This is a genomic window from Streptomyces sp. NPDC001450 (assembly GCF_053597295.1).
The window spans coordinates 57,165-146,608 of sequence record NZ_JBSFHY010000024.1 but is presented as its reverse complement, the minus strand read 5'-3'; the positions used below and the strand labels follow the sequence as shown (position 1 = coordinate 146,608).

General features: G+C 71.2%; 76 protein-coding genes and 3 pseudogenes (1 of these 79 only partly in view). 40 read left to right on the top strand and 39 right to left on the bottom strand.

Annotation, left to right across the window (positions count from 1 at the left end; all coding sequences use genetic code 11):
• A partial coding sequence (locus ACWC5O_RS25895) for a non-ribosomal peptide synthetase (protein WP_450781074.1) occupies nucleotides 1–2,522 on the bottom strand: 2,522 nt, incomplete at its 3' end.
• A gap of 444 nt (nucleotides 2,523–2,966) precedes the next feature.
• On the opposite strand from ACWC5O_RS25895, the pseudogene ACWC5O_RS25890 reads away from it, so the two are divergent.
• Nucleotides 2,967–3,278 (top strand): annotated as a pseudogene (locus ACWC5O_RS25890) (IS701 family transposase); the annotation flags it as partial.
• A 176-nt stretch (nucleotides 3,279–3,454) separates the two neighbouring features.
• Here the strand turns inward: ACWC5O_RS25890 and ACWC5O_RS25885 are convergent.
• The 8 genes from ACWC5O_RS25885 to ACWC5O_RS25850 all read right to left on the bottom strand — a co-directional run bounded on the left by ACWC5O_RS25885 (nucleotide 3,455) and on the right by ACWC5O_RS25850 (nucleotide 13,890).
• On the bottom strand, nucleotides 3,455–4,864 hold the full coding sequence (locus ACWC5O_RS25885; protein WP_450583694.1) for a phytoene desaturase family protein: 1,410 nt from the start codon (nucleotides 4,862–4,864) through the stop codon (nucleotides 3,455–3,457).
• Complete coding sequence (locus tag ACWC5O_RS25880) at nucleotides 4,857–5,204, bottom strand: DUF3556 domain-containing protein (RefSeq protein ID WP_450583692.1); 348 nt, start codon at nucleotides 5,202–5,204, stop codon at nucleotides 4,857–4,859. The genes ACWC5O_RS25885 and ACWC5O_RS25880 overlap by 8 nt, the downstream gene beginning before the upstream one ends.
• A gap of 224 nt (nucleotides 5,205–5,428) precedes the next feature.
• Nucleotides 5,429–7,813 (bottom strand): ATP-binding cassette domain-containing protein, encoded by a 2,385-nt coding sequence (locus ACWC5O_RS25875; protein ID WP_450583690.1) that lies wholly within the window; start codon nucleotides 7,811–7,813, stop codon nucleotides 5,429–5,431.
• Nucleotides 7,814–8,023: 210 nt separating this feature from the next.
• Nucleotides 8,024–8,983, bottom strand: a complete 960-nt coding sequence (locus ACWC5O_RS25870) for an SDR family NAD(P)-dependent oxidoreductase (RefSeq protein WP_450583688.1) — start codon at nucleotides 8,981–8,983, stop codon at nucleotides 8,024–8,026.
• A 53-nt stretch (nucleotides 8,984–9,036) separates the two neighbouring features.
• On the bottom strand, nucleotides 9,037–9,801 hold the full coding sequence (locus tag ACWC5O_RS25865) for a class I SAM-dependent methyltransferase (RefSeq protein ID WP_450583686.1): 765 nt from the start codon (nucleotides 9,799–9,801) through the stop codon (nucleotides 9,037–9,039).
• 89 nt (nucleotides 9,802–9,890) lie between these two features.
• Nucleotides 9,891–11,096 carry an aminotransferase class V-fold PLP-dependent enzyme gene (locus ACWC5O_RS25860; protein ID WP_450583684.1) on the bottom strand — a complete coding sequence of 402 codons (1,206 nt, stop codon included), beginning with the start codon at nucleotides 11,094–11,096 and terminating at the stop codon, nucleotides 9,891–9,893.
• Nucleotides 11,093–12,421, bottom strand: a complete 1,329-nt coding sequence (locus ACWC5O_RS25855) for a pyridoxal-phosphate dependent enzyme (RefSeq protein WP_450583682.1) — start codon at nucleotides 12,419–12,421, stop codon at nucleotides 11,093–11,095. The genes ACWC5O_RS25860 and ACWC5O_RS25855 overlap by 4 nt, the downstream gene beginning before the upstream one ends.
• A complete protein-coding gene (locus tag ACWC5O_RS25850) occupies nucleotides 12,418–13,890 on the bottom strand; it encodes a Y4yA family PLP-dependent enzyme (RefSeq protein WP_450583681.1) in 1,473 nt (490 codons plus the stop codon). Before ACWC5O_RS25850 ends, ACWC5O_RS25855 begins: the two co-directional genes overlap by 4 nt.
• Nucleotides 13,891–14,260: 370 nt before the next feature.
• On the opposite strand from ACWC5O_RS25850, the gene ACWC5O_RS25845 reads away from it, so the two are divergent.
• Both ACWC5O_RS25845 and ACWC5O_RS25840 read left to right on the top strand, forming a co-directional pair.
• Nucleotides 14,261–15,814: a M1 family metallopeptidase gene (locus tag ACWC5O_RS25845; protein ID WP_450583680.1), complete on the top strand. Its 1,554-nt coding sequence runs from the start codon at nucleotides 14,261–14,263 to the stop codon at nucleotides 15,812–15,814.
• A 215-nt stretch (nucleotides 15,815–16,029) separates the two neighbouring features.
• Nucleotides 16,030–18,000, top strand: coding sequence for an N-acetylmuramoyl-L-alanine amidase (locus ACWC5O_RS25840; protein ID WP_450583678.1), 1,971 nt, complete (start codon nucleotides 16,030–16,032; stop codon nucleotides 17,998–18,000).
• A gap of 5 nt (nucleotides 18,001–18,005) precedes the next feature.
• Here ACWC5O_RS25840 and ACWC5O_RS25835 read toward each other — a convergent pair.
• Nucleotides 18,006–18,414: pseudogene (locus tag ACWC5O_RS25835) on the bottom strand (amidohydrolase family protein); the annotation flags it as partial.
• A gap of 186 nt (nucleotides 18,415–18,600) precedes the next feature.
• Here ACWC5O_RS25835 and ACWC5O_RS25830 point away from each other — a divergent pair.
• The 3 genes from ACWC5O_RS25830 (at nucleotide 18,601) to ACWC5O_RS25820 (ending at nucleotide 20,951) form a co-directional block, all read left to right on the top strand.
• The gene (locus ACWC5O_RS25830; protein WP_450583676.1) at nucleotides 18,601–19,227 is read left to right on the top strand and encodes a hypothetical protein; all 627 of its coding nucleotides are present in this window, start codon (nucleotides 18,601–18,603) and stop codon (nucleotides 19,225–19,227) included.
• 53 nt (nucleotides 19,228–19,280) lie between these two features.
• Entirely contained in the window at nucleotides 19,281–19,640 is a 360-nt protein-coding gene (locus tag ACWC5O_RS25825; RefSeq protein WP_450583674.1) for a DUF779 domain-containing protein, read from the top strand.
• Nucleotides 19,641–19,784: 144 nt separating this feature from the next.
• Nucleotides 19,785–20,951 carry a phosphodiester glycosidase family protein gene (locus ACWC5O_RS25820; protein ID WP_450583710.1) on the top strand — a complete coding sequence of 389 codons (1,167 nt, stop codon included), beginning with the start codon at nucleotides 19,785–19,787 and terminating at the stop codon, nucleotides 20,949–20,951.
• 12 nt (nucleotides 20,952–20,963) lie between these two features.
• Here the strand turns inward: ACWC5O_RS25820 and ACWC5O_RS25815 are convergent, their stop codons facing one another.
• The 6 genes from ACWC5O_RS25815 to ACWC5O_RS25790 all read right to left on the bottom strand — a co-directional run bounded on the left by ACWC5O_RS25815 (nucleotide 20,964) and on the right by ACWC5O_RS25790 (nucleotide 26,248).
• Nucleotides 20,964–21,158: a hypothetical protein gene (locus tag ACWC5O_RS25815; RefSeq protein WP_450583673.1), complete on the bottom strand. Its 195-nt coding sequence runs from the start codon at nucleotides 21,156–21,158 to the stop codon at nucleotides 20,964–20,966.
• A gap of 102 nt (nucleotides 21,159–21,260) precedes the next feature.
• Complete coding sequence (locus ACWC5O_RS25810; RefSeq protein ID WP_450583672.1) at nucleotides 21,261–22,124, bottom strand: phosphatidylinositol-specific phospholipase C/glycerophosphodiester phosphodiesterase family protein; 864 nt, start codon at nucleotides 22,122–22,124, stop codon at nucleotides 21,261–21,263.
• A 169-nt stretch (nucleotides 22,125–22,293) separates the two neighbouring features.
• Nucleotides 22,294–23,415 carry an acyl-CoA dehydrogenase family protein gene (locus ACWC5O_RS25805; protein WP_450583670.1) on the bottom strand — a complete coding sequence of 374 codons (1,122 nt, stop codon included), beginning with the start codon at nucleotides 23,413–23,415 and terminating at the stop codon, nucleotides 22,294–22,296.
• Nucleotides 23,412–24,593: an acyl-CoA dehydrogenase family protein gene (locus tag ACWC5O_RS25800; RefSeq protein WP_450583668.1), complete on the bottom strand. Its 1,182-nt coding sequence runs from the start codon at nucleotides 24,591–24,593 to the stop codon at nucleotides 23,412–23,414. The genes ACWC5O_RS25805 and ACWC5O_RS25800 overlap by 4 nt, the downstream gene beginning before the upstream one ends.
• The gene (locus ACWC5O_RS25795; protein ID WP_450583666.1) at nucleotides 24,590–25,561 is read right to left on the bottom strand and encodes an NADPH:quinone oxidoreductase family protein; all 972 of its coding nucleotides are present in this window, start codon (nucleotides 25,559–25,561) and stop codon (nucleotides 24,590–24,592) included. Before ACWC5O_RS25795 ends, ACWC5O_RS25800 begins: the two co-directional genes overlap by 4 nt.
• 105 nt (nucleotides 25,562–25,666) lie before the next feature.
• Complete coding sequence (locus ACWC5O_RS25790; RefSeq protein WP_450583665.1) at nucleotides 25,667–26,248, bottom strand: helix-turn-helix domain-containing protein; 582 nt, start codon at nucleotides 26,246–26,248, stop codon at nucleotides 25,667–25,669.
• A 78-nt stretch (nucleotides 26,249–26,326) separates the two neighbouring features.
• Between ACWC5O_RS25790 and ACWC5O_RS25785 the strand changes: the two genes are divergently transcribed.
• From ACWC5O_RS25785 to ACWC5O_RS25765, 5 genes are all read left to right on the top strand, one after another.
• Nucleotides 26,327–27,256: an NAD(P)/FAD-dependent oxidoreductase gene (locus ACWC5O_RS25785; RefSeq protein ID WP_450583663.1), complete on the top strand. Its 930-nt coding sequence runs from the start codon at nucleotides 26,327–26,329 to the stop codon at nucleotides 27,254–27,256.
• 30 nt (nucleotides 27,257–27,286) lie between these two features.
• Complete coding sequence (locus ACWC5O_RS25780) at nucleotides 27,287–28,825, top strand: ATP-dependent DNA ligase (RefSeq protein ID WP_450583661.1); 1,539 nt, start codon at nucleotides 27,287–27,289, stop codon at nucleotides 28,823–28,825.
• Complete coding sequence (locus ACWC5O_RS25775; protein WP_450583659.1) at nucleotides 28,822–29,295, top strand: NUDIX domain-containing protein; 474 nt, start codon at nucleotides 28,822–28,824, stop codon at nucleotides 29,293–29,295. Before ACWC5O_RS25780 ends, ACWC5O_RS25775 begins: the two co-directional genes overlap by 4 nt.
• 121 nt (nucleotides 29,296–29,416) lie before the next feature.
• Complete coding sequence (locus tag ACWC5O_RS25770; RefSeq protein WP_450583657.1) at nucleotides 29,417–30,802, top strand: NADP-dependent succinic semialdehyde dehydrogenase; 1,386 nt, start codon at nucleotides 29,417–29,419, stop codon at nucleotides 30,800–30,802.
• A 25-nt stretch (nucleotides 30,803–30,827) separates the two neighbouring features.
• Nucleotides 30,828–31,061 carry a DUF6213 family protein gene (locus ACWC5O_RS25765; protein WP_386580618.1) on the top strand — a complete coding sequence of 78 codons (234 nt, stop codon included), beginning with the start codon at nucleotides 30,828–30,830 and terminating at the stop codon, nucleotides 31,059–31,061.
• Here the strand turns inward: ACWC5O_RS25765 and ACWC5O_RS25760 are convergent, their stop codons facing one another.
• Complete coding sequence (locus tag ACWC5O_RS25760; protein ID WP_450583655.1) at nucleotides 31,062–31,721, bottom strand: thiaminase II/PqqC family protein; 660 nt, start codon at nucleotides 31,719–31,721, stop codon at nucleotides 31,062–31,064. It abuts the gene before it with no gap.
• Nucleotides 31,722–31,885: 164 nt separating this feature from the next.
• Here ACWC5O_RS25760 and ACWC5O_RS25755 point away from each other — a divergent pair, with 164 nt between their 5' ends.
• From ACWC5O_RS25755 to ACWC5O_RS25745, 3 genes are all read left to right on the top strand, one after another.
• On the top strand, nucleotides 31,886–32,950 hold the full coding sequence (locus tag ACWC5O_RS25755) for a type III polyketide synthase (RefSeq protein WP_450583653.1): 1,065 nt from the start codon (nucleotides 31,886–31,888) through the stop codon (nucleotides 32,948–32,950).
• The gene (locus ACWC5O_RS25750) at nucleotides 32,947–34,161 is read left to right on the top strand and encodes a cytochrome P450 (protein WP_450583651.1); all 1,215 of its coding nucleotides are present in this window, start codon (nucleotides 32,947–32,949) and stop codon (nucleotides 34,159–34,161) included. The genes ACWC5O_RS25755 and ACWC5O_RS25750 overlap by 4 nt, the downstream gene beginning before the upstream one ends.
• Nucleotides 34,162–34,279: 118 nt before the next feature.
• Nucleotides 34,280–34,777, top strand: coding sequence for a cupin domain-containing protein (locus ACWC5O_RS25745; RefSeq protein WP_450583708.1), 498 nt, complete (start codon nucleotides 34,280–34,282; stop codon nucleotides 34,775–34,777).
• A 59-nt stretch (nucleotides 34,778–34,836) separates the two neighbouring features.
• Here ACWC5O_RS25745 and ACWC5O_RS25740 read toward each other — a convergent pair whose 3' ends face one another.
• Nucleotides 34,837–36,054, bottom strand: coding sequence for an acyl-CoA dehydrogenase family protein (locus ACWC5O_RS25740; RefSeq protein WP_450583649.1), 1,218 nt, complete (start codon nucleotides 36,052–36,054; stop codon nucleotides 34,837–34,839).
• A 171-nt stretch (nucleotides 36,055–36,225) separates the two neighbouring features.
• Here ACWC5O_RS25740 and ACWC5O_RS25735 point away from each other — a divergent pair, with 171 nt between their 5' ends.
• Nucleotides 36,226–36,870: a TetR family transcriptional regulator gene (locus tag ACWC5O_RS25735; RefSeq protein WP_389185982.1), complete on the top strand. Its 645-nt coding sequence runs from the start codon at nucleotides 36,226–36,228 to the stop codon at nucleotides 36,868–36,870.
• A gap of 20 nt (nucleotides 36,871–36,890) precedes the next feature.
• Here ACWC5O_RS25735 and def read toward each other — a convergent pair whose 3' ends face one another.
• Nucleotides 36,891–37,430: a peptide deformylase gene (def, locus tag ACWC5O_RS25730; protein WP_450583646.1), complete on the bottom strand. Its 540-nt coding sequence runs from the start codon at nucleotides 37,428–37,430 to the stop codon at nucleotides 36,891–36,893.
• Between the two features lie 150 nt (nucleotides 37,431–37,580).
• Here def and ACWC5O_RS25725 point away from each other — a divergent pair, with 150 nt between their 5' ends.
• The 8 genes from ACWC5O_RS25725 (at nucleotide 37,581) to rocD (ending at nucleotide 44,860) form a co-directional block, all read left to right on the top strand.
• Complete coding sequence (locus ACWC5O_RS25725; protein ID WP_450583644.1) at nucleotides 37,581–38,819, top strand: MurT ligase domain-containing protein; 1,239 nt, start codon at nucleotides 37,581–37,583, stop codon at nucleotides 38,817–38,819.
• 21 nt (nucleotides 38,820–38,840) lie between these two features.
• A complete protein-coding gene (locus ACWC5O_RS25720; RefSeq protein WP_450583643.1) occupies nucleotides 38,841–39,569 on the top strand; it encodes a type 1 glutamine amidotransferase in 729 nt (242 codons plus the stop codon).
• 239 nt (nucleotides 39,570–39,808) lie between these two features.
• Nucleotides 39,809–40,834, top strand: coding sequence for a 6-phosphofructokinase (locus ACWC5O_RS25715; protein WP_450583641.1), 1,026 nt, complete (start codon nucleotides 39,809–39,811; stop codon nucleotides 40,832–40,834).
• 104 nt (nucleotides 40,835–40,938) lie between these two features.
• Nucleotides 40,939–41,889 carry a cytochrome c oxidase assembly protein gene (locus tag ACWC5O_RS25710; RefSeq protein WP_450583639.1) on the top strand — a complete coding sequence of 317 codons (951 nt, stop codon included), beginning with the start codon at nucleotides 40,939–40,941 and terminating at the stop codon, nucleotides 41,887–41,889.
• 71 nt (nucleotides 41,890–41,960) lie between these two features.
• Nucleotides 41,961–42,128, top strand: coding sequence for a hypothetical protein (locus ACWC5O_RS25705; RefSeq protein WP_450583637.1), 168 nt, complete (start codon nucleotides 41,961–41,963; stop codon nucleotides 42,126–42,128).
• A 37-nt stretch (nucleotides 42,129–42,165) separates the two neighbouring features.
• Nucleotides 42,166–42,651 carry an Lrp/AsnC family transcriptional regulator gene (locus tag ACWC5O_RS25700; RefSeq protein ID WP_386580595.1) on the top strand — a complete coding sequence of 162 codons (486 nt, stop codon included), beginning with the start codon at nucleotides 42,166–42,168 and terminating at the stop codon, nucleotides 42,649–42,651.
• Between the two features lie 164 nt (nucleotides 42,652–42,815).
• The gene (gene ddaH / locus ACWC5O_RS25695; RefSeq protein WP_450583635.1) at nucleotides 42,816–43,634 is read left to right on the top strand and encodes a dimethylargininase; all 819 of its coding nucleotides are present in this window, start codon (nucleotides 42,816–42,818) and stop codon (nucleotides 43,632–43,634) included.
• Nucleotides 43,634–44,860: an ornithine--oxo-acid transaminase gene (rocD, locus tag ACWC5O_RS25690; RefSeq protein WP_450583633.1), complete on the top strand. Its 1,227-nt coding sequence runs from the start codon at nucleotides 43,634–43,636 to the stop codon at nucleotides 44,858–44,860. The genes ddaH and rocD overlap by 1 nt, the downstream gene beginning before the upstream one ends.
• A gap of 62 nt (nucleotides 44,861–44,922) precedes the next feature.
• Here rocD and ACWC5O_RS25685 read toward each other — a convergent pair whose 3' ends face one another.
• Together ACWC5O_RS25685 and ACWC5O_RS25680 are read right to left on the bottom strand one after the other, a co-directional pair.
• The gene (locus ACWC5O_RS25685) at nucleotides 44,923–45,546 is read right to left on the bottom strand and encodes a DUF305 domain-containing protein (RefSeq protein WP_450583631.1); all 624 of its coding nucleotides are present in this window, start codon (nucleotides 45,544–45,546) and stop codon (nucleotides 44,923–44,925) included.
• Between the two features lie 79 nt (nucleotides 45,547–45,625).
• Nucleotides 45,626–46,027, bottom strand: a complete 402-nt coding sequence (locus ACWC5O_RS25680; RefSeq protein ID WP_450583629.1) for a DUF6153 family protein — start codon at nucleotides 46,025–46,027, stop codon at nucleotides 45,626–45,628.
• Between the two features lie 206 nt (nucleotides 46,028–46,233).
• On the opposite strand from ACWC5O_RS25680, the gene ACWC5O_RS25675 reads away from it, so the two are divergent.
• Nucleotides 46,234–47,805, top strand: coding sequence for a cellulose binding domain-containing protein (locus tag ACWC5O_RS25675; protein WP_450583627.1), 1,572 nt, complete (start codon nucleotides 46,234–46,236; stop codon nucleotides 47,803–47,805).
• Between the two features lie 17 nt (nucleotides 47,806–47,822).
• On the opposite strand, the gene ACWC5O_RS25670 is transcribed toward ACWC5O_RS25675, so the two are convergent.
• On the bottom strand, nucleotides 47,823–48,296 hold the full coding sequence (locus tag ACWC5O_RS25670) for an RDD family protein (protein WP_450583626.1): 474 nt from the start codon (nucleotides 48,294–48,296) through the stop codon (nucleotides 47,823–47,825).
• A gap of 53 nt (nucleotides 48,297–48,349) precedes the next feature.
• Nucleotides 48,350–49,306, bottom strand: coding sequence for a hypothetical protein (locus ACWC5O_RS25665; protein WP_450583624.1), 957 nt, complete (start codon nucleotides 49,304–49,306; stop codon nucleotides 48,350–48,352).
• Between the two features lie 207 nt (nucleotides 49,307–49,513).
• Here ACWC5O_RS25665 and ACWC5O_RS25660 point away from each other — a divergent pair, with 207 nt between their 5' ends.
• Nucleotides 49,514–49,870 carry a carboxymuconolactone decarboxylase gene (locus tag ACWC5O_RS25660; RefSeq protein ID WP_450583623.1) on the top strand — a complete coding sequence of 119 codons (357 nt, stop codon included), beginning with the start codon at nucleotides 49,514–49,516 and terminating at the stop codon, nucleotides 49,868–49,870.
• A gap of 85 nt (nucleotides 49,871–49,955) precedes the next feature.
• Here ACWC5O_RS25660 and ACWC5O_RS25655 read toward each other — a convergent pair whose 3' ends face one another.
• Entirely contained in the window at nucleotides 49,956–50,873 is a 918-nt protein-coding gene (locus tag ACWC5O_RS25655) for a DUF1918 domain-containing protein (protein ID WP_450583621.1), read from the bottom strand.
• A 693-nt stretch (nucleotides 50,874–51,566) separates the two neighbouring features.
• On the opposite strand from ACWC5O_RS25655, the gene ACWC5O_RS25650 reads away from it, so the two are divergent.
• Nucleotides 51,567–53,258, top strand: a complete 1,692-nt coding sequence (locus tag ACWC5O_RS25650; RefSeq protein WP_450583619.1) for a sensor histidine kinase — start codon at nucleotides 51,567–51,569, stop codon at nucleotides 53,256–53,258.
• A gap of 33 nt (nucleotides 53,259–53,291) precedes the next feature.
• Here ACWC5O_RS25650 and ACWC5O_RS25645 read toward each other — a convergent pair whose 3' ends face one another.
• The gene (locus ACWC5O_RS25645) at nucleotides 53,292–53,696 is read right to left on the bottom strand and encodes a DUF1003 domain-containing protein (protein ID WP_450583617.1); all 405 of its coding nucleotides are present in this window, start codon (nucleotides 53,694–53,696) and stop codon (nucleotides 53,292–53,294) included.
• Nucleotides 53,697–53,784: 88 nt separating this feature from the next.
• Nucleotides 53,785–56,169, bottom strand: coding sequence for a phosphoketolase family protein (locus tag ACWC5O_RS25640; protein ID WP_450583615.1), 2,385 nt, complete (start codon nucleotides 56,167–56,169; stop codon nucleotides 53,785–53,787).
• 502 nt (nucleotides 56,170–56,671) lie between these two features.
• Here ACWC5O_RS25640 and ACWC5O_RS25635 point away from each other — a divergent pair.
• Nucleotides 56,672–57,001 (top strand): sensor histidine kinase, encoded by a 330-nt coding sequence (locus ACWC5O_RS25635; RefSeq protein WP_450583613.1) that lies wholly within the window; start codon nucleotides 56,672–56,674, stop codon nucleotides 56,999–57,001.
• 4 nt (nucleotides 57,002–57,005) lie between these two features.
• Nucleotides 57,006–57,677 (top strand): response regulator transcription factor, encoded by a 672-nt coding sequence (locus ACWC5O_RS25630; protein WP_450583612.1) that lies wholly within the window; start codon nucleotides 57,006–57,008, stop codon nucleotides 57,675–57,677.
• A gap of 286 nt (nucleotides 57,678–57,963) precedes the next feature.
• Here ACWC5O_RS25630 and ACWC5O_RS25625 read toward each other — a convergent pair whose 3' ends face one another.
• Together ACWC5O_RS25625 and ACWC5O_RS25620 are read right to left on the bottom strand one after the other, a co-directional pair.
• A complete protein-coding gene (locus ACWC5O_RS25625) occupies nucleotides 57,964–60,444 on the bottom strand; it encodes an ABC transporter permease (protein ID WP_450583610.1) in 2,481 nt (826 codons plus the stop codon).
• 2 nt (nucleotides 60,445–60,446) lie between these two features.
• The gene (locus tag ACWC5O_RS25620) at nucleotides 60,447–61,193 is read right to left on the bottom strand and encodes an ABC transporter ATP-binding protein (RefSeq protein WP_450583609.1); all 747 of its coding nucleotides are present in this window, start codon (nucleotides 61,191–61,193) and stop codon (nucleotides 60,447–60,449) included.
• A 194-nt stretch (nucleotides 61,194–61,387) separates the two neighbouring features.
• Between ACWC5O_RS25620 and ACWC5O_RS25615 the strand changes: the two genes are divergently transcribed.
• A complete protein-coding gene (locus ACWC5O_RS25615) occupies nucleotides 61,388–62,026 on the top strand; it encodes a TetR/AcrR family transcriptional regulator (protein WP_450583607.1) in 639 nt (212 codons plus the stop codon).
• A gap of 207 nt (nucleotides 62,027–62,233) precedes the next feature.
• On the opposite strand, the gene ACWC5O_RS25610 is transcribed toward ACWC5O_RS25615, so the two are convergent.
• Entirely contained in the window at nucleotides 62,234–63,520 is a 1,287-nt protein-coding gene (locus ACWC5O_RS25610) for an MFS transporter (RefSeq protein WP_450583605.1), read from the bottom strand.
• A 366-nt stretch (nucleotides 63,521–63,886) separates the two neighbouring features.
• On the opposite strand from ACWC5O_RS25610, the pseudogene ACWC5O_RS25605 reads away from it, so the two are divergent.
• Nucleotides 63,887–64,034: pseudogene (locus tag ACWC5O_RS25605) on the top strand (pyridoxamine 5'-phosphate oxidase family protein); the annotation flags it as partial.
• A gap of 151 nt (nucleotides 64,035–64,185) precedes the next feature.
• On the opposite strand, the gene ACWC5O_RS25600 reads toward ACWC5O_RS25605, so the two are convergent.
• From ACWC5O_RS25600 to ACWC5O_RS25575, 6 genes are all read right to left on the bottom strand, one after another.
• Entirely contained in the window at nucleotides 64,186–65,166 is a 981-nt protein-coding gene (locus ACWC5O_RS25600; RefSeq protein WP_450583604.1) for an Acg family FMN-binding oxidoreductase, read from the bottom strand.
• A 191-nt stretch (nucleotides 65,167–65,357) separates the two neighbouring features.
• Nucleotides 65,358–65,804 carry a hypothetical protein gene (locus ACWC5O_RS25595; protein WP_450583602.1) on the bottom strand — a complete coding sequence of 149 codons (447 nt, stop codon included), beginning with the start codon at nucleotides 65,802–65,804 and terminating at the stop codon, nucleotides 65,358–65,360.
• Nucleotides 65,804–68,410, bottom strand: a complete 2,607-nt coding sequence (locus tag ACWC5O_RS25590; protein ID WP_450583600.1) for a multicopper oxidase domain-containing protein — start codon at nucleotides 68,408–68,410, stop codon at nucleotides 65,804–65,806. Before ACWC5O_RS25590 ends, ACWC5O_RS25595 begins: the two co-directional genes overlap by 1 nt.
• Nucleotides 68,407–69,699 carry a TIGR04053 family radical SAM/SPASM domain-containing protein gene (locus ACWC5O_RS25585; RefSeq protein WP_450583598.1) on the bottom strand — a complete coding sequence of 431 codons (1,293 nt, stop codon included), beginning with the start codon at nucleotides 69,697–69,699 and terminating at the stop codon, nucleotides 68,407–68,409. Before ACWC5O_RS25585 ends, ACWC5O_RS25590 begins: the two co-directional genes overlap by 4 nt.
• 560 nt (nucleotides 69,700–70,259) lie before the next feature.
• Entirely contained in the window at nucleotides 70,260–70,760 is a 501-nt protein-coding gene (locus ACWC5O_RS25580) for a hypothetical protein (protein WP_450583597.1), read from the bottom strand.
• Nucleotides 70,761–70,804: 44 nt separating this feature from the next.
• On the bottom strand, nucleotides 70,805–71,620 hold the full coding sequence (locus ACWC5O_RS25575; protein WP_450583595.1) for a DUF2249 domain-containing protein: 816 nt from the start codon (nucleotides 71,618–71,620) through the stop codon (nucleotides 70,805–70,807).
• A gap of 837 nt (nucleotides 71,621–72,457) precedes the next feature.
• Here ACWC5O_RS25575 and epsC point away from each other — a divergent pair.
• The 10 genes from epsC to ACWC5O_RS25525 all read left to right on the top strand — a co-directional run bounded on the left by epsC (nucleotide 72,458) and on the right by ACWC5O_RS25525 (nucleotide 83,482).
• Nucleotides 72,458–73,084 (top strand): serine O-acetyltransferase EpsC, encoded by a 627-nt coding sequence (gene epsC / locus ACWC5O_RS25570; protein WP_450583594.1) that lies wholly within the window; start codon nucleotides 72,458–72,460, stop codon nucleotides 73,082–73,084.
• Nucleotides 73,011–73,931 carry a cysteine synthase A gene (gene cysK / locus ACWC5O_RS25565; RefSeq protein ID WP_450583592.1) on the top strand — a complete coding sequence of 307 codons (921 nt, stop codon included), beginning with the start codon at nucleotides 73,011–73,013 and terminating at the stop codon, nucleotides 73,929–73,931. Before epsC ends, cysK begins: the two co-directional genes overlap by 74 nt.
• A gap of 149 nt (nucleotides 73,932–74,080) precedes the next feature.
• On the top strand, nucleotides 74,081–77,779 hold the full coding sequence (locus tag ACWC5O_RS25560; protein WP_450583590.1) for a nitrate reductase subunit alpha: 3,699 nt from the start codon (nucleotides 74,081–74,083) through the stop codon (nucleotides 77,777–77,779).
• A gap of 1 nt (nucleotide 77,780) precedes the next feature.
• Nucleotides 77,781–79,340, top strand: coding sequence for a nitrate reductase subunit beta (narH, locus tag ACWC5O_RS25555; RefSeq protein WP_450583588.1), 1,560 nt, complete (start codon nucleotides 77,781–77,783; stop codon nucleotides 79,338–79,340).
• Nucleotides 79,337–80,113, top strand: coding sequence for a nitrate reductase molybdenum cofactor assembly chaperone (gene narJ / locus ACWC5O_RS25550; protein ID WP_450583586.1), 777 nt, complete (start codon nucleotides 79,337–79,339; stop codon nucleotides 80,111–80,113). The genes narH and narJ overlap by 4 nt, the downstream gene beginning before the upstream one ends.
• Nucleotides 80,110–80,886: a respiratory nitrate reductase subunit gamma gene (gene narI / locus ACWC5O_RS25545; RefSeq protein WP_450583584.1), complete on the top strand. Its 777-nt coding sequence runs from the start codon at nucleotides 80,110–80,112 to the stop codon at nucleotides 80,884–80,886. Before narJ ends, narI begins: the two co-directional genes overlap by 4 nt.
• Nucleotides 80,883–81,521 carry a vitamin K epoxide reductase family protein gene (locus ACWC5O_RS25540; protein WP_450583583.1) on the top strand — a complete coding sequence of 213 codons (639 nt, stop codon included), beginning with the start codon at nucleotides 80,883–80,885 and terminating at the stop codon, nucleotides 81,519–81,521. The genes narI and ACWC5O_RS25540 overlap by 4 nt, the downstream gene beginning before the upstream one ends.
• 173 nt (nucleotides 81,522–81,694) lie before the next feature.
• On the top strand, nucleotides 81,695–82,540 hold the full coding sequence (locus tag ACWC5O_RS25535) for a class I SAM-dependent methyltransferase (protein WP_450583581.1): 846 nt from the start codon (nucleotides 81,695–81,697) through the stop codon (nucleotides 82,538–82,540).
• A gap of 16 nt (nucleotides 82,541–82,556) precedes the next feature.
• Nucleotides 82,557–82,895, top strand: a complete 339-nt coding sequence (locus ACWC5O_RS25530) for a cupin domain-containing protein (protein ID WP_450583579.1) — start codon at nucleotides 82,557–82,559, stop codon at nucleotides 82,893–82,895.
• Nucleotides 82,896–83,149: 254 nt separating this feature from the next.
• Nucleotides 83,150–83,482 carry a cupin domain-containing protein gene (locus tag ACWC5O_RS25525; protein WP_450583578.1) on the top strand — a complete coding sequence of 111 codons (333 nt, stop codon included), beginning with the start codon at nucleotides 83,150–83,152 and terminating at the stop codon, nucleotides 83,480–83,482.
• Between the two features lie 174 nt (nucleotides 83,483–83,656).
• Here ACWC5O_RS25525 and ACWC5O_RS25520 read toward each other — a convergent pair whose 3' ends face one another.
• The 4 genes from ACWC5O_RS25520 to ctaD all read right to left on the bottom strand — a co-directional run.
• Nucleotides 83,657–84,862 carry a globin domain-containing protein gene (locus ACWC5O_RS25520; protein WP_450583577.1) on the bottom strand — a complete coding sequence of 402 codons (1,206 nt, stop codon included), beginning with the start codon at nucleotides 84,860–84,862 and terminating at the stop codon, nucleotides 83,657–83,659.
• A 246-nt stretch (nucleotides 84,863–85,108) separates the two neighbouring features.
• A complete protein-coding gene (locus ACWC5O_RS25515) occupies nucleotides 85,109–86,698 on the bottom strand; it encodes an oleate hydratase (protein WP_450583575.1) in 1,590 nt (529 codons plus the stop codon).
• 511 nt (nucleotides 86,699–87,209) lie between these two features.
• Nucleotides 87,210–87,770: a hypothetical protein gene (locus ACWC5O_RS25510; protein WP_450583574.1), complete on the bottom strand. Its 561-nt coding sequence runs from the start codon at nucleotides 87,768–87,770 to the stop codon at nucleotides 87,210–87,212.
• Between the two features lie 3 nt (nucleotides 87,771–87,773).
• On the bottom strand, nucleotides 87,774–89,444 hold the 3' portion of the coding sequence (gene ctaD / locus ACWC5O_RS25505) for an aa3-type cytochrome oxidase subunit I (protein ID WP_450583572.1). 21 nt of this gene lie beyond the right edge of the window; 1,671 of the gene's 1,692 nt are visible here — the last part of the coding sequence; its start codon lies beyond the right edge, outside the window; its stop codon occupies nucleotides 87,774–87,776.

The following is an 89,444-nucleotide window of genomic DNA, read 5'->3' as shown; positions in this document are numbered from 1 at the left end:
TAGCCGACACAGAGGCAGTCGCCGCCGATGTACAGATCACCCTCGACCCCCACCGGACACGGCTCCATGTCCCCGTCGAGCACGTAATAGCGCGCGTTGTCGATGGGACGGCCGTAAGGAATGCTGCGCCAGTCCGGGTCGATCTCACGGACCCGGAAGTAGTTCGACCACACCGTCGCCTCGGTCGCCCCGCCAAGACTGATGATCTCCGCGTTCCCGAACACCCCGCGGACCTCGTCCGGCAACGACAACGGCGTGTAGTCACCGGAGAGGAACACCAAACGGAGGTCGTCGGTTCCCTGGTACCCGGCGTTCCCGGAGAGCAGGGAGGCCACCTGGTTGAGGGTGGTGGGCACCGAGTCCCAGAAGGTGATCGGCTCGGTGAGCAGCAGGTCGAGCAGGAGCTGGGGGTCGCGCTGCTGGGTGGCGTCCGCGATGTAGAGACCCCCGCCGCAGCCCAGGAGACCGAAGATGTCGAAGACGGAGAGGTCGAAGCCGAGCGAAGTCACGCACAGCCCGACGTCGTCGGGGCCGAAGTCGAAGGTGCGGTAACACCAGTTGAGCAGGTTGTGCACGGGGCGATGGGTGACCTCGACACCCTTGGGCTTTCCGGTGCTGCCGGAGGTGAAGACGATGTACGCGGTGTCGTCCGGCCCGGCGACCGGTTCCGGATCGGGGAGTGCGGCCTGCGCCGCGCGGGCCTCGTCCACCTCGATGACCTGGACGCCGTCCGGGACCGTCCAGCGTTCGGTGTCGGAGGTGGACACCACCGTGGTCGCTCCGGCGTCGGCGAGCATGCCGGCGACGCGCTCGGCCGGCAACGACGGTTCCAGGGGCAGGTAGGCGCCGCCGGCCTTGAGCACACCGAACACCGCGGCGATCATGACCGGGCCGCGGCGGATGCCGACCCCGACGACGGTCTGCGGTCCGACGCCGCGCTCCTTGAGGTCCCAGGCGATACGGTTCGCCCGCTGGTTCAGCTCGCCGTAGGTCATGGTCCCGCCGGCCCAGCGCAGCGCGATCGCGTCCGGCCGTAGCCGGGCCTGCTCCTCGAAGAGCAGGTGAACCGGGCCCGGACAGGGGAAGTCCCGGGCCGTGTCGTTCCACTCCACGAGGATCTTGTGGCGCTCGTCCGCGTCCAGCGGCCGGCCCGCGGCCTCGTGCGCTGCGGCCGTGGTGCCGTGCTCCCGCTCGCCGAGGGACGGCACGTCGACGGCGCCGACGGTGATCCCGGGGTCGGCGGCCACCTGCTCCACCACGCGTACGAACCGCGCCGCGATCTGCTCGACCGTCGAGCGGTCGAAGAGGTCGGTGGCGTACTCGATCTCCCCCATCACCGACCCGTCGGACTCGTCCGGGGCCAGGTTGAAGAACAGGTCGAACTTCGCGGTGCCGGTCGGGATGGGCTCCATCGACACCGTCAGGCCGGGCATGTCCAGTTCCGGCGGCACATTGTTCTGCCACGCGAGCACCACCTGGAACAGCGGGTGGTGCGCGGCCGAACGTTCCGGCCGCAGCAACTCGAGCAGTCTTTCGAACGGGACGTCCTGGTTCTCGTACGCCGCGAGCGCCTTCTGCCGCACCTGTTCCAGCACCCGCTCGAACGACGACTCCGCAGACAACCGGACCCGCAGCACCCACGAGTTGACGAAGAATCCGATCAGGTCGTCGAGCGCCTCGTCGGTGCGGCCCGCGATCGGGGATCCGACCGTCACGTCGTCGCCGCTGCCCATCCGGTGCAGCAACACGGTCAGCGCGGCCTGGAACACCATCGACACCGTCGCGCCGTGGGCGCGGGCCATCGCCTCGACCCGCGTCCGCGTCTCGGTCGAGAGGCCGATCTCGACCGATCCTCCCCGGTGGCTCGCCACCTCGGGGCGGGGCCGGTCCAGCGGCAGCGGCAGCGGCTTCGACACCCCGGCCAGTTCCTCACGCCAGTACGCCGCCTGGACCGACAGGAGGCTTTCCGGGTCCGCCAGATCTCCCAGTTCCTCCCGCTGCCACAACGTGTAGTCCGCGTACTGCACCGGCAGTTCCGTCCATTCCGGCTCACGGCCGGCCACCCGCGCGCGGTACGCCACGGACACGTCCCGCGTCAACGGCGCCAACGAGGCACCGTCACCGGCGATGTGATGGATCACCAGCACCAGCAGGAACTCTTCGTCACCGCTCTGGACGAGGCTTCCCCGCAGCGGTACGTCGGCCGACAGGTCGAACCAGCCGCTCGTGACCGAGGAGATGACACCGGGCACCCGGTCAGGAGCCACCCGCCCCCAGTCCTTCCAGGGCAGCACGACCTCGGCCGGGTCGAGGACGCGCTGGAACGGCTCGCCGTCCAGTTCGCCGAAGACCGTCCGAAGGACCTCGTGACGCGCCATCACGTCCTGGAACGCCGCGCGTAACGCGGCCGTGTCCAGCGCGCCGTGGAACCGCAGAAGCAGCGGGATGTTGTAGGTCGAGGACGGGCCCTCGAAGCGGTTGATGAACCAGATGCGGCGCTGCGCGTACGACAGGGGAATCATTTCCTCGTTCACCTTTCGATCACTCTGCGCAACTGCAAACGCGGTGTCCAGATCAACGGGGCACTCATCGGACCAATCGTTAGGCCGACTCGGGGGATTGGCCACCGAGGTGAAAGAAGTCGGTCAGAGACTGCACCGCGGAAGCCGGAGGGTCTGACCAGAGCTCCACACCCCGTGACGGGACGACCGTGCCCATGGGAGTGAAATGCTCCGGCCCTCGGACGAAGCGCGCCGGCGGTTCCTCACTTACCGCGTCTATTTCGTCGAGTGTGCCGTTGGGTCACCCGAAGCGCACCGATCCGTACGCGGACCTCGAGAATGCGAGGAAGTCGGAGCTCGCCAACGAGCCTCACAGTGTGGCCTGGCCGACGATCAAGAGCCACGCGGAAAATACTCCAGCGGTAGATCGTGGTCCTGGCGGCCGGACGACTTACCACTGCTTCCGGCCACCGCCACCTGCTGATCCGCCGAAACCGCACCACCGGCGAACTCGCCTACCACCGTTGCTACTCGCCTCAACCAGTGCCACTGGCGACCCTGGTCCGGGTCGCTGGATCAAGGTGGCGAGTGGAGGAGACGTTCCAGTCCGGAAAGGGCCTGGCCGGACTGGCCGAGCACCAGGTCCGCCATTACGCATCCTGGTCTCGCTGGGTAACCCTCGCGATTCTCGCGCACGCCTTCCTCGCCGTCGTCCGCGCCGACGAACACACCCGCCAGCCCGCCCGGGACAAGCTGATCCCGCTCACCTGCAACGAGAGGTTCCGACGAGCGAACGGTCGTCGACGATCCCCGTGGCCGCGAACCGGCACCTTCTCCCGCCCCGATGACGACGAGAGGTCCTCAGTGCCCAGGCGCGATGACGGGAACACGCACCTCCGTCGTGGCCCGCGGCGGAACGAGGGCGCGGCCGACGAGCACGGCGGGGTCGTCGGTCACAGCGCTTCCAGCGCGGCCCGGGCGGCGTGGTGGCCGCACATCCCGTGCGCCCCGGGGCCCGGCGGGGTCGCCGCCGAGCAGAGGTAGTGACCGGGGAGCCCGGTGGCGTACGGATCGAGGCCGAGGCGGGGGCCGAGGAGGAGTTGGGGGATGTTCTTGGCGCCGGTGAGGATGTCGCCGCCGACGTAGTTCGGGTTGTGGGCGGGGAAGGCGGAGGTGGGGCGTGTGCTCATGCCGATCACGCGGTCCCGGAACCCGGGGGCGAACCGCTCGATCTGGGCGATGATCGCCTCGGTGGCGTCGCCGTCGTAGCCGTGCGGCACATGCGCGTAGGTCCAGACCGGGTGCACGTCGCCGACGGAGCGCTGCGGGTCTGCCAGGTACTGCTGGCCGACCAGGACGAACGGACGCTCGGGCATCCGTCCGGCACTGATCTCCCGTTCCGTGAAGGCCACTTCGGAGAACGGGCCGCCGACGTGCACGGTGCCCGCCCGGCGCGCCGGCAGGGCGGACCAGGGCACACCGCCGTGGACCGCGAAGTCCACCTTGAAGGCGCCCGGTCCGTGCCGGAACCGCCGGTAGGCGCGGGCGACGCGCGGCGGCAGCCGGTCGCCGAGGATGTCGGCGACCGCCCCGGGCGCGAGATCGAACATGGTCACGTCCGCGGGCGGAAGGTCCGCGGCCGACCGGACCCGCACCCCCGTCTCGATCTTGCCGCCGAGATCGGCGAGCAGGGCCGCGAGGGCGTCGGTGATGGCGCGCGAGCCGCCCGCCGCGACCGCCCAGCCGTGCCGGTGCCCGGCGGTCAGGATGCCGAGGCCGATGCTGGAACTCATCGGGTGGTGCAGCGGCTGGAAGGCGTGGGCCGCCACTCCGCCGAACAGTGCCCTGGCCTCCTCCGTGGCGAACAGGCGCGCCACTGCCGCGGCGGGCAGCAGGGCCGGGAGCCCGAACCGGGCGAGCCGGACCGGGTGACGCGGCACCCGGAGCAGCGGACCCATGACGTCCTCCGCCAGGGTGTCGAAGGCGGCGGCGGGTCCGTCGAACAACCGCCGCCATCGCGCCCCGTCCCGGCCCAGCGCGGCCGCGGTGTCGCTGACGGAGCGGTACAGGACGCCGGCCGTTCCGCCGTCGAGCGGATGCGCGCAGTCGACGTCCGGCAGCCGCCACTGAAGGCCGTACCGGCCCAGGTCCAGCTCGCGCAGGAACGGCGACCCCACCGCCATGGGATGCACCGCGGAGCAGTGGTCGTGCAGCAGTCCGGGCACGATGGCCTCGCCGCTGCGGGTGCCGCCGCCGATCTCGTCGGCGGCCTCCAGGACCGTGACCCGCAGCCCGTGCAGGGCCAGGGTGACGGCGGCGGCCAGCCCGTTCGGCCCGGCCCCCACCACGATCGCCTCACTCATGGGCCGCCGCCGGTGCGGGGGTCGCCGGCGCGCAGTGCCGCCGTACGGGGATGGCCGGGGCGTCCTCGGCCAGCCAGGGCCGGCGGGCCACCATGTCGGCGACGGTCACACAGCCCTCCTCGATCGGCCCTGTGGCCGCGTCCACGATGCGGTAGTGCTGGCACTGCCGCTGCATCGGCTGGGACTCGAGAACGATCACACGCAGCTCGCCCGGTTCGTAGTGGCAGCGCTCCTGGACCGCGCGCAGCAGCTGCTCGTGTTGCAGATGGCCGTCGCCGCAGTCCCACCCCAGGACGGCGCCGGCCACGGTCTCTCCGTCGCGGACATCGTAGGCGTCCACGTCGTCGAGGGCACGGGGCAAGCAGGCCGTTGAGGGCGCGTCCGTGGCTGCGCCGGGACCCCCAGGCCAGCGCCTTGTGCAGCATGACCGATACGTGCGCCCCGGCACCGCGCGGTCTGGTGGTCGGCTTGCGCGCCGTGCACAAGCGCCGCGTACGACGTCGTGAAACGCGCCTATGGGCCCGGTTCGTAGCGCGTTTCTTCGGTCCTCCTGTTGGTCCCCCCTCAGGCGCCGACGTAGGCCGCGAGGTGTTCGCCGGTGAGGGTGGAGCGGGCGGCGACGAGGTCGGCCGGGGTGCCCTCGAAGACGATCCGGCCGCCGTCGTGACCGGCACCGGGACCGAGGTCGATGATCCAGTCGGCGTGCGCCATGACCGCCTGGTGGTGCTCGATGACGATGACCGACTTGCCGGAGTCGACCAGGCGGTCGAGCAGGCCGAGCAACTGCTCGACGTCGGCGAGGTGGAGGCCGGTGGTCGGCTCGTCGAGGACGTACACACCGCCCTTCTCGGCCATGCGGGTGGCCAGCTTGAGCCGCTGCCGCTCGCCACCGGAGAGGGTCGTCAGCTGCTGGCCGAGGGTGAGGTAGCCGAGGCCGACGTCGGCGAGCCGGTCGAGGATGCGGTGCGCCGCAGGCGTACGGGCCTCGCCGGCCGCGAAGAACTCCCCGGCCTCGGTCACCGACATCGCCAGCACCTCGCTGATGTCCCGGTCGCCGAGCCGGTACTCGAGCACCGATGCGTCGAACCGCCTGCCCTCGCACTCCTCGCAGGTGGTGGCGACGCCGGCCATGATCGCCAGGTCGGTGTAGATGACGCCGGCGCCCTTGCAGGTGGGGCAGGCGCCCTCGGAGTTGGCGCTGAACAGCGCCGGCTTCACGCCGTTGACCTTCGCGAACGCCTTGCGGATCGGGTCGAGCAGTCCGGTGTACGTCGCCGGGTTGCTGCGCCGCGAGCCGCGGATCGCGGCCTGGTCGACCGACACGACACCCTCGGCGGCGGGGATCGACCCGTGCAGGAGCGAGCTCTTGCCGGAGCCGGCGACGCCGGTGACGACGGTCAGCACCCCGAGCGGGATGTCGACGTCGACGTCCCGCAGGTTGTTCGTCCGCGCGCCGCGGATCTGCAGCGCTCCGGTGGGCCTGCGCACCGTGTCCTTGACGGCGGCCCGGTCGTCGAAGTGACGGCCGGTGACGGTGCCGCCGGCCCGCAGCCCCTCGACGGTGCCCTCGAAGCAGACGGTGCCGCCCGCCGCGCCGGCGCCGGGGCCGAGGTCGACGACGTGGTCGGCGATCGCGATCACCTCGGGCTTGTGCTCCACGACGAGCACGGTGTTGCCCTTGTCCCGCAGGCTCAGCAGCAGGTCGTTCATCCGCTGGATGTCATGGGGGTGCAGGCCCGTCGTGGGCTCGTCGAAGACGTACGTGACGTCGGTGAGCGACGAGCCGAGGTGGCGGATCATCTTGACGCGCTGTGCCTCGCCGCCCGACAGCGTGCCCGAGGGCCGGTCCAGCGAGAGGTAGCCGAGGCCGATCCGCACGAACGAGTCGAGGGTCTCCCCCAGCGCCGTGAGCAGCGGCTTGACCGACGGTTCGTCGAGACTGCGGACCCATGTGGCCAGGTCGCTGATCTGCATCGTGCAGGCGTCGGCGATGCTGATCCCCTTGATCTTCGAGGACCGGGCCCCCTCGCTGAGCCGGGTGCCGTCGCAGTCGGGGCAGACGGTGAACGTCATCGCCCGCTCGACGAACGCGCGGATGTGCGGCTGCAGCGCGTCGATGTCCTTGGACACCATCGACTTCTGGATCTTGGGGATCAGACCCTCGTACGTCAGGTTGACGCCCTCGACCTTGATCTTGGTCGGCTCCTTGTGGAGGAGGTCGTGCAGCTCCTTCTTGGTGAACCTGCGGATCGGCTTGTCCGGGTCGAAGAAGCCGCATCCCTTGAAGATCCGGCCGTACCAGCCGTCCATGCTGTAGCCGGGGATCGTCAGCGCGCCCTCGCTGAGCGACTTGCTGTCGTCGTACAGCTGGGTCAGGTCGATGTCGGTGACCGTGCCCCGGCCCTCGCAGCGCGGGCACATGCCGCCGGTGATGCTGAAGCTGCGCCGCTCCTTGACGGTCTTGCCGCCGCGCTCGACCGTGACCGCGCCCGCACCGCTGATCGAGGGGATGTTGAAGGAGAACGCCCGGGACGACCCGATGTGCGGCTGCCCGAGCCGGCTGAAGAGGATGCGCAGCATCGCGCCCGCGTCGGTGGCGGTGCCGACCGTGGAGCGCGGGTCGGACCCCATCCGCTGCTGATCGACGATGATCGCGGTCGTCAGCCCTTCCAGCACGTCGACGTCGGGGCGTGCCAGCGTGGGCATGAAGCCCTGCACGAAGGTGCTGTAGGTCTCGTTGATCAGCCGCTGCGACTCGGCGGCGATCGTGTCGAACACCAGGGAGCTCTTGCCCGAGCCGGAGACGCCGGTGAAGACGGTCAGCCGGCGCTTGGGGATCGCGACGGTGATGTCCTTGAGGTTGTTCTCACGTGCGCCGTGCACGCGGATCAGTTCGTGGCTGTCGGCAGCGTGCGGCGCAGGCGACTGCGTGTCCGTCCTCTTGGCCATGCTTCTCGTCTCTCCATCCCTCGGGCGGGCCCGCCGTCACGCTCTCCACCGGTGCCGCGTGGCTCGATCCGACCGGCACCGAGCGTAACGTCCGATTTTCCTACGTCGGACGGCGTCCGTGGCGGCCACGGTAGCCGCGGCTCGGCGACCGGCGCTTCTCCATTCCTGACCGGTCCGGTGACGACCGCGAGGCGGGCCTCGGTGAGGGACCTAGACCGCGAACGCGTCGACGCCCGTCAGCTCCGCCGACAGCGCCCACAGGCGGGCCGCCTGCTCGGGGTCCGTCGCCCAGGCCTTCACGCCCTGGCGCTCGCCCTCGGGGGCGGGCTCGGCGATGTCGCAGTCCTCGAGGTAGACGCCGCCGAGGCCCTCCAGCTGGGGCGAGGTCGCCGCCCACACCTGGGTGGCCGCACCCTGCTCCGGGGTCTTGAAGCCCTCGGGGTTGAGCACGTTGCCCTGCTCGTCGATCCAGCCGCGCTCCACCATCTCCGCCCTGGGCAGGTGCCGCTGGAGCGGGGTGATGATGCCGCCCGGGTGGAGCGCGAAGGCGCGCACCCCCTTCTCCCTGCCGAGCTTGTCGAGGTGGACGGCGAACAGGACGTTCGCGGTCTTGGCCTGGCCGTAGGCCTCCCACTTGTCGTAGCCCTGGCGCCAGTGGACGTCGTCCCAGCGGATGCCGGAGAAGTGGTGGCCGCGGGAGGAGACGGAGACCACGCGGGCACCGCCGGGTTCGATCGCCGGCCAGAGACGGTTGACCAGGGCGTAGTGGCCGAGGTGGTTGGTGGCGAACTGCGCCTCCCAGCCGGGTCCGACCCGGGTCTCCGGACAGGCCATGATCCCGGCGCTGTTGATCATGAAGTCGACGGTGCGTCCGGAGGCGAGGAACCGCTCGGCGAACGCCCGTACGCTCTCCAGGTCACCCAGGTCGAGCTCGTCCACCTCGACCCCGTCCAGACCCGCGAGCGCCTCCAGCGCGCTGCCCGGACGACGCGCCGGCACGACGACCTCGGCCCCCGCCCTGGTGAGCGCCCGGGTGGTCTCCAGTCCGAGCCCCGAGTAGCCACCGGTGACGATCGCGAGCTTTCCGCTGAGATCGATGCCTTCGAGAACGTCGTCGGCCGTGCTCCCGGCCCCGAAACCCGAACCGATCTTGTGCTGTGCAGTGCTCATGCCCGAAACGCTACGAATTGGAGCACACTCGAAGTCAAGCGGAGCCAGGATGATCAGCGGATCGCCACGACCACATGACTGTCGCCGTACTGCCAGACGGGCCCGGCGTGCCCGAACCCCGCCTGCCGCAGGAGTTGCAGGTGCGCGGACAGAGTGAGCCGGGCGGCGTTGTCCGTTCCCGTCGGGGGGCGACGGGCCTGGTGTTCGGCGTAGAGGTCGGTCATTTCGGGGTCCTCGGAGATCGCCGTCCACCAGGAGGACCAGTCTTCGTGCGTGAAGGCCCGGCGACGTTCGGCTCGGCGGTGTCCGATGTGTCCGGCGATCTCGGCGAGTCCGGCGTCGTCCTGGGGGAGGTGGTCGCCGTTGATGAGGATGCCGCCGGGGCGCAGGAGGGATGCCAGTTGGCCGTAGGTGCGGCGCAGGGTCTCCGGGGTCAGGCAGTGGAGGGCCGTCGTCGACACGGCCGCGTCGAGCGGGCGGTCGAGGCCGAGGGCCACCGTCCAGCCGGGCTCGCCGATGACCGTGTCGACGTAGCGGGCCGCGTCCGCGTGATGGGTGCGGGCCAGCTCCAGCAGGAGCGGGTCCCGGTCCACCGCCACGATGTCCGCGTCCGGCAGCCGCCGGGCCAGGCGGGCCGCCAGCGATCCGGGGCCGCAGCCGAGGTCGACGATCAGCGGCCGATGGGCGGCGCTCGCGGCGATGTGCTCGACCATGTCGGCGATCACCGTGAAGCGCTCCTCACGGTCGACGGCGTACCGCTCCTGCTGCCGCTCCCACCGTTCCACCCACCGCTCGGCCGTTGCCAGACTCAGCCCCATACGGTCGTGCCACCTTGCCGTGTCGCCCCTGATTCCTGCACAGAGGCTACAGGTGACAACAGTTTCCATTCCCTGGTTGAGTGCGGATATCACCCTAGGGTGGCAAGGACCGACAGCAACCTGTCGATCTCCTCCATGCTGTTGTACACGTGCAGACTCACCCGTACCGAGTCGGCCTTCTCCCCCGAACTGCCCTGGCAGTGGCTGTCGGAGCGGACCATGAAGCCGTGGCTGAAGAGGATGAACCCCAGGTCGCCGGAGTCGATGCCGCGGTGCCGGAAGGTGACGATGCCCTGGCGCTGCTGTACGGGTGAGTCGGCGGCGACGCTCGTCCGGCAGCCGAGGATCTCGTAGGCGTCCAGGTGACGCAGCCGGTCGGTGAGCCGGGCCGCCAGGGCGACCGTCCATTGTTCGATCCGGTCGGTCCCGGCGGCCTCCAGCCAGTCCAGCGCCGCGGCCAGGGAGGCGATGCCGACGGTGTTGGGCGTACCCGGCCAGCCGCCGGGGGCGAACGCCGGTCCGCGTGCCTGGCGTGCCCAGACGGCCCCGGAGCCGGGCAGAGCCATGGCCTTGTGACCGGAGAAGACGACGAAGTCGACGTCCAACTCGGCGACGGACACCGGCAGATGGCCGACGCTCTGGGCGGCGTCCAGGCAGATGACGGCGGCCGGGCCCACAGCCTCACGGATGCGGTGGATGTTCATGTTCCCGCCGTAGACGTGGTGGACATGCGTCACGGCGACGAATCGGGTGCGCGGCCCGGCGAGGGACGTCAGCGCCGTGTGGTCGTAGTCGCCGGATGCCTGCTGGTACGGCATCGGCAGGACGCGGACCCGTACGCCCCGGCCGGCCAGCTGCTCCCGGGCCTCCAGCCAGGGTGAGATGTTGGCCTCGTGGTCGGCGACCGGGACCACGATCTCGTCGCCGTCGGCGAGGAGTCGAGGAAGCCAGTCTCGGGCGATCGCGCGCAGCCCCTCGGTGGTACCGCTCGTGAAGTGCACGGCGGACCGCTCCGGGTCCGGGTCGTCGAGGAACCGTTTGACGCGCTCGCGGGTCTCCTCGACCAGGGCCGTGGTCCTGTTGGCCCAGGTGTAGGTGCCGCGCCCGGCGTTGGCGTTGGCCGTGGTGAGGTAGGCCTGGACCGCGTCGAGTACGGCCTGCGGCTTCTGCGCGGTGGCCGCGCTGTCCAGGTAGGCCAGCTCCGGGTGCCCGGTGATGATCGGGAACTGGGCGCGCAGAGCGCTCAACTCCGCGATGTCAGACGGTTCTTGAGCACGGATCCTGGGTGCCGTCATGCCGCTCGGTCCCGTACCAGGGGTGCGCCGGCGTCGCGCCAGGCGATGATGCCGCCGGTCAGGCTGCGGACGTCCGGGTGCCCCATACGGGTGAGCAGCGCGGCGTAGCGGGCGGACTTCTCACCGACCGGGCAGGCGAGCAGCACCGGGCGGTTGCGGCTGAAGGGCAGGCCGCCATGGACCAGTTCCTCGAACAGCTCGTCGACGATGTTGACCGAGCCGTCGATGTGCAGGGCGGCGTACGCGGAGGGGCTGCGCAGGTCGACCACGAGCGGCCGGCCGGCGGCGATCCATGCCCGGGCCTCGGCGATGCCGACGGCCGGAGCCTCGCGCATCTCGGTCTCGGACACGTCGGCCGGTGAGTTCCTGCGGCTGGGGCGGCCGAACAGGTCAGGGCGCCGCCGGCGGACGTAGCTCAGGTAGCTCTCGACGCGGTCGCAGACGATGAAGACGGCCGACTGCCGCTGTGTCAGTTCGCTGTCGGCGGCCCGCAGTCGGCGGAGGGCGCCGAAGTAGGCGGCTCCCCCGGTGGGGCCGGCCAGGATGCCGCACCGGCGGTTCAGGATCAGCATGCCCTCGATCGCGTCGTCGGCGCTCACCGCCTCGATCGTGTCGTAGGTGCAAGGGTCGAACAGCCCGACCTCGCGCGCCTCGTCGATGGTGCGGATGCCGGGGATGAAGTCGGACTTGTCCGCGACCAGTCCGACGACCCGTACGGCGGGGTCGTGTTCGCGCAGCGCGCGGGCGACGCCGGTGGAGGAACCGGCCGTGCCCACGCAGGCGACGAACCAGTCCGGGGCCCGGCCGTCCAGGTCCTTGACGATCTCCGGGCCGGTGCCGGTGAGGTGGGCCTCGGTGTTGCGCGGGTTGAAGTACTGGTCGGTGTGCAGGAAGGCGCCGCCGGGTTCGGACAGCGTCCGGTGGAAGAGGGTGAGAGGGTCGTCGGTGGCGGTCGGGTCCAGGCATTCGCTCTGGCCCGGAAGTTCCTCGATCTCGGCGCCGAGCAGCAGCAGGAGGTCCTTGATCTCCGGGATGCGCATCCGGTTGGTGACGCTCTTGAAGGTCAGGCCGTGCATCCCCGCGAGAACGGCCAGCGCCTTGGCGGTGTTGCCGCTGGACAGCTCCACGACCTGCCTGCCGTCCGCGGCCGCGGCCTGGAGGTCGGGGCGCGCCATGTTCCAGGCGGCCCGGTCCTTGACCGATCCGAACGGGTTGAGCAGTTCCAGCTTGGCGTACAGGTCGATGTGGGTCAGACCGTGTACGGCCGGGTCGATGCGCACGAGCGGAGTGTTGCCGATGGCCTCGGTGATGCTGTCGTACCTCACTGCGCTCCTCCCACGGAGGTGGTCGGCCAGTACTGATCGTCCAGGCACCAGCGCCACGAGCCGCCGTCCTGCCAGGCGGCGACCTTGCGGGCGGCCGGCTGGTGCTGGGCGCGGGTGGCGTGGAAGTCCATGCAGTAGCCGGCGGTGTTCACGAACGCCATCAGGTCGCCCGGTTCGGGGCGGCGGGGCAGGAACACCGTCCGCCGGGTGATCAGGTCGGCCTCCAGGCACAGACTGCCGAAGAGATGGACGGCGACCGGCTCCGCGGCGGGGCCGGTGCGTGCCGGGTCCCGTGGGAGGACCAGGGGGTCGACGAGGACCCCGTGCTCCTCCAGGGCGATGTCGTCGGACTTCGCCTCCAGCCGTACGAGAAGCTCGCCGCCGGTCTCCTGGGCGCGGACCTCCAGCACCCTCGCGAGCGTCAGCCCGCACAGGTCGAGCAGCGCCCGCCCGGGTTCGGTGTGCAGGTCGTAGAGGTGCTCCAGCAGCAGGTCGGCCAGGGGGCGGCCGTCGAACGACGCGGCGGGGTGCGCGAGGAGCTCGTCGAGGTACCGCGCCCCGGCGACCGGCCGGTACGCGGGGTAGAGGCCGAGCGCGCCGCGCAGGGTGCCGGCCTCGTTGCGCAGCCCGTAGCCGTGCCCGCCCCAGGTCAGGGGTGATCGGGTGCCGAGGACGGCGGCGGTGAGCTCGGTCGTGTACCGCTCCCACTGCTCGCGGTCGGCAAGGTGGTTGACGCCGAATCCGCCGCCGATGTCCACGGCCGACGGCCGCAGTCCCCGCTCCCGGCACTCCTCCAGCACGCGCAGGCAGCCTTCGAGCGCCGTCGCCTTCTCGTCGAGGCTGGTGGTGTCCAGGTGGTACGCCACACCCGCCGGGTCGAGGACGTCACGGTGCCGCTCGACCGCCTCCAGCAGCGGCTCCAACTCCCGCACGGGTGAACCGAATCGGCTGCGCCGGCTCAGCACCCGCACCCCGGCGGTCTCGAACCCCGACAGCCGCAGCAGGACGCGGGCCCGGGGCAGGGCGTGCTTGCGTACGAGAGCGGCGAGCTGCTCAAGCTCGTCGCGGCCGTCCACGCTGACGGTGACCGACGTACGCGCGGCCAGCCAGAGGAACTCCCTGTTCTTCGGTCCGGTGGCCGTGATGCGGTCGGGAGTGAATCCGGCGCCGAGCGCGTGCTGCAGCTCGCCCAGCGACGCGACGTCCACGCCCGCGTCGGTGGCGGCCAGCCGCCTCAGCAGGGCGCTGGACCGGTTGGCCTTGTGGGCGAAGAAGACCTGGCCGCAGAGGTGATGCCGGCGGTACACCGCTCGGAACCGCTCCAGATTCGCGGCGATCTGGTCGGGAACGACCGCGTGCAGCGGCGACCCGAGCGCGTCCACGAGCGTGTGCAGCAACTCGCCGGACTCCGTCAGCGAGCGCAGCCGCGGCTCCAGCCGCGGATGGAGAAACAGGGGCTGCCCGCCCATACCTGGTCCCTCCCCCCGTACCCGGGCCCGGCATCCCGGGCACGGCCGACCACTCCCCGCGGTTTGCCGTATGACCCTCTTCCCCCATCCGTTCGGTTTACGCCCCGTACCTCCTCCAGTGGGAGCAAGTCGGCAGGTTTTCGCCGGAGCCCGACCCTGGGAGCCCCCCACGTGCGGGTACCGCTGACCGGCGACGCCGCCCGCAGCGGGTGGGGCTCGCGGACCTCCACGATCGCGGCCGCGGCGCGGCCGCACGGTCCACTCGGAGGGGATGGCCACACCTTGATGTGATCTTTACGGGGTGATAGATGCCTATGCCGGGATTAGTAGACATATCGCATTAATGATCTCTTGCTGACATAGTGCCGCCATGGACTTCACGACTGCCGGCAGCCGACACGGCATCCGTACCCGCCGTGCGGCCCTTGCCCTGGCCGGTGCCGTCGGCATCGCGGGGGCCGCCGTCCTCACCGTCGTCCTCCCCGACGGGGAGGACCGCGCGCCGGACCGCGCCGGGCACCCCGCCCCCGGCGCCTCCCCCGGCTCCCCCGGTGAGGCTCCTTCCCCCGGCGCCCGCGGACTCGGCGACCCGCTCGTGCCGCTCGACGGCAACGGCGGCTACACGGTCCGCCGCTACACCCTCGACTTCGACTGGCGCGCACCCCGCACGCCCTTCGCGGCGACTACCACCGTCCGTGCCACCGCCACGCAGGCCCTGTCCCGCTTCGACCTCGACTTCGCGGGCAACACGCTGCACACGGTCACCGTCGACGGCACCCCGGCGAAGGCCGTGCGCGACGGCGACGAGCTGGTCGTCACCCCGGCGAAGCCGATCGCCCGCGGGGGTGCGTTCACCGTCCGGGTCGCCTACACCGCAGACCCTACGCAGCGACGCCACCGCGACGACGCGATCCAGGACTACGGCTGGGTCCCCACGGCCGACGGCACCCTGCTGTCGCTCCAGCCCGACGGCGCCAGGATGGTCTTCCCGGCCGACGACCACCCCAGCGTGCGGGCGCCGTTCACCTTCCGGATCACCACCCCGCCGGGGCTGACCGCGGTGGCCAACGGCCGGCTCGTCGGGCACGTGCGGCAGCCCGACGGACGGATCCGGTGGACCTACGACTCCGAGGAACCGGTCGCGGCCCAGCTGGTCCAGCTGGCCATCGGGAGGTTCTCCGTCGTGGACGGCAAGGGCCCGCACGGGCTGCCCGTCCGGGACGTGGTCCCCGAGGACCTGGTCACGGACACCGAGGCGTACCGCGCGCTCACCCCCGAGCACCTGGCCTGGCTCGAACAGCGGCTCGGCCCCTATCCCTTCCGCCGCTACGGGGTGCTGGTCGGGAACACCGACCTGCCGGTGGCCCTGGAGACCCAGTCGCTGTCCGTCGTGCCGAACGCCGATCTGTCGGGGGATCAGGTCGGCGCCGAGCGCAACCTGGTGCACGAGCTCGCCCACCACTGGACCGGCGACAGCGTCGCGATCCGGCGGTGGTCCGACCTGTGGCTGAGCGAGGGACACGCCCGTTTCTACGAGCTTCTCTACTCCGACACCCACGGCGGCATCGACCTGGAGGGCATGATGCGCGCCGCCTACGAGCAGCACGACCAGTGGCGGCACGACGACGGCGCACCCGCCGAACCGACCGCGTCCACCCTGTTCCGGCAGATGCGCTACGACGGCTCGGCGCTGGTGCTCTACGCGCTGCGGGAGAAGGTGGGCGAGGACACCTTCGACCGGATCGAGCGCTCCTGGGTGACGACGTACCGGGGCCGGACCGCCGGCACCGTGGACTTCGTCAGGCTCGCGTCCCGCGTCGCCGGCGAGGATCTGACGCCCTTTCTGACGTCTTGGCTGTACGGGCCGCACACCCCGCCCATGCCGGGGCACCCCGACTGGCAGGTGGACCCGGTCGAGGGCTGAGCCCGCCCCCGGGACGGGCAGGGTGCCGCCGACCGGGTGGCCTGTGCCCGACGGCTGGTCCACGCCGGTGACGCTCGGCGCGACGCGGCGCGCGAGGCACGGAAACGTACGAGGGGTGACGCGAAGGGCAACCCCCATTGCCCGGAAAGGCAGTCCACTGTGCCCTGGTCGCATCTGTCCTGGCCACCACGCTGAACCTCGTCGGAGGCACCTTCATGAAAAAACGCGTCGCCCCCCGCGTCTCCAGTGCCGTACGCGGGCACCGGCGGATCATCTGTGTGACCGCTTCGGCGGCGCTTCTGGTGCCGTTACTGATCGACCGCTCGGGGGATGTCACTCCATCCGACCAACGTCTGCAGGACGAGTACAAGGCCGCCGCGAACGAGTACCACGTCCCCCGGAGCGTGCTCATGGGCGTGTCCTACCTGCAGTCGCGGTGGGACTCCCACCAGGGCGCGCCGAGCGTCGTCGGCGGCTACGGTCCGATGCACCTGGTGGACGCGCCCCAGCCCCAGCAGACGCCGCAGCTCAAGAAGGGACGGCCGCAAGCGGGAACGGCGGGGTCGCCCGCCCCGCGCACGCCGACCCCCGCGGCGGACCTGCGACAGGCCGCACGCCTGACCGGGCTCGCGGCCGAAGAGCTGCGGACGGACGACGCGGCCAACGTACGCGGTGGCGCGGCCCTCCTCGCGGCGACCCAGCGACGGCTCGGCAAGCCGCTCAGCCCCGATCCGGCGGACTGGTGGGAGACCGTGGCCGACTTCCCGGGCGCCGCCGACCGGGCCTCGGCGGAGACCTATGCGGACGACGTCTTCGACGTGATCCGCCGGGGCGCGCACCGCACCACCGACGCGGGGCAGCGCGTCACCCTCGCCGCGAGCCCCCGTGTCCGCCCGCACCGCGCCGCCACCACGGGCGCGCCGCGGCCGAAGGAGGTCGACTGCCCGCCCGAGCTGTCCTGCTCCTGGCTCAGCGCGCCGTACGTCGAGATCGACGACGACCAGTACGGCAACCACCAGCTGGCCGACCGGCCCAGGGACCAGCGGATCGACTACATCGTCATCCACGACACCGAGGCGCCGCTGGCGTCGATGCTGCAGACGATCCAGGATCCGGAGGAGGCGTCGTGGCACTACTCCATCCGCTCCCGGGACGGCCACATCACCCAGCACGTCAAGATCAAGGACGCGGCCTGGCACTCCGGCAGCCAGTTCGTGAACGCCCGCTCGATCGGGATCGAGCACGAGGGATTCCTGCGGCATCCCGACGCCTGGTACACGGAGACGATGTACCGGTCCTCGGCCCGCCTGGTGAAGTACCTGGCGAAGAAGTACGGGGTTCCGCTCGACCGGCAGCACATCTTCGGCCATGACAACGTGCCGGCCCCGACCGAGGACTCCATCCCGGAGATGCACGACGACCCGGGCCCCTTCTGGGACTGGCGGCACTACTTCGACCTGCTCGGCGCGCCGCTGAAGGCGACGGCCGGGCCGGACAGCGACGTCGTGATGATCCTGCCGGACTACCCCTCCTACAAGCCGCAGTTCACCGGCTGCGACAAGAGCGGTGTGAAGTGTGTGCCGCACGGGTCCAGCGCGGTCCGCCTGTACACCGATCCGAACGACAACGCTCCGCTGATCCAGGACCCGGGCCGGCACCCCGACGGCGAGGACTCCACCGTGGACGTCAACGACCTGGGGTCGCGGGTCTCCGCGGGCCAGACCTTCGCGGTCGCCGACCGGAGCGGCGACTGGACGGCGATCTGGTTCCAGGGTCACAAGGCGTGGTTCAGGAACCCGAAGGGTCGCCCGACGGCGGTCGGTGCGCGTGGCAGGATGGTGACCCCGAAGGCGGGCCTGAAGGAGATCGAGGTGTTCGGCCGCGCCCTGCCGGAGGAGGACGCCTATCCGGAGGGGACGGACGAGCAGCCCGAGGAGTCGCCCCTCCCGTACACCATCCGCGCGGGCCAACGGTATGTGACGCAGTCCCGCGTCCTCGGCTCCTACCTGGAGAAACCTTCCTCCGACGACTCCCCGTCCACGGTGGTGCAGGGCCAGGAGGAGTACTACGAGATCCAGCTCGGCCACCGGCTCGCCTATGTCCGGGCGAGTGACGTCGACGTGGTGAAGTCGGCGGCCGCGGCGGCGGGCCCGCCCCGACACGCGACGGCTGTTTCCCCACGCTGACCCGAAGGTTCCCGGGCCGTCGACCACAGGTCGGCGGCCCGGTGCGTGGGCCGGCCGGCGCGGTGCTCCTCCCCGGCGACCCACGCCGCGTTGACGGTGATGCCTCGCAGCGCCTGGAGTTCGGTGAGGGCCTGGCCGGGCCCGTGCGGGGGCGGGGAGAGGTCGGCGGCGGTGCCGGGCGCCGGCCATGACCTGCAGCGGCGGGTACGGCGCGATGGGCCAGTCGGAGCCGAGGACGGCCCGGGCTCCGACCGCCCACAGATCACACCAGCGGAACGCGCGCGCGGCCCGCTCCTCGCCGAGCCGGCGTGACCAGTTGTCGGTGTGGTCGGCCCGGGTGAACTCGCAGCAGTGGGTGGGCTGCATGGACCCGGCCACACCGAGCCGCGCGAACCGCCGTGGGGCCGTTGGCGGCTTCGGGGGTGTACGCGGTGTCGACGCGCGCCGTCCGCCGGCAGGGGTGAGCAGTCGGGCGGCGGTGCCTCAGACCTCGCCGAGGAAACCCGGATCGGCCGGGCCCAGCTGCCGGGCGAAGTCCGCCGCCACACCCAGGACTTCGCGCATCGCCACGGCCCGCCGGGTCGTGGCCGCGAGGTCGTCGTGCGCCTCCTTGGACCACAGGAACGGGTAGACGGTGATGCCCTGGCCGCCCTGGCCGAGGCGGCCGAGCGGACCGCCGCCCTGCCCGCCGACGCGCTGGCCGACCGGACACGGCTGGCCCTGGACCTGGTCGTGGCGGAGGCCCGGGAGATGCCCGCGGCCAGGTGGGACACCCTGGTGGCGGCGCTCGCCGGCTGGCGGCACCCCGCCTGGTACACCCTCCTGCGCTGTCAGCGGGAACTGGAGCACCACCAACTCGACCTCGGCGTGGGATACGGCACCGCCGACCGGCCGACGTCGTACGTGTCCTGGGCGCTCGACGAGACCCTCGCCACCCTGCAGACCCAGGGACATCCCCTCTCCCGCGTCGAGGCGGTCGACCTGGGCCGCAACTGGTCCCCGGCTCCCGAGGGCCCCTCGATCGCCGGGCCCGGGCACCTCCTGCTCGGCTGGCTCAGCGGGCGGACTCCGGCCACGGGCCTGGTGGCCGACGGTCCGGCCGAAGCCCTGCCCTCTCCCCCGGGGTGGCCGCAGCCGCCGACGCCCGGGTGGGGCCCGACCGACGACGTCCTCGGCCACGGCCGACCCACGGTCCCGTCGAAGGACGTGTGCTGGACGCACAGCTGACAAACCGTGAAACTGGAGCACCTCCGACGCCCCGGCTCTCCAGGACGGTGACCATGGAAGTGGAAGTCCCCCGCGTCGAACTCACCCCGCAGGCCGCCGAACTGGTGCGCAAGCTGCGGACCGAGCACGGTCCGCTGATGTTCCACCAGTCAGGCGGCTGCTGCGACGGCAGCGCGCCCATGTGCTACCCGGACGGCGAGTTCCGGACCGGCGACTCGGACGTGCTGCTGGCGGAACTGGCGGTGGAGGGCGTCCAGGAGCCCGTGACCTTCTGGATGTCGAGGAGCCAGTACGAGGTGTGGAGCCACACCCGGCTGATCGTCGACGTGGTACCCGGACGGGGGAGCGGATTCTCGCTGGAGGCACCCGAGGGGGTGCGTTTTCTCACCCGTTCTCGCGTAGTCGACGCCTAGCTCCCCCGCGCGCCATCGCCTTCTGCTGCACTTCCCCTGAGTTCTGGGACAGTTGACGAGACATGAGGGGGCGCGGTGGCGCACGATCGGCGGCAGACAGCGGCAGGCAGATCGGTTCTCACGGTTCTCACGGCGTTCGGTGTACTGGCCGGTGCGGCCCTGGCGGGGGCGGCACCGGCCGGTGCCGTGCCGCTGGGCAGGCGGGTCGCGCCGGGTGTCACCTACCGGCAGTTCGACATCGAGGAGGCGGCGGGCACGGCACACGCCCACCTGCTCACCATCGATCTGAACAATCCTCATGTCCGGCTGGACCTGTTGTACCCCGGCTCGGTGGCGGCCCGCGCGACCGTCTCGGAGCTGGCCGACTCGGCCGGCGCGGTCGCCGGCGTCAACGGCGACTTCTTCAACATCAGCGAGACCCAGCACCCGGGCGTGGAGGCGACGGGCGCGACCGTGGGACCGGCGATCGCCGACGGGCAGGTGCTCAAGGCGGCGGTGCCGAAGGGCCAGCGGTTCGGGCCCTCACTGCCGCCCGGGACGACCACGACGGACGTCCTCGGCGTGGGCACCGACGGGCGGGCCCGGCTGGACCGCCTCTCCCTCTCCGGTTCCGTCACCACGCCGGAGGGGCAGTTCCCGCTCAAGGGCCTCAACCAGTACGCGCTGCAGCAGAACTCCGTCGGCGCCTTCACCTCACGGTGGGGCAGCGTCTCGCGGGTGCGTGCCACCTGCGGCACGGACACCGACCGGGCGGCGGCCTGCAGCGAGGACACCTACGAGGTGAAGGTGCGGGACGGCGAGGTGGTCTCCGCGTCCGGCACCCCGGGCAGCGGACCGATCCCCGCGGACACCACGGTCCTGGTGGGCCGTGAGGAGGGTGCGCAGCAGCTGCGCACGCTGTCGGTGGGCGACGAGGTGACGGTCACGCACGACCTGGTGGCGGCCACGGCCGAGGTCGCGTACAGGTTCGCGATCGGCGGCTACCCGGTCCTGCGTGACGGCAGGCCGCTGTCCGGCCTGGACGACAACACCTCGGCCGTGCGCACCGTCGCGGGCTTCGCCGACGACGGGCACAAGATGCTGATGCTCGCGCTGGACGGAGCCGCGGCCTACCGGACGGGCATGACCATCGCCGAAGAGGCCGACCTCATGGACGAGCTGGGCGCGTCCGACGCGTTCAGCCTCGACGGCGGCGGCTCGTCCGAGATGGTCACCCGGGACGCGGGCGCGAGCGGCGTGACGGTCCGCAACCACCCGAGCGGCGGCGCCGAGCGTCCGGTCCCGAACGGCATCGGGGTCTTCTCGTCCTGACCGGGACGGGGCCTACGGCCGCAGGCTGCTCACCAGGTCGGCGGTCGTGGTGAGCCCGCTGTTGATGGTGGTCGCCATGCTGGTGCTGGCCAGGTAGAAGCCGAGCAGCATGCAGACCAGGCCGTGCGAGATCTTCAGGGCGCCATTGCGCATGAAGATCACGACGATGATCAGGAGCAGCAGCACCACTGAGATGGAAACGGCCATCGGGAACCTCCTCCGCCACGCCCCATGAGCGGCGTTCGGCCGCAAGTGTGGCGTAGCGGGGGGTTCGTCCGGGCGGCTGACATGTCCTCCGATCGTGTGGTCTTACCCGGACGGGTGTGCGTCCAGGAAGGCCTCCAGGCCGACGAGATCGTCGGTGTTGAGGTAGTCGACGCCGCCGGAGAGCAGTTCCGTCCACAGGGCGTCCCGGGCCGCACCCGCCGCGTCCGGGGTAGCCCAGAACCTGATCTGCTGCCCGCGCGCGTGGGCGGCGCCGGTGATGCCGCGCAGCTTCTGCCGCTCGGCGTCCGGGAAGGGGCCCTCGCCCAGCCAGGTGAAGTTCAGCGTCCAGTTGTCGCTGATCAGCGGGATGAAGGAGGCGGGGGCCGCGCTGCCGAGGTCGGCGAGCCGGCCGTCGTAGAAGGCGCAGCGCCCGGTCTGGGCCTCCATGGGGCCACGGGCCGCACGGTCGCCGGAGATGACGGCGGTGACCGGACCGGGGTGGACGCGGCCGTGCGCGTAACGGGTGAACAGGTGCGGGTAGCGCCGGAGGTGCCGGTCGAGCTCGACGTACGTCGAGGAGCCCTCGGTCTTGATGTCGATGAGGAGTTGCAGCGGCTGCCGCCAACCCCGGTACACGGAGCCTTGTTCGGCCTTGACGCGGGCGGCGAGCGGGTCGAGGTAGAGGGATTCGAGGGTGCGGGTCGGGTCCAGCTCGGAGCTGTCGTGACCGATGAGCAGCTGGTCGCCGACGAGGAAGACGTCGGCCTCGACGCTGCCGAAGCGGTGGTCGAGGGCGTCGAACAGGGGCCGCGGGTGCTCGTAGTCATTGTGGGCGTGCGCGTGCCACAGCGGCCGCGGGCCACGGTGGTCGCCCCCCGCCCAGGCCTGGCCGGCGGGCAGGGCGACGGCGCCCGCGAGGGCGGCGCCGAGGGCGGTGAGGGCTGTGCGACGGGTGGTGAGGGCCATGCGCTGCCTCCCTTGAGGGGCCGGAGGGGACCGGGGAGAGTGTGCGCTCTCCACTCAAATGACCCTGGCCTAAAGGGAGTTGGCCGGAATGCCGCCCTCTGTTCACTTGGCGGCGGGTGCGCGCACGAAGAAGCCCGCCCCGGGTGGGGCGGGCTTCACGCGCCGTACGTCAGGGCGCCTGGAGGTCGACCAGTTCGGCCAGGGCCTCCCGGTGGGCGCCCGCGGTGCCGTAGGCGATCGAGTCGGCCTTGGCCCGCTTCAGGTACAGGTGGATCGGGTGCTCCCAGGTCATGCCGATTCCGGCGTGGAGCTGCAGCGCCTCCTCGGCCGCGTGGACGGCGACAGGCGCCGCGTACGCCTGGGCGACGGCGACCGTGACGTCGGTGTCCTCGCCGGTGGGGGCACCTCCCTGCTCAAGCGAAGCCGAGAGCTTGGGGGACAGCGCGTCGGCGGCGGCGCGCGCGGCGGCCCGGAGGTTGACGACCTCCAGCCACAGCTGGGCGAGCCGGTGCTTGAGCGCCTGGAAGCCGCCGACCGGCCGGTTGAACTGCTTGCGCTCCTTCAGGTACCGGACGGTTTCGGTCAACGCCCAGTCGGCGACACCGAGTTGCTCGGAGGCGAGCAGTCCGGCGGCGCTGCGCACGGCCCGTCGTACGGCGGGTTCCGCGTCGCCGATCCGGCGGCCGGACACGCCGTCGAGGGAGACGGTGGCGAGCGGGCGGGTCAGGTCCAGGGAGGTCTGCGGGGTGACGGTCACGGCGTCGGCGGCCACGGCGTACAGCCCGCCGTCGTCGGCCGGAACGAGCAGGACGTCGGCGGCGGCCGCGTCCGCGATGCCCGTCAACTGCCCGCTCAGGGTCCCGTTCTCCAGCCGTACGGTCTTGAAGGCGGCACCCGGGGCCGAGTGCAGCCCGACCGCGAGGACGCCGATGGTGCGCCCGGAGGCCAGGCGGCCCAGCAGCTCCTCGTCCCCGCAGGCCAGCAGGGCCTCGGTGGCCACGACCGCACTGGTGAGGTACGGGACGGGCGCGACCGCCCGGCCCAACTCCTCGAGAACGACGGCGACTTCACGGTGGGTGGCACCCTGGCCGCCCTGCGCCTCGGGCACCAGCAGCCCGGCGAGACCCATGCCGTCGGCGAGGGACTTCCACAGGGCGAGGTCGTGCGGGGCGTCCGACTCGGTGCGGGCGATCACCCCGGCCGCGTCGCAGTGGTCCGTGAGCAGGTCGCGGACCGCGGCGCGCAGCGCCTCTTCCTCCTCGGAGTAGAGCAGATCCGGCTGTGTGCTCATCGGGCCAGGTCCTTCCATGCGACGTCCTTGTCGGTGCGCGGCTCGGCGGGCAGGCCCAGGACGCGTTCGGCGACGATGTTCAGCAGGACCTCGCTGGTCCCGCCCTCGATGCTGTTGCCCTTGGAGCGCAGGTAGCGGTAGCCGGCGTCGCGGCCGACGAAGTCCACCAGCTCGGGGCGCCTCATCGTCCAGTCGTCGTAGAGGAGCCCCTCCTCACCCCGGAGTTCGACCTCCAGGCCGCTGATCTCCTGGTTGAGGCGGGCGAAGGCGAGCTTCATGCCGGCGCCCTCGGGGCCGGGCTGACCCGCGACGAGCTGCTGGCGCAGCCGCTCGGCGGTGAACCGGGCGACCTCGGAGTCGACCCAGAGCTTCAGCAGCCGCTGGTGCAGGTCGTGGGTGCGCAGTTCGGGGCGCTCCCGCCAGGTCTTCGAGACCGGACCGATCATGCCGCCCTCGCGGGGCAGTCGCATGCCGCCGATGGCGACGCGTTCGTTGTTGAGCGTGGTCTGCGCGACCCGCCAGCCGTCGCCGACCTCGCCGAGGCGGCGGGAGTCCGGGATGCGGACGTCGGTGAGGAAGACCTCGTTGAACTCGGCCTCACCCGTGATCTGCCGCAGCGGACGGACGTCGACGCCAGGGTCGGTCATGTCGCAGATGAAGTACGTGATGCCCGCGTGCTTGGGCACGTCCGGGTCGGTGCGGGCGATGAGGATGGCCCAGCGGGAGTTGTGCGCGCCGGACGTCCACACCTTCTGCCCGTTGACCACCCACTCGTCGCCCTCCCGCACGGCCCGGGTGCCGAGCGCGGCGAGGTCGGAGCCGGCGCCGGGCTCGCTGAACAGCTGGCACCACACCTCCTCGCCGATCCACAGCGGTCGCAGATGGCGCTGCTTCTGCTCCTCCGTGCCGTACTTGAGGATCGTCGGGGCGGCCATGCCGAGCCCGATGCCGTTGCGGCGCGAGTCGTTGTCGGGAGCGCCGGCCGCCTCCAGCTCGGCGTCCACGACGACCTGCAGGGAGCGCGGGACACCGAGTCCGCCGAGGCCCGCCGGGTAGTGCACCCAGGCCAGCCCCGCGTCGAAGCGGGCCTTGAGGAAGTCGAGGCGGTCGGTGGCGGCAGGCGGATGCGCGGCCAGCAACTCCCTTGTGCGGCGGATCAGTTCTTCAGCGTCGATCATGCGACGGCTCCCTTGTCCAGGACCACGGCCACCCGGCCGGTGGTCACCCCGTCGGCGACCCGCTGCACGGCCGCGGCGGCGTCGGCGAGCGGTACGCGCTCGCTCACCAGCGGCTTGATCGCGCCCCGTGCGGCCAGCTCGGTGAGCTGCTCGTGGCAGTGCAGGACCAGCTTCGGGTTCTTGGTGTTGTACAGGCCCCAGTGGAGGCCGAGGATCGAGTAGTTCTTCACCAGGGCGTGGTTGAGCGCGGGGCTCGGGATGGTGCCGCTGGCGAAGCCGACCACGACGATCCTGCCCTCGAAGGCGACGACCTTGGCGGACTGGGCGTAGGCCGCGCCGCCGACGGGGTCGTAGATCACGTCGGCACCCCGGCCGCCGGTGGCCTCCTTCACGGCGGCGACCACGTCCTCGGAGCGGCGGTCCACGACCACGTCACAGCCCAGCTCCCGGGCGACGGCGGCCTTGTCGGCGCCGCCGACCACGCCGATCACCGTGGCCCCGGCCGCCTTGCCGAGCTGCACGGCCGCGCTGCCGACACCGCCGGCGGCGGCGTGCACGAGCAGGGTCTCCCCCGCTTGCAGGTGGGCGCGGCGATGCAGGCCGAACCAGCCCGTCTGGTAGCCGATGTGCAGCGCGGCGGCCTCGGCGTCGTCCAGGGACTCGGGCGCGGGCAGCAGGGCGCGGGCGTCGGCGAGCGCGTACTCGGCGAAGCCTCCGTACGGCAGCGCGGGGTTGGCGATCACCCGGCGGCCGTCCTCGGTCTCGGCGCAGATCTCCACACCGGGTGTGAAGGGCATCGGCGGCCGTACCTGGTACTGGCCCCGGCACATCAGGGCGTCGGGGAAGTTGATGTTGGCGGCACGCACGCGCAGCAGCACCTGGCCCTCGCCGGGCGTGGGCCGTTCCACCTCGGCCAGGCGCATCACCTCGCTCGGCTCGCCGTTCTCGTGCACTTGCCATGCCTGCATGCGGGGCCTCCACGGGACTGCTTCGTCTGACCGGGTCCGATCGCATACTAAGCGGTCGCTTGCCATTCGGGAAACAGTCGGGTGCGTCACTGGCCGTCGGGCACGTCACTTGCGAGCCGGCCGTGCCCGTACGTGCATCCGCTCCCCCTGCGGCCCGAACAGGCTCAGGAACTCCACCGGCCCTTCTCCCGTCGACCCGAACCAGTGCGGCACCCGCGTGTCGAACTCGGCCGCCTCCCCCGCCGACAGCACCACGTCGTGTTCGCCGAGCACCAGCCGGAGCCTGCCCGAGAGCACGTACAGCCACTCGTAGCCCTCGTGGGTGCGCGGCTCCGGCTCCTGCCTGCGCTGGGGTTCGCGGACCTTGAAGGCCTGGAGGCCGCCGGGCTGGCGGGTGAGCGGCCAGAAGGTACGGCCGTGCCGCTCGAGCGGCTTCGCCCGCACCCGGGGGTCGCCGACCGGCGGGGCGCCGACCAGCTCGTCCAGTGGCACCTGGTGGGCCTGGGCGATGGGCAGCAGCAGCTCCAGGCTGGGTTTGCGCAGGCCGGACTCCAGCCGGGACAGGGTGCTGACCGAGATGCCGGTCGCCTCGGACAGCGCCGCCAGGGTCACCTCCCGCTCCTTGCGGATCCGCCGGAGCCTCGGGCCCACGCCCGCCAGAACGTCGTCGGTGCCGTCGGTACTCATGCCCGTATTGCAGATTCGGCAAAGACGTTTGTCAACACGGCAGGGTGCGGGCGACCGTCGGACGCGGAGGTGGTCACCATGACCGAGAAATACGAAGTGGTGGTGGTCGGGGGCGGCGCGGCCGGCCTGTCCGCCGCACTGGTGCTGGGCCGGGCCCGGCGACGCACCCTGGTGGTCGACGCGGGCGAGCCGCGCAACGCGCCGTCCGCACACCTGCAGGGCTATCTGTCCCGGGACGGCATGTCGCCCGCCGAGTTCCTGGCGGTCGGGCGCGAGGAGATCGCGCGGTACGGCGTGGAGCTGGTCCGGGACCGGGTCGTGGACGCGACCAGGGCCGAGGACTTCACCGTGGTGCTCGCGAGCGGCCGGACCGTACGGGCGCGGCAGCTGGTCGTCGCCACCGGCCTGAAGGACGAGCTGCCGCCGCTCCCGGGGATCGCCGAGCGGTTCGGCCGGGACGTGATCCACTGCCCGTACTGCCACGGCTGGGAGGCCCGCGACCGGGCGACCGGCGTGCTCGCGAGCACCCCGATGAGCGTGCACCAGGCGCTGATGGTGACCCAGTGGTCGAAGGACGTGCGGTTCTTCCTGCACGAGGTGCGGGAGACGGAGCTGACGGAGGAGGACCGGCGCAGGCTGGCCGCCGCCGGGGTGAGCGTGGTACCCGGTGAGGTCGCGGAGGTGCTCGCCGCGGAGGACCGGCTCACCGGCGTCCGGCTCGCGGACGGCACGGTCCACGAGCGTGAGGTGCTGTACGTCGCGCCACGTGCCGTTCCGCAGAACGCCCTGCTGGTACGGCTGGGCGCGGAGCTGCGCGAGACGCCCTTCGGCAGCTTCCCGGCGATCGACGAGCGGGGCCTGACGACCGTGCCGGGCCTGTGGGCGGCCGGCAACGCCGGCGGCTTCGCCGAGCAGGTGGTGAACGCGGCGAGCCGTGGCTACCGGGCCGGGGCGGCGATCAACGGCGAGCTGCTCTTCGCCGACCTCGACGCGGCCGTGCGGGTGTAGACCCCGCATCTGCGGTGCAACCATGACTGCATGCTGCTGTCCCGGCTCGCCGAGGTGTCCCGGGAGGTCGCCGCGACGGCCGCCCGGTCCCGCAAGACCGCGCTGCTCGCGGAGCTGTTCCGGGACGCGGAGGCGGACGACGTGCCGATCGTCATCCCCTACCTGGCCGGACGGCTCCCCCAGGGGCGGCTCGGCGTCGGCTGGAAGGTGCTGAGCCGCCCGGTCCCGCCGGCCGCCGAGCCCTCCTTGACCGTGCGGGAGGTCGACGCCCGCCTCAGCGAGCTGGGCCAGGTCTCCGGGGCCGGTTCCCAGGCGGAACGGGCCCGGATCGTCGGCGAGCTGATGGGCGCGGCCACCGAGGCGGAGCAGCGCTTCCTGCGCGGCCTGCTCACCGGCGAGGTCCGGCAGGGCGCGCTGGACGCGGTCGCCGTGGAGGGTCTGGCCCAGGCGACCGGCGCGGATCCGGCGGACGTACGGCGGGCGGTGATGCTCGCCGGATCGCTGCAGACGGTGGCGCAGGCCCTGCTCGCACAGGGGCCCGGAGCGCTGCACCGGTTCCGGCTCACGGTCGGCCGCCCGGTGCTGCCGATGCTGGCGCAGAGCGCCTCCTCGGTGGCCGAGGCGGTCGAGAAGCTGGGCTCGTGCGCGGTGGAGGAGAAGCTGGACGGCATCCGGGTCCAGGTCCACCGGGAGGGCAGCGCGGTACGGATCCACACCCGGACGCTGGACGACATCACCGGCCGGCTGCCCGAAGTGACCCGAGCGGCCCTGGGGTTGGCGTGCGACCGGTTCGTCCTCGACGGCGAGGTGATCTCCTTCGGCGCGGACGGCCGGCCCCGCTCCTTCCAGGAGACCGCCGGCCGGGTGGGCTCCCGGACCGACGTGGCGAAAGCCGCCGCACAGGTGCCCGTCTGCCCCGTCTTCTTCGACGTGCTGCTGGTCGGCGACCAGGACGTGCTCGACCTCCCGCTCTCCGAGCGGCACGCGCTGCTGGCCGATCTGGTGCCCGGGCCGCTGCGGGTCCGCCGGACCGTGGCGTCGGGGCCGCGGCACATTCCCGAAGCGGAACGCTTCCTCGCCGACACCCTCGCCCGCGGCCACGAGGGTGTGGTGGTCAAGGCGCTGGACGCCCCCTACAGCGCGGGCCGGCGCGGTGCGTCCTGGCTGAAGGTCAAGCCCGTGCACACGCTCGACCTGGTCGTCCTGGCCGCCGAGTGGGGCCACGGCCGCCGCACCGGCAGGCTCTCCAACCTCCACCTCGGCGCCCGCAACCCGGACGGCACCTTCGCGATGCTCGGCAAGACCTTCAAGGGCATGACCGACGCGATGCTCGCCTGGCAGACCGAGCGGCTGCGGGAACTGGCCGTCGAGGACGACGGCTGGGTGGTCACCGTCCGCCCGGAACTCGTCGTGGAGATCGCCTACGACGGCCTGCAGCGCTCCTCCCGCTACCCGGCCGGCGTCGCCCTGCGCTTCGCCCGCGTGGTCCGCTACCGCGAGGACAAGAGGGCCGGGGAGGCCGATACCGTGGAGGCCCTGTTGGCGGCTCACCCGGAGGTCAGGCCGTGACGGTGCGGACGACGAAGCGCAGCGCGGGACTGCTGCTGTTCCGGCACGCCGACGACGGGCTGGAGGTGTTGCTCGGCCATATGGGCGGTCCCTTCTTCGCGAAGAAGGACGCGGGAGCGTGGACCGTACCCAAGGGCGAGTACGAGCCCGACGAGCCCGCGTGGGAGGCGGCCCGGCGCGAGTTCCGCGAGGAGCTGGGGCTGGCGCCGCCCGACGGTGAGGCCGTACCGCTGGGCGAGGTCGCGCAGGCCAACGGCAAGATCGTGACCGTGTGGGCGATCGAGGCCGACCTGGACCCGGAGGCGATCGACCCCGGCACCTTCACCATGGAGTGGCCGCCGAGGTCCGGGCGGACGCAGGAGTTCCCGGAGCTGGACCGGGTGGCGTGGTTCGGTCTGGACCGGGCCCGTGCGCTGATCATCACGGCTCAGGCCGCGTTTCTCGACCGGCTGGCGGAGCACTCGGGCTGACCGTGAGCCGTACCGGCTGGAGCGCCCCGGAGGGCGAACAATCAATACGGCGCCCTACGCGTTGCGGTCCCCACCGCCGCGCGCGAAGGTCGAAGCAAGCCCGCTCCCAGGGAGGTCAGCCATGCCCATCGCGACGGTGAACCCGGCGAACGGCGAGACGCTCAAGACGTACGAGTCCATGGGTGAGGAGGAGCTGGAACGCCGGCTCCAGCTCGCCGAGGCGACGTTCCGCACGTACCGGACGACCACGTTCGCCGAACGCGCCCGACTGCTGAACAAGGCCGCCGACCTGCTGGACGAGGACCAGCAGGAGATCGGCCGGGTCATGACCACCGAGATGGGCAAGCCGGTCAAGCAGGCTCGCGCGGAGGCCGCGAAGTGCGCCAGGGCGATGCGCTGGTACGCCGAACGCGCCGAGGGACTGCTCGCCGACGAGGAACCGGCCGAGGCGGACGTACGGGACTCCGGCGCCTCGCGGGTCCGGGTCCGCTACCGGCCGCTCGGGCCCGTCCTCGCCGTGATGCCGTGGAACTTCCCCCTGTGGCAGGTGATCCGCTTCGCCGCGCCCGCGCTGATGGCGGGCAACGTGGGCCTGCTCAAGCACGCCTCGAACGTCCCCCAGACGGCCCTGTACCTGGAGGACCTGTTCCACCGGGCGGGCTTCAAGGAGGGCTGCTTCCAGACACTGCTGGTCGGCTCGGGAGCGGTCGACGGCATCCTGCGCGACGAGCGGGTGAAGGCCGCGACGCTCACGGGCAGCGAGCCGGCCGGGCGGGCCGTCGCCGCCACGTCCGGCGAGATGATCAAGAAGACGGTGCTGGAGCTGGGCGGCAGCGACCCGTTCGTCGTCATGCCCTCCGCCGATCTCGACCGGGCGGCGCGGGTCGCCGTGACCGCGCGGGTGCAGAACAACGGACAGTCCTGCATCGCGGCCAAGCGGTTCATCGTGCACACCGACGCGTACGACGCCTTCGCCGAGAAGTTCGTCGCGGGCATGAAGGCGCTCAAGATCGGTGACCCGCTGGAGGAGGACACCGAGATCGGGCCGCTCTCCACCGAGCAGGGACGGGCCGACCTGGAGGAGCTGGTCGACGACGCGAAGCGCAGCGGCGCCCAGGTGCTGTGCGGCGGGGAACGTCCCGACTGGCCGGGCTGGTACTACCCGCCGACCGTGCTCGCGGGCATCACCCGGGAGATGCGCATCCACCGCGAGGAGGCGTTCGGGCCGGTCGCCACGCTGTACCGGGCCGGCGACCTGGACGAGGCGATCCTGATCGCGAACGACTCGTTCTTCGGGCTGAGTTCGAACGTGTGGACGCGGGACGAGAACGAGGTGGAGCGGTTCGCTCGGGACCTGGAGGCGGGTGGCGTGTACGTCAACGGGATGACCGCCTCCCATCCGGCGTTTCCGTTCGGCGGCGTGAAGCGGTCCGGGTACGGGCGTGAGCTGTCCGGGCACGGAATCCGGGAGTTCTGCAACATCACCACGGTTTGGCAGGGTGCGTGAGGGCTGCGCGGCTACCATCCCGTTTGTGAACCGCGAAGTGACTCTGCCTCTGATCGTCGACGACCGCGGTGCCCTGCAGGTGGCTGCGGCCGACGTGAGTAAGTTGTTGCGGACCGTGGGTGGGCGGTGGCTGCATCTTGTCGAGGCCGGAGAGCAGGGGCTCGACGAGGATACGGTCGCCGCGTTGACCATTGAGCTGGCGAAGCTCGCGGATCGTATCGACGTGGCTTGTATCGCGCACAGTAGCGGGGCGCCGTAGCTAGGGCGCTTCCCTCAGCGAGTTCCAGAACATCGCCTCGTACGCCTGGAGCAGGCTCCCGTAGGTGTGGGCCAGGTCTGTGTTCAGGTGACCGGTGCCCAGGGCCGTCTGCACCGCCTCCGTCGCCTGCGCGTCCAGGTCGGGGGACGGTTCCGCGAAGAGGTCGAAGAAGGCGCAGGCCTCGTCCGAGAAGCCGTAGTGGTGGCGCAGGCCTTCGGCGATGCGGGCGCAATAGCCGCCCCACGCCGAGAAGTTGGCAGTGATGGCCAGGATGACGTCTGCCGGGGAGGCGTTGAGGGCGAGCCGGGAGACGTAGGCGGGGTAGGCCTGGCAGCCGGAGCGGGGAACGTACGCGTGCGTTTGCTCCTCGGACACGCCGCAGGCGTCTGCGAAGGCGACCAGCCGTTCCGCCGCCATCGCCTCGCCCTCGGCGAGGGAAGTGAAGAAGGCGATGGCCGCAGAGTCGGTCGTGCTGCGTGCCAGATGCAGGAAAGCGCGGTGGTCGGCGGGGATCACCCACTGTTGTTCCAGGGCCAGGGTGGTGAGAGTCGCGCGGCTCGCCTCACCCCTGGCGATCAGTGGGACCACGGGGTTGGTCCGCGGGTCCGGGGCGAGTTGGGCGGTCGTGGTGGCCAGTAGTTCTGCGGCCTTGGGCGTCATCGGGTCCTCCGAGGGGTCGTACGGGCTTCAGGTCCGATCCCTACCCGTTGTCCCCGATTCGGAGTAACCCGACGAGAGATCGTCGCCCCCTCGGGTGAACCTGGGTGGACCACCTTCTGACCGGCGGGCGCAGGCCCGCCGGACGGCGAAAGCAGGGACGGCTCATGGCGACTTTGTGCAGACCCTCGGTGTCCGTACCCGAACACGTGATCACGATGGAGGAGACGCTGGAGCTGGCACGTACGCACCACGCGGACCACCCCCAGCTCCCGCTGGCCCTCCGGCTGATCGAGAACACGGGCGTCCGCACCCGGCACATCGTGCAGCCCATCGAGGAGACCCTGAAGCACCCCGGGTTCGAGGATCGCAACAAGCTCTACGAGGCCGAGGCGAAGGCCCGTGTCCCCGCGGTGATCCAGCGCGCGCTCGACGACGCGGAGGTCATGACCTCCGACATCGATGTCATCATCTACGTGTCGTGCACGGGCTTCATGATGCCCTCGCTGACCGCGTGGCTGATCAACGAGATGGACTTCCCGTCCACCACCCGCCAGCTCCCCATAGCCCAGTTGGGCTGTGCGGCCGGCGGCGCGGCCATCAACCGGGCCCACGACTTCTGCTCGGCCTATCCGGAGGGCAACGCGCTCATCGTGGCCTGCGAGTTCTGCTCGCTGTGCTACCAGCCCACCGACCTCGGCGTCGGCTCCCTGTTGTCCAACGGCCTGTTCGGCGACGGTATCGCCGCGGCCGTGGTGCGCGGCCGGGGCGGCACGGGCGTCCAGCTGGAGCACAACGGCTCGTACCTGATCCCCAAGACCGAGGACTGGATCGCGTACGACGTCCGGGCCACCGGCTTCCACTTCCTGCTGGACAAGCGGGTGCCGACCACCATGGAGCCGCTCGCCCCGGCGCTCCAGGACCTCGCGGGCGCACACGGCTGGGACGCCGCCGACCTGGACTTCTACATCATCCACGCGGGCGGGCCCCGAATTCTCGACGACCTCAGCAAGTTCCTGCAGGTCGACCCGCACGCGTTCCGGTTCAGCAGGGCCACGCTCACCGAGTACGGCAACATCGCCAGCGCCGTCGTGCTGGACGCGCTGCGCCGGCTGTTCGAGGAAGGGGGTGCCGAGCACCGGGCGCGCGGGCTGCTGGCCGGCTTCGGTCCCGGCATCACCGCCGAGATGACCGTGGGCCGCTGGGTCAAGGACGGCGGGATGACCCGATGAGCGAGGAGACCCTCACCGAGACCCTGCCCCCGATCCGGCACTGGCCGGCCGTCGATCTGACCGGCACGGACTTCGACCCGGTGCTGGCCGACCTGATGCGCGAGGGCCCGGTCGCCCGCATCCAGCTGCCCAACGGCGAGGGCTGGGCGTGGCTGGTCACCCGGTACGACGACGTCCGCATGGTGACCAACGACCCCCGCTTCAGCCGCGAGGCGGTCATGGGCAGGCAGGTGACCCGGCTCGCCCCGCACTACGTCCCGGACCCGGGCGCGGTCGGCTTCCTGGACCCGCCCGGCCACACCCGGCTGCGCCGCACGGTCGCCGCCGCGTTCACCGCGAAGGGCGTGGATCGGGTCCGTGAGCAGGCGCGCGGCATGCTGGACGAGCTGGTCGACGAACTCCTCCAGGACGGCCCGCCCGCCGACCTCACGGCGACGATCCTCAGCCCCTTCCCGATCGCGGTGATCTGCGAGCTGATGGGCGTCCCGGCGGCCGACCGGCACGGCATGCACACCTGGACCCAGCTGATCCTGTCCTCCGCGCACGGCAAGGAGGCCAGCGAGAAGGCCAAGCACGAGATGAGCGCCTACTTCTCCGACCTCATCGGGCTGCGCGAGGGCAGCACGGCCGAGGACGTCACCTCGCTGCTCGGCGCCGCGGTGGGCCGGGGCGAGGTCACCCTGGAGGAGGCCGTCGGTCTCTGCGTCCTCCTCCAGATCGGTGGCGAGGCGGTCACCAACAACAGCGGGCAGATGTTCTACCTGCTGCTGACCCGCCCCGACCTGGTCGAACGGCTGCGCTCCGACCCCGGGATCCGCCCGAGGGCGATCGACGAACTGCTGCGCTACATCCCGCACCGCAACGCCGTCGGCCTCTCCCGGGTCGCCCTGGAGGACGTGGAGATCAGTGGCGTACGGATCCGCGCGGGCGACGCGATCTACGTCTCCTACCTGGCCGCCAACCGCGACCCGGACGTCTTCCCGGACCCGGAGACGATCGACTTCTCCCGCAGCCCCAACCCGCACCTGGCGTTCGGCTTCGGCCCGCACTACTGCCCCGGCGGCATGCTGGCGAGGCTGGAGTCGGAGCTGCTGGTGAACGCCCTGCTGGACCGGGTGCCGGGCCTGCGGCTCGCCGTACCGCCCGGCCAGGTGCCCTTCCGGAAGGGCGCGTTGATCCGAGGGCCCGAGGCCCTGCCCGTGACGTGGTGAGCGGCCTATGACGACGACCGAGGGGCTGGCGGTACCCGAAGGGCCCGCGGCCCGAGGAGTGGCGCAGACCCAGTCGGACGTGCCGGTCCAGGAGGCGACCCATGCCGAGGGGCTGCTCGTGCCCCCGGGCCATGGCCGCGTCGTGGCGACGTCCGCCCAGCGCGTGACGTTCAAGGTCACCGGCGCCCATTCGCGGATGGCCTCCACCTTCGAGGTGGAGGTCCCGCCGGGCTTCGACGTCGGTGCCCATGTGCACACACGCAGCGAGGAGTTGTTCTACGTCCTCGAAGGTGAACTGGACGTGCTCGCCTTCGAGCCACGCGTCCGCACCCCTGACAACTGGCAGAAGTGGGAGTCGAGTTCGGGCAGCCGAGTGGTACGGGCAACCCCGGGCACGGTGATCGTCGTACCCCCCGGCTGCCCGCACGCCTTCGCCAACCCGACGGACACCCCGGCGAAGATGTTCTTCCAGGCGTCCCCGCCGCCCGATCACGAGCGCTACTTCGAGGAGCTGCTGGAGATCCTGGGGAACGGGGGGCCGCCGGACCAGGAGGCGATAGAGGAACTACGCGCCAAGTACGACATCCAGCAACTGACTCCACTCAGGCACAGGTGATTCCGTAAGGAGCGCGGGGCTGTATCACAGCCCCGCAGCGCACCCGCACCCCTACGGCGCTACCGAATCGGCATGCCGGACAAGGTCCGGGCAATGACGAGCCGCTGGATCTCGCTCGTACCCTCGAAGATCGTGTAAATCGCGGAATCGCGATGCATCCGCTCGACGGGGTACTCACGGGTGTACCCGTTACCACCCAGGATCTGAATGGCCTGGGCGGTCACCTTCTTCGCCGTCTCACTGGCGAACAGCTTCGACATCGACCCCTCAGCCGCGGTGAACGGCTTCCCGTTGACCGCCATCCACGACGCCCGCCAGACCAGCAGCCGGGCCGCGTCGATCTGTGTCCGCATGTCCGCCAGCTGGAAGGCCACCCCCTGGTTGTCGATGATCGGGCGCCCGAACTGCTCCCGTGTCCTGGCGTAGTCAAGAGCAACTTCATAGGCAGCCCGAGCAGTACCGACAGCCATCGCGCCGACAGCGGGGCGGCTCGCTTCGAACGTCGCCATCGCCGCATTCCGCACCCGCTCACCGCCGGAGGCCTTCGCCCGGGCGAGCCGCTCGTCCAGCTTCTCCTTGCCGCCGAGCAGGCAGGAGCCGGGAACGCGGACGTTCTCCAGGACGACCTCGGCGGTGTGCGAGGCGCGGATGCCGTGCTTCTTGAACTTCTGCCCCTGGGACAGCCCCGGCGTGCCCGGCGGGATGATGAAGGAGGCGTGCCCCTTGGAGCCCAGTTCCGGGTCGACGACCGCGACGACGACGTGGACGTTGGCGATGCCGCCGTTGGTCGCCCAGGTCTTCGTGCCGTTGATCACCCACTCGTCCTTGGCCTCGTCGTACACGGCACGCGTGCGCATGGAGGCGACGTCGGAGCCGGCGTCGGGCTCGGAGGAGCAGAACGCGGCGACCTTGACGTCGTTCGCGTCGCCGTACATCTGGGGGATCCAGGTGCCGATCTGCTCCTCGGTGCCGTTGGCGAGAACGCCCACGGCGGCGAGGCCGGTGCCCACGATGGAGAGGGCGATGCCCGCGTCGCCCCAGAAGAGCTCCTCCATGGCCATCGGAATACCGAGGCCGGTGGGGTCGAAGTACTGCTGCGCGTAGAAGTCGAGGGAGTAGATGCCGACCTTCGCGGCCTCCTGGATGACCGGCCAGGGAGTCTCCTCGCGCTCGTCCCATTCGGCGGCCGCGGGGCGGATGACGTCGGCGGCGAAGCCGTGCAGCCAGTCCCGGACCTCCTTCTGTTCGTCGTTGAGCTCCATGGTGAACTCGGCCATGTCCCCTCCAGCGGCGGCGCATACAGTGTTACTAGCGGTAACCCGAGTCTGTTACTGACCGGTAGGAAAAGTCAACTCCCGATGACGCGTCGGCATCCCGTTCGATGTGAGCGGCGTGGACAGTGTTAGTTTGCGCAGGCGTCACCGAATCAGCACGGGTGGGGAGAGCACATGGACACCACGCAGCGGACCGATCAGCAGCGGTCCGCCGACCGCCGACGGCGCGAGCTGCTGGAGGCGGCGGACAGAGTCGTTCTGCGTGATGGTCCGCAGGCCTCGATGAACGCCATCGCCGCGGAGGCCGGAATCACCAAGCCGATCCTGTATCGCCACTTCGGCGACAAGGGCGGGCTGTACGCGGCCTTGGCCAAGCGGCACACGGACGCCCTGCTCGACTCACTGCGGGCGGCACTGGACGCCCCGGCCGAACGGCGGGAGCGCGTCGAGTCCACGCTGGACACCTACCTCGCGGCGATCGAGGCACGACCACAGGTGTATCGGTTCCTCATGCATCCGGCGGAGGGAAGCCAGGGGGGCGAACCGGGCTTCGACGTCGGCAAGCATTCGGCTCCGCTGCTTCGGCGGATGGGCGAGGAGTTGGCTCAGGTCATCGAGGAGCGGCTGGATCTCGGGCCCGGGAGTCAGCAGCTGGCTCGGGTCTGGGGGCATGGGATCGTCGGGATGATGCATGCGGCCGGGGACTGGTGGCTCGGGGAGCGGCCGTGCTCCCGGGCCGAGTTGGTGAGGTCTCTCGCTGATTTGCTGTGGGGTCGTCTTGCGGCGGCCGGGGACAAGATGGGCGGTCCGGGGTTCTGACCGCCCCTGACGCACACAGCTCAGCGGCGCCATGAAGATCGGGAGATTTGTCTCATCAGCTTGCGGTGGCGCCAGCCCTTGAGGTGGTCGGCGTACACCGCGCCCTCCAGGTGGTCGGACTCGTGCTGCAGGCACCTGGCGAAGAAGCCCGTGCCGTGGACGGTGACGGGCTCGCCGGCCACCGTGAAACCCTCGACGACCGCGTGGTCGTAGCGTTCCGTGCCCGCTTCCAGGCCCGGCAGGGACAGGCAGCCCTCCGGGCCGCGGATCACCACGCCGTCCGCCTCCACCAGGCGCGGGTTCACGACATGTCCGAGATGTCGGACGTCCTCGTCGTCGGGGCAGTCGTAGACGAACACCCGTAGCGGCACGCCGATCTGGTTCGCGGCCAGGCCCACCCCCTGGGCCGCGTACATGGTCGCGAACAAGTCCTCCACGAGCCCGGCCAGTTCGGGGCCGAAGTCCGTGACGTCCCGGCAGGGCTCGTGCAGGACGGGGTCGTGGAGCAGGGAAAGAGGCCGGACGCGCCCGTGGGCGCCCGGGATCGAGCCGTGTCGCATGGCGGCAAGGGTACGGTTCGTTCAGTTCATGCCCGCAGCCAGGCATGGGCCGGGATTCGGGTGTGCGAATGGATCTCGATAGGCTGAGGCCCACACCACGTAGCCGGATGGCCCCAGGCGCGGCGCGTACGCAAGGAGGATCGAGAACTGATGGCAGGCAACTCGGACCCGCTCACGCCGCGGGCCAAGCTGGCCGTGACCGCGGGCAAGGCGGTCGCGGCGGCGTCGCGCGCCGCGGGACGCGGCAGCGGATCGGTGATCGGTGGCCGAGTCGCACTCAAACTCGACCCCGATCTCCTCGCCCGGCTCGCCCAGAACCTGGACGTCGTCCTGGTCTCGGCGACCAACGGCAAGACCACGACCACCCGGCTGATCGCGGAGGCCCTGCGGGCCGCGGGCCAGGTCGTCTCGAACGCGCTCGGCGCGAACATGCCGGCCGGCATCACCTCGGCACTGGCCGGGGGCTCGGAGGCCAAGTTCGGCGTCATCGAGGTCGACGAGAAATACCTGGCCGGGGTCGCCCGGGACACCGACCCGAAGTGCATCGCGCTGCTCAACCTCTCGCGCGACCAGCTGGACCGCGCGGCCGAGACCCGGATGCTCGCGGAGAACTGGCGCGAGGGCCTCGCCGGAACCAAGGCCGCCGTCGTCGCCAACTGCGACGACCCGCTGGTGGTGTGGGCCGCCTCCTCGTCCCCGAATGTGATCTGGGTCGCAGCCGGGCAGATGTGGAAGGACGACGCCTGGTCCTGCCCGTCCTGCGGTGGCGTGATGCAGCGCCCCGGTGACGACTGGTTCTGCGGCGAGTGCGGCTTCCGCCGGCCGACGCCCACCTGGGCACTGTCCGGGGACCATGTGCTGGATCCGCACGGGTCCGCCTGGCCGATCCACCTGCAGCTGCCGGGTCGCGCCAACAAGGCGAACGCGGCCAGTTCCGCGGCCGTCGCCGCCGTCTTCGGGGTGCCGCCGCAGGTCGCCCTGGAGCGCATGTACCAGGTGCAGGCGGTCGCCGGACGCTACGACGTCGTCCAGTTCGAGGGCCGTGACCTCCGGCTGCTGCTGGCGAAGAACCCGGCCGGCTGGCTGGAGACGTTCTCCCTGATCGACCCGCCGCCCGCCCCGGTGATCCTGTCCGTGAACGCCCGCGGCGCCGACGGTACCGACACCTCCTGGCTGTGGGACGTCGACTACACCCGGCTGACCGGCCACCCGATCTTCGTCATCGGTGACCGGAAGCTGGACCTCGCCGTCCGTCTGGAGGTCGCGAACCAGCACTTCCAGGTCTGCGAGAACCTCGACCAGGCCGTGCAGATGTGCCCGCCGGGCCGGATCGAGGTCATCGCGAACTACACCGCGTTCCAGGACCTGCGCCGCCGCGTCGGCAACTGATCTTCGAAGGGCGATCACCTCATGAGCGACAACCAACTGCGGCTGGTGTGGATCTACCCCGACCTGCTGAGCACCTACGGCGACCAGGGCAACGCGCTCGTCGTGGAGCGCCGGGCCCGGCAGCGCGGCCTGGACGTGGCCCGGCTGGACGTGCGCAGCGACCAGCCGATCCCGACCTCCGGTGACATCTACCTGATCGGCGGCGGCGAGGACCGGCCGCAGCGGCTCGCGGCCGAGCGGCTGCGCCGCGACGGCCATCTGCACCGCGCGGTGGAGAACGGCGCGATCGTCTTCTCCGTGTGCGCCGGCTACCAGATCCTCGGCCACGAGTTCATCAACGACCTCGGCCAGCGCGAGCCGGGCCTCGGCCTGCTCGACGTGGTCTCGGTGCGCGGCGAGGGCGAGCGGTGCGTCGGCGACGTCCTCGCGGACATCGACCCGCAGCTCGGCCTGCCCCAGCTGACCGGCTTCGAGAACCACCAGGGCGTCACCCACCTCGGCCCCTCCGCCCGCCCCTTCGCCCAGGTCCGCCTGGGCCGGGGCAACGGCACCGGGGACGGGACGGAGGGCGCGTACAACGGGACGGTCTTCGGTACCTACATGCACGGCCCGGTGCTGGCCCGTAACCCGCTGATCGCCGATCTGCTGCTGAAGCTGGCGCTCGACGTCAACGCGCTGCCACCGATCGACGACCGCTGGTACGACGCGCTCCGCAACGAGCGCATCGCGGCTGCGCAGCAGCCTGCGTGAACACAGTTGCGCAGCAGCCTGCGTAAGCGTCGTTTCAGCGCCGTCTCAGCGTGTTCCGGCACTGTCGTAGGCGGGCTCGTAGCGAGCCCGCCTGACGTGCCGTCCGCTCACATGTGCGGGCGCGTCCAGCAGGCGGACGCCCGCTACGGAGCCACCCCCTCCCGCCGGTAGGGTGACCGGGAATCCGCCGGACGACGTGGTCCGGTTTTCCGGCCCACGTTGAGAAGGTATTTCGGGCTATGCGCATTGGTGTCCTCACGTCCGGCGGCGACTGCCCCGGCCTGAACGCCGTCATCCGGTCCGTCGTGCACCGTGCCGTCGCCGACCACGGCGACGAGGTCATCGGCTTCCGGGACGGCTGGAAGGGCCTCCTGGAATGCGACTACATGAAGCTCGACCTCGACGCCGTGGGCGGCATCCTGGCCCGCGGCGGCACCATCCTCGGCTCCTCCCGGGTCCAGCCCTCGCACCTGCGGGACGGTGTGGAGCGGGCCAAGGGCCATGTCGCGGAACTGGGCCTCGACGCGATCATCCCGATCGGCGGCGAGGGCACGCTGAAGGCGGCCCGGCTGATGTCGGACAACGGCCTGCCCGTCGTCGGTGTCCCGAAGACCATCGACAACGACATCGCCGTCACGGACGTCACCTTCGGCTTCGACACGGCGGTCGGTGTCGCCACCGAGGCCCTGGACCGGCTGAAGACCACCGCCGAGTCCCACCAGCGGGTGCTCGTGGTGGAGGTCATGGGCCGGCACACCGGCTGGATCGCGCTGCACTCGGGCATGGCGGCCGGCGCCCACGCCATCGTCGTACCGGAACGGCCCTTCGACATCGAGGAGTTGGCCGCGCGCGTCGGTGCGCGGTTCGAGGCGGGCAAGCGGTTCGCCATCGTGGTCGCCGCGGAGGGCGCCAAGCCGCGGCCCGGCTCCATGGAGTTCGACGAGGGCGGCAAGGACATGTACGGCCACGAGCGCTTCGCGGGGATCGCCCGGCAGCTGTCGATCGAGCTGGAGCAGCGGCTCGGCAAGGAAGCCCGGCCGGTGATCCTGGGGCATGTGCAGCGGGGCGGGACGCCCACGGCGTACGACCGGGTGCTGGCCACGCGGTTCGGCTGGCACGCGGTGGAAGCCGTGCACCGCGGGGAGTTCGGCATGATGACCGCGCTGCGCGGGACCGACATCGTCATGGTGTCGCTCGCCGAGGCCGTGGAGACGCTGAAGACGGTTCCCACGGAGCGGTACGACGAGGCGGAGTGCGTCCTGTAGTTCAGCTGAGAACAACCCGCCCCCGGTCACAGCCGTGACCGGGGGCGGTTCTACTCTTGGGGGCGGACAGACGCGTACAACCCCCACGAATCAGGAGCCGCCGGATGGATCACAGCGGGCACGGCATGATGATGGACTTGCCGCCGTTCACGCTGGGGCGGGGGCTCCAGTGGTCGGCGGATCCCTTCTTCCTCGTCGCCTGTCTGGCCGGGCTGGCTCTGTACGGCTGGGGTGTGGTGCGGCTGCGGCGGCGTGGGGACGGGTGGCCCGCGGCCCGTACGGTGTCGTACGTCGTCGGTGTGCTGACCGTCGCGCTGGTGATGTGCACCAGGCTGAACGACTACGGCATGGTCATGTTCAGCGTGCACATGGTGCAGCACATGGTGATCAGCATGCTGTCGCCGATCCTGATCCTGCTGGGCGCCCCGGTCACGCTGGCGCTGCGCGCGCTGCCGGTGGCAGGCAAGGGCCGCAAGGGGCCGCGCGAGCTGCTGCTGGCGCTGCTGCACAGCCGGTACATGCGGATCATCACCCACCCGGCCTTCACGATCCCGATGTTCATCGCGAGCCTGTACGCGCTGTACTTCAGCCCGCTGTTCGACTTCCTGATGGGGTCGAAGGTCGGGCACATCGGGATGATGGTGCACTTCCTCGCCGTGGGTGTGGTCTTCTTCTGGCCGATCATCGGCGTGGACCCGGGGCCCCACCGGCCGGGTCACCTGATGCGGATGCTGGAGCTGTTCGCGGGCATGCCGTTCCACGCCTTCTTCGGTATCGCGCTGATGATGGCGTCGGAGCCGATGGTCGAGACGTTCAAGCACCCGTCCGCCTCGCTCGGCATCGACGCACTCTCCGACCAGAACGCGGCCGGCGGCATCGCCTGGGCGTTCAGTGAGATCCCGTCCGTGCTGGTGCTGATCGCGCTGCTGTTCCAGTGGTACGGCTCCGAGCAGCGGCAGGCCAGGCGCATGGACCGGGCCGCCGACCGGGACGGCGACAAGGAGCTGGAGGCGTACAACGCCTATCTGGCCTCGCTCAACGCGCGGGAGAGCTGAGTCCGCGGTATGCCGTTGTGGCGGCGTTCGGGGCACCATGGTCAGGGACGGACCATGAGGAGGGTGTCGCGATGCCCGGTTCCATGAACGGTTCCACCAAGGCGATGGGGGCGATGACCGTCGGCGGTCTCGTCGTCGTGACGGCCTACACGGTCGCGCTCGGCAGCAACGGCTGGCTGTGGTTCGGCTGGGTGGTGCTGGGGCTGCTGACGCTCGCCATGGTCGTCACCCAGTCGTAGGACGCTCGTCGCGGGCGTGGCTGATTACAGTGCCCGCATGAACAGCAGGGCTGCCTCCTTCGACGACCTCGACCGGAAGATCATCACCGCGCTGATGGCGAACGCCAGGACCAGCTTCGCCGAGATCGGCGCGGCGATCGGGCTGTCGTCCACCGCGGTCAAACGGCGCGTGGACCGACTGCGGGAGACCGGAGTGGTGACCGGGTTCACGGCGACCGTGAAGCCCGCCGCGCTCGGCTGGCGCACGGAGGCGTACGTCGAGGTGTACTGCGAGGGCGCGGCCCCGCCGCGGCGCCTGGCGGAGGTGGTGCGCAACCACCCGGAGATCACGGCGGCCATGACGGTCACCGGCGGCGCGGACGCGCTGCTGCACGTGCGGGCGCGGGACGTGGAGCACTTCGAGGAGGTGCTGGAGCGGATCCGCGCCGAACCGTTCATCCGGAAGACGATCAGCGTGATGGTGCTGTCCCACCTCCTCCCGGAAAGCCCGGAAGCGGGCGCGACCCACGCCGCACCCGAATGATCGCGAAATAAACGCCGCAACGCGCAGTTCTCGTGCGTTCTCCCTGGTGAGAACGCAGCGATGCTGCGCATGCACGCAGCTTTCATTTCTTGTCGTCCGCCTCCGTCACTTCCTACCGTTGTGCCAACCCTCAGTGACGCGCAGGAAAGCGGAGGAAACCCTCTGTGCCCGAAAGCCGTGTGCCGCGCCCTCGGCGCTTCCTTGTCTGCGAACCCAGACATTTCGCCGTGCAGTACGCGATCAATCCCTGGATGCATCCCGACACGCCCGTCGACGTGGATCTGGCCCAGGAGCAGTGGCAGGCGCTGATCCGCGCCTACCGCTCCCACGGCCACACCGTCGAGGCGGTCGACCCGGTCCCGGGTCTGCCCGACATGGTGTTCGCCGCCAACGCGGCGTTCGTGGTCGGCGGCCGGGTCTTCGGCTCCCTGTTCCACGCGCCGGAGCGACGCCCCGAGTCGGTCCACTACGACACGTGGTTCAAGTCGGCCGGCTACGACGTCTACCGGCCCGAGGCGGTGACCGAGGGCGAGGGGGACCTGGTGTGGACGGGCCGGTACGTGCTGGCCGGCACCGGGTTCCGCACCACCCGTGAGGCCCACCGCGAGGCGCAGGAGTTCCTCGGCCACCCGGTGATCGGCCTGACCCTGGTGGACCCGCACTTCTACCACCTGGACACGGCGCTGTTCGTCCTCGACGGCGGGCACCAGGAAAACATCGCCTACTACCCGGAGGCCTTCTCGCCGGGGAGCCGGGAGGTGCTCAAGCGCCTGTACCCGGACGCGGTGCTCGCCACCCGCGACGACGCGATGGCCTTCGGTCTGAACTCCGTGTCCGACGGCCGGCACGTCTTCATCGCCCCCAAGGCCGAGGCGCTGGCCGAGCGCCTGGCCGACCACGGTTACGTCCCCGTCCCCGTCGACCTGTCGGAGTTCCACAAGGCCGGCGGTGGCATCAAGTGCTGCACCCAGGAGATCCGCTGATGACCGCACCCGCGCACGAGCGCACGTCCGACGACCTGATCAAGGCGGAGGAGCCGGTCCTCGCGCACAACTACCACCCCCTGCCCGTGGTCGTCGCCCGGGCCGAGGGCACCTGGGTGGAGGACGTCGAGGGCCGCCGCTACCTCGACATGCTGGCCGGTTACTCTGCCCTCAACTTCGGCCACCGGCACCCGGCGCTGATCGAGGCCGCGCACCGCCAGCTCGACCGGCTGACCCTCACCTCCCGCGCCTTCCACAACGACCGGCTCGCCGAGTTCGCCGAGCGGCTCGCGGAGCTGACCGGCCTGGACATGGTGCTGCCGATGAACACCGGCGCGGAGGCGGTGGAGAGCGGCATCAAGGTGGCCCGCAAGTGGGCGTACGACGTGAAGGGCGTCCCCGCCGACCAGGCCACGATCGTGGTCGCGGCGGAGAACTTCCACGGCCGTACGACGACGATCGTCAGCTTCTCCACGGACGAGACGGCCCGCGCCGGCTTCGGCCCCTTCACGCCCGGCTTCCGGATCGTGCCGTACAACGACCTGGCCGCGCTGGAGGAGGCCGTCGACGAGACGACGGCCGCGGTGCTGCTCGAGCCCATCCAGGGCGAGGCCGGGGTCGTCATCCCGGACGACGGCTACCTGGCCGGCGTCCGGGAGCTGACGCGCCGCAAGGGCTGCCTGTTCATCGCCGACGAGATCCAGTCCGGCCTCGGTCGCACCGGCCGTACCCTCGCCGTCGAGCACGAGGACGTGGTCCCGGACGTGCTGCTGCTCGGCAAGGCGCTCGGCGGCGGCATCGTGCCGGTGTCGGCGGTGGTGGCCCGGCGCGAGGTGCTGGGCGTGCTGCACCCGGGCGAGCACGGCTCCACGTTCGGCGGCAACCCGCTGGCGGCGGCGGTCGGCACGGCGGTGGTCGAGCTGCTGGAGACCGGCGAGTTCCAGCGCCGGGCGGCCGACCTGGGGCAGATCCTGCACAGCGGCCTGGCCGAGCTGGTCGGCCGGGGCGTGACCGGTTTCCGTGCCCGCGGACTGTGGGCGGGCGTCGACGTGGACCCGGCCATCGGCACCGGCCGTGAGATCAGCGAGCGCCTCATGCGGGAGGGCGTCCTGGTCAAGGACACGCACGGCTCCACGATCCGGCTGGCGCCCCCGCTGACGATCACGGCCGAAGAGCTGCGCTCGGCGCTCGGCGCGCTGGAGAAGGCGCTCGGCGCGGCCGGCTAGGGACGGGGGCAGGGGGCCGGCGCTACGCAGCCGGCCCCCTGCCCACTCGGCCGGCTCCGGCTCTAGCTCTCGCTCTTGCCGAGGAGCTGCTTCATCTCCTCGATCTCGGCGTTCTGGGCGCTGACTATGTCGTCGGCCATGCCCTTGGCGGGGCCGTACCGGCCCTCGCCCTTCTCCGTGGTGGCCATCTCGACGGCGCCCTGGTGGTGCTCGACCATCAGGGACAGGAACTTCGTGTCGAAGTCCTTGCCGGTGGCCTTCTTGAGGGCGGCCATGTCGTCCTCGCTCATCATCCCGGACATGCCGGCGTGACCCGAGTGGTCCATGCCGGCCATCGGCACCTGCTCACCCCAGGCCCTCAGCCAGCCGGTCATGGTGCGGATCTCCGGGTCCTGCGCCTTCTCGATGCGGGCGGCGAGGTCCTTCACCCGGGCCGAGGAGGCCCGCCCGTCGGCGAGCCGCGCCATCTCCAGGGCCTGCTGGTGGTGCGGGATCATGCCCTGGGCGAAGGCGACGTCCTGGGCGTTGTGGGCGGTGGCGGGGGCGGAGGGGCTCGGGCTCGCGCTCGCCGAGGTGCCGTGGCCCGCGTGGTCGCTGCCGCCACCGCCACAGGCGGCGAGGACGACGGAGGCGACGCCGGTCACCGCGACGAGGGCGGCACGGCGCGTCAGGGTACGGGTGGTCATACGGGAACTCCTGCTGTTCGAACGATGTCTTCGGGCACGCGTGGGAGGACGACCGCGGCGCATGCGGTCGTCGCGGCCTCTAGATCCGCAGGAGTTGGAGTTCCGCCAGGGAGGGTGGTGCACGGGCCCCGTCCGGCGCCGTGACAGCGCGCGATCGCAGGGCATCGACCGGTGCGGGGGCGGTCACGGGGTCGGGTACGAGCGCGGGCGGCCGCGGGCCGCCGTTCACGGCGCCGGACGCGCAGGTGGGATCGGCGTGGTGCATCAGATGGCCGCCGCAGTGCCCGTCGCCCTCGGGACAGTCGCCCTGGGTGATGACCGCGACCTTCGTGTGCGCGGCCCGGGCATGCTCCGCGTGCCCCGTCCCGCCGCCGGGCGCCAGGGCGTGCATGCCCAGCAGCCCGGCCAGCACCGCCAGCACGAACAGCGCGCGCAGCCGCCGCTGGGGCGGTCGCCGGGTGTGCTGTCCGGTGCTGTGCATCGGGGACATCGTATCGGTCGCGCGCGGTGAACGAGCCGGGGCCCCGCCGACGCGGGCGCGCGGGCATGGTCCGTCAGGTTACGTACCGCGAGGAGCCCTTGACGCGGGTCCAGCCAATCGATATGTACATGCCATCCCTTGGTATGGACCAATCCTGTGCGGCCTCGCGCGCCGGCCCGGCGCCCAACTCCCCAGCGGAGGCAGCGATGCGAAGACCATCAGCACTCGTCGCCCTGTTCCTCGGCGCACTGCTCCTGCTCCTGGCCCCACCACCCGCACTCGCCGCGGGCTCGGCCACGGCGTCCTTCGCCAGGACCTCGACCTGGGACGGCGGTTACCAGGGCGCCTACACCCTCACCAACGGCGGCAGTACGACCCTGTCCGCCTGGACCGTCGAGTTCGACCTGCCCTCCGGCACCACGGTCGGCTCGTACTGGGACGCGCTGCTCACCCGGAGCGGCAACCACTACACCTTCAAGAACCGTGAGTACAACGGCTCGTTGGCGCCGGGTGCGAGCACCACCTTCGGGTGGGTGTCGAGCGGCACCGGCACGCCGGCCGACTGCCGGCTGGGCGGCGCGCCCTGCACGGGTGGTTCGGGTGGCGGCGACACGACCCCGCCCAGCGTGCCCGGCGGGGTGACCGTGGGCTCCGCGTCCAGTTCGTCGCTGACCGTGCGGTGGACGGCCGCGACGGACGACTCCGGATCCGTCGCGGGCTACGACATCTCGCGCGACGGCGGCACAGCCGTCACGGTGACCGGAACCTCGTACACCGTCACCGGACTGCAGGCGAACACGAGTTACTCGATCCGCGTGCGGGCCCGGGACGCCGCGGGCAACGTCTCCGCCTACAGCGCGGCGGTCAGCGCTACGACCTCCTCCGGAGGCACCCCGCCGGGCGGCGGCGTGCACACGGCTCCGTACATCGACATGGGCGCGTGGCCCACCCCGAGCATGCCCGACATGGCCTCGGCCGGCGGGCTCAAGAGCTACACCATGGCGTTCGTCACCGCCTCCGGCTGCAAGGCCATGTGGTTCAACGCACATGACCCGCGCGACGGCTGGGCCAAGGACCAGATCGACGCGATCCGGGCGAACGGCGGCGACGTGAAGGTCTCCTTCGGCGGCGCGTCCGGCATCGAACTGGCCCAGGCCTGCGACTCGGTGGACTCCCTCTACACCGAGTACGACGCGGTCGTGAACGCGTACGACCTGACCTATGTCGACTTCGACATCGAGGGCGCGGCCGTCGCCGACCCGGCCTCGATCAGCCGCCGTTCCCAGGCCCTGGCGCGTCTGCAGCAGGCCCACCCCGGGCTGCGGATCTCCCTCACGCTCCCCGTACTCCCGGAGGGCCTGACCTCGGACGGCCTCAACGTGGTCGAGGCGGCGCGGGACGCCGGGGTCGACCTCGACCTCGTGAACATCATGGCCATGGACTACTACCGGAGCGTCGACTACGGCGACGCCGCTCTGCAGGCCGCGCAGTCCACCTTCACACAGCTGCGGTCGCTCTACCCGGGCAAGTCGGATGCCCAGCTGTGGGCGATGACCGGCGTGACACCGATGCTCGGCCAGAACGACGACGGCCACGTCTACGACCAGGGCGACGCCCGACAGCTGGTCTCCTTCGCGCAGGGCAAGCACCTCGGGGAGCTGGCCTTCTGGGAGGCGACCCGGGACCGCAACGCCTGTACCGGGGCCCTGTACCAGTGCACGAACGTCCCGCAGTCCCCCTACGAGTTCGCGAAGATCTTCGCGGCGTACACGGGCTGACCTGCCCTCGGTGCCGCCTACGGCCGCTCGCCCGTGCCACGACCCGGTGGACCGGGCGAGCCGGCCGGACCGGGGTGGGGCCGCGACCGGCCGTACCAGTCGTGCACCACGACACTGCCCACCAGGAGGTCCTGGACGGAGGCCCGGCGCCTGCTGGCCGGGATCCACAGCAGTCCCAGCGGAAAGACGAGGTACAGGACGGCCCGCAGCACGGCGGGCACGAGGGTGAGGCGGGCGCCGGACCGGCCGGTCACCCGCAGGCCCATCATCTGGTCACCGACGGTGCGCCCGACCGTGCACCAGCTGCCCGAGAGATAGGCCAGCGCGATCGCGGAGCCGAAGCCCGTGGCGCCCCACAGACCGAGCTGGGGCGCCGAGAACGGAGGTCCCACCAGCAGATACCGCAGCGCCGCGTAGCCGAAGTGGATGACCGCCACCGCGCCGAGCACCACGAGGACGTCCACGACGGCGGCCACGGTACGCGTGACCATCCCGGCCGGAAGTCCTTGGACGACCGAGGGACCGGAGGCACGGGCCATCGAGGTCACGGCGCCGCCGGTCCCTCGCGTCGCGCTCCGGGCGGCGGCTCACCGGCCGGCGGCTCCGGAGAGGATCCGGCACGATGCAGCAGCCGGCCGGCGAACCGGTCCACGAACCGGTCGGCGCGGGCGTTCTGCTCACGGAACGCGTCCAGCGTCTCCGCCGTCATGCTGCCGCCGGTGTCCCGGACGAGCCGCCCGACGTCCAGCTCCTCCAGCACCTGCTCGGTGTACGTCACCAGGTCCACCCGGGCCAGCACCGCGTCGAGGTCGATGCGCCGGGCGACACGGTCCACGTCCAGCCGCTCCGCCACCGCGTCCACGTCGATCCGGCCGATGACGGCGTCGAGGTCGACCCGGGCCAGCAGCGTGTCGACGTCGACACGGGCCAGCACGGCGTCCAGGTCGACGCGGGCGAGGACCGCGTCGAGGTCGACCCGGGCCAGCAGGGCGTCGAGGTCGATGCGGCGGGCCACGCGGTCCACGTCGAGACGGTCGGCGACGGCGTCGAGGTCGAGCTCGTCCACGACGGCCGCCGTCACCGCCCGGACGAGCGCCCGCGCCAGGTCCTCCGCCTGGTGGCGCGACCGCACCCGTTCCGCCGCTCCCCGCGCGCTCCAGTACGCGATGCGGCGGTCCGCCGCACCCCGCACGGCCGACGGCACGAGCAGCCGGGTCGCGGCGCGGGCCAGGCGCCCGGCCCGGTCGGCCGTGCCCATGACCCTGGACACCGACCGCCGCTCCGCCTCCAGCGCGAGTCCGAGCAGGGCGTCGCCGAGGGGCGCCGGCGCGCCCGGCGGACGCGGAGTCCCGGGACGAGCCGCGGACACGGCCTGCGACGCAAGGTCGGCCAGGCCCAGGACCAGCCGCGTCACCCCCTGGGGCACGGGCCGCACCAGGCCGTCGTCGCCGCTCCCACCCGTCGGCGCGGAGGCGGGCGAGTCGCCCGCGGACCTGCTCATGCCGCTATCGGACCATCCCGGGCCGCGGCCCGCCCTCACCCACCAGGGGTGACCTGCCTCGACCGACCAGAACGGCGCGTACACGTCATTCGGATCGTGGTCACCGACGTCCGGACGGGCTCACCCGCGTCGGGTGAGCAAGGGGCGGCGGGCGGCCGCCTACGGTGAGGGGAGCCAAGACGGCAGACTCCGGAAAGGCGGTCTCCCATGCCCACCACATCAGACGCTCCCGTTCTCGACACGCTGGCGGCCATGACGATCGACTCGATCGAACGCTGCGGCATGGACGAGCACACGCTCATCCTGACCCGCATCGCCGCGCTCGTGGCCATGGACGCACCGGCGATCTCCTACCTCGCCCACGTCGACCCGGCGGTCAAGGCCGAACTGACCGTGGAGCAGCTGCAGGACGTCCTCGTGGCGATCGCCCCCGTCGTCGGCACCGCGCGCGTCATGTCGGCCGCGGGCCACATCGCCGAGGCCTTCGGCGTGGCCATCGCCCTGGCCGAGACAGAGGCCCAGTCCATCGCCGAGGCCGAGGCCCGAAGCCGGGACCGCTCCTGAACCGGGCAACAACGGCTCGTCCCCGTGAATGTGAGACGACGTCAGGTACGACCGAACCTGGAGTCGGTGGCGACGCGCCGGAGCCTCACTGGCCGACCGGCCTGATCCGGCGGCCGGTGAGCCGCCTGGGCCGGATCGACACCCACATCTCACGCTCGCCGCCCGCCCAAGGCTCGGCGTGGGCGTGCTCGGCCAGGCGCCGCACGACGTCGGGCTCCGTGACGACTCGCGCGGGACCGACGACGAGAACGCTCCAGCCCTGGCTCAAGGCCTCGTCCACGTGGTCGACCTCGAAGGCCACCTCCGCTCCCACGGCCGCCGCGGGTACGGAGTCGGGGGTCGTCCGGTAGGCGATCGCGTCATCGATGACCTCGTAGTTCACCGGGACGACCGCCGGGCCGTCGGGGGTCGACACCGCTACACGCCCCACGCCATGGGTGGAAAGCAGCGCGCGGCATTCGTCGGGGCTGAGGTCCCGAAGCTGGGGGTGCAGGAGCGCGTGTCCCTGGCCCGGCGGCAGATCGACGCCGCCCCCGCGCAGGGCTGCGACGCTGGTACCCAGCGCCGAGGCGAGGCGGATGAGCGTCGCCAGGCTCGGATCGGCCGCGCGTTCTTCCAGGTAGGCAAGGTAGTCCGGCGCCATTGCAGCACGGCGGGCAGTCTCTTCCCGGCTCAGGCCCTGTCGCTCGCGCTCGGCGGCCACGCGCCGGCCGATGTCGCCGGGGTTCGGTTCCGTCTCCCGTGGGGTTCTGTCGGACACGCCTCCAGTCTCCCCGGTGACCCGCCCGGAAGGCCCGTCGGCACTCCCTGGCCCATGCTCGAGATGACGGACGTGCGCGTCGGGCCCCGGGAACACCAGCGTCACCTCGTGTGTGTCCGACCAGCGCACGTCGTACGGCGGCGTTCCATCCGCATGGTGCAGTCCGACGATCTCGCCGTCGCGCCGGGAGGTACCCGTCGTCGGACTTTCGATGACGAGTTGATCGCCGAGTTCTGCTCGCATGATCGCCACCGTCCCCTCAAGGTGATGCTGTAGTCCAACGTGTCACGCGCGGTGTGCCGCCGCACGTGGTCCGGCACTCGGGTGGCCGAGCGGGTCGGTCTCGGGACCGCGGCTCCGAAGACGGGGCGGAGCTTCCCGCTTCTGTGAGTAGTTCCAGCAGGTCGCCCCGGGTACGAGGCCCGTGGCGGGAGATCTCCTGGCATCCATCGTCGCTCGCCACCCGGTAGAAGTGCGACCGACCGGACGGCTCTCCTTCAAGGGTCACCGAGCCCTGCTGCGCACGGGTCGGGCCGACAGATGAGATCAACCGCAGGGCCGAGGGCTCCTGGGGCAGCTGATTCACCACGCCGAACACGCCGAGCCCGGTGTGCCCCGGGCGTCCACACCGGCCGGCCCCTGATCTTCTTCACGGACGGCTTGGCCGATCACCCCGAACGGTCCGTCGACACGGGTCTGCGCGCCCGCGACGCCCCGAATCGGAGCTCCCGTACACGCAACGCCCGATGCAGCGGGACCCAGCCGTGCGACGGCTCTCCTACAGCCGACCGCTCGTGAACCGTTCCCCGCTACCCGCCGGGTGCCGTCGAACGGATTCGGCTCGTCGGGCATCCTTGGGGAGTGTGCCGCGAGACGGTGAGGGGAGCTGTGGTGGACGAACGCGCGCAGGATTCGCGTGAGGTGGAGGCATTCGGGATGTCTCCGCAGCTGCGGCTGGACGTTCTGCTGGACGACCTGCAGCAGCAGGTGGCGCAGGTCCGGGCGGCTCGGGACCGGGTCCACACGCTGCTCGACGCGGTGCTGGCCGTCGGCTCCGACCTCGACCTGGAGGTGGTGCTGCACCGCATCGTGGAGTCGGCGGTCACCCTGGTCGACGCCCAGTACGGGGCACTCGGCGTCCTTGGCGACGAAGGCACGATCAAGCAGTTCCTCACCGTCGGGATCGACGAGGAGGCCATCGCCCGCATCGGACACTACCCGCGCGGCGAGGGCATCCTCGGGCTGCTCATCCGGCACCCGGAGCCGCTGCGCCTGGCGAACCTGGCGGACCATCCGGCATCCGCCGGCTTCCCGGCCGGGCACCCACCGATGACCAGCTTCCTCGGTGCTCCGATCCGGGTGCGTGACCAGGTCTTCGGCAACCTGTACCTGACCAACAAGAAGAGCGGCACGGAGTTCGACACCGACGACGAGGCGGTGCTGCGCACCCTGGCCGCGGCGGCCGGTGTCGCGATCGACAACGCCCGGCTGTACGACGACGCGCACCGCCGGCAGCGATGGCTGGCGGCCAGCAACGAACTGACCCGCAGCCTCCTGTCCGGCGCCGAGCCCGCCGCCGTACTGGAGTCCTTCACCACCACCGTGCGGGAGATGGCCGGCGCGGACCTGGTCACCCTGGCGGTGCCCGTCGGCGACAAGGGCGAGCTGGTCATCGAGGCCGCCTCGGGAGCGCGGGCCGAAGAGGTCGGCGGGCTGCTGCTGCCCGCCACGGCGCTGGCCGCCAAGGTCTACACGTCAGGGGAGACGATCACCAGCGAGGCCGTGAGCGTCGACCCGCGCGCCGAGGGCGGCAGCGCCTCGGTGGTGGAGCTCGGGCCGGCGTTCTTCGTCCCCCTCGGCACCCGAGAGCACGTCCGCGGGGTGCTACAGGTCGCGAACGTACCCGGCGGCGTCCTCTTCACCGACGCCGTGATCGACATGGTCACCGGGTTCGGCAACCAGGCCGCGCTGGCCCTGGACGTCGCCGAACACCGCCGGGACACCGAACGCATGGTCGTACTCAACGACCGCGACCGGATCGCCCGGGACCTGCACGACCTGGTCATCCAACGGCTCTTCGCCGGCGCGCTGTCCCTGCAGTCCACACTGGGCAGGGTCTCCGACCGGCCGCAGGTGAGCGAACGGATCCAGCGGGTCGTGGACGACCTCGACGACACCATCAAGATCATCCGCTCGACCGTCTACGCCCTGCGCGAGCACGATCAGTCTCGCGGCAGTGGACTGCGCGCCCAGCTGGTGGCGGCCACCGAACGGGCCGCCGAGTCGCTCGGCTTCGCCCCCGCGCTGCGCATGACGGGGCTGCTGGACACGGCCGTCTCCGCCGAACAGGCCGAGCAGTTGCTGGCCGTGCTCGGCGAAGCCCTGTCCAACGCCGCCCGGCACGCGCACGCCGGCACCGTCGACGTCACCGTCGAGGTCACCGACACCGAGCTGAAGCTACGTGTAGCCGACAACGGCCGAGGAATCGACCCGGCGGCCACCCGCCGCAGCGGCTTGGCCAACCTCCGCAGGCGCGCGGAGGAGCTGGGCGGCACCTTCAGCGTCTCCGCGAGCCGGCCGAGCGGCACCGTCGTCGAGTGGGCCGTTCCGATCTCCTCGGCAGGCTGACGCTTCCCGCCGGTCAAGGGCTTCATCCAGCGGCTACGGCTCGTCGCCGCCGTCGATCAGGCGCCTGTGGAGTTCCATGGTCATCATGTGGATGGCCCGAGTCAGCTCGGTATTGGTCTTGAGTTCCAGTTCCTGCTCGACGAAGTCGTGGTCTGCCTTGATCTGCTGGAAGGCCGCCTGCCGGTTCTGGCCGATCATGACGAACGTCGACAGGAAGATCGCTTCGAGTGACACCACCAGAGTCAACGTGGGCCAGGGGCTGGACTCGAAGAACAGCATCCAGACCGCGAAGACGACGGCGTGGATGTAGACGAACGTCATCGAGCCGGCGAACTTGGTGATGGCGTCGGCGACACGTAGCTGAACGTCTTCTGCGCGCCTGCTGTGATGTGCGATCACCGCGGGGTGGTGCCGAACCCCGGCCACGGACTGGCTCATCTCGGCGTACCTCTCGCGTAGAGATCGTGCGCCCCGCACGCCTCGGCCGCCCTGTCGGGCGGCCGAGGCGTCCGAGACGGAGGACCGGTCAGCCATCCCACGTCCAGTCGGCGACCTCGGGCAGGTCCATGCCGTGCTCCCGGATCCAGACGTCGTGGCGCTGGCGGGCGTCCTCCATGCTCTGGCGTACGGTGGCGGCGCGCACCGCCAGGCCGGGGACGCGGTCGATGACGTCCATGACGAGGCGGTAGCGGTCGAGGTCGTTGCGGACCACCATGTCGAACGGCGTGGTCGTGGTGCCGATCTCCTTGTAGCCGCGAACGTGCAGGTTGCGGTGCCCGGTACGGCGGTAGGCCAGGCGGTGGATCAGCCACGGGTAGCCGTGGTATGCGAAGATCACCGGCTTGTCCGGGGTGAACAGGCCGTCGTATTCGAAGTCGGTCATCCCGTGCGGGTGTTCCTCGCTCGGCAGCAGCCGGGCGATGTCGACGACGTTGACCACACGGACGGCCAGTTCCGGCAGGTGCCGGCGCAGCAACTGGGCCGCGGCGAGCACCTCCTGGGTGGGCACGTCGCCCGCGCAGGCCAGCACCACGTCCGGTTCACGGGAGCCGTTCTCGGTGCCGGCCCACTCCCAGATACCCGCACCGCGTGCGCAGTGGACCTTCGCCTCCGCCATGGAGAGCCAGTCGAAGCAGGGCTGTTTGCCGGCGACGACGACGTTGACGTAGTCCTTGCTGCGCAGCGCGTGATCGGCCACGGACAGCAGGGTGTTGGCGTCCGGCGGGAAGTAGACCCGAACCGCCTCGGGGCTCTTGTTGAGGATGTGGTCGACGAAACCGGGGTCCTGGTGGGAGAAGCCGTTGTGGTCCTGGCGCCACACGTGCGAGGTCAGCAGGTAGTTGAGCGAGGCGATCGGCGCGCGCCAGGGCAGCCGACGAGTGGTGCGCAGCCACTTGATGTGCTGGTTGACCATCGAGTCGACGATGTGGACGAAGGCCTCGTAGCAGGAGAACAGCCCGTGCCGGCCGGTGAGAAGGTAGCCCTCCAGCCAGCCCTGGCAGGTGTGTTCGGACAGGATCTCCATCACCCGGCCGTGACGTTCGAGGTGCTCATCCACTGGGAGCACCTGGGCCTGCCATGCCTTGCCGCTGGCCGCGTAGACCGCCTGGAGCCGGTTGGAGGCGGTCTCGTCGGGGCCGACGAGGCGGAAGTCGCGCCGTCCACTCGTGGCGTGCATGACGTCCTGGAGCATGTCGCCGAGAACACGGGTGGGTTCGTGCATGGTGGCGCCGGGCTTGTCGACCTCGACGGCGTACCGCTCCAGCGGCGGCAGGGAAAGCTCCCGCAGCAGCAGCCCGCCGTTGGCGTGCGGGTTGGCGCCCAGTCGGCGCCTGCCCTCGGGGACGCAGGCCAGCACGTCGGGGCGCGGGGCGCCGTGCTGGTCGAACAGTTCCTCCGGCCGGTAGGAGCGCATCCACTGCTCCAGTTGCCGCAGGTGCTCGCGGTTGTCCCGTACGGCGGCCAGCGGGACCTGGTGGGCGCGCCAGGTGCCCTCCACGGGCAGGCCGTCGACCTCGGCCGGGCCGGTCCAGCCCTTGGGGGTGCGCAGCACGATCACCGGCCAGTGCGGCCGCTCCCCGACGCCGTCCTCACGGGCACTGCTCTGGATGGCCGCGATGCGCTCCAGTGCGTCATCCATCGCGGCGGCCATCGCCCGGTGGACAGTCATCGGGTCGTCGCCGGAGACGTGAACGGGGGCGTGGCCGTAGCCGCGCAGCAGTTCGTCGAGTTCGTGCTCGGGCAGGCGGGACAGCACGGTCGGGTTGGCGATCTTGTAGCCGTTGAGGTGCAGGATCGGCAGGACGGCGCCGTCACGGACCGGGTCGAGGAACTTGTTGGAGTGCCAGGAGGCGGCCAGCGGGCCGGTCTCCGCCTCGCCGTCACCGATCACACAGGCCACCAGCAGGTCCGGGTTGTCGAGGGCGGCCCCGTAGGCGTGGGCGAGCGAGTAGCCGAGTTCGCCGCCCTCGTGGATGGAGCCGGGGGTCTCGGGGGCCACGTGGCTGGGCACCCCGCCGGGGAAGGAGAACTGCTTGAACAGCCGGGCCATGCCGCCCGCGTCCCGGGTGATGTCGGGATAGGTCTCGGTGTACGAGCCCTCCAGCCAGGAGTTGGCGAGCACGGCGGGTCCGCCGTGTCCGGGGCCCCAGATGCACAGGGCGTCCAGGTCGCGGGCCTTGATGACGCGGTTGAGGTGGGTGTGCACCAGGTTCAGGCCGGGTGAGGTGCCCCAGTGGCCCAGTAGCCGAGGTTTGACGTGCTCGGGCCGGAGCGGTTCGGTCAGCAGGGGGTTGGCCATCAGGTAGATCTGGCCCACGGACAGGTAGTTCGCGGCGCGCCAGTGGGCGTCCAGCGACCTCAGCTCGTCCTCCTCCAGCTGGGCGGGCGCCTGCTGCGTGTCGATGGACATCGGGGATCCTTTCCGAGTCGGGGCAGGGGTCCGGGTGCCGTACATGCCGGTCTGTACGTCCCACCCTCTGCCGCCGCGCGGGGTACCCGACAGGGCCGTTCGGGCCACACCTGCCGCAGCGAACCGAACGGAGTCGGAACTCGGTCCCTGACAGGCGCTCAGTTCACACGTCTTCGGCGGAATACCTGCCCCGCGAAGGCCGTTGAGGCCGCGGTCGGACGACGGTGGGCGCCCGGCCGCGACCACCGCGGCCGTCGCCGCGCTCGCCGTCTTCGTCACGACCCCGCTGATCCGCGCAGCGGCGACTGACCGGACTCACCGACCTGCTCAGCGAAGACGTGGCCGTGTGGAACGACGGCGGCGGCAGGGCTCAGTCCCCGGGCTGCTCGGCCCGCTCATCGCTCTGCGGCAGGCGGCTCAGCGCAAGTCCCAGAACCGTCACCGTGTACGCACACAGCACAGCGATCCCGGCCCACCACGGAAGCGGGAAGTATCCGGCGGAGTGCTGTCCCGGTTGGTGGAGAACGTGGTCGACAACGCGATCGTGCACAACGAGGAGAGCGGCTGGATCCGGATCTCCACCGAACACGACGGCACCGAGGCACGCCTCGTCGTCGAGACCGGCGGGCACGTCCTCGACCAGGGACAGGTGGACCGGCTGACACAGCCGTTCGAGCGGCTCGGCGCCGACCGGACGGGGCCGGAGGGGAGTTCCGGCCTGGGGTTGTCGATCGTCGCAGCCCACGGCGGCCGCCTCGCCCTCCTGGCCCGGCCGGAGGGCGGCCTGTGCGTTGCGGCGGCGCTGCCGTCGGCGGCCGGTTCCGAAGGGTGACATCGTGAGGGTTCTGGTCGTGGAGGACGCGCGGTCGCTCGCCGAGGTCGTCGCCGAGGGACTGCGGGATCAGGGGATGGCCGTCGACGTCGCGCACGACGGTCTGGCCGCCGCCGCCAAGCTCGACCTGAACGCGTACGACGTGGTGGTCCTCGACCGCGACCTGCCCGGCATCCACGGCGACACGCTCTGTCAGATGATCACCGAGCGGGACGATCGCGCGACGGTGCTGATGCTGACTGCAGCCGGGGCGCCCGGCGACCGGGTCAGCGGTCTCACCCTCGGCGCCGACGACTACCTTGCCAAGCCCTTCCACTTCCCGGAGCTGATCCGGCGCATTCGCTCCCTGGCCCGCCGCAGGCCGGCCGCCCGGGCCCGCACGCTGCGCGCCGCCGGCCTCGAACTCGACCCGGTACGCCGGACCGCCCTCCGCGACGGCCGTCCGCTGGAGCTGTCCGTCAAGGAGTTCGCCGTCCTGGAGGCTCTGCTGCGCGCCAGTCCGGGCTTCCTGAGCGCCGAGGACCTCCTGGAACAGGTGTGGGACGAGAACGCCGACCCGTTCACCAACACGGTGACGGTCACCATCGGCCGGTTGCGCCGCAAGCTGGGCAGCCCGCCGGTCATCACGACAACGCCCGGGGTGGGCTATCGCATCGCCGGGGCTCCGACCGGCTGATGAGTCTCTGATCGGCCGGAATCACGGCGGTCCAGATCCCTCCGGGCCCCGTCACTGCAGTGGTGTCCGTGCGGGCGCGCATGGGGCCCCGTCTCTCCGGGCCGCCGGTGTGTGGTTCGGGTCGTGGCTTACGCGGCGGCAGCAGCGTGCCGACGCCGCCCAAGCGGAACGCGAGCAGCGCCTCGCGCAGATGCAGGTCGTCGCCATCGAGTTCTGGTCGGCCCGCTCTTGGCAGGGAGCGGCACCGGACCGCGCGGACCTTTTGCGGCCACGGTTCTGTGTACGGCTATTCGCGGGTGCCGGCGAGCTGCACCGTCCTGGCGCGCAGTGCCGCGCTGACGGGCAGCACGGTTCCGGCCACCGCGAGCAGCGTGGACATGCCGACGATGCCGGTGATCACTGCGTATGGCACCGTGATGGGTGCCGTGCCGAACAGCTGGTGCAGTGCGCCCCACAGACCCGTGAGGTTGAGGGCGGTCGCGATCAATGCCAGTGCCACCCCGATGGCGGCCACCAGGAGCGATTCGGCAATGAAGAACCGCATGACCTGTTTCGGCGTGGCTCCGGCCATCCGGAGCACCGCCAGATCGCGTCGCCGGTCGGCGGTCGCCATGAGCAGGGTGTTGAGGATCGCGATGAAGCAGAACATCACGACGATCACGGTGATGGAGCGCTGCCGCACCTCGGTCAGGTGGCGTGCGTACGCGCTGTCCGAGGCGACCAGCTGGTCCCTGGTGATGAAGCGGGCTCCGGTTCCGGCGACCGCCTTGCGGATTGCCGTGGTCGCGGCGGTGCGGTCGGTGCCGGACTCCAGTGAGATGTAGGCGCGCCGCGCGAGTCCGTCGCGGGCGTAGACGGCGGTCTTGGCGAACCGCCGGGGCAGATAGGCGACGTCCTCGCCGCGCAGCGCATGGTAGGTGGCCGCGATGCGCAGGTTGGCCTCTTCGCCGTCGGCCATCAGGACCCTGAGCATCGAGCCGACGTTCATGCCCCACAGATCGGGCACGACCGTGCTGTTGTCGTCCAGGGCGTCCAACGAGCCGTCGACCACCTTCAGGTCCATCATCCGCTTCAGCGCGGCACCGTCCACGACGAGCCCGTCGTTCACCTCCAGCCGGTCCTCGTCATGGGTGTAGATGGTGGTGAGGATGGGGGCCGCGACCTGCACGCCGTCGATACGGGAGACCTTCTCGACGACCTGCGGGCTGATGCCCGAAGTGCCGTCGGGGGCGAGCGCATACTCCGACCTCACCTGGTTCTGCAGTCCGTTCTCGCGTGCCGCGCCGAGCGCGTCGGTGGCGGCCAGCAGTGAAAATGTCAGGCCGACGGTGAGCAGGACGGGCGCGGCTGTGGCAGCGGTGCGCCGCCGCGAGGTCAGCACACTCTCCCGTACGAGCAGGGCGGTGGGTCCCGGGAGCCGGCGCAGCGGCCACATCAGCAGCCGGGTGAGCGGTCCGACGGCGAGCGGTGCGAGCACAGCGGCGGCCAGGACCGGAACCAGCAGCGAGAGAGCGTAGGCGCTGGGCGAGAGGACCATGGCGGGGTCGCCGAGCGCGATCCAGGCAGTCAGCCCGGCTCCGCAGACCAGCCCCATGGCACCGAGCAGCGCTCGCCCCGGGGTCATCCCGGGGTCGTCGACCGCCGCCTCGCGCAGCGCCTCGACGGGACGGATGCGGCCGGCTCGCCGTGCGGCGACGGTCACACCGCAGAGCGCCACCAGGACGCCGACCAGGAAGGCGGCGGCGAGTGGCGCCAGCACTGTCCAGTGCAGCGAGGGTTCGACACGGAACCAGGGTGGGGAGACACCCATCCCGATGAGCATGTCGGCGAGCAACTGCGCGCCGAACAGGCCGAGTACCGTACCCACCACCGACGCGAAGGCGCTGACCAGCAGCGCCTCGTTCCGTATCATCCGGCGCACCTGTCGGGAGGTGGCACCCACGGTGCGCAGGAGGGCGACGTCGCGGCGGCGCTGAATCACTGCGAAGGCGAAGGTGGACGCCACCACGAACACCGCTGTGGTGCCCGCCACACCGGCCATCACCGGCACCAGGGTGATGGTGTTGTCCAGCGCCTCGCGGTCGCGGTCCGCGCTGGCGTCGGCCTGGTGACGGTCCTGCCCGGTGAGCACCTCGGCTTCCTTACCGACTGCCTCGCGCACCTTGTCGATCGCACCGAATGCCACCAGAGCCTCGATCCGTGGGGCGAGGCGGGCCGCTTCGGCGTCGGTGAAGAAGACCGCGTCCTCCCAGTCGACCGGAGAGACGGTGCCGCTCACTGTGTACGATCCGACGCCCGCGGCGGTCAGCACGGTCACCTTGTCGCCGGTCCGCGCCCGGCCGGAGGCGACGACGATCTCCGTGTCGGAGGCGGGCACGCGGCCGTCCTTCAACGTGTACCCGCCGAACCGTGCCACCGGCCAGGGATGCCCGACCTGGTCCTTGGGGCCGCCTTCGAGCTGGGCGTAGAAGGCCCGGTCCACCACGGTGCCGCCGGTGGCGGAGACCTTCTGCAGCAGATCCTGCGATACGCCCTCGGCCTGCGGCAACGAGCGGACGCCGAGGTCGTGCCGGGCGGAATTCCACGTCGGGTCGGAGGGCATCACCACGGCCGGGGCGCCGGCGAACCGCTCCACAGGCCGGTCCGGCAGATCCAGCGTGGTCGTCAGCAGTAAGCCCATGGCAGCGATCTGGGCGACCCCGAGCACCAACGCCACAACTGTGCCGAGGAACGACATCCAGCGACCCCGCAGGGTCTGGAAAGCCACTGCTAGCACGTCGGCACCGCCAGCTCGGTCATCCGCGCGGCGACCGCTTCGGAGGTGGGAGAGATCAGTTCGCCGACCAGGCTGCCGTCGGCGAGGAACAGCACCCGGTCCGCACGCGAGGCCGCATTCGGATCGTGCGTGACCATCACCACCGTGGTCAGTCCGTCGTCCGCCGGGCTGTCGACCAGTTTCCGCAGTACATCCAGCAGTTCGCGTCCTGTGGTGAGGTCGAGCGCACCGGTGGGTTCGTCGGCGAAGAGCACGGCCGGGCGGCTCACCAGCGCGCGGGCGACAGCGACGCGCTGCTGCTGGCCGCCGGAGAGCTGACTGGGCCGGCTCCCCGCCTTCTTCTCCAGCCCCACCTGGGCGAGTGCCTGCTGCACGGCCCGCCGATCGGGCCTGCGCCCGGCCAGCCGCACCGGTAGCGCCACATTCTGCTCGGCGGTCAGCGAGGGCAGCAGGTTGAACGCCTGGAAGACAAAGCCAGTCGACTCCCGCCGAAATTCGGTGAGTCGGGTCTCGCTCAGCCCCGCGACATCCGTCCCGTCGATGAGTACCCGGCCCGACGAGGGCCGGTCCAGGGCGGCCGCACACTGCAGCAGCGTTGACTTACCTGAGCCGGACGGCCCCATGACGGCGGTGAAGCTCCCCTTCGGGAAGGAGACCTGGATATCGCGCAGCGCGGTCACCGCGCTGTCGCCCGATCCGTAGGTCTTGGTCAGTGACTCAAGCCGTACCGCATCGTCCATGGATTCCTCGTCATTGAAGTGTGATGGCGGGATCACTGCCGATCCGCACAGTGCTGCGGGACGGACGATCCAGGCTGCTCAAAGCACCTTGTGTACGATGTCCACATTGCGGTGCCACAGTGGCGCCGCAATATGGGGGCGGGCGCTTCGCAGGTTACACAGCTATGTGGACGCCGTCCACAAAAGGAGTGGCGATGACTTCCAGGGCCGGCGCAAGGAAGCGCGACACCTACCGGCACGGCGATCTGCGGAACGCCCTGATCCAGGCCGGACTCGAACTGGTCCGCGATGGCGGGCCCGACACGGTGGTCCTGCGCGAGGTCACCCGGCAGGTGGGCGTGGTCCCCAACGCCGCCTACCGCCACTTCGCCGACCGCAACGCCCTTCTGCGCGCCATCCGCCAGGCAGCGCTGGCCCGACTGGCCGCCGCCATGGAGACGGAGCTGGCGGCCCTGCCGCCGGCCGACGACCCGGTCGAGTCCGCCCGTGCCCGCATCCGCGCCCTCGCCACCAGCTACCTGCGCTTCGCCCAGGCCGAACCGGGGCTGTTCCGCACCGCGTTCTCCACCACCGACATGGCCGACACCGAGAACGAATCCTCCGACGGCCCCGGCGGCTTGACCGCGTTCCAACTTCTGGGCGCGGCCCTGGACGACCTCGTCGAGACCGGCGCCCTGCCCCCCGACCGCCGCCCCGGCGCCGAATACTTCGTCTGGTCCGCCGTGCACGGCCTGGCCGTACTCCTCATCGACGGCCCCCTGCGCGGCCTGCTTCCCGTACAAGCCCACGAAGCCGGACAACGGCTCATGGACTCGATCGAACGCGGCATCTGATCCGACCCGCAGGACGCCTCCTACGATCTGGGGCTGGAACTCCCCGGGCCCCTCGTCAGTGGAGAGCACGCCGGTGCGGACCTGCGCCCATGACCGTTTCGGGTCCGTGTGTGCAGTGGCGACGGAACCACTCAGCCGACCTGCGAGCCAAGCCGCCTACGGCCCACCCGTGCCCGCTCCGCCGCAGGCGGCCTCGGCCAGCACCGCCTACGCGGTGGTGCGTGTGGTGCGGTGTCCCCGCCGGCCGCCGGTGCGCTGCCTGCGCCCACCGCCTTCGGCTGCGGCGCGGACACCGGTGAGGGTGTAGATCAGCGCGGCGGCGGCCACGATCGCGAGCAGGGCGAGGCCGGCCGCGTACGTCCCGTACTCGCCGTACAGCGAGCCCATCACCAGCGGAGGCAGGAAGCCGCCCAGACCGCCCGCGGCGCCGACCACGCCGGTGACCGAGCCGACCTTGTTGGCCGGGGTCAGCAGAGCGACCAGGGCGAAGGTCGCCCCGCTGCCCGCGCCGAGCGCGCCGGCCATGGCGAGGAAGGCGATGGTTCCCACCGGCGCCAGGTCCGGGGTGAAGGACTGCACGACCGCCCCGGCCACGACCACGGCCAGCGCCGCGGCCAGCACCCGGACCGGGCCCAGCCGGTCGGACAGCCAGCCGCCGACCGGCCGCATCGCCACCGCGAGGAGCACGAAGCCGGCCATGCGGTTCGCCGCGTCGGCCTGGGTGAGGCCGTAGCCGGTCTTGAGGTAGGTGGGCAGGTAGACGGAGAAGGCCACGTAACCGCCGAACGCGACCGCATACAGCGCGGACGCCTGCCAGGTGATGCTCAGCCGGGCGGTGGCGGCCAGCCGGCGTCCCAGCGGCTCGGTCGGCACGGTGCGGCCGGGCGCGTCGCGCAGCAGCAGCGCGGCGGTCACGGCGTACACGGCCAGCACCGCGGCAGTGATCAGGAACGGGGTGGACATGCGGTGCGCGTCGACCAGCTTGACCGTGGTCAGGGCGCTGATGGCGGTGCCGCCCATGCCGGCGCCGAAGACACCGATGGCCAGACCGCGGCGATCCGGCGGGAACCAGGCGTTCACGAAGGGCACGCCGACGGCGAAGGCGGTGCCGCCGATGCCGAGGAAGAACCCGCCGACCAGCAGGGCGGCAAGCGAGGAGTGCCCGGCCAGGCCGAGGTAGAGCACGGGGACGATGGTGGCTGCCGACACGATCGGGAACATCACCCGTCCCCCGAACCGGTCGGTCAGGGCGCCGACCGGGATGCGGCCCAGGGAGCCGACCACGACCGGCACCGCCACCAGCAGCGACTGCTGGAACGACGACAGGTCCAGGCTCTCCTTGAACCGCGGGCCGAGCGGGCTGAGCAGCGCCCACGCCCAGAAGTTGACGGCGAAGCCGACCGTGGCGAGCGCCAGCATCAGCCAGGCGCGGCCCGGCACCGGCTCGTGCGCCGACGCTGTTGCGTCGCTTCTCCCAGACCGCCGGAGCGCCATCGTGTTCCTCCTGATCGCTGTGATCCGGCCGCTGCGCGCCCCAACGGCTCGGCGGCCCATGTCCAGGTTTCGTGATTCCGGGGCGGTCGCGCATGGGGCCGTCGGTGCCTCGTGTCCGTCCGAGCGGTCCTCGCACGGGGGCCGTATGGACCGTTCACCGGGCGGGCCATCGGGGCCGATCGGCCCTCTCCGCACGTTGGCACTGCCGTCACGCTCGGCTCCTGGCGACACAACGTCCGGCGGGCGCCCCTGGGCCGGCCTACTTACGCCGTGCGTTCGCTTCGTCGCTGGACAGAGACGGCCATGAGGGCCGTCCGGCCCTGACACGGCCTCGGCCACTTGAGGGCGTGCGGGCCGATGTCCCACGTCCTGGTGCGCACCTCGGCCTCCTCCGATCTGGTCCGCGCGGTCGACGGAGTCGTGGTCGCCTTCGAGGCAGCCGAAATTCAACGCCGCCGAGCACTCGGGCCGGCGCGTGGTCGTCACCGGCCGGGCCACCGCGGTGACCGGTCCAATCCCGCCGGGCGGGAGATCAGCGGCACGACCGGCCCAGGGCCGCCGCGCCCCGGCTCTTCCCCGTCCACCGCAGCTGCCAGGCCCCCTTGGCGCGAGCCGTGACGGCTCATGTCACCGGTGCGGAACCGCGCTCTGTGGGTCCGGCCCGCTCAGTCCCCGTGATGCCGGACCGCCTGCGCGGAGGCGCGCGGTGTCCGGCCGCCGTCCGGGCCGTAGCCGAACCGGATCAGCACCTGCGGGCAGCACCGCCGCTGCGGCAGGCAGGCCGCCGCCCGCAGGTCGGGCCATTCCATCGCCTGGTGCAGCATCGAGGTGCGCACTCCGTGCGCGGTCGCGGTCAGCAGCACGCGCTCCAGGGCCTGGCCCGCCCGTAGCCAGTCCTCTCGCCTGTCGCGGGCCGTCCACAGCAGGGCCACCTGTGCATGGCGCTCGAAGTGCCGGGCCGGCAGCCGCGGTACGGGCAGTCGGCCGGTGAAGTCGCGCATCGGCATCCGCCCATCCGCATCCTGCGGGCCCAGAGCGGTGAGCGGGATGCCGTAGGGCACGTTCGCACCGGGGGCCGTGATCCAGGCGCGGGATTCGGCGGTACGTGCCGGGTCCGCCTGGTTCCGCGCTTCGGCCACCGCGGTCAGTCCGAGCAGCCGCCGTGTGTCGGCGAAGTCCGGCACGTACAGTCGCGCGCCCTCGGCCTGTGCGGCCTCGGCCATCTCCGCCAGGACCGACTCGGGCACCGGGCGACCGGTGAACGGCATCCGGCTGGTGTGGCGCCGCTCGACGGCCGGGTACAGCCACCGGCACTCCGGCAGCTCCCCGGTGGATACGGTCATCTGTACGGTGGCCAGCAGATCCGGCTCGCAGGGATCAGGCAGTAGCCGGACCACCGGGTCCCAGCCGAGGTGCGCGACAGCGACCCGGAGGTTGAAGACCGCGGCGCCCACGGACAGGTGCTGGGCGCGCCGCTCCGGATCGGCGAGCGGCAGTGCTCGCCGGTCGTCGGTGCGGACCTCGATGGACCGGGTGGCCGCCTGCATCCCGAAGCGCCACGGCTGCGTGTTGTGGATCGACGGTGCCGCCACCGCCGCGGCCATCAGCGTCTCCAGCACGCTGGCGTCGATCTCCCGGGTCTGCATGCGTGGCTCCTCGACTTCTGTGGGGAGCCGCAGGGTGAGTGGGGCTTCCCCGTATGTCCTCTACCTTCGGTCGTAGCAGGACGCATGACGAGGGCCGTCCGTCCCCCGCTGCGGACCGGACGACCCGGGCCGAATGCCGCGTCTCGTATCAGGGCCGGCTCGGCATCGTCGCTGTCCGCGCCGCGCGGGGCTTACGTGGCGGGCAGGGCGGTGGCGAGCAGCACGACGCCCAGTGAGCCGACCAGCGACACGACGGCCAGGGCCCGGGCCAGTTCGGCGCGGCCCTTGGCGTAGGCGATGCCGTGCCCGGCCGCGGCCAGCATCACCAGCACGAACAGGGCGAGTTTCGTCGCCAGGGTGCGTCCGTAGCCGGGTTCGGCGAGCGAGGCCCAGGTGACGCCCTTGTGCCAGGCCATGGCCCACCCGGTGCCCAGTTGCAGGGGCAGGAACACCGTCCCCGTCAGGAGCCCGAACCGGCGGCCCGCCTCGGCCGCGAAACGGTCCCTGGCCTCCGCGGACAACATGCGGCGAGCGAGCGGCAGCACCACCAGGGTCAGGGCCAGCTGCCCGCCGACCCACAGGACGGCCCCGATGACGTGGAGGAAGCGCACCAGGGACCACAGGCTGACCGTCCCCACTACCTGCTCACCTCCACCATGCCCATCGCCCCGGCCTCGGCGTGGCGCATGTCGTGGTCCACGAAGGAATAGTGGCCGGCCGCGGGGAACGTGGTCTCGACGAAGCCGCCCTGGGCCACGGCCAGGTCCAGGATCTGTGAGCCGCCCGGCCGGCCGGGCTCGAGCAGGTAGGCACCTTCCTTGTACACGGTGTCGAAGACGGTGCCGACGATGTGGAAGGAGATGCCGTCGCTCGGTCCGGCGGCCACCACCCAGAAGCGCGCCCGCTCACCGGCCGTCGCCTTCAGGGGTGCCTGGGCGTACTGGGCGGCGATCCCGTTGAACACCCAGGCATCCGGCGTGTCCTGACGCATCTTGGCCACCTGGGCCGTGCTGCCGGGGGTGCCCAGGTAGAGCTCGGAGGAGACCAGCACGTACTCGTGGTCCACCTTGGGCAGGTCGGGCGGGTCGATGACGACGGCGCCGTACATGCCGTTGCCCATGTGTTGCAGCATCGGCGCCGTGGAGCAGTGGTACAGCCACGCACCGGCCCTCTCGGCGCGGAACCGGTAGACCAGGCGCTGACCGGGCTGGATGGTGCGCATCGCCTGGTCGGGGGCGAGGGAACCGGCGTGGAAGTCGATGCCGTGGCCCATGGTGCGGTCGTCGTTGACGAGTGTGATCTCGAAGGTGTCGCCCGCCTTGCCGTGCAGGGTGGGGCCCGGCACCGTACCGCCGAAGGTCCACATCTGCTGCTGGACGCCCGGGGCGACCTCGATCGTCCGGCGGACGGCGTGCAGCTCGATGCGGTGCAGTGTTCCGGCGGCCACGGGGGGCAGTGCGGGGTCACGGGGCTTCCACCCGTGGGAGAAGCCGGCGGCGAGGTCCAGGCCACCGCTGCTGCCGGCCATGGACATGTGCCCGTCGTGCCCGGAAGTGGCCTCCCCGGTACTGGTCTTCACAACGATGTCGAGCGTCATGCCGGCGGCACGATGTCCGGGCAGCGTGCACCAGGCGGTGCGGCTCCTGGTGACCTGCCCGAGATCGAGCGTGCGACTCTCGCCCGGGGAGAGGAGCGCAGTGGCGGGGCCGGCGTCGACCTTCAGGTCGTGGCGCTGCGCGTCCTTGTTGGTGACCTTCAGCTTCAGTCCGGTCCCCTTGACGACCTCGATCCGGCCGGGCTGGATGCGCATGTTGGCCAGGGTGACGTCGACGGTACGCGTGACGGTGGCGACGCCGCTCCCCGTCCCCACGGCCATGGCTGGGCCGTTGGTGGCGCCGCCGCTGTTGGCCACCAGCACGGCCAGCACGATCAGCACGGCGCCCACCGCGGTGCCCAGCAGGACCGGCCGTCGCGACGGGCTGCTCTCCCCGACACGTTGGGCGCCCCGCACGAGGACGCGGACCGTCAGAGCGAGGAACGCCGCTCCGGACGCCGCGGCCAGCAGCATGCCCGCAGTGCCGACAAGACCGGGCAGCGCAAGTGCCGACAGCGCGACTCCTGTGTTGAGGGTCGCCAGGCGGACCGGCCAGCCGCGCTCCAGCACCGCCCGGAGCGCGGCCCGTTCCTTGGGTCCGGTGCCGAGCACGATCGGCAGCAGATAGGTCAGGGCGCCGATGAGGACCTGTGCGACGAATCCGGCGAGCCACACCAGGACCAGGGAGCCGACGCCGTCCGGGGCCTCGGCCAACGATCCGGTGGCCAGGATCGTTGCGTCCGCGACGACGCCCGCGACAAGCCATCCGGTGGCCGCGCCCAGCGTCCAGGCCGCCGCGGCCGAGACGGGACGGCGTCGGCGCACCGTGCGGACGAACAGTTCCACCGCGACGCCCAGGCCGGCCGCATACGTCACGACGCCGGTCACGGCGGCCCAGTGCCATCCGGCAGCCAGTGCGGCGACCGCGGTCACGAGTCCGCCCCCGGTCAGGGCCAGCACCCAGCGCGCCGTCTTGGTGGTGCGCTCGGTCATGCGCACGCCGAGCACGGTGGGCCACAGCATGAACAGGGTGCCCAGGACCGGCAGTCCGATCCAGCCCAGCAGCATCACGTGGATGTGGGCGAGCCGCAGCCCGGCGTAGTGCCGCGGACCGGCGTGGCCGGTGGCCAGCAGCCAGCCCAGGACCGCACCCAGGACCAGTGCGGCCGCGGCCGCCCGGTAGAAGCCGACGATCGGAGCGAGCCGTCCGCCCAGCGCACCCCGGCCCATGCGCACCAGCACGACCAGGTGGGCGGTGATCGCTGCCGCCAGCAGTGCGCAGGCGATCCCGGTGAGGACGGGAACATCCGCCCACACGCCGGTGAGCACGCCCGCCACGGCGAGGTTCACCGCGGCGAGCCGGGCATCGCTCCACCGCTCGTCGGGGAGCTTGGTGTGCAGCAGGGCGACGGCGAAGTGCTCGCTCCAGACCACGATCGCGGTGGTGGCCGCGCCGAGCAGGAAGAGATGGATCGCCAGCCAGCGGGCGACGGGCAGCGTCTGCTGGGCGGTGGCCGCCGACAGCGCCAGAGCGAGCCACACCACGACGAGGATGTGGGCGCGCAGATGTCGGGCCTTCAGACCGGACTGCTTGAACCTGCTGGGGTAGCGGCCCCCGGTGGCTCCGGGGTCGTCGTGCTTGCCGGTCACGATGCTCCTTGACGAGGTGCGCTTTGTTCGAGACGTGCACTTTGTTCGAAGGGAGGGCGATCGACGGGCGGCCGGCCGCCGGGCCGGTCGGCATCGGTGCGGCTGACCAGCAGCGCCGCCAGCTCGCGCCGGTAGGGAAAGGATCCTGGCCGGTAGCCGCACCAGGGCTCCTCGGCATACGGGTCGCCGGTGACGCCGTAGGCGCGGGAGCGGGACCCTCCGCAGACGCGGCGGAACTCGCACGCTCCGCACCGCCCGCCGAGCCGGTCCGCGTCCCGCAGACCGGTGAACAGCTCGGAGGTCCGGTAGATCTCGCTCAGTGGCCGGGTGCGCACGCTGCCGGCGCCCAGGGGCAGGAAGCCGCTGGGGTGCACGGTCCCGGTGTGCGACACGAAGACGAAGCCGCGGCCCGCGTTGACGTCCAGCGGAGGTCGGCGGGCGCGCCGGCCTCCGGCGTCCAGGCCCAGTTCGGCGGAGCGGTCGCGCAACTCCCGGTAGAGCGGCCCGAGTCCCAGAACGGCCACGTGATCGTCGCCGGTGTCCGCGAGCACCTTGCGCTGGAGCGCGACCCGGCGGAAGTGGTGGGCTTCGGTGGTCTTGGCGGGCACGGTCAGGCCCACGTCGTACACGAAGTTCAGCACGTCCTCCGTCTCGGCGGGCGTGAGAACGCCGAGCTGGCGACCACGCCCCGTGGGCACCAGGAAGAAGGCGCTCCACAGCATCGCCCCGTGGTCGCGGACGAGACGGACGATGTCCGGCAGGTCGTGCAGGTTGTGCCGGGCGACCGTGGTGTTGATCTGCACCTTCATGCCGAGCGCGCGGGCGGCGTCCCAGGCGTCCAGCGTCCACCGGTACACCCCGGGCACACCGCGGAACCCGTCGTGCACATCGGCCGTGGAGCCGTCCAGGCTGAGCGACAGCCCGACAGCCCCGGCCGCATGCACCTCCCGCAGCCGCTCCGGCGTGAGGGTCGGGGTCCCCGAAGGAGACACGGCGACCCGCACTCCCGCCTCTCCCCCGTACTCGATCAGCTCCAGCAGGTCGGAACGCTGGAACGGGTCCCCGCCGGTGATGACGAACAGGGGGGCGGGTTGTCCGAAGGCGGCGACCTGCCGGATCAGGTCCTTGGCGGCGGCGGTGTCCAGCTCGCGCGGGTCGCGGTCGGGCACGGCCTCGGCACGGCAGTGCAGGCAGGCCAGCGGGCAGGCACGGGTCGACTCCCAGATCACGATGAACGGCTTGTCCCCGACGTCCTGGTGCTGCCGGCGGATCGCCCGGGCGCCGGTCACCGGGTCCTCCGTCCCGTGGTCGTGCGCATCGTGCGTCCGGCCGCCCGGGCATCAGGGCAGACGTGTCGGGCGGCCGGACGGTGACCGGCCCGGACCGTGCGCAGCACCCGTGACGGGGGACGGCGGTGGAGACAACCGCACGGATGCTGGCTGCAGTAGTACACGGGATACCTCCGGATCGGTCGCTGATCAGCATCCGGCATCGGTTCAGGCCGACGCGGCGGCCGATCAGCCCTTCGCGATGGGCCGACAGTCCCTCGTTCCACAGAGCAGGACAGGGCCGGACGGGCCGCCGGGAAGCGGACGGGCCGCGGATGCACCGAAGGCTGGAGCTGACGGCTCGCAAGCAACGGGCAGGAGGCACGTGGGCAGCTCACGGTGTCACGCGCGCCAACCTGGCGCCGTCATCGCAGGATTGGAGAGGACCGCCGGAACCCGCGCGAAGACCGCCGTGGTCGGCGATGGCGGCGGCCGCCTGCGCGGAGACCTCGTGTATGCCCGGCACGAGGTCCTCGCACGCATCGTCTGGGCTCGGCGTCTGGCTTACGGGACCGGGCAGATCATGGGCGACGCGGGTTCGTGCCCAGGGCGTTCGCCGTGGCTACCAGCGCCGCGCCGAGGCCGGTCAGTGCACCTCCGAGCCCCGTGACCAGCGTGGTGAGGTGCCATGCCTGATAGGCGGACAACAGGGAGCCGCGCAGGGTCTCGCCCATGAAGGCGGTCTGGCGCAGCTGGGCGAGTTTCTCGTCGTCGCCTCCGCCGGCGTGCAGCTGCTCGGTGATCTCCGCGTAGGTGCGGCCGCCGGTGGCTTTGGCGAGATGGTCCTTGATGAGCTCGGCGTAGGCGTGGGCGGCGGGACCGGTCTCCACGGGGCTGCCCGTGAAGCGGGCCAGGTGAGCGGGCAGACCGTGGTCCGGGAAAGTGATCTTCTGGGCGGCCAGTTCCGCCCGTATCTCCTGACGGCCGCTGCGGCCCCGCAGCAGCATGACCGGCCCAGCGGCTCCCAGGGCGATGCCGACCATGCCGATCAGGGTGCTGGTGCGGCGGCGCACAGCGTTCATGACGGATCTTCCTTCGTTCTCGTATGCGTGCGATCGGGGCGGCGTCAACGGTGGCTGAGCTGGAGCCGCCAGGCTTCGGGGCCCCGCTCCAGGTACTCGACGCAGAAGGTGCCAGGGCTTCGGTCCTCGATCTGCGCGAGCAACGGCAGCGGGTCGTGTGGCGCGACCAGCACCATCGCGGCCCCGGCCGGGACGGCCTCGAGCGCGCCGAAGACCGTGGCGTGGCGCAAGGCGTGAGGAACCGACCGCACGTCCAGCTCCGGAACGTCGGCCTCCTCCCTGCCGCCACAGCCGCACGCCCCGCCGCAGCCACCGTTTTCCACGGTCTCGTCTCCGACCGTGTCCGGGGATCCGGTGGTACCGCCGGTCGGCGTACGCCGCGCCGACCCCTCACTCAGTTCCCCGAGCAGCGTGGCCAGACTGACATCCGGCGCCACGGCCAGCAGGGGCAGCACGAGGCCGTTCTCCTTGGCCACGTGTTCTTCGAAGAGCACCTGAAGGGCCCGGGCCTCGGCCGCCGCGCCGAACGGGGTGGGAGCGGCGCGCAGAGCGTCGACCAGCGCCATGAGGCAACTGTGCTCGGCGATGAGGCTCTCGACGAGCAGGCGGCTGTCGGGCAGATGCCGCGCGGCGGGATAGAGCGTGCTCTCCTCCGCGGCCGCATGCGGCAGGAGCTCTCGCTCACAGAAGGCGACAAGACCGGCGCGGATCCTCTCGGCGGCGTCGGCGTCACGTTCCGCAGCGGTCAGCAGCATCGCCACGCGGCCGGCCAATTCGCCGGCCAGCCGGGCGTGGTGCTCCTCTGCCGCTGCGAGGGCGGTGGCGTCCTCGGGGGCCGAAGCGAGGGTGACGGCACTCATCAGGGTGTCTCCAGCGGTTCACGGCCGGTCCGACCGACCGGTGCGGGCAGGGCTCTTCGTCCGCCACGTCCCTGAGGCGACCGGCGCCGCCGCCCACCAGCCTGTGGGACTCGCACCGGGACGTGACGGACGACCATCCGGCAGGGAGGTGGGACGACCGGATGGTGACCGGACCGGAGGCACGCCGCGCCCGCCGCGGCCCCTTCGGCGCGAAGGGAGGTGGGGCCGCGGACGGCGGTCCGCAGCCGGCCCGTGGGACGCGACAGTCCGTGGCAGCTCCTGGCCGGTCACGCCTCAGCATCACCAGGCCATCCGCGTCGACGCCTGGGCCGGGCGGACCCCGGCCACAGCGTCACTGGTCCTCGATGGCCGATGTCGAACAGGGCCGAACGGCCGGGTACGAGAGGGCGCTTCGGCCCAGGTACGGCCGGCCCGGCTCGTCTAGCGTCCGCTCCCATGCACCACGGCAGCCACACCCACCCGGCGGACCTCCCTGCCTGGCGAGCTCGCGCGCGCTCCGTACAACGCCCGTGGCGCCGATGTCACGCGGGCTGACGCGGAGACTGATCGGCGACACCCCCGCTGATCCAGAGCGCCGCGGCACTCCGAATGCCGCGTCCGCCGCGTTCCCTGAGCCACAGGCGACGTTCGCGGCTCCCGTCACCGAACGAACAGAGCATCGAGCGGCCGATCCCGTCGCAGTCCGTTGCCCTCGGTGTCGCGCGGCGCACCGCACCCCACCCAGCGTCCTCTCCTCGGCGTCTTCCTCCGCCGAGGGTGCCCCTCATGCGCCGGTCCGCCGGATCGAGGGGGGCCACGCCCTCACAAGGACTCATCTTGCTCCTCGAAGATCTCCGGACGGCCTGCCGCAAGGATCCCGCCCTGCACGGCATCCACATGGCCGAGGTTCTGCTGTATCCGGGACTGTGGGCGATCTGGACGCACCGGATCGCCCACCGCCTGCACCGGCTCGGCCTGCCACTCCTGCCCCGGGTCCTCTCCCAGCTCTCACGCGCCCTGACCGGCATCGAGATCCACCCCGGCGCCGTCATCGGGCGCCGCTGCTTCATCGACCACGGCATGGGCGTGGTGATCGGCGAGACCGCCGTGCTCGGCGACGACGTCATGCTCTACCACCGCGTCACCCTGGGCGGCGCCGGCTGGTGGACGGATGCCAAAGCGGCCAAGCGGCACCCCACCGTCGGCGACCGCGTCGTCCTCGGCGTCGGCGCCAGCGTGCTCGGCCCCGTCCGCATCGGCCACGACACGCTAGTCGGCGCGCACGCCCTCGTTCTGCGCGATGTCCCCGCCCACTCCCGCGTCCGCGCCGCGGCGACACACCACACCACCCTGCCGGACTTTGAACCTCCGGCAAGCAGGAAGGACTCCCATGCCGGCGATACACCCCTCGGTCACCGCCCTCATCGGTCGCACCCCCCTGGTGGCGCTACGCCGCTACGGTGAGGGCCTGCCGGTGCGCCTGGTCGCCAAACTGGAGTCCGCCAACCCCGGCGGCAGCGTCAAGGACCGCATCGCCCTGGCGATGATCCAGGATGCCGCAGCCACCGGAACGCTCCGGCCCGGACAGCGGATCGTGGAACCGACCAGCGGCAACACCGGCATCGGCCTTGCCATGGTGGCCGCCGCCCAGGGCCGTCCGGTGACCTTCACCATGCCCGAGAGCATGAGCGTCGAGCGGCGTGCCCTGCTGCGTGCCTACGGCGCCGAACTGGTCCTGACCCCGGCCGCCGACGGCATGCGTGGCGCCGTCGAACGGGCCACGGAACTGGCCGAGCGCCACGGCTGGTTCATGCCTCAGCAGTTCGCCAACCCCGCCAACCCCGATGCCCACCGCCGCACCACCGCCCAGGAGATCTGGGAGGACACCGACGGGCAGGTCGACGTCCTGGTGGCCGGCGTCGGCACCGGTGGCACCATCACCGGCGTCGGCCAGGTGCTGAAGGAGAAGAAGCCGGAGGTCACGGTGGTGGCCGTGGAGCCGGCCGAGTCTGCCGTCCTGTCCGGCGGCCCACCGGGCCCGCACCGCATCCAGGGCCTCGGCGCCGGATTCGTCCCCGAGGTACTCGACACGTCCGTCTACGACACCGTCTGCCGCGTTCCCTTGTCCGAAGCGCAGGCCGCAGCCCGCCGCTTGGCCCGCACCGAGGGCATTCTCGCCGGCGTGTCCAGCGGCGCCGCCCTCCACGCCGCCACCACCATCGCGCGACACCCGCACCACTACGACGCGCTGATCGTCGTAGTCCTGCCCGACACCGGTGAGCGGTACCTGAGCACAGAGCTGTTCACGTAACAGGTCAAAGACTCGCAATTCGGGTCATACCGGGTCACAACAGGGACCTCGGTCCCACCGGCCCGGATGTGAACGGGGCCGGTGGGACGGCCGGCGAGGGCCATTAGGCCCAAGGTCCCGCCCGTGGCCAAAATCTAACGTTCACGACCATGGAGAACGACCAGAAAGCACGACCGGGCCAGTCGCGCGTCGAACGAAGCTGGCCGCTGGCCACGCGCAGGCTGCTGAGCCGCCGTGAAGTCTCGGCCGACGGACGTGCCGTGTTCGGCCAGGCCGACCCCGAGTGGGAGGGCTTCTACCGGAACCGGTGGGCGCACGACAAGGTGGTGCGTTCCACGCACGGGGTCAACTGCACCGGTTCCTGTTCGTGGATGGTGTACGTCAAGGACGGCATCATCACGTGGGAGCACCAGGCCACCGACTACCCGTCGATCGGCACCGACTGTCCCGAGTACGAGCCCCGCGGCTGCCCGCGCGGGGCGTCGTTCTCCTGGTACACCTACTCCCCCAGCCGGGTCCGCTACCCCTACGTACGGGGTGCTCTTCTGAAGCTGTGGCGTGAGGCGCGGCGCAGGCTCGGGGACCCGGTGGCCGCGTGGGCGGAGATCACCGGCGATCCGGCGAAGGCGCGCGCCTACAAGCGGGCCCGCGGCAAGGGCGGGCTGGTGCGTGCCGACTGGGAGGAGGTGGCCGAGCTGGTCGCCGCCGCCCACGTCCACACCATCAAGGCGTACGGCCCCGACCGCGTCGCGGGCTTCTCCCCGATCCCGGCGATGTCCATGGCGTCCTTCGCGGCCGGCTCCCGCTTCATGTCGCTGATCGGCGGCACGCTCCTGTCCTTCTACGACTGGTACGCCGATCTGCCCGTCGCCTCCCCGCAGGTCTTCGGCGACCAGACCGACGTCCCGGAGGCGGCGGACTGGTGGAACGCGGGCTACCTGATCATGTGGGGCTCGAACATCCCCGTCACCCGCACGCCCGACGCGCACTTCCTGACCGAGACCCGCTACAACGGCACGAAGGTCGTCGCGGTCAGCCCCGACTACGCCGACAACGTCAAGCACGCCGACGAATGGCTCGCGCCTCACCCCGGCACGGACGGGGCGCTGGCGATGGCCATGGGCCATGTGATCCTGCGCGAGTTCCTCGTCGACCGCCGGGTGCCGTACTTCCATGACTACCTGCGCACGTTCACCGACGCCCCGTTCCTCGTCGCCCTGCGCGAGCATGACCATGGTCTCGTCCCCGACGGGTTCCTGACCGCCGCTGATCTCGGCCACGACACGGAACACGCCGAGTCCAAGACCGTGCTCCTCGACTCGGCCACCGGCGAACCGGTCGTGCCGAACGGCTCGCTCGGCTTCCGCTGGGGGGAGGCCGAGCAGGGCCGCTGGAACCTCGACCTGGGCGACACCGTGCCGGAGTTGAGCCTGCTCGAACGCGCGGAAGAGACGGTGGCCGTGTCCCTGCCCCGGTTCGACGAGGGCAGCACGGAGGGCGGCTCGGTGATGGTGCGCGGGGTGCCCGTGCGGCGGATCGGCGGGCGCCTGGTGACCACTGTCTTCGACCTGATGCTTGCGCAGTACGGGGTGGCCCGGCCCGGTCTGCCGGGCAGCTGGCCCACCTCGTACGAGGATGCGAGCGAGCCGTACACGCCGGCCTGGCAGGAGACGATCACCTCGGTGCCGGCCGAGCAGGCGGCCCGGATCGCCCGGGAGTTCGCCCGCAACGCCGAACGCACCCGGGGCCGTTCGATGATCGCCATGGGTGCGGGCACGAACCACTGGTTCCACTCCGACACCATCTACCGCGCGTTCCTGGCGCTGACCACCATGACCGGCTGCCAGGGCGTCAACGGCGGCGGCTGGGCACACTACGTCGGCCAGGAGAAGGTGCGTCCCCTGACCGGCTTCCAGCACCTCGCCTTCGCCTTCGACTGGCAGCGGCCCACGCGGCACATGGCCGGCACCTCCTACTGGTACCTGAACTCCGACCAGTGGCGCTACGAAGCGTTCGGGCCCGACGAGCTGGCCTCCCCGCTGGGAGAGGGGCGGTTCCAGGGCAAGGGGTTCGCCGATTGTCTGGCGCAGGCGGTGCGCCTGGGCTGGACACCTGGTCACCCCGGTTTCAACCGCAACCCCCTCGATCTGACGGATGAAGCGGCGCGGGCGGGCCGGCCGGTCGCCGAGCACATCGTCGACGAGCTGAGGTCCGGCAAGCTGCGGTTCGCCGTCGAGGACCCCGACGATCCCGCGAACTTCCCCCGGGTACTGACCGTGTGGCGGGCCAATCTGCTGGGCTCGTCGGGCAAGGGCAACGAGTACTTCCTGCGCCACCTGCTGGGCACGGACGCGGCCGTCCGCTCCGAGGAGACGCCGCCCGAGGGCCGCCCGAAGGAGGTGGTGTGGCGGGAGGAGGCCCCGGAGGGCAAGCTTGATCTGCTGGTCTGCATGGACTTCCGGATGACGTCCACCGGGCTGATGGCCGATGTGGTCCTGCCGGCGGCGACCTGGTACGAGAAGGACGATCTGTCCAGCACGGACATGCACCCCTTCGTGCACGCCTTCACCCCGGCCATCGCCCCGCCCTGGCAGGCCCGCACCGACTACGACACCTTCCTGACCCTCGCCGACAGGTTCAGCGAGCTGGCCGCCGAGCACCTGGGGACGCGCACGGACGTACTGGCCGTACCGCTCACGCACGACACCCCCGACGAACTCGCCCAGCCCGGCGGTGCCGTACGGGACTGGAAGACCGGCGAGTGCGAGCCGGTCCCCGGCCGGACGATGCCCAAGCTCGTCACCATCGAGCGCGACTACGCGGCCGTGGCCCAGAAGATGCGCGCCATCGGCCCGCTCCTCGACACGCTCGGGACGTCCACCAAGGGTGTCACCGTCCACCCCGACCGGGAGATCGAGGACCTGCGGCACCGGTGCGGAACCGTCCGCGACGGGATCGCCGAGGGCCGGCCCTCGTTGGCGACCGCCTCCGACATGTGCGAGGCGATCCTCGCCCTGTCCGGCACCACCAACGGGCGGCTCGCCACAGAAGGCTTCCGCGAGCTGGAGCGGCAGACCGGCAGCGAGGGCCTGGTGGAACTCGCTGCCGAGCGCGAGGCCGAGCGGATCACCTTCGCAGACACCCGCACCCAGCCGCGCGCCGTGATGACCTCCTACGAGTGGTCGGGCTCGGAGACCGGCGGTCGGCGCTACTCGCCCTTCGTCATCAACACCGAGCACAAGAAGCCCTGGCACACCCTCACCGGCCGCCAGCACTTCTTCGTCCAGCACGACTGGATGGCCGAACTCGGCGAGCAACTACCCGTCTACCGGCCGCCGTTGAACACGCCCCGGCACTACGGGGACGAGCAGCTGCATGAAGCCGGCCGGGCGGAGGTCACCGTCCGCTACCTCACTCCGCACTCGAAGTGGTCCATCCACTCGAACTACCAGGACAACAAGCACATGCTCGACCTGTCCCGCGGCGGCCCGGTGATCTGGATGTCCACCGCCGACGCCGAGAAGATCGGCGTCAAGGACAACGAGTGGATCGAGGCGTACAACCGCAACGGCGTCGTGGCCGCCCGGGCCGTGGTCACCCACCGGATGCCCGAGGGCACGGTGTACATGTACCACGCTCAGGACCGCAACGTGAACGTGCCGAAGACCGAGGTCAGCGGCAAGCGCGGCGGTATCCACAACTCCCTGACCAGGCTGCTGCTCAAGCCGACTCATCTCGCCGGTGGTTACGCGCAGTTCACGTACGCCTTCAACTACTACGGCCCGACCGGCAACCAGCGCGACGAGGTCACCGTCATCCGCCGTCGCTCGCAGAACGTGGAGTACTGACATGCCCCGTGACGGAGTCACTGTAGGACGCGTCATGGCCCAAGTGGCGATGGTGATGAACCTCGACAAGTGCATCGGCTGCCACACCTGCTCGGTCACCTGCAAGCAGACGTGGACCAACCGCACCGGCGTCGAGTACGCCTGGTTCAACAACGTCGAGACCAAGCCCGGCGTCGGTTACCCGCGCCGTTACGAGGACCAGGAGCACTGGAAGGGCGGCTGGATGCTCGACAAGCGCGGGCGTCTCGTCCTGCGCTCCGGCGGCCGCGTCAAGCGTCTGCTGTCCCTCTTCTCCAACCCCGACCTGCCGGGCATCGAGGACTACTACGAGCCGGTCACCTACGACTACGACAACCTCGTCGGCGCCCCGGCCGGGAAGGACATCCCGGTCGCCCGTCCCCGCTCCGTCCTCACCGGCGAGCCCACCGCCATCACCTGGGGCGCCAACTGGGAAGACGGCCTCGGCGGCGCGCCCGAACACGCCGGCGGCGACCCCAACCTGACCGGCGAGTGGGCCGAGAAGGTGAAGTTCGAGTTCGAGCAGACCTTCCTCTTCCACCTGCCCCGCCTGTGCGAGCACTGCCTCAACCCCGCCTGCGTCTCCGCCTGCCCGTCCGGCGCCATGTACAAGCGGGTCGAGGACGGCATCGTCCTGGTCGACCAGAACCGCTGCCGGGGCTGGCGCATGTGCGTGACCGCCTGCCCGTACAAGAAGGTGTACGTCAACCACGCCACCGGCAAGGCCGAGAAGTGCACCTTCTGCTTCCCGCGTATCGAGGCCGGCCAGCCCACCGTCTGCTCCGAGACCTGTGTCGGCCGCCTGCGCTACCTCGGCCTGCTGCTGTACGACGCCGACCGCGTCGGCGAGGCCGCGGCCACCCCGGACGAGAAGGACCTGCTGGATGCCCAGCGGGGCGTCTTCCTCGACCCCGCCGACCCCGAAGTGATCGCGGCGGCACGGGAGTCCGGGATCCCCGAGGACTGGCTGGAGGCCGCCCGCCGCTCCCCGGTGTACGACCTGGTCATGCGCTACAAGGTGGCACTGCCGCTGCACCCGGAGTACCGCACCCTGCCCATGGTCTGGTACGTCCCCCCGCTCTCCCCGGTCCTGGACGCCGTCACCTCCGCGGGCGGCAACCAGGACGACCCGGACCACGTCTTCGCCGCCGTCACCCGCCTGCGCATCCCGCTGGAGTACCTGGCGGAGCTGTTCACCGCCGGGGACACCGACGTGGTCGCCGGGGTGCTGATGAAGCTCACCGCGCTGCGCTCGTACATGCGGTACAAGACGCTCGGCGAGGACGTTGACGACACTGCGGTCAAGGCCGTCGGACTCACCGCCCGGGAGGCCGAGGACCTGCACCGCCTCCTCGCCGTCGCCAAGTACAAGGACCGGTACGTCATTCCCGCCGCGCACAAGGAGGACGCGGCCGCTCTGACCGCCATGGAGAACCGCTGCCCGGTGGAGTCCTCCGGTGAGCCGGCCGAGCGGAAGGTCATGCTCGGCATCCCCACCCTGCGTCGCCGTACGCCGGAAACCCCCTCCGGAGGCCGTCCGTGAGTCCCCTGCCCACCACCGTTCCCGCCATCGTCCGCACGCGTCTGCGGGCGGCCGTGCGCCGCCCGGCCCGGCTCACGCCCGAAGAGGCCGAGGCACGTGTTCTGCTGCTGCGACTGTGCTCGCTGCTGCTGCAGTACCCGGACGCCGAACTCGCCGCCGCCCGGTCGGTGTTCACCGCCGCCGTCGGCGCGCTGCCGCCCTCTCCTGCCGCCGAACACCTGGCCGACTTCACCGCCTGGTTCGCCGGCCAGGAGCCGGAGGCGCTGGAGCGGCACTACGTCGAGATGTTCGACCTGCGCCGCAAGAGCAGCCTCTACCTCACCTACTACCTGCACGGTGACACCCGCCGCCGGGGCATGGCCCTGCTCACCCTGAACCAGCGCTACCGGGCCATGGGCTGGGACATCGACGGCCGCGAGCTGCCCGACCACCTGCCGGTCGTCCTGGAGTTCGCCGCCCTCGCCGGGCCGGGCAAGGGCGAGGCGCCGCTGCGCCAGCACCGGCGCGGCCTGGAGTTGATCCACCACGCGCTGACCGACGCCAAGTCCCCCTATCGGCACGTCCTGGCCTCGTTGCTCACCCTGCTGCCACCGCCCACCGAGGCGGATCTGGTGGCCGTGGCCGAACTGGCCGCAGAGGGTCCGCCCAGCGAGGACGTCGGCCTCGACCCGTACGGCGCGGGTGAGTTCGCGCCGCCGGGCACCTTCGTCCCGCCCGAGCAGGCCACGCCCACCCTCATGCCGCCCCTCTCGATCCCGGAAGGCCCGCGATGAGCGCCGCAGAATCCTCACTGGCCGCTGCGAGCGGCGCCGACCTTCTCCTGTGGGTCGCCGTCCCCTACATCTGCCTGGCCGTGTTCGTCGTCGGGCATGTATGGCGCTACCGGCACGACCAGTTCGGCTGGACATCCCACACCAGCCAGCTCCTCGAACACCGCTGGCTGCGCTGGGGCAGCCCGCTCTTCCACCTGGGCGCCTTCGCCGTGATCGCCGGGCACGTGGTGGGACTCGCCGTGCCCGCCTCCTGGACCGAGGCCGCCGGCATCAGCGAGCACGCCTACCACACCACGGCCGTGTCGGCGGGCTCGGTGGCGGGCGTCGCCATGGTCACCGGGCTCGGCATGCTGTGCGCCCGGCGGCTGCTGACCCGGCGGATCCGTCTCGGCACCGACCGCAGTGACAAGCTGCTCTTCCCGCTGCTGGCCGCGACCGTTCTGCTCGGCATCTCCGCCACGGCCGCGCACAACGTCTTCGGGCCCGGCTACGACTACCGGGAGACCGTCTCCGTCTGGTTCCGCGGCATCTTCACTCTCCAGCCGCGGCCCGGGGCGATCGCCGGAGCCCCGCTGCTGTTCCAGCTGCACGCCCTGAGCGCGTGCCTGCTCTTCGCGGTCTGGCCGTTCACCCGGCTGGTGCACGTGTGGAGCGTCCCGATCGGATACCTGGCCCGGCCGTACCTGGTCTACCGCAGGCGGGCCGTGCCGACGGCCGGCCCTACCGTGCGACTGCACAGCCGGCCGGCCCGTTCCGGGCGGCACGGCGCATGATCCACCCACCGGCCCGCACGCCGGATGCCACCACGACCGAACGGCCCACTCAGGGCTCGGGCGCGAGCCGCGGCACCGGCCTGGTGATGCTCCTGACCGGCATTCTCGGCTGGCTCGCCTCCTTTCAGCTCGCAGTGGACGACTGGCGGCTGCTCAAGGACCCGGCCTACCAGCCGCCGTGCAACATCAGCCCGGTGGTGAGCTGCGGCAGCGTCATGTCCAGCCCCGAGGGCAGCGTGTTCGGCTTCCCCAACATGCTGCTCGGTCTGGGCGCGTTCGCCGCCGTGGCCGTTGTGGGTGCCGCGGTGCTCACCGGCACACGCCTGCACCAGCGGCTGTGGCTCGCGCTGGCCGCCGGGGCCCTGGCGGGGGTCGTGTTCGTGCACTGGCTGATCGCGCAGTCGCTCTACGAGCTGAACAGGATCTGCCCCTACTGCGCCGTCGTGTGGGTCGTCACCATCGCACTCTTCTGGTGCGTGACCCTGCACTGTGTGAACCACGGGATCGTAGCGGTCCCCCGCGGCGTCCTCGCTCTTCTCCGGGACACGCACTGGATGCTGCTCGGTGCCTGGTACGGCGTGATCGCACTGCTCGTACTCACCCGGTTCTGGCCGTACTGGAGCAGCCTGGCGTAACGCCACCACACGCCTTCGCCGGTCAGCCACGGACCACACGCGCGAAGGCAGTACGTGTTGGCACCGGCCCACACGGCCCTCCGGTCGGGACCTTCGGCCCCCGCGCTCGGACGGCCCTCCGAGTTAGGTTTACCTAAGTACAAGTCGGTGCGCGCAGAGAGCGAGGCACGAACATGGCATCGACGGACCCTCGGGCCCTCCACGAGAGCATCCCCGCACCCGGCGACGGACTGGACGCCGCCCGTATGCCCGGCCACTGGCTGCTGGCCCGTCTGGGCAAGCGGGTGCTCCGCCCCGGCGGCCTGGAGCTGACCCGCTGGATGCTGGACACCCTGGACATCCGCAGCGACGACCGGGTGGTTGAGCTCGCCGCGGGGCTCGGGGCAACGGCGCGGCTCACCCTCGAACGCGTCCCGGCCGCCTACACCGCCGTGGACCGCGACCCCGCCGCGGTGGCACGGCTGGGCACCCTCACTGCCCCGGGCCCCACTGAGGTGGCCGCCGTGCGAGCGGACGCCGCCGACACCGGTCTGCCGTCCGGCAGCGCCACCGTGGTGTACGGGGAGGCCATGCTGACCATGCAGCCCGAGCCCGCCAAACGCCGCATCATGCGAGAGGCACGTCGGTTGCTCGCCGGCACCGGCGGCCGGTACGGCATCCACGAGATGTGCCTGTTGCCCGAGGACCTCGACCCCGGACACGCCGAGGAGATCACGAGGGATCTGGGCGGGGCCATCCACGTCGGTGCCCGTCCGTTGACCCCGTCCGGCTGGGTGGCCCTGCTCGCCGCCGAGGGCTTCACCGTCACCGCCCGCTGGAGAGAGCCGATGGCCCTGCTCGAACCGCGCCGCATCATCGCCGACGAAGGGTTCGCGCGGGCCGTGAGCATCGCCGGCCGGGCCTTGCGCGACCAGGCCGCCCGGCACCGCGTGCTGGAGATGCGCCGTGTCTTCCGCCGCCACCAGGCCCATCTGGGCGCGATCAGCCTCATCGCCACCCCCACCACGTCGATCTCCTGAGGAAGGTGGGACCCGCATGTCCGCCACCGTGATCCCCGACCTGACCGCCGAACTGCCCCTCCCCGAGGACGGCACCCTCAGCCGTGTCCTGTATCGCGACGACCGGCTGCGCGTGGTCGGCTTCGCGTTCGCCGCCGGACAGGAGCTGACCGAACACACATCGGCCCTGCCGGTCGTCATCCAGGTCGTCCAAGGCCGCCTCGACCTCGTCCTGGGCGGCGAGAAGACCGAGGCGGTACCCGGCAGTTGGATCCACCTGCCCGCCCGGCTGCCGCACACCGTGCGCGCCACCGAGCCCGCCGTCATGCTGCTGACCATGCTGCCCGCCGCGTCCGGCAGCTCAGCGGACACCTGACCTCGCCGTGGCCATCGAGGGCGACGCCCTGCCGGCGGCCCGCGCGCCGAAGGACCGCGTAAGCGGTGATCAAGCAGGTGGTCGACCTCGATGCGGGAACACCGCCCGCTCGGCAGCCTCGCGCACAGGCAGCCGTTGTGGGCCGAGACGGTCAGCGTGTCGGCCGGTACGGTGCTCCTTCGACGCCCGGAACCAGTGGACGCCGCCGGCGCCGCATCGGCGTCCCCGTCCTGACACGCAAGGGACACACCAGCGTGCAGAAGTTCTCCCTCGACGCCCGCGTCCGCGAACACCAGGAGCGGGCCGCTGCATCCCCCGCCGGCCGCAGCGCCGAAACCGTCTACGGCGGCCACGAACACGCCCTGCGCCAGACCCTCCTCGCGCTGCGCTCCGGCACCGCTCTGACCGAGCACGAGAACCCCGGTGAGGCAACGGTGCTGGTGCTGCGTGGCCGGGTAAGGCTGCTCAGTGGGGACGCCGTGTGGGAGGGCATGGCCGGGGATCTGCTCCTCGTGCCGCCCGCCCGGCACAGCCTGGAGGCCCTCGAGGACGCGGCCGTACTGCTGACCGTCGCCAAGATCCCCTGATCCCCTTCGTCGAGCCCTCGCTGTGCCTGACCCACCTCGCCCCCCGTGGATCAGCACCGGCGGGCCACACGGCCTGACCGAGCCAGGGCGACGGCGCCGGGTTCTCTGCCCGTCGGGTCGCCTTGACGTGGTCAGGCCGTGCTCGCCACTACGTCCCCACGCCGTCGGAGACCTTCAGCCTTCCGCGTGGGCGAGCCACAGGTCGGGGCCGAAGACCTCGTAGCGGATGCTGCGGGCGGGGATGCCGGCCTGGAGGAGCTGGGTGCGGACGGCGCGCATGAAGGGGAGCGAGCCGCACAGGTAGACGTCGGCGTCGGCGGGCAGGTCCAGTCCGTCGAGGTCCATCAGCCCCGCGTGGCAGCCGGGTTCCCCGACCGCGTCCTCCTCGTACCAGAACTCGGCCCTGGCATCGGGCAGTTGCTCCACCAGGCGCCGGGTGTCGGCGCGCAGGGCGTGTTCGGCCGGGGTGCGGTCGGCGTGCAGGACCCACACCGGCCGGGTCGAGCCCGTGGCGGCGAGGTGTTCGAGCATGCCGGCCATCGGGGTGCAGCCGATGCCTGCGGAGACCAGCACGAGCGGGGTGTCGGCGTCGTCGAGGACCACATCTCCGAACGGGGCCGACAGGGTGAGCTCGTCGTCGGCTCGTACGGTGCGGTGCAGCTGGTTGGAGACCTCGCCCTCGGGGGCGTCGGCGACGCTGGTCACCCGCTTGACGGTGATGCGCCGCAGGCGGTCGCCGGGTGCGTTGGACAGGCTGTACTGGCGGGTCTGGTGGATGCCGTCGGGCATGAGCGCCCGGACGCTGACGTACTGGCCTGCACGGGCCTGGGGCAGGGGGCCGTCGTCGGCCGGGCGCAGCAGGAAGGAGACCACGTCGGGGGTTTCCTCGCGCCGCTCCACGACGGTCCACTGCCGCCAGGGCTTGCGCGGGTCGACCTGGGCTTCCTGGTAGAGGCGGGCCTCCTGGGCTATGAGGGCGCTGGCCATCAGCCAGTACACCTCGTCCCAGGCGGCTGCGACCTCCGGGGTGACCGCTTCGCCCAGCACGTCGCCGATGGCGCGGAACAGGTACTTGTGGACGATGGTGTACTGGTCCTCGGTGACGCCGAGCGCGGCGTGCTTGTGGGCGATCCGGGCCAGGAGGGCGTCGGGGCGGGCGTCGGGGTCGGCCAGCAGGGCCTGGGCGAAGCCGGCGATGGATCCGGCCAGTGCCCGGCGCTGCTCGCCACTTGCCTGGTTGCCACGGTTGAACAGGCCGTCCAGCAGCTCGGGCTGCTCGGCGAACATGGTGCCGTAGAAACGCGTGGTGATCTCGTCCAGGGCTCCGCCGACGGCGGGCAGGGTGGCGCGGACGACAGCGGCCGACTCGGGCGAAAGCATGGGACTCCTCTGAGATGTGGGCACGTGGAGAGACGGCACTCACCGTCACAGCCGGGATCCGTCGTGCGGGTCCGACCGGCACATCGATCATCCGGCGAAGCCGCCACCCGGAACAGGGCCGAACCGCCCTGAAGACAGGGCCCGTCGGTCCGGCCCCGTGCGAGGCATGGCACAGGACCCGACCGAGATGGCCGGCGCACCCGGTGGAGAGATCCAGAGCCTGGTCTTCCATGCGGGTCACCGGGCTCAGGCCAGGGCGGCCTTGAGTACGCCGATGGCCGTCTTCGGGTCGGCGAGGGCGTGGTAGATGCCGGGGACCTCGTGGTCGAGGCCGAGCAGGCCGTAGACGGCGTGCATGGCGCCGCGGACGGAGTACTCGACGGTGAAGACCACGTCCTCCGGGATCTCCGTGAACTGGCCGAGGAAGGCGAAGTTGGCCGCGCCGCGCGGGATGACCAACGGTCGGTCGTGCGTGGTGCGTGGGGCGAACTGGCTGGTGATGTACGGCAGCATCACCGGGATCACGGTCATGGTCTCCGCGACCTGTTCCTCGATGTCGGACAGGCCGAGGTGGCCGAGGAGTTCGGTGAGGATCTCCCGGCCGGTGGCCTGGGCCATCGGCTTGCCGATGAAGTCGCCTTCGTTGTCGACGAACAGCCCGTAGCCCCACAGGGTGTAGACGTCTTCGGGCTGTCCCTCGAAGTGCGGGGCGTGCGGTACGACGATGGACATCAGCCAGTTGGAGTCCTTGAACGTCATCAGCGCGCCGGTGCCGGGGAGGTTGCCGGACAGTTCCTCGATGCGGTGCAGGAGCAGGGGACTGCGCAGGGTGAGGGTGAAGGACTCCCACTTGGCCTCGTCGACGTTGCCGTAGAAGGCGGCCGGGCGCCCGAAGTCGTCCGCCTTGGCGGCGATGGTCTCCCACAGCCGCCAGCCGCCGTCGCGCTTGTCGCGGATCAGTTCGGGCGCGGTGTCGTCACTGCCGTAGGCGGCGTCGGCGGTCATCGAACCGAGGGTGAGGAAGGCGTAGTCGGTGCCCCCGAGGTCGTACGCGTCCGGCTGTCCGGCGCGGTCGAGGTGGAGACGTCGCACCCGCCGAGTGCCGTCCTCCTCGGTGCCGAAGTCGACGTCGGTGACCCGCACGCCGTGCTCGAAGCGCACGCCGTGCTCCTCCAGCCAGGCCTGCAGCGGCCGGATGATCGAGTCGTACTGGTTGAGCCGGGTACGGCGCACGCCCGCCAGCGTGTGCATGCGCGGGAACTCCTGCATGAAGCGCAGGAAGTAGCGCCTGAGCTCGATGGCGCTGTGCCAGTTCTGGAAGGCGAACGTCGTGCGCCACATCGCCCAGAAGTTGGTCTCGAAGAAGTGCGGGGAGAAGAAGTCATCGATCCGGCGTGCCCCGATCACCGCCTCCGGGAGCACGAGCAGCCGGGTCAGCTCCAGACGGTCCCGGGTGTCGAGGCCGTAGTCGGAGGCGTCAAGGATCTCGGCGCCCTTGCCGATCAGGCGGGCCTTGGCGTCGGTGGGCCACTTGGCGCTGAACTCACGGATCTCCTCGCGCACCGACATGGTCTCGTCGGTAAGGGTCGGGATGGTCTCCAGGAGGTTCCACAGGCACGTGTACGCCTCGTCCTCCAGCATGCGGCCGCCCCGGGTGACGTATCCGGCGGGCTCGCCGCGGCCGTCCATGGAGCCGCCTGCGACCGGGAGCTCCTCGAGGATGTGGATGTTCTCGCCGGGGAAGCCACCGTCGCGGATCAGGAAGGCGGCGGCTGCCAGGGAGGCGATTCCGCCGCCGACGAGGTAGGCCCGGGACTGCTGCGGAGCGTCGGTCATGACGTCCCTCCGTTCTGCCGCCCGCTCTCACGGGCGGCCGACTGTGGTCAAGAGCCGTGCACTGGCTCCGGCTCCGAAGCGGCAGCGGCGTGCGCACGGCACAGTGCCGACGAAACGAGGGCGGCACCTGTAACCGTCAGTCAACTCGTGAGGAAGCCCTGCGGGCAGGGGCCGGATGTCCCTGTGCACGCGCCGACAGACCCGGGGTCCGGCCGGCGCCCCGCTCTGCGAGGCGGTGTCTGTGGTGAAGGCCGTATGCCGGTCTGGTGTGTTTGAACAGGGCGGCGCGGCGTGGCGGGCGCCTGCGGCCCACAACCCGGGCGCAGCACCATCTGGACGTGGCCGCTGCCGGCCACCGGATCACGGGCGAGCAGGCGCAGGTCCCTGTGCGTCCATCGCGCCCTCCTCACGCACCACGCGCCCTCGGCCCACATGGCGAGTACCCAGGCTCCACAGGCGCACGTCGGGTGCCGCCGTGAGAACGCCGTGCGTCACAAGGCGGTTCCGGTCGTCACTGACGGCGGCCACTTGGGTTGAAGCGGTGGTGCCGCAGCGCCCGCCCGCAGACGACCGCGAGGGTGAGAAACAGTCCGACCACCGCGGAGGGCACGGTGGCAACCGTCCGCCAGTCCGCGCCGTGCTCGCGCTCTGCGACCGTCCCGAGGGCCGCCGCGGCCACGGCGGCAGCCAGCCCGATACCGATGAGCACGGCGACGACGCTCCGGGCACGTGCGGTGTCGTGTGGTCGCCGATCGTGGCCGAGCGCCGCCCAGTCGCGTGCGGCCTCGCGCATCTCGCGACGGCGCTGTACGGCCGTGCGTGCTCGAAGGCCCACCGTGACGGCGGTACCGGTCACCGCCGCGGCGGAAGGGGTCCACCACGCGTCGGAGACGAGCAGCAGCACCGCGACGATCGCTGCCGTGGCCCAGCCGCTGAGGCAGGCCGCCGCGGCTCTGCGCCGGGCCGGCGGCCGGTCGGCTCCCGCGCGCAGGTCGGCGAGGGCCGGCAGGTACCAGACGCTTCCGGCCGCGGTCACCATGGCGGCCCCCAGGGCGAGGACTGCTTGGGCCATGGTCTACCTCGCCGCCTCTTCGAGCGCGGCGATCTCCGGGTGATGGAGGTCGAAGGCGGGGGACTCGCTGCGGATGCGCGGAAGGGAGGCGAAGTTGTGGCGCGGGGGCGGGCAGGAGGTCGCCCACTCCAGCGAACGGCCGTAGCCCCACGGGTCGTCCACCTCGACCGGCTTGCCGTACTTCGCGGTCTTCCAGACGTTGTAGAAGAACGGGAGGATCGACAGGCCGAGCAGGAACGAACCGATCGTCGAGACGGTGTTGAGAGCCGTGAAGCCGTCGGCGGCCAGATAGTCGGCGTACCGGCGGGGCATGCCCTCGGCGCCCAGCCAGTGCTGGACCAGGAACGTGGTGTGGAAGCCGACCGTGAGCGTCCAGAAGGTGATCTTGCCGAGGCGTTCGTCGAGCATCTTGCCGGTGAACTTGGGCCACCAGAAGTGGAATCCGGCGAACATCGCGTACACGACGGTACCGAAGACCGTGTAGTGGAAGTGCGCGACGACGAAGTACGAGTCGGAGAGATGGAAGTCCATCGGCGGGGAGGCCAGGATCACCCCGGTCAGGCCGCCGAAGAGGAACGTGATCAGGAAGCCGGTGGTCCACAGCATCGGAGTCTCGAAGGACAGCGAACCCTTCCACATCGTGCCGATCCAGTTGAAGAACTTCACGCCGGTCGGGACGGCGATCAGGAACGTCATGAAGGAGAAGAACGGCAGCAGCACACCGCCGGTGACGTACATGTGGTGCGCCCACACCGTCACGGACAGACCGGCGATCGCGATGGTGGCGGCTATGAGGCCCATGTAGCCGAACATCGGCTTGCGGGCGAAGACCGGGATGACCTCGGAGACGATGCCGAAGAACGGCAACGCCAGGATGTACACCTCCGGATGGCCGAAGAACCAGAACAGGTGCTGCCACAACAGCGCCCCGCCGTTGGCCGCGTCGAAGACGTGGGCGCCGAACTTGCGGTCCATCTCCAGCGCGAACAGCGCGGCCGCCAGGACCGGGAACACGATCAGGACCAGCAGGGCGGTCAGCAGCACGTTCCAGGTGAAGATCGGCATCCGGAACATGGTCATGCCCGGCGCGCGCATGCAGATGATCGTGGTGATGAAGTTGACCGCGCCGAGGATCGATCCGAAGCCGGACAGCGCCACACCCATGATCCACAGGTCGGCGCCGAGCCCCGGTGAGTGGACGGCGTCCGAGAGCGGGGCGTAGAGGAACCAGCCGAAGTCGGCGGCACCTCCAGGCGTCAGGAAGCCGAAGGCCGCGATCGACGAGCCGAACAGGAAGAGCCAGTAGGCCAGCATGTTCAGCCGTGGGAACGCCACGTCCGGGGCGCCGATCTGCAACGGCATGATCCAGTTGGCGAAGCCGGTGAACAGCGGCATCGCGAACATCAGCAGCATGATCGAGCCGTGCATGGTGAACGCCTGGTTGAACTGCTCGCTCGACATGATCTGCAGTCCGGGCCTGGCCAGCTCCGCGCGCATCAGCAGCGCCATCACGCCGCCCACGATGAAGAAAGCGAACGCGGTGACCAGGTACATCGTCCCGATCTTCTTGTGGTCGGTGGTCGTCAGCCACTCCGCCCACGACGGCCGTACAGCCTGTCCGGTCGTCCCTGCGGCCACGGTGACCGCGGCACTCGGCCGCGCGGTCCCCACCTT

What these genes read in the sequence shown, in the direction of transcription:
- ACWC5O_RS25825 (WP_450583674.1), top strand. Translation starts at nt 19,281, where the DNA reads ATGGAAGTGGAAGTCCCCCGCGTCGAACTCACCCCGCAGGCCGCCGAA.
- ACWC5O_RS25735 (WP_389185982.1), top strand. Translation starts at nt 36,226, where the DNA reads ATGGACACCACGCAGCGGACCGATCAGCAGCGGTCCGCCGACCGCCGA.
- ACWC5O_RS25620 (WP_450583609.1), bottom strand. Translation starts at nt 61,193, where the DNA reads ATGGACGATGCGGTACGGCTTGAGTCACTGACCAAGACCTACGGATCG.
- ACWC5O_RS25615 (WP_450583607.1), top strand. Translation starts at nt 61,388, where the DNA reads ATGACTTCCAGGGCCGGCGCAAGGAAGCGCGACACCTACCGGCACGGC.
- ACWC5O_RS25720 (WP_450583643.1), top strand. Translation starts at nt 38,841, where the DNA reads ATGAGCGACAACCAACTGCGGCTGGTGTGGATCTACCCCGACCTGCTG.
- ACWC5O_RS25560 (WP_450583590.1), top strand. Translation starts at nt 74,081, where the DNA reads ATGGAGAACGACCAGAAAGCACGACCGGGCCAGTCGCGCGTCGAACGA.
- ACWC5O_RS25655 (WP_450583621.1), bottom strand. Translation starts at nt 50,873, where the DNA reads ATGCGAGCAGAACTCGGCGATCAACTCGTCATCGAAAGTCCGACGACG.
- ACWC5O_RS25700 (WP_386580595.1), top strand. Translation starts at nt 42,166, where the DNA reads ATGAACAGCAGGGCTGCCTCCTTCGACGACCTCGACCGGAAGATCATC.
- ACWC5O_RS25845 (WP_450583680.1), top strand. Translation starts at nt 14,261, where the DNA reads ATGGACTTCACGACTGCCGGCAGCCGACACGGCATCCGTACCCGCCGT.
- ACWC5O_RS25885 (WP_450583694.1), bottom strand. Translation starts at nt 4,864, where the DNA reads ATGAGTGAGGCGATCGTGGTGGGGGCCGGGCCGAACGGGCTGGCCGCC.
- def (WP_450583646.1), bottom strand. Translation starts at nt 37,430, where the DNA reads ATGCGACACGGCTCGATCCCGGGCGCCCACGGGCGCGTCCGGCCTCTT.
- cysK (WP_450583592.1), top strand. Translation starts at nt 73,011, where the DNA reads ATGCCGGCGATACACCCCTCGGTCACCGCCCTCATCGGTCGCACCCCC.
- ACWC5O_RS25875 (WP_450583690.1), bottom strand. Translation starts at nt 7,813, where the DNA reads ATGGCCAAGAGGACGGACACGCAGTCGCCTGCGCCGCACGCTGCCGAC.
- ACWC5O_RS25535 (WP_450583581.1), top strand. Translation starts at nt 81,695, where the DNA reads ATGGCATCGACGGACCCTCGGGCCCTCCACGAGAGCATCCCCGCACCC.
- ACWC5O_RS25660 (WP_450583623.1), top strand. Translation starts at nt 49,514, where the DNA reads ATGCCCACCACATCAGACGCTCCCGTTCTCGACACGCTGGCGGCCATG.
- ACWC5O_RS25795 (WP_450583666.1), bottom strand. Translation starts at nt 25,561, where the DNA reads ATGCAGGCATGGCAAGTGCACGAGAACGGCGAGCCGAGCGAGGTGATG.
- ACWC5O_RS25650 (WP_450583619.1), top strand. Translation starts at nt 51,567, where the DNA reads ATGTCTCCGCAGCTGCGGCTGGACGTTCTGCTGGACGACCTGCAGCAG.
- ACWC5O_RS25785 (WP_450583663.1), top strand. Translation starts at nt 26,327, where the DNA reads ATGACCGAGAAATACGAAGTGGTGGTGGTCGGGGGCGGCGCGGCCGGC.
- ACWC5O_RS25740 (WP_450583649.1), bottom strand. Translation starts at nt 36,054, where the DNA reads ATGGCCGAGTTCACCATGGAGCTCAACGACGAACAGAAGGAGGTCCGG.
- ACWC5O_RS25800 (WP_450583668.1), bottom strand. Translation starts at nt 24,593, where the DNA reads ATGATCGACGCTGAAGAACTGATCCGCCGCACAAGGGAGTTGCTGGCC.
- ACWC5O_RS25515 (WP_450583575.1), bottom strand. Translation starts at nt 86,698, where the DNA reads ATGACCGACGCTCCGCAGCAGTCCCGGGCCTACCTCGTCGGCGGCGGA.
- ACWC5O_RS25675 (WP_450583627.1), top strand. Translation starts at nt 46,234, where the DNA reads ATGCGAAGACCATCAGCACTCGTCGCCCTGTTCCTCGGCGCACTGCTC.
- ACWC5O_RS25530 (WP_450583579.1), top strand. Translation starts at nt 82,557, where the DNA reads ATGTCCGCCACCGTGATCCCCGACCTGACCGCCGAACTGCCCCTCCCC.
- ACWC5O_RS25715 (WP_450583641.1), top strand. Translation starts at nt 39,809, where the DNA reads ATGCGCATTGGTGTCCTCACGTCCGGCGGCGACTGCCCCGGCCTGAAC.
- ACWC5O_RS25685 (WP_450583631.1), bottom strand. Translation starts at nt 45,546, where the DNA reads ATGACCACCCGTACCCTGACGCGCCGTGCCGCCCTCGTCGCGGTGACC.
- ACWC5O_RS25780 (WP_450583661.1), top strand. Translation starts at nt 27,287, where the DNA reads ATGCTGCTGTCCCGGCTCGCCGAGGTGTCCCGGGAGGTCGCCGCGACG.
- ACWC5O_RS25580 (WP_450583597.1), bottom strand. Translation starts at nt 70,760, where the DNA reads ATGAACGCTGTGCGCCGCCGCACCAGCACCCTGATCGGCATGGTCGGC.
- ACWC5O_RS25575 (WP_450583595.1), bottom strand. Translation starts at nt 71,620, where the DNA reads ATGAGTGCCGTCACCCTCGCTTCGGCCCCCGAGGACGCCACCGCCCTC.
- ACWC5O_RS25725 (WP_450583644.1), top strand. Translation starts at nt 37,581, where the DNA reads ATGGCAGGCAACTCGGACCCGCTCACGCCGCGGGCCAAGCTGGCCGTG.
- ACWC5O_RS25680 (WP_450583629.1), bottom strand. Translation starts at nt 46,027, where the DNA reads ATGCACAGCACCGGACAGCACACCCGGCGACCGCCCCAGCGGCGGCTG.
- ACWC5O_RS25710 (WP_450583639.1), top strand. Translation starts at nt 40,939, where the DNA reads ATGGATCACAGCGGGCACGGCATGATGATGGACTTGCCGCCGTTCACG.
- ACWC5O_RS25810 (WP_450583672.1), bottom strand. Translation starts at nt 22,124, where the DNA reads ATGGCCCTCACCACCCGTCGCACAGCCCTCACCGCCCTCGGCGCCGCC.
- ACWC5O_RS25520 (WP_450583577.1), bottom strand. Translation starts at nt 84,862, where the DNA reads ATGCTTTCGCCCGAGTCGGCCGCTGTCGTCCGCGCCACCCTGCCCGCC.
- narH (WP_450583588.1), top strand. Translation starts at nt 77,781, where the DNA reads ATGCCCCGTGACGGAGTCACTGTAGGACGCGTCATGGCCCAAGTGGCG.
- ACWC5O_RS25665 (WP_450583624.1), bottom strand. Translation starts at nt 49,306, where the DNA reads ATGAGCAGGTCCGCGGGCGACTCGCCCGCCTCCGCGCCGACGGGTGGG.
- rocD (WP_450583633.1), top strand. Translation starts at nt 43,634, where the DNA reads ATGACCGCACCCGCGCACGAGCGCACGTCCGACGACCTGATCAAGGCG.
- ACWC5O_RS25840 (WP_450583678.1), top strand. Translation starts at nt 16,030, where the DNA reads ATGAAAAAACGCGTCGCCCCCCGCGTCTCCAGTGCCGTACGCGGGCAC.
- ACWC5O_RS25600 (WP_450583604.1), bottom strand. Translation starts at nt 65,166, where the DNA reads ATGCAGACCCGGGAGATCGACGCCAGCGTGCTGGAGACGCTGATGGCC.
- ACWC5O_RS25750 (WP_450583651.1), top strand. Translation starts at nt 32,947, where the DNA reads ATGAGCGAGGAGACCCTCACCGAGACCCTGCCCCCGATCCGGCACTGG.
- ACWC5O_RS25760 (WP_450583655.1), bottom strand. Translation starts at nt 31,721, where the DNA reads ATGACGCCCAAGGCCGCAGAACTACTGGCCACCACGACCGCCCAACTC.
- ACWC5O_RS25540 (WP_450583583.1), top strand. Translation starts at nt 80,883, where the DNA reads ATGATCCACCCACCGGCCCGCACGCCGGATGCCACCACGACCGAACGG.
- ACWC5O_RS25670 (WP_450583626.1), bottom strand. Translation starts at nt 48,296, where the DNA reads ATGGTCACGCGTACCGTGGCCGCCGTCGTGGACGTCCTCGTGGTGCTC.
- ACWC5O_RS25510 (WP_450583574.1), bottom strand. Translation starts at nt 87,770, where the DNA reads ATGGCCCAAGCAGTCCTCGCCCTGGGGGCCGCCATGGTGACCGCGGCC.
- ACWC5O_RS25815 (WP_450583673.1), bottom strand. Translation starts at nt 21,158, where the DNA reads ATGGCCGTTTCCATCTCAGTGGTGCTGCTGCTCCTGATCATCGTCGTG.
- ACWC5O_RS25755 (WP_450583653.1), top strand. Translation starts at nt 31,886, where the DNA reads ATGGCGACTTTGTGCAGACCCTCGGTGTCCGTACCCGAACACGTGATC.
- ACWC5O_RS25805 (WP_450583670.1), bottom strand. Translation starts at nt 23,415, where the DNA reads ATGAGCACACAGCCGGATCTGCTCTACTCCGAGGAGGAAGAGGCGCTG.
- ACWC5O_RS25850 (WP_450583681.1), bottom strand. Translation starts at nt 13,890, where the DNA reads ATGGGCGGGCAGCCCCTGTTTCTCCATCCGCGGCTGGAGCCGCGGCTG.
- narI (WP_450583584.1), top strand. Translation starts at nt 80,110, where the DNA reads ATGAGCGCCGCAGAATCCTCACTGGCCGCTGCGAGCGGCGCCGACCTT.
- ACWC5O_RS25640 (WP_450583615.1), bottom strand. Translation starts at nt 56,169, where the DNA reads ATGTCCATCGACACGCAGCAGGCGCCCGCCCAGCTGGAGGAGGACGAG.
- ACWC5O_RS25860 (WP_450583684.1), bottom strand. Translation starts at nt 11,096, where the DNA reads ATGACGGCACCCAGGATCCGTGCTCAAGAACCGTCTGACATCGCGGAG.
- ACWC5O_RS25790 (WP_450583665.1), bottom strand. Translation starts at nt 26,248, where the DNA reads ATGAGTACCGACGGCACCGACGACGTTCTGGCGGGCGTGGGCCCGAGG.
- ACWC5O_RS25870 (WP_450583688.1), bottom strand. Translation starts at nt 8,983, where the DNA reads ATGAGCACTGCACAGCACAAGATCGGTTCGGGTTTCGGGGCCGGGAGC.
- ACWC5O_RS25610 (WP_450583605.1), bottom strand. Translation starts at nt 63,520, where the DNA reads ATGGCGCTCCGGCGGTCTGGGAGAAGCGACGCAACAGCGTCGGCGCAC.
- ACWC5O_RS25865 (WP_450583686.1), bottom strand. Translation starts at nt 9,801, where the DNA reads ATGGGGCTGAGTCTGGCAACGGCCGAGCGGTGGGTGGAACGGTGGGAG.
- ACWC5O_RS25645 (WP_450583617.1), bottom strand. Translation starts at nt 53,696, where the DNA reads ATGAGCCAGTCCGTGGCCGGGGTTCGGCACCACCCCGCGGTGATCGCA.
- ACWC5O_RS25705 (WP_450583637.1), top strand. Translation starts at nt 41,961, where the DNA reads ATGCCCGGTTCCATGAACGGTTCCACCAAGGCGATGGGGGCGATGACC.
- ACWC5O_RS25770 (WP_450583657.1), top strand. Translation starts at nt 29,417, where the DNA reads ATGCCCATCGCGACGGTGAACCCGGCGAACGGCGAGACGCTCAAGACG.